This window comes from Salmonella sp. HY31 (assembly GCF_042604575.1).
Lineage (GTDB): Bacteria > Pseudomonadota > Gammaproteobacteria > Enterobacterales > Enterobacteriaceae > Salmonella > Salmonella diarizonae.
This window is the reverse complement of sequence record NZ_CP170479.1, coordinates 744,686-860,028: the sequence shown is the minus strand read 5'-3', so window position 1 is coordinate 860,028 and position 115,343 is coordinate 744,686. Positions and strand designations below refer to the sequence as shown.

General features: G+C 49.5%; 101 protein-coding genes, 6 tRNA genes and 4 pseudogenes (2 of these 111 running past the window's edge). 74 read left to right on the top strand and 37 right to left on the bottom strand.

What is annotated here, in order from left to right; genetic code table 11:
• Both ACE15A_RS04020 and ACE15A_RS04015 read left to right on the top strand, forming a co-directional pair.
• Positions 1–1,411, top strand: partial view of a YjjI family glycine radical enzyme gene (locus ACE15A_RS04020; RefSeq protein WP_053509868.1) — the 3' portion only. Its footprint begins 140 nt before the window's first position; the window shows 1,411 of its 1,551 coding nt (coding positions 141–1,551); the start codon falls outside the window, past its left edge; it ends in the stop codon at positions 1,409–1,411.
• Positions 1,383–2,246 (top strand): YjjW family glycine radical enzyme activase, encoded by an 864-nt coding sequence (locus ACE15A_RS04015; RefSeq protein ID WP_023245599.1) that lies wholly within the window; start codon positions 1,383–1,385, stop codon positions 2,244–2,246. The genes ACE15A_RS04020 and ACE15A_RS04015 overlap by 29 nt, the downstream gene beginning before the upstream one ends.
• Before the next feature lie 32 nt (positions 2,247–2,278).
• Here the strand turns inward: ACE15A_RS04015 and ACE15A_RS04010 are convergent, their stop codons facing one another.
• From ACE15A_RS04010 to ACE15A_RS03975, 8 genes are all read right to left on the bottom strand, one after another.
• The gene (locus tag ACE15A_RS04010; protein ID WP_053509866.1) at positions 2,279–3,052 is read right to left on the bottom strand and encodes a metal-dependent hydrolase; all 774 of its coding nucleotides are present in this window, start codon (positions 3,050–3,052) and stop codon (positions 2,279–2,281) included.
• Complete coding sequence (locus tag ACE15A_RS04005) at positions 3,049–4,122, bottom strand: patatin family protein (RefSeq protein ID WP_053509864.1); 1,074 nt, start codon at positions 4,120–4,122, stop codon at positions 3,049–3,051. The genes ACE15A_RS04010 and ACE15A_RS04005 overlap by 4 nt, the downstream gene beginning before the upstream one ends.
• Before the next feature lie 121 nt (positions 4,123–4,243).
• A complete protein-coding gene (locus ACE15A_RS04000; protein WP_000490276.1) occupies positions 4,244–4,405 on the bottom strand; it encodes a DUF1328 domain-containing protein in 162 nt (53 codons plus the stop codon).
• Positions 4,406–4,533: 128 nt separating this feature from the next.
• Positions 4,534–5,151, bottom strand: coding sequence for a molecular chaperone OsmY (gene osmY / locus ACE15A_RS03995; protein WP_023245596.1), 618 nt, complete (start codon positions 5,149–5,151; stop codon positions 4,534–4,536).
• A gap of 403 nt (positions 5,152–5,554) precedes the next feature.
• Positions 5,555–7,144 carry a peptide chain release factor 3 gene (gene prfC / locus ACE15A_RS03990; RefSeq protein ID WP_000175965.1) on the bottom strand — a complete coding sequence of 530 codons (1,590 nt, stop codon included), beginning with the start codon at positions 7,142–7,144 and terminating at the stop codon, positions 5,555–5,557.
• A gap of 91 nt (positions 7,145–7,235) precedes the next feature.
• Positions 7,236–7,913, bottom strand: coding sequence for a pyrimidine 5'-nucleotidase (yjjG, locus tag ACE15A_RS03985; protein WP_053509861.1), 678 nt, complete (start codon positions 7,911–7,913; stop codon positions 7,236–7,238).
• A gap of 21 nt (positions 7,914–7,934) precedes the next feature.
• Positions 7,935–8,381, bottom strand: a complete 447-nt coding sequence (gene rimI / locus ACE15A_RS03980) for a ribosomal protein S18-alanine N-acetyltransferase (RefSeq protein ID WP_023245594.1) — start codon at positions 8,379–8,381, stop codon at positions 7,935–7,937.
• A complete protein-coding gene (locus ACE15A_RS03975; RefSeq protein WP_023245593.1) occupies positions 8,326–8,763 on the bottom strand; it encodes a DNA polymerase III subunit psi in 438 nt (145 codons plus the stop codon). The genes rimI and ACE15A_RS03975 overlap by 56 nt, the downstream gene beginning before the upstream one ends.
• 102 nt (positions 8,764–8,865) lie before the next feature.
• On the opposite strand from ACE15A_RS03975, the gene rsmC reads away from it, so the two are divergent.
• The 6 genes from rsmC (at position 8,866) to ACE15A_RS03945 (ending at position 10,631) form a co-directional block, all read left to right on the top strand.
• Positions 8,866–9,894: a 16S rRNA (guanine(1207)-N(2))-methyltransferase RsmC gene (rsmC, locus tag ACE15A_RS03970; RefSeq protein ID WP_053509859.1), complete on the top strand. Its 1,029-nt coding sequence runs from the start codon at positions 8,866–8,868 to the stop codon at positions 9,892–9,894.
• Between the two features lie 190 nt (positions 9,895–10,084).
• Positions 10,085–10,171, top strand: a tRNA-Leu gene (locus ACE15A_RS03965).
• A 27-nt stretch (positions 10,172–10,198) separates the two neighbouring features.
• Positions 10,199–10,285, top strand: a tRNA-Leu gene (locus ACE15A_RS03960).
• Positions 10,286–10,312: 27 nt separating this feature from the next.
• Positions 10,313–10,399 (top strand) — tRNA-Leu (locus tag ACE15A_RS03955).
• A 27-nt stretch (positions 10,400–10,426) separates the two neighbouring features.
• A tRNA-Leu gene (locus ACE15A_RS03950) sits at positions 10,427–10,513 on the top strand.
• Between the two features lie 31 nt (positions 10,514–10,544).
• A tRNA-Leu gene (locus tag ACE15A_RS03945) sits at positions 10,545–10,631 on the top strand.
• 22 nt (positions 10,632–10,653) lie between these two features.
• Here ACE15A_RS03945 and ACE15A_RS03940 read toward each other — a convergent pair.
• Positions 10,654–10,890, bottom strand: a complete 237-nt coding sequence (locus ACE15A_RS03940) for a DUF1435 domain-containing protein (protein ID WP_023247522.1) — start codon at positions 10,888–10,890, stop codon at positions 10,654–10,656.
• 250 nt (positions 10,891–11,140) lie between these two features.
• Between ACE15A_RS03940 and ACE15A_RS03935 the strand changes: the two genes are divergently transcribed.
• From ACE15A_RS03935 to ACE15A_RS03925, 3 genes are all read left to right on the top strand, one after another.
• Entirely contained in the window at positions 11,141–12,196 is a 1,056-nt protein-coding gene (locus ACE15A_RS03935; protein ID WP_053507626.1) for a GGDEF domain-containing protein, read from the top strand.
• A gap of 120 nt (positions 12,197–12,316) precedes the next feature.
• Complete coding sequence (gene fhuF / locus ACE15A_RS03930; protein ID WP_053507627.1) at positions 12,317–13,105, top strand: siderophore-iron reductase FhuF; 789 nt, start codon at positions 12,317–12,319, stop codon at positions 13,103–13,105.
• A gap of 150 nt (positions 13,106–13,255) precedes the next feature.
• The gene (locus tag ACE15A_RS03925; RefSeq protein WP_023247525.1) at positions 13,256–13,714 is read left to right on the top strand and encodes a YbaK/EbsC family protein; all 459 of its coding nucleotides are present in this window, start codon (positions 13,256–13,258) and stop codon (positions 13,712–13,714) included.
• Positions 13,715–13,765: 51 nt separating this feature from the next.
• Here the strand turns inward: ACE15A_RS03925 and bglJ are convergent, their stop codons facing one another.
• Both bglJ and ACE15A_RS03915 read right to left on the bottom strand, forming a co-directional pair.
• Positions 13,766–14,440 (bottom strand): DNA-binding transcriptional activator BglJ, encoded by a 675-nt coding sequence (gene bglJ / locus ACE15A_RS03920; protein ID WP_077944387.1) that lies wholly within the window; start codon positions 14,438–14,440, stop codon positions 13,766–13,768.
• Complete coding sequence (locus tag ACE15A_RS03915) at positions 14,401–15,126, bottom strand: response regulator transcription factor (RefSeq protein ID WP_023247527.1); 726 nt, start codon at positions 15,124–15,126, stop codon at positions 14,401–14,403. The genes bglJ and ACE15A_RS03915 overlap by 40 nt, the downstream gene beginning before the upstream one ends.
• Before the next feature lie 709 nt (positions 15,127–15,835).
• Here ACE15A_RS03915 and ACE15A_RS03910 point away from each other — a divergent pair.
• The 6 genes from ACE15A_RS03910 to opgB all read left to right on the top strand — a co-directional run bounded on the left by ACE15A_RS03910 (position 15,836) and on the right by opgB (position 21,570).
• Positions 15,836–16,612: a threonine/serine exporter ThrE family protein gene (locus ACE15A_RS03910; protein WP_023247528.1), complete on the top strand. Its 777-nt coding sequence runs from the start codon at positions 15,836–15,838 to the stop codon at positions 16,610–16,612.
• Positions 16,603–17,076: a threonine/serine exporter gene (locus ACE15A_RS03905; protein WP_000511329.1), complete on the top strand. Its 474-nt coding sequence runs from the start codon at positions 16,603–16,605 to the stop codon at positions 17,074–17,076. Before ACE15A_RS03910 ends, ACE15A_RS03905 begins: the two co-directional genes overlap by 10 nt.
• Before the next feature lie 92 nt (positions 17,077–17,168).
• Positions 17,169–17,708: a primosomal protein DnaT gene (gene dnaT, locus ACE15A_RS03900; RefSeq protein ID WP_053507629.1), complete on the top strand. Its 540-nt coding sequence runs from the start codon at positions 17,169–17,171 to the stop codon at positions 17,706–17,708.
• A 2-nt stretch (positions 17,709–17,710) separates the two neighbouring features.
• The gene (dnaC, locus tag ACE15A_RS03895) at positions 17,711–18,448 is read left to right on the top strand and encodes a DNA replication protein DnaC (RefSeq protein ID WP_000799924.1); all 738 of its coding nucleotides are present in this window, start codon (positions 17,711–17,713) and stop codon (positions 18,446–18,448) included.
• A gap of 57 nt (positions 18,449–18,505) precedes the next feature.
• The gene (locus tag ACE15A_RS03890) at positions 18,506–18,997 is read left to right on the top strand and encodes a DUF2501 domain-containing protein (RefSeq protein ID WP_023247530.1); all 492 of its coding nucleotides are present in this window, start codon (positions 18,506–18,508) and stop codon (positions 18,995–18,997) included.
• A 281-nt stretch (positions 18,998–19,278) separates the two neighbouring features.
• Positions 19,279–21,570, top strand: coding sequence for a phosphatidylglycerol--membrane-oligosaccharide glycerophosphotransferase (opgB, locus tag ACE15A_RS03885; protein WP_053507630.1), 2,292 nt, complete (start codon positions 19,279–19,281; stop codon positions 21,568–21,570).
• 85 nt (positions 21,571–21,655) lie between these two features.
• Here the strand turns inward: opgB and tsr are convergent, their stop codons facing one another.
• Entirely contained in the window at positions 21,656–23,317 is a 1,662-nt protein-coding gene (gene tsr, locus ACE15A_RS03880; protein WP_053507631.1) for a methyl-accepting chemotaxis protein, read from the bottom strand.
• A 366-nt stretch (positions 23,318–23,683) separates the two neighbouring features.
• Between tsr and btsT the strand changes: the two genes are divergently transcribed.
• The 7 genes and pseudogenes from btsT (at position 23,684) to ACE15A_RS03845 (ending at position 30,085) form a co-directional block, all read left to right on the top strand.
• Positions 23,684–25,834, top strand: a complete 2,151-nt coding sequence (gene btsT / locus ACE15A_RS03875; RefSeq protein WP_023179944.1) for a pyruvate/proton symporter BtsT — start codon at positions 23,684–23,686, stop codon at positions 25,832–25,834.
• A 107-nt stretch (positions 25,835–25,941) separates the two neighbouring features.
• Positions 25,942–26,145, top strand: coding sequence for a YbdD/YjiX family protein (locus ACE15A_RS03870; RefSeq protein WP_000460616.1), 204 nt, complete (start codon positions 25,942–25,944; stop codon positions 26,143–26,145).
• A gap of 10 nt (positions 26,146–26,155) precedes the next feature.
• Positions 26,156–27,112 carry a GTPase gene (gene yjiA / locus ACE15A_RS03865; RefSeq protein WP_053507632.1) on the top strand — a complete coding sequence of 319 codons (957 nt, stop codon included), beginning with the start codon at positions 26,156–26,158 and terminating at the stop codon, positions 27,110–27,112.
• 37 nt (positions 27,113–27,149) lie between these two features.
• The gene (locus tag ACE15A_RS03860) at positions 27,150–27,965 is read left to right on the top strand and encodes an AraC family transcriptional regulator (protein ID WP_053507633.1); all 816 of its coding nucleotides are present in this window, start codon (positions 27,150–27,152) and stop codon (positions 27,963–27,965) included.
• Between the two features lie 47 nt (positions 27,966–28,012).
• Positions 28,013–28,654 carry a LysE family translocator gene (locus tag ACE15A_RS03855; protein ID WP_053507634.1) on the top strand — a complete coding sequence of 214 codons (642 nt, stop codon included), beginning with the start codon at positions 28,013–28,015 and terminating at the stop codon, positions 28,652–28,654.
• 326 nt (positions 28,655–28,980) lie between these two features.
• The gene (gene symE / locus ACE15A_RS03850; protein WP_053507635.1) at positions 28,981–29,313 is read left to right on the top strand and encodes an endoribonuclease SymE; all 333 of its coding nucleotides are present in this window, start codon (positions 28,981–28,983) and stop codon (positions 29,311–29,313) included.
• A 73-nt stretch (positions 29,314–29,386) separates the two neighbouring features.
• Positions 29,387–30,085: pseudogene (locus ACE15A_RS03845) on the top strand (hypothetical protein).
• A gap of 74 nt (positions 30,086–30,159) precedes the next feature.
• Here ACE15A_RS03845 and yjiS read toward each other — a convergent pair.
• Complete coding sequence (gene yjiS / locus ACE15A_RS03840; RefSeq protein ID WP_023247543.1) at positions 30,160–30,324, bottom strand: DUF1127 domain-containing protein YjiS; 165 nt, start codon at positions 30,322–30,324, stop codon at positions 30,160–30,162.
• On the opposite strand from yjiS, the pseudogene ACE15A_RS03835 reads away from it, so the two are divergent.
• A pseudogene (locus ACE15A_RS03835) lies at positions 30,291–30,433 on the top strand (hypothetical protein). The gene yjiS and the pseudogene ACE15A_RS03835 overlap by 34 nt on opposite strands.
• 94 nt (positions 30,434–30,527) lie before the next feature.
• Here the strand turns inward: ACE15A_RS03835 and ACE15A_RS03830 are convergent.
• Positions 30,528–31,898, bottom strand: coding sequence for an NAD-dependent succinate-semialdehyde dehydrogenase (locus ACE15A_RS03830; protein ID WP_053507636.1), 1,371 nt, complete (start codon positions 31,896–31,898; stop codon positions 30,528–30,530).
• 180 nt (positions 31,899–32,078) lie between these two features.
• A complete protein-coding gene (locus ACE15A_RS03825) occupies positions 32,079–33,044 on the bottom strand; it encodes an Rpn family recombination-promoting nuclease/putative transposase (RefSeq protein WP_064055807.1) in 966 nt (321 codons plus the stop codon).
• Between the two features lie 479 nt (positions 33,045–33,523).
• Between ACE15A_RS03825 and mdtM the strand changes: the two genes are divergently transcribed.
• From mdtM to hypT, 7 genes are all read left to right on the top strand, one after another.
• Positions 33,524–34,765, top strand: a complete 1,242-nt coding sequence (mdtM, locus tag ACE15A_RS03820; protein WP_023247546.1) for a multidrug efflux MFS transporter MdtM — start codon at positions 33,524–33,526, stop codon at positions 34,763–34,765.
• 86 nt (positions 34,766–34,851) lie between these two features.
• Complete coding sequence (locus ACE15A_RS03815) at positions 34,852–36,123, top strand: DUF445 domain-containing protein (protein WP_053507638.1); 1,272 nt, start codon at positions 34,852–34,854, stop codon at positions 36,121–36,123.
• Positions 36,124–36,342: 219 nt separating this feature from the next.
• Positions 36,343–37,527 (top strand): MFS transporter, encoded by a 1,185-nt coding sequence (locus ACE15A_RS03810; RefSeq protein ID WP_023247548.1) that lies wholly within the window; start codon positions 36,343–36,345, stop codon positions 37,525–37,527.
• Positions 37,528–38,235: 708 nt separating this feature from the next.
• Positions 38,236–38,907 (top strand): nucleoside recognition domain-containing protein, encoded by a 672-nt coding sequence (locus ACE15A_RS03805; protein WP_023247549.1) that lies wholly within the window; start codon positions 38,236–38,238, stop codon positions 38,905–38,907.
• On the top strand, positions 38,904–39,365 hold the full coding sequence (locus tag ACE15A_RS03800) for a YjiG family protein (RefSeq protein ID WP_053507640.1): 462 nt from the start codon (positions 38,904–38,906) through the stop codon (positions 39,363–39,365). The genes ACE15A_RS03805 and ACE15A_RS03800 overlap by 4 nt, the downstream gene beginning before the upstream one ends.
• A 14-nt stretch (positions 39,366–39,379) precedes the next feature.
• Entirely contained in the window at positions 39,380–40,552 is a 1,173-nt protein-coding gene (gene iadA, locus ACE15A_RS03795; RefSeq protein WP_053507641.1) for a beta-aspartyl-peptidase, read from the top strand.
• 118 nt (positions 40,553–40,670) lie between these two features.
• The gene (hypT, locus tag ACE15A_RS03790) at positions 40,671–41,579 is read left to right on the top strand and encodes a hypochlorite stress DNA-binding transcriptional regulator HypT (RefSeq protein WP_023247551.1); all 909 of its coding nucleotides are present in this window, start codon (positions 40,671–40,673) and stop codon (positions 41,577–41,579) included.
• 4 nt (positions 41,580–41,583) lie between these two features.
• Here hypT and ACE15A_RS03785 read toward each other — a convergent pair whose 3' ends face one another.
• Together ACE15A_RS03785 and ACE15A_RS03780 are read right to left on the bottom strand one after the other, a co-directional pair.
• Positions 41,584–42,318 carry an aspartate/glutamate racemase family protein gene (locus tag ACE15A_RS03785; RefSeq protein ID WP_023247552.1) on the bottom strand — a complete coding sequence of 245 codons (735 nt, stop codon included), beginning with the start codon at positions 42,316–42,318 and terminating at the stop codon, positions 41,584–41,586.
• Positions 42,319–42,558: 240 nt separating this feature from the next.
• Complete coding sequence (locus tag ACE15A_RS03780) at positions 42,559–43,089, bottom strand: Hcp family type VI secretion system effector (protein WP_072158623.1); 531 nt, start codon at positions 43,087–43,089, stop codon at positions 42,559–42,561.
• A 717-nt stretch (positions 43,090–43,806) separates the two neighbouring features.
• On the opposite strand from ACE15A_RS03780, the gene trpS reads away from it, so the two are divergent.
• Positions 43,807–44,820, top strand: coding sequence for a tryptophan--tRNA ligase (gene trpS, locus ACE15A_RS03775; protein WP_023247555.1), 1,014 nt, complete (start codon positions 43,807–43,809; stop codon positions 44,818–44,820).
• Here the strand turns inward: trpS and uxuR are convergent, their stop codons facing one another.
• Positions 44,821–45,594: a Uxu operon transcriptional regulator gene (gene uxuR / locus ACE15A_RS03770; RefSeq protein ID WP_023247556.1), complete on the bottom strand. Its 774-nt coding sequence runs from the start codon at positions 45,592–45,594 to the stop codon at positions 44,821–44,823.
• A gap of 352 nt (positions 45,595–45,946) precedes the next feature.
• Here uxuR and ACE15A_RS03765 point away from each other — a divergent pair, with 352 nt between their 5' ends.
• Complete coding sequence (locus ACE15A_RS03765; protein WP_053507642.1) at positions 45,947–46,612, top strand: dienelactone hydrolase family protein; 666 nt, start codon at positions 45,947–45,949, stop codon at positions 46,610–46,612.
• 16 nt (positions 46,613–46,628) lie between these two features.
• Here the strand turns inward: ACE15A_RS03765 and ACE15A_RS03760 are convergent, their stop codons facing one another.
• Together ACE15A_RS03760 and ACE15A_RS03755 are read right to left on the bottom strand one after the other, a co-directional pair.
• The gene (locus tag ACE15A_RS03760; protein WP_023247559.1) at positions 46,629–47,090 is read right to left on the bottom strand and encodes a DUF302 domain-containing protein; all 462 of its coding nucleotides are present in this window, start codon (positions 47,088–47,090) and stop codon (positions 46,629–46,631) included.
• A gap of 204 nt (positions 47,091–47,294) precedes the next feature.
• Positions 47,295–48,219: pseudogene (locus ACE15A_RS03755) on the bottom strand (STM4504/CBY_0614 family protein).
• A 1,028-nt stretch (positions 48,220–49,247) separates the two neighbouring features.
• On the opposite strand from ACE15A_RS03755, the gene ACE15A_RS03750 reads away from it, so the two are divergent.
• The 11 genes from ACE15A_RS03750 to ACE15A_RS03700 all read left to right on the top strand — a co-directional run bounded on the left by ACE15A_RS03750 (position 49,248) and on the right by ACE15A_RS03700 (position 61,663).
• Positions 49,248–50,036 (top strand): DeoR family transcriptional regulator, encoded by a 789-nt coding sequence (locus tag ACE15A_RS03750; protein WP_023247561.1) that lies wholly within the window; start codon positions 49,248–49,250, stop codon positions 50,034–50,036.
• 112 nt (positions 50,037–50,148) lie between these two features.
• A complete protein-coding gene (locus ACE15A_RS03745) occupies positions 50,149–50,622 on the top strand; it encodes a PTS sugar transporter subunit IIB (RefSeq protein ID WP_023247562.1) in 474 nt (157 codons plus the stop codon).
• Positions 50,623–50,638: 16 nt separating this feature from the next.
• Positions 50,639–51,412, top strand: a complete 774-nt coding sequence (gene agaW, locus ACE15A_RS03740; RefSeq protein WP_024149626.1) for a PTS N-acetylgalactosamine transporter subunit IIC — start codon at positions 50,639–50,641, stop codon at positions 51,410–51,412.
• Positions 51,402–52,268 (top strand): PTS system mannose/fructose/sorbose family transporter subunit IID, encoded by an 867-nt coding sequence (locus tag ACE15A_RS03735; RefSeq protein WP_023247564.1) that lies wholly within the window; start codon positions 51,402–51,404, stop codon positions 52,266–52,268. Before agaW ends, ACE15A_RS03735 begins: the two co-directional genes overlap by 11 nt.
• Positions 52,269–52,277: 9 nt before the next feature.
• Positions 52,278–52,715: a PTS galactosamine/N-acetylgalactosamine transporter subunit IIA gene (agaF, locus tag ACE15A_RS03730; RefSeq protein WP_012291315.1), complete on the top strand. Its 438-nt coding sequence runs from the start codon at positions 52,278–52,280 to the stop codon at positions 52,713–52,715.
• Between the two features lie 79 nt (positions 52,716–52,794).
• The gene (locus ACE15A_RS03725) at positions 52,795–53,829 is read left to right on the top strand and encodes a glycoside hydrolase family 105 protein (protein WP_050134945.1); all 1,035 of its coding nucleotides are present in this window, start codon (positions 52,795–52,797) and stop codon (positions 53,827–53,829) included.
• Between the two features lie 33 nt (positions 53,830–53,862).
• The gene (locus tag ACE15A_RS03720; RefSeq protein WP_077944388.1) at positions 53,863–55,320 is read left to right on the top strand and encodes a DUF2264 domain-containing protein; all 1,458 of its coding nucleotides are present in this window, start codon (positions 53,863–53,865) and stop codon (positions 55,318–55,320) included.
• 44 nt (positions 55,321–55,364) lie between these two features.
• Positions 55,365–56,369, top strand: coding sequence for a hypothetical protein (locus ACE15A_RS03715; protein ID WP_012291304.1), 1,005 nt, complete (start codon positions 55,365–55,367; stop codon positions 56,367–56,369).
• A gap of 18 nt (positions 56,370–56,387) precedes the next feature.
• The gene (locus ACE15A_RS03710; protein ID WP_249928959.1) at positions 56,388–58,787 is read left to right on the top strand and encodes a polysaccharide lyase 8 family protein; all 2,400 of its coding nucleotides are present in this window, start codon (positions 56,388–56,390) and stop codon (positions 58,785–58,787) included.
• Between the two features lie 9 nt (positions 58,788–58,796).
• Positions 58,797–61,484, top strand: coding sequence for an autotransporter domain-containing protein (locus ACE15A_RS03705; RefSeq protein WP_053529541.1), 2,688 nt, complete (start codon positions 58,797–58,799; stop codon positions 61,482–61,484).
• Positions 61,485–61,519: 35 nt separating this feature from the next.
• Complete coding sequence (locus ACE15A_RS03700) at positions 61,520–61,663, top strand: hypothetical protein (RefSeq protein ID WP_001767846.1); 144 nt, start codon at positions 61,520–61,522, stop codon at positions 61,661–61,663.
• Between the two features lie 369 nt (positions 61,664–62,032).
• Here the strand turns inward: ACE15A_RS03700 and ACE15A_RS03695 are convergent, their stop codons facing one another.
• A complete protein-coding gene (locus ACE15A_RS03695) occupies positions 62,033–62,641 on the bottom strand; it encodes a DUF1062 domain-containing protein (RefSeq protein ID WP_053507648.1) in 609 nt (202 codons plus the stop codon).
• A gap of 486 nt (positions 62,642–63,127) precedes the next feature.
• Between ACE15A_RS03695 and ACE15A_RS03690 the strand changes: the two genes are divergently transcribed.
• The 3 genes from ACE15A_RS03690 to ACE15A_RS03680 all read left to right on the top strand — a co-directional run bounded on the left by ACE15A_RS03690 (position 63,128) and on the right by ACE15A_RS03680 (position 66,216).
• Positions 63,128–63,385 (top strand): YjhX family toxin, encoded by a 258-nt coding sequence (locus ACE15A_RS03690; protein WP_001054380.1) that lies wholly within the window; start codon positions 63,128–63,130, stop codon positions 63,383–63,385.
• A gap of 4 nt (positions 63,386–63,389) precedes the next feature.
• Positions 63,390–65,021 carry a class I SAM-dependent methyltransferase gene (locus tag ACE15A_RS03685; protein ID WP_077944389.1) on the top strand — a complete coding sequence of 544 codons (1,632 nt, stop codon included), beginning with the start codon at positions 63,390–63,392 and terminating at the stop codon, positions 65,019–65,021.
• 478 nt (positions 65,022–65,499) lie between these two features.
• Complete coding sequence (locus ACE15A_RS03680; protein WP_000532939.1) at positions 65,500–66,216, top strand: YebC/PmpR family DNA-binding transcriptional regulator; 717 nt, start codon at positions 65,500–65,502, stop codon at positions 66,214–66,216.
• A 478-nt stretch (positions 66,217–66,694) separates the two neighbouring features.
• Here ACE15A_RS03680 and ACE15A_RS03675 read toward each other — a convergent pair whose 3' ends face one another.
• Positions 66,695–67,570, bottom strand: coding sequence for a phosphorothioated DNA-binding restriction endonuclease (locus ACE15A_RS03675; protein WP_053507651.1), 876 nt, complete (start codon positions 67,568–67,570; stop codon positions 66,695–66,697).
• Between the two features lie 396 nt (positions 67,571–67,966).
• Complete coding sequence (locus tag ACE15A_RS03670) at positions 67,967–68,560, bottom strand: hypothetical protein (RefSeq protein WP_226302609.1); 594 nt, start codon at positions 68,558–68,560, stop codon at positions 67,967–67,969.
• Between the two features lie 166 nt (positions 68,561–68,726).
• Between ACE15A_RS03670 and ACE15A_RS03665 the strand changes: the two genes are divergently transcribed.
• From ACE15A_RS03665 to ACE15A_RS03655, 3 genes are read left to right on the top strand one after another with little or no spacing between them, the layout of a single operon-like run.
• A complete protein-coding gene (locus ACE15A_RS03665) occupies positions 68,727–71,618 on the top strand; it encodes an SNF2-related protein (protein ID WP_053507652.1) in 2,892 nt (963 codons plus the stop codon).
• 20 nt (positions 71,619–71,638) lie between these two features.
• Positions 71,639–74,767, top strand: a complete 3,129-nt coding sequence (locus ACE15A_RS03660) for a site-specific DNA-methyltransferase (protein ID WP_129382361.1) — start codon at positions 71,639–71,641, stop codon at positions 74,765–74,767.
• A gap of 2 nt (positions 74,768–74,769) precedes the next feature.
• Positions 74,770–78,147: a DEAD/DEAH box helicase family protein gene (locus ACE15A_RS03655; RefSeq protein ID WP_053507653.1), complete on the top strand. Its 3,378-nt coding sequence runs from the start codon at positions 74,770–74,772 to the stop codon at positions 78,145–78,147.
• Between the two features lie 47 nt (positions 78,148–78,194).
• On the opposite strand, the gene ACE15A_RS03650 is transcribed toward ACE15A_RS03655, so the two are convergent.
• From ACE15A_RS03650 to ACE15A_RS03635, 4 genes are all read right to left on the bottom strand, one after another.
• Positions 78,195–78,497 (bottom strand): hypothetical protein, encoded by a 303-nt coding sequence (locus tag ACE15A_RS03650; protein WP_053507654.1) that lies wholly within the window; start codon positions 78,495–78,497, stop codon positions 78,195–78,197.
• Between the two features lie 137 nt (positions 78,498–78,634).
• Positions 78,635–82,150 carry an AAA domain-containing protein gene (locus tag ACE15A_RS03645; RefSeq protein WP_053507655.1) on the bottom strand — a complete coding sequence of 1,172 codons (3,516 nt, stop codon included), beginning with the start codon at positions 82,148–82,150 and terminating at the stop codon, positions 78,635–78,637.
• A 348-nt stretch (positions 82,151–82,498) separates the two neighbouring features.
• Entirely contained in the window at positions 82,499–82,786 is a 288-nt protein-coding gene (locus tag ACE15A_RS03640; protein ID WP_023218529.1) for an Arm DNA-binding domain-containing protein, read from the bottom strand.
• A 220-nt stretch (positions 82,787–83,006) separates the two neighbouring features.
• A tRNA-Leu gene (locus tag ACE15A_RS03635) sits at positions 83,007–83,091 on the bottom strand.
• A 222-nt stretch (positions 83,092–83,313) separates the two neighbouring features.
• Here ACE15A_RS03635 and ACE15A_RS03630 point away from each other — a divergent pair.
• Positions 83,314–84,333 (top strand): NAD(P)-dependent alcohol dehydrogenase, encoded by a 1,020-nt coding sequence (locus ACE15A_RS03630; RefSeq protein ID WP_023180041.1) that lies wholly within the window; start codon positions 83,314–83,316, stop codon positions 84,331–84,333.
• A gap of 27 nt (positions 84,334–84,360) precedes the next feature.
• Here ACE15A_RS03630 and idnK read toward each other — a convergent pair whose 3' ends face one another.
• Complete coding sequence (idnK, locus tag ACE15A_RS03625; RefSeq protein WP_023248600.1) at positions 84,361–84,891, bottom strand: gluconokinase; 531 nt, start codon at positions 84,889–84,891, stop codon at positions 84,361–84,363.
• Positions 84,892–85,107: 216 nt separating this feature from the next.
• Between idnK and idnD the strand changes: the two genes are divergently transcribed.
• From idnD to ACE15A_RS03600, 5 genes are all read left to right on the top strand, one after another.
• A complete protein-coding gene (gene idnD / locus ACE15A_RS03620) occupies positions 85,108–86,139 on the top strand; it encodes an L-idonate 5-dehydrogenase (RefSeq protein ID WP_053507656.1) in 1,032 nt (343 codons plus the stop codon).
• Between the two features lie 24 nt (positions 86,140–86,163).
• A complete protein-coding gene (idnO, locus tag ACE15A_RS03615) occupies positions 86,164–86,928 on the top strand; it encodes a gluconate 5-dehydrogenase (RefSeq protein ID WP_000998688.1) in 765 nt (254 codons plus the stop codon).
• 61 nt (positions 86,929–86,989) lie between these two features.
• Positions 86,990–88,309, top strand: a complete 1,320-nt coding sequence (idnT, locus tag ACE15A_RS03610) for a gnt-II system L-idonate transporter (protein ID WP_053507703.1) — start codon at positions 86,990–86,992, stop codon at positions 88,307–88,309.
• A 63-nt stretch (positions 88,310–88,372) separates the two neighbouring features.
• Positions 88,373–89,371: a LacI family DNA-binding transcriptional regulator gene (locus tag ACE15A_RS03605; protein WP_023248603.1), complete on the top strand. Its 999-nt coding sequence runs from the start codon at positions 88,373–88,375 to the stop codon at positions 89,369–89,371.
• 77 nt (positions 89,372–89,448) lie between these two features.
• Positions 89,449–90,951, top strand: a complete 1,503-nt coding sequence (locus tag ACE15A_RS03600) for a helicase HerA-like C-terminal domain-containing protein (protein ID WP_053507657.1) — start codon at positions 89,449–89,451, stop codon at positions 90,949–90,951.
• A 90-nt stretch (positions 90,952–91,041) separates the two neighbouring features.
• On the opposite strand, the gene lptG is transcribed toward ACE15A_RS03600, so the two are convergent.
• From lptG to ACE15A_RS03585, 3 genes are all read right to left on the bottom strand, one after another.
• Positions 91,042–92,124, bottom strand: coding sequence for an LPS export ABC transporter permease LptG (lptG, locus tag ACE15A_RS03595; protein ID WP_001182242.1), 1,083 nt, complete (start codon positions 92,122–92,124; stop codon positions 91,042–91,044).
• Positions 92,124–93,224: an LPS export ABC transporter permease LptF gene (gene lptF, locus ACE15A_RS03590; RefSeq protein WP_023182613.1), complete on the bottom strand. Its 1,101-nt coding sequence runs from the start codon at positions 93,222–93,224 to the stop codon at positions 92,124–92,126. Before lptF ends, lptG begins: the two co-directional genes overlap by 1 nt.
• A gap of 63 nt (positions 93,225–93,287) precedes the next feature.
• Positions 93,288–93,338, bottom strand: coding sequence for a hypothetical protein (locus ACE15A_RS03585; protein WP_212724070.1), 51 nt, complete (start codon positions 93,336–93,338; stop codon positions 93,288–93,290).
• A gap of 279 nt (positions 93,339–93,617) precedes the next feature.
• Between ACE15A_RS03585 and pepA the strand changes: the two genes are divergently transcribed.
• The 4 genes from pepA to ACE15A_RS03565 all read left to right on the top strand — a co-directional run bounded on the left by pepA (position 93,618) and on the right by ACE15A_RS03565 (position 99,199).
• The gene (gene pepA, locus ACE15A_RS03580) at positions 93,618–95,129 is read left to right on the top strand and encodes a leucyl aminopeptidase (protein WP_023248605.1); all 1,512 of its coding nucleotides are present in this window, start codon (positions 93,618–93,620) and stop codon (positions 95,127–95,129) included.
• A 98-nt stretch (positions 95,130–95,227) separates the two neighbouring features.
• On the top strand, positions 95,228–95,671 hold the full coding sequence (gene holC / locus ACE15A_RS03575) for a DNA polymerase III subunit chi (protein ID WP_023248606.1): 444 nt from the start codon (positions 95,228–95,230) through the stop codon (positions 95,669–95,671).
• Entirely contained in the window at positions 95,671–98,526 is a 2,856-nt protein-coding gene (locus ACE15A_RS03570; RefSeq protein WP_064055803.1) for a valine--tRNA ligase, read from the top strand. Before holC ends, ACE15A_RS03570 begins: the two co-directional genes overlap by 1 nt.
• A gap of 169 nt (positions 98,527–98,695) precedes the next feature.
• Complete coding sequence (locus ACE15A_RS03565; RefSeq protein WP_023248608.1) at positions 98,696–99,199, top strand: GNAT family N-acetyltransferase; 504 nt, start codon at positions 98,696–98,698, stop codon at positions 99,197–99,199.
• 235 nt (positions 99,200–99,434) lie between these two features.
• Here ACE15A_RS03565 and miaE read toward each other — a convergent pair.
• Together miaE and rraB are read right to left on the bottom strand one after the other, a co-directional pair.
• Positions 99,435–100,248: pseudogene (gene miaE, locus ACE15A_RS03560) on the bottom strand (tRNA isopentenyl-2-thiomethyl-A-37 hydroxylase MiaE).
• 11 nt (positions 100,249–100,259) lie between these two features.
• Positions 100,260–100,676: a ribonuclease E inhibitor RraB gene (gene rraB / locus ACE15A_RS03555; protein ID WP_000002940.1), complete on the bottom strand. Its 417-nt coding sequence runs from the start codon at positions 100,674–100,676 to the stop codon at positions 100,260–100,262.
• Positions 100,677–100,692: 16 nt separating this feature from the next.
• Between rraB and ACE15A_RS03550 the strand changes: the two genes are divergently transcribed.
• Together ACE15A_RS03550 and argF (ACE15A_RS03545) are read left to right on the top strand one after the other, a co-directional pair.
• Positions 100,693–100,872: a hypothetical protein gene (locus ACE15A_RS03550; protein WP_380912671.1), complete on the top strand. Its 180-nt coding sequence runs from the start codon at positions 100,693–100,695 to the stop codon at positions 100,870–100,872.
• Entirely contained in the window at positions 100,842–101,846 is a 1,005-nt protein-coding gene (gene argF, locus ACE15A_RS03545; protein ID WP_023180060.1) for an ornithine carbamoyltransferase, read from the top strand. The genes ACE15A_RS03550 and argF (ACE15A_RS03545) overlap by 31 nt, the downstream gene beginning before the upstream one ends.
• Positions 101,847–101,919: 73 nt before the next feature.
• Here argF (ACE15A_RS03545) and ACE15A_RS03540 read toward each other — a convergent pair whose 3' ends face one another.
• Positions 101,920–102,372 (bottom strand): YhcH/YjgK/YiaL family protein, encoded by a 453-nt coding sequence (locus ACE15A_RS03540; protein WP_023248611.1) that lies wholly within the window; start codon positions 102,370–102,372, stop codon positions 101,920–101,922.
• 674 nt (positions 102,373–103,046) lie between these two features.
• Here ACE15A_RS03540 and arcA point away from each other — a divergent pair.
• From arcA to ACE15A_RS03515, 5 genes are all read left to right on the top strand, one after another.
• Positions 103,047–104,267: an arginine deiminase gene (gene arcA / locus ACE15A_RS03535; protein ID WP_129382360.1), complete on the top strand. Its 1,221-nt coding sequence runs from the start codon at positions 103,047–103,049 to the stop codon at positions 104,265–104,267.
• Positions 104,268–104,277: 10 nt separating this feature from the next.
• Positions 104,278–105,210 (top strand): carbamate kinase, encoded by a 933-nt coding sequence (gene arcC, locus ACE15A_RS03530; RefSeq protein WP_053507660.1) that lies wholly within the window; start codon positions 104,278–104,280, stop codon positions 105,208–105,210.
• A gap of 109 nt (positions 105,211–105,319) precedes the next feature.
• Positions 105,320–106,324 carry an ornithine carbamoyltransferase gene (argF, locus tag ACE15A_RS03525; protein WP_023248614.1) on the top strand — a complete coding sequence of 335 codons (1,005 nt, stop codon included), beginning with the start codon at positions 105,320–105,322 and terminating at the stop codon, positions 106,322–106,324.
• 55 nt (positions 106,325–106,379) lie between these two features.
• Complete coding sequence (locus tag ACE15A_RS03520) at positions 106,380–107,783, top strand: YfcC family protein (RefSeq protein WP_023248615.1); 1,404 nt, start codon at positions 106,380–106,382, stop codon at positions 107,781–107,783.
• 180 nt (positions 107,784–107,963) lie between these two features.
• Positions 107,964–108,452 (top strand): arginine repressor, encoded by a 489-nt coding sequence (locus tag ACE15A_RS03515; RefSeq protein ID WP_023248617.1) that lies wholly within the window; start codon positions 107,964–107,966, stop codon positions 108,450–108,452.
• Here ACE15A_RS03515 and ACE15A_RS03510 read toward each other — a convergent pair.
• Entirely contained in the window at positions 108,422–108,562 is a 141-nt protein-coding gene (locus ACE15A_RS03510; protein WP_001541415.1) for a hypothetical protein, read from the bottom strand. The genes ACE15A_RS03515 and ACE15A_RS03510 overlap by 31 nt on opposite strands.
• Here ACE15A_RS03510 and pyrL point away from each other — a divergent pair.
• From pyrL to ridA, 4 genes are all read left to right on the top strand, one after another.
• Positions 108,542–108,643, top strand: a complete 102-nt coding sequence (pyrL, locus tag ACE15A_RS03505) for a pyr operon leader peptide (RefSeq protein ID WP_000249504.1) — start codon at positions 108,542–108,544, stop codon at positions 108,641–108,643. The genes ACE15A_RS03510 and pyrL overlap by 21 nt on opposite strands.
• Positions 108,644–108,678: 35 nt before the next feature.
• Positions 108,679–109,614, top strand: coding sequence for an aspartate carbamoyltransferase (gene pyrB, locus ACE15A_RS03500; protein ID WP_023248618.1), 936 nt, complete (start codon positions 108,679–108,681; stop codon positions 109,612–109,614).
• A gap of 12 nt (positions 109,615–109,626) precedes the next feature.
• Positions 109,627–110,088, top strand: a complete 462-nt coding sequence (gene pyrI, locus ACE15A_RS03495; RefSeq protein WP_000148565.1) for an aspartate carbamoyltransferase regulatory subunit — start codon at positions 109,627–109,629, stop codon at positions 110,086–110,088.
• 106 nt (positions 110,089–110,194) lie between these two features.
• Positions 110,195–110,581 (top strand): 2-iminobutanoate/2-iminopropanoate deaminase, encoded by a 387-nt coding sequence (gene ridA / locus ACE15A_RS03490; RefSeq protein WP_000047540.1) that lies wholly within the window; start codon positions 110,195–110,197, stop codon positions 110,579–110,581.
• Positions 110,582–110,669: 88 nt separating this feature from the next.
• Here the strand turns inward: ridA and mgtA are convergent, their stop codons facing one another.
• Together mgtA and mgtL are read right to left on the bottom strand one after the other, a co-directional pair.
• Positions 110,670–113,378, bottom strand: a complete 2,709-nt coding sequence (gene mgtA / locus ACE15A_RS03485) for a magnesium-translocating P-type ATPase (RefSeq protein ID WP_053507704.1) — start codon at positions 113,376–113,378, stop codon at positions 110,670–110,672.
• Between the two features lie 140 nt (positions 113,379–113,518).
• A complete protein-coding gene (gene mgtL, locus ACE15A_RS03480; RefSeq protein ID WP_375731013.1) occupies positions 113,519–113,572 on the bottom strand; it encodes a mgtA regulatory leader peptide MgtL in 54 nt (17 codons plus the stop codon).
• A gap of 189 nt (positions 113,573–113,761) precedes the next feature.
• On the opposite strand from mgtL, the gene treR reads away from it, so the two are divergent.
• Both treR and treB read left to right on the top strand, forming a co-directional pair.
• The gene (gene treR, locus ACE15A_RS03475) at positions 113,762–114,709 is read left to right on the top strand and encodes a trehalose operon repressor TreR (protein WP_053507705.1); all 948 of its coding nucleotides are present in this window, start codon (positions 113,762–113,764) and stop codon (positions 114,707–114,709) included.
• Between the two features lie 137 nt (positions 114,710–114,846).
• On the top strand, positions 114,847–115,343 hold the 5' end (the start) of the coding sequence (treB, locus tag ACE15A_RS03470) for a PTS trehalose transporter subunit IIBC (protein WP_053507661.1). Its footprint extends 922 nt past the window's final position; only the first 497 of its 1,419 coding nucleotides appear in the window; it begins with the start codon at positions 114,847–114,849; its stop codon lies off the right edge, out of view.

The window sequence follows — 115,343 nt, the reverse complement described above, 5'->3', positions numbered from 1 at the left end:
TGCCCGCCAGGCGCTGGATGAAGGCGTCATTTGCGATATGTTTGAGGGGCACGCCCCCTTCAAACCGCGCTACGTGTTGCCCGATTACGCCCGTTTTCTGGCTAACGGTTCACAGTGGCTGGAACTGGAAGGCGCGAAAGATCTGGATGATGCGTTATCCCTACTCACCATTCTGTATCATCACGTTCCTTCCGTGACGTCCATGCCGGTTTATCTCGGTCAGCTTGATGCGTTGCTGCAACCGTATGTTAGAATTCTAACACAAAATGAGATCGATATTCGAATAAAACGTTTCTGGCGTTATCTCGACAGAACGCTGCCAGACGCCTTTATGCATGCCAATATTGGCCCTGCCGATACGCCTGTCACACGAGCGATTTTGCGCGCCGATGCCGAGCTAAAGCAGGTAGCGCCTAACCTGACGTTTATCTATGATGCGGAAATTACGCCAGACGATCTGCTGCTGGAGGTCGCCAAAAACATTTGCGAATGCAGTAAGCCACACATTTCCAACGGCCCGGTAAATGATAAAATTTTCACAAAAGGCCATTATGGCATCGTCAGTTGTTATAACTCGCTACCGCTTGCCGGCGGCGGCAGTACGCTGGTACGTCTCAACCTGAAAGCTGTGGCAGAACGCAGTACGTCTGTCGATGACTTCTTTTCACGCACGCTACCGCACTACTGCCGACAGCAGATCGCTATCATTAATTCACGATGTGAATTCCTTTATGAAAAGTCACATTTCTTTGAGAATAGCTTTCTTGTACAGGAAGGTCTGATCGATCCCGAACGTTTTGCGCCAATGTTCGGTATGTACGGGCTGGCGGAAGCCGTGAACCTGCTGTGCGAAAACGCGGGCCTGAACGCCCGTTACGGCAAGAATGAAACGGCGAACGAGCTGGGCTACCGTATTAGCGCCCAACTGGCGGATTTTGTCGAAAATACGCCAGTGAAGTATGGCTGGAAGCAACGGGCGCTGCTCCATGCCCAGTCTGGCATCAGTTCCGATATCGGCACCACGCCGGGCGCGCGTCTGCCATATGGCGATGAACCGGACCCTATCACCCATTTGCAAACCGTCGCGCCGCATCACGCCTTTTATCATGCCGGGATCAGCGACATTCTGACGCTGGACGAAACCATCAAGCGTAATCCGCAGGCGCTGGTCCAGCTTTGTCTTGGCGCGTTTAAAGCCGGGATGCGGGAATTTACCGCCAATGTGAGTGGCAACGATCTGGTGCGCGTCACCGGTTATATGGTGCGCCTGTCGGATCTGACGAAATTTCGCGCCGGAGGCTCGCGCACCAATACCACCTGGCTGGGGGAAGAAGCCGCACGTAATACCCGTATCCTGGAACGACAGCCACGCGTAGTCAGCCATGAACAACAGATGCGCTTTAGTCAGTAAGATCATTGCGTTTTCCTGCGTCGATGGGCCGGGCAGCCGCCTGGCATTATTCTTACAGGGCTGCAATTTGCGCTGCAAGAATTGCCATAACCCGTGGACGATGGGACGCTGTAACGACTGCGGGGAATGCGTATCGCAGTGTCCCCACCACGCCCTCGGCGTTGATGGCGGGAAAGTGGTATGGCGGTCGGACGTCTGCGAGCAATGTGATACCTGCCTGAAAATGTGCCCACAGCAGGCAACGCCAATGGCGCAGACCATGAGCGTTGACGATGTGCTGCGTCATATTCGTAAAGCATCGATGTTTATTGAAGGTATTACCGTCAGCGGCGGAGAGGCAACCACGCAATTACCGTTTATTGTGGCGCTGTTCACGGCGATCAAAGCCGATCCGCTGTTACAACGGTTGACCTGTCTGGTGGACAGTAATGGTCAGTTAAGCGAGACCGGCTGGCAAAAACTACTGCCGGTTTGCGACGGCGTAATGCTCGATCTGAAAGCCTGGAAGAGTGAGTGTCATCACCGTCTGACCGGGCGTGATAACGCGCGTATTAAGCACAGTATCCGCTTTCTTGCTGCGCGGGGAAAACTGGCGGAGCTGCGGTTGCTGGTTATCCCGGATCAGGTGGACTATGCGGCGCATATCGATTCACTGGCAGCGTTTATTACTTCGCTGGGCGAGGTTCCGGTGCGTTTGAATGCCTTTCATGCGCATGGCGTCTATGGCGAAGCAAAAGCCTGGCCAGGCGCGACGCCGCAAGAGGTGGAACGGCTGGCTGACGGATTGCGCGCGCGTGGGGTGGCGAAGCTGATTTTGCCGGCGTTATATTTGTAAGCATGACTTGTCGGATGGCGGCTGGGATGCCATCAGAGCCGAAACAAGGTAACAGTATTGCGATACAACGCATCAGCTATCACCTCTGCGGGCTCCGGACGTAATTCGCAAAGCACATCAAACACGCGCGCCGCCTGCTCCGGGCGATTCGGCTGCCCCTGAAAACCCTTTAGCGGCATATCCGGCGCATCGGTTTCCAGCAACAGCGCGTCCAGCGGCAACCGCGCCATGACATCACGGGTTTTACTGGCGCGCGGGTAGGTGATGGTGCCGCCGACGCCGATTTTATAGCCCAGTCGCACAAAACTTTCGGCCTGTTGCAGACTGCCGGCAAAACCATGCACCACGCCGGTTCGCGGCAGCTCCTGGCGCTTTAAGTGCATCGCCAGTTTGTCATGCGTGCGCCGCGAATGCAGGATTACCGGCAAATCGTAGAGCTTTGCCAGTTGCAGTTGCGCGTCTAAAAATCGCTCTTGCCTGGCGAACTGCGGATCGTCGCGATAAAGATCGAGACCGATCTCGCCTACCGCCACGACGTTCTGTCGTTGCGCCAGCGCCTGTTGCAGCTTATCAGGATCGTCATCGGCATGACGCTCAATCACAATAGGGTGCAATCCCAGCGCAGCATAAAGCGACGGAAAACGCGCCGCCAGCGCCAGCACGCGGGGAAAGTGAGCCGCCTCGGTCGCCGGCACGATGATTTTTTCAACTCCCGCCTCACAGGCACGCTGAATACTGGCGCGCTCATCGCCAGTAAAGGGCGGGAAATCAAAATGGCAGTGCGTATCGATAAAGCGCCAGCTCACGCCAGATCCTCGTCGGTAAATGTGGTATCGTTTGCCTGCGGTGCGCTAATTACCTCCGCCACATGCGTATCATTGGCCACCGGTGCCGGAGGCACGACCACCGTTTCCGGCACGGCAATCCGCGACGTATGACGCAGCAGTGGCGGCGTTGCGGCAAGCAATTTACCAACGGTGGCAAGGAAATAACGCCCGCATAATCGCCCGGTTTTGTAATCCTCACGCAGCGCCGGGATACGGCTGCCCAGCGCCATGCTGTGCAGCGGTTTCGGCGGATAAATTTCAATGATCCGCAGCTTACCCGGCGGCTTTTCAATAAATTGTTGGATCGCGCTGTAGGACGTTTCATGATGCTGCACCAGATTGACCAACGGCTGTAGACTGCTCTCTCCCAGCCAGCGCTCCATACGCTTAAACCACTGCGGCGTGTAATACATTTGCGACGGTACGGTGCGGATCACCACAATGGTTTTCGCGCCCCGCTTTGCCGCTTCCTGAACCGGAATGGCATCGCTAATGCCACCGTCCAGATAGTTGATGCCCTCTAACGCAACGCCAGTACGGTAGAAACCCGGTATGGCGCTGGAGGCGCGAATGATATCAAGCCAGTTTTGTTTTGTCGGCGAGAAATAGCCCGGCGTGTAATCATCCCCCCGGCAGGCGCACATATAAAAGGATTTTCCGCTGTCGAACAGGCGCGCTGCGGTATCCATCTGCAGCGGCATCCGGGCGGAAGTGGATTCCACCAGCCAGTCGAGGTCGATAAGGTTTCCGCCACGTACAAATCGCAGCGGATCAAAAAATTCGCGCCTGGTGGTATAGCGCATAATGACTTTACGCCCGTAGCCGGGCTGGTTGCAAAGATACGCCGAGAGATTTTGCGCACCGGCTGATGTGCCGAAGTAGAGATGGAAAGGATTAAACTGCGCACGCATAAACTCATCCAGCACGCCTGCGGTAAAGATGCCCCGCTGCCCCCCGCCCTCGCAGACCAGCGCCATATGGCCTGGCCGGAACGGTGTTAATGATAACGGCGCAATATTGCCGAGCGTAACCGGTATTCGCTGGCCCACCTCTGCCTTCCTGTTTTTCATTTTTTCAGGATGACAAGGTAACGCAAAACGTTGGCGGCTAAAACCGTAAAAGCCAGTCCGCTGGACTGGCTTGGTAGCAATATATCTTTACAGATGCCTGCTAGGGTCGTTTACGGCCCATGAACAGGCTGACCAGGAAGAGTACGATCCCGACGACGAAGACGATTTTCGCCGCGCCAGCAGCCGTACCAGCCAGTCCACCAAAACCCAATGCGGCGGCAATTAACGCGATAACCAGAAATATAATGCCCCAACGAAACATAAGCCTCTCCTTTACCATAGTTAATGTCGACCGCTAAATATGAGCGCTCAACCTACTCATTCGCGATATTTTTAGTGTGGTGCACATTACGCCTCCCGACAAACGTCGGGAGGACGAATTACGACGAATTACTGAACTTTCAGATCGTTTTTAACACTTTTTACGCCATCAACGGCTTTCGCGATGCTTTCAGCGCGGTCGCTTTGTTCCTGAGTTTCAACGGTACCGGAGAGCTGTACGACGCCATCGGTCGTTTCCACTTTCACTTTACGGGAAGGGACGAGATCATCCGCCAGCAACTTGGCTTTGACTTCACTGGTCGTGGCCGTATCGCCGGCATAGCCTTTCACAGAACCTTCTTTACTGTCACGAACGTGAAGTTTGTCGCTAACGGAGGTCACGCCCTCTACGCCTTTCGCCACTTTCACGGCGGCTTCAGCCTGCGCCTGGCTTTCCACAAAGCCGCTCAGAGTGACAACTTTCTTATTGGTTTCGACAGAAATATCAGTGCTTTTAATGTTGTCATGGTCCACCAGCGCGGCTTTTACTTTCGCAGTGATGGCGCTGTCATCCATGAAGTTACCGACTTTATTCATAGAGCTATCGACTTTTTGCCCCGCGGTTTCGGTTCCGCTTTGCGCCTTGTCCGTTGTTGCGTTTTCTGCAAAGGCAGAACCTGTCGCAACAGCAGAGGTCAACATTACGGCCAGCAGAGTTTTAGAAATCTTCAGTCTTGTCATAGTCATCGATTTTGTCCTGTATAGTTTGCTCGTAATTTGAGCTCAGGCAACACGAGGTTGCATTGCTGAATGCGGTGAAAAAATTCACCGGTTTCTGAAGTCAATGACTGGCGTCACATTCGTGAATTTGTAACGACGCGTCGCCTGCCACCCTTCCGTTTCAGTTATTAATATCGTGACTGAAACAAATCTCAGCTTTAAGCTCTAACATTCACGCATTGAACAGGCATTAAAGCCGACATTTATGTCATCACTTTGTTAAATATAGATCACAATTCTAAAATCGCTTGTCGGTACGTATAAAAAACAGGCAGATCAGAGAAAAAATGCGGGATTTAAGAACATTCCGTAAGCAGTTAAAAAGGCTGGGAAAGTACGAAGGCGCGGCGGATGCCGCGCCGGAAAGGGATCAGTGTTCGCGCGTTTTACGGAACTGAACGTCAGGGTAACGTTCCTGGGTCAGGTTCAGGTTAACCATCGTTGGGGCGATATAGGTGAGGTTGTCGCCGCCATCCAGCGCCAGTTGCGTTTCATTCTTACGCTTAAACTCTTCGAATTTCTTCGCATCGGCGCTTTCAACCCAGCGCGCCGTCGCCACGTTGACGGATTCATAAATCGCCTCAACGTTGTATTCGCTTTTCAGGCGCGCGACGACAACATCAAACTGCAGAACGCCCACGGCGCCGACAATCAAATCGTTGTTGGAGATAGGACGGAATACCTGAACCGCCCCCTCTTCAGAAAGCTGCACCAGCCCTTTCAGTAGCTGCTTCTGCTTCAGCGGATCTTTCAGGCGAATACGACGGAACAGTTCCGGCGCAAAGTTCGGGATACCGGTAAACTTCATCATCTCGCCCTGGGTGAAGGTATCGCCGATCTGAATGGTGCCGTGGTTATGCAGACCCAAAATATCGCCCGGGTACGCTTCTTCAACGTGCGAACGGTCGCCCGCCATAAAAGTTAACGCGTCGGAAATCACCACATCTTTGCCGGTACGGACCTGACGTAGCTTCATACCTTTCTCATACTTGCCGGAAACCACGCGCATAAACGCCACACGGTCGCGGTGTTTCGGGTCCATATTGGCCTGAATTTTAAAGACAAAACCGGTGAACTTCTCTTCCGAGGCCTCCACCGTGCGGGTATCGGTTTGACGCGGCATCGGCGCGGGTGCCCACGCCACTAAACCATCCAGCATATGGTCAACGCCAAAGTTACCCAGCGCGGTGCCGAAAAATACCGGGGTAATTTCCCCTGCCAGGAACAGCTCTTCATCAAACTCGTTAGAAGCGCCCTGCACCAGCTCCAGCTCGTCGCGCAGTTGCTGCGCCAGATCTTCACCCACGGCGGCATCCAGATCCGGGTTATTCAGCCCCTTAACGATGCGCACTTCCTGAATGGTGTGGCCCTTACCGGTCTGATACAGATAAGTTTCATCTTTATAAAGATGATAAACGCCCTTGAACAGCTTGCCGCAGCCAATCGGCCAGGTGATCGGCGCGCAGCCGATTTTCAGCTCATTTTCCACTTCATCCAGCAACTCCATCGGGTCGCGGATATCGCGGTCGAGTTTGTTCATAAAGGTGAGGATCGGCGTATCGCGCAGACGGGTGACTTCCATCAGCTTGCGGGTCCTGTCCTCAACGCCTTTCGCGGCGTCGATAACCATCAGACAGCAGTCCACCGCCGTCAGGGTACGGTAGGTATCTTCGGAGAAATCTTCGTGCCCTGGGGTATCCAGCAGGTTCACCAGGCAGTCATGATACGGGAACTGCATCACCGAGGTGGTGATGGAGATACCACGCTGTTTTTCCATCTCCATCCAGTCAGATTTTGCATGCTGGCTGGAACCGCGGCCCTTTACTGTACCGGCGGTCTGAATTGCCTGTCCGAACAGTAACACTTTTTCGGTAATGGTGGTTTTACCGGCGTCCGGGTGAGAAATAATGGCAAAGGTGCGGCGTTTGGCCACCTCTTGCAAATAAGGAGACAACGTCATAGTCAAATCTTCTTGAGTAAGCGCGGTGTTTGACCACGCATGTTGAATACGAAAAATGCGGCTATTTTACCCATCAACCTGGGGGAGGCAATCAGTGTTTACACAGGAGCTGCTCCAGTTCGCTTAATGACGCCACAGTCCAGGTTGGATGAATACCCGCGGGCTGCTCGCGATGATGCGCGTTGAGCCAGCAGGTCGATAGCCCGGCGTTAATGCCGCCAAGAATATCGGATTCCGCGGTATCGCCAACCATTAATACGCGCGAGCGGTCAGGATTCCCCGCCTGCTCCAGGGCGTAGTTAAAGATTTTCGGATCGGGCTTCGCGACGCCAACCTGCTCGGAAATCACCAGCAGATCGAAATACTCTCGCAGCCCGGTGCGCTCCAGTCGAATTTGTTGTAGCGCGGTAAAACCGTTAGTAATAATACCAATTTTAGCCTGCCCGCGAATCGCATTAAGCAGCGAAACGGCGCCTGGCAAGGGAGAACAGATCTCCGCCATCGCATTAATAAAAGCGTCATTCAGCAGCCCCGGCGCAACGTTTAGCCGTTCAGCCCAACTTTGAAAGCGCGCGTGCTGCAATTGTAATGAGGTAATCGCGCCGTTCTGATAATCCACCCATAGCGGCTTATTCACGGCCTGATAATCCTGGAAATCCTCAGCGGTAAAGGTGACGCTATAGTCAAGGAACATCCGCTGTAAGCCGGTGAAAGAATCAAACGTAAACAGCGTTTCATCGGCATCAAAGAAAATCCAGTCCCACTTCATCATTACACCTTGCCTCTTTTATTACATGCTTATCGGTAACGCCATGATGATGGCGTCCTCATGCCCTTGTGCTGTGGGATAGTAATTGCGGCGAATCGTCGCCTCGTTAAACCCCAGACTTTCATACAGCGCGATGGCGGCAACGTTAGAAGCGCGCACCTCCAGCCATAACGTTACAACGCCGCGTTTTTCCAGTTCATCAATCAGATGCTCAAGCAGCATACGCCCCAGCCCCCGGCGCTGAAAATCCGGATCGACGGCAATATTGAACAGCGTCGCTTCATCCAACACCACCTGTGTAATGGCAAACGCGGCCATTCTGCCGTCAGCGGTTAACTGAAAGTTGAGATACCGTTCGCCCTGGTTGCCGAAAAACGTTTTTTCGCTCCACGGAAACGCATGAGCGCGTTGTTCAATCTGCCAGGCTGCGGGGAGATCGGTCGTGCTGAGGATAGAAATCGTGTTCATGTTCGCAGATTTGTTGCCATAGTGCGGCGCGTGCCGCCGGGTTTGCCCGGAGTTCATTAAACGCCGGCGTCGTGACCTGGGCGCCTTCGAGTTGGAGCGGCGCGTCAGTTCCTAACCGCCAGCTATTACAACGGCTGCCCTGCGGCAGCATGGCGACGCGCTCAGGCGTCAGTGGTAAAACCTGATCGGGATTCACGGTCATCGCACGTAAAATATCGCACATTAGCGGCTCGCTCAGCGCCGGTAATTCCTCTGCGACCACAATCAGACGAACGTGCGCGGGAAGGGAAATCGCAATCTCGCCCTGTAGCGCGCCAGGACGTCGCAGCGCCCACTGCGTAATACCCAGTTGCTGTAACTGCCAGTCTCGTCGGGATGTCATAGCGAAACGCTCCTGTAATCAGGGGCGCAAATATAGCAAATCTGTCGAATCTGCGCCATCAAACTACTATAATCGCCGCCAGTCTGAATTAAGGAGCATTCCATGTCTGCTTTTACCCCGGCAAGTGAAGTCTTGCTGCGCCACAGTGATGATTTCGAACAAAGCCGTATTCTTTTTGCCGGAGATTTGCAGGATGACCTGCCCGCGCGCTTCGAATGCGCCGCCAGCCGCGCGCATACGCAACAGTTTCACCACTGGCAGGTGTTAAGCCGCCAGATGGGCGATAACGTCCGTTTTAGCCTGGTAGCGCAAGCCAGCGATGTCGCTGACTGCGATACGCTGATCTACTACTGGCCGAAAAATAAACCCGAAGCGCAGTTCCAGTTGATGAATATTTTGTCGCTGATGCCGTCTGGCGTCGATGTTTTCGTCGTGGGGGAAAACCGCAGCGGCGTGCGTAGCGCCGAACAGATGCTGACGGACTATGCGCCGCTGAACAAAGTAGATAGCGCGCGACGTTGCGGCCTTTATCATGGGCGTCTTGAAAAGCAGCCACGCTTCAGTCTCGAATCCTGGTGGGCCGAGTACAGCATCGACGGTCTGACCATCAAAACGTTGCCGGGCGTATTCAGCCGTGACGGACTGGATGTCGGGAGCCAACTGCTGCTGTCTACGCTGACGCCGCACACCAAAGGTAAAGTGCTGGATGTCGGCTGCGGCGCTGGCGTGCTTTCCGCCGCGCTGGCCAGCCATTCGCCGAAAGTGCGCCTGACGCTGTGTGACGTCAGCGCTCCGGCGGTGGAAGCCAGCCGCGCCACGCTTGCCGCTAATGGTCTTGAAGGCGAGGTATTCGCCAGTAACGTCTTTTCAGAAGTCAAAGGACGTTTTGACATGATCATTTCCAACCCGCCGTTCCACGACGGAATGCAAACCAGCCTTGATGCGGCGCAAACGCTCATTCGCGGCGCAGTGCGCCATCTGAACAGCGGTGGAGAGTTACGCATCGTGGCGAACGCCTTTCTGCCCTATCCTAAGATTCTGGATGAGACTTTTGGCTTCCATGAAGTCATCGCGCAAACCGGGCGCTTTAAGGTTTATCGTACTGTGATGACCCGTCAGGCGAAGAAATAGTTGGCCTGATAAGCGCAGCGCCATCTGGCAGCATATGCCGGATGGCGACGCAAAGCGTCTTCTCCGACCTACGGCTCGCGCCCATTTTTGCAGCAATCAATCTATCCCATGCAATTAACTATTGACGAATAGCTGAAAACCACTAGAATGCGCCTCCGTGGTAGTGATTCTTTTCAAGAATCGATGGTATGCGAAGGTGGCGGAATTGGTAGACGCGCTAGCTTCAGGTGTTAGTGTCCTTACGGACGTGGGGGTTCAAGTCCCCCCCCTCGCACCAAAACCACGTTGATATTGCTTGCACTGGGCGAAGGTGGCGGAATTGGTAGACGCGCTAGCTTCAGGTGTTAGTGTCCTTACGGACGTGGGGGTTCAAGTCCCCCCCCTCGCACCAAAACCACGTTGATATTGCTTGCACTGGGCGAAGGTGGCGGAATTGGTAGACGCGCTAGCTTCAGGTGTTAGTGTCCTTACGGACGTGGGGGTTCAAGTCCCCCCCCTCGCACCAAAACCACGTTGATATTGCTTGCACTGGGCGAAGGTGGCGGAATTGGTAGACGCGCTAGCTTCAGGTGTTAGTGTTCTTACGGACGTGGGGGTTCAAGTCCCCCCCCTCGCACCAACGAGGCAATATCAAAAAGTAAGATAACTGTGCGAAGGTGGCGGAATTGGTAGACGCGCTAGCTTCAGGTGTTAGTGTCCTTACGGACGTGGGGGTTCAAGTCCCCCCCCTCGCACCAATTATCTTATCCTTCCTCTATTTCATCCCTGATTCCAGTTCATCACCGCCAGCATCATGCCGCCAATAAGCGCCATACACGATGGCAGCAGCACAAAATGCCGTAATTGTTTGTGATACAACATCAGCGCAGACAGTAGCAATCCTGATACAATCAACAGCTTCAGTACATAAGCTGACAGGCCGGTAAACGCCAGTCCAACGATAATAACTCCAGGCAATAATACGCCCCATCCGCTGCCTAACGTCCGCTGCAACATGGTTTCACCTCTGAAATCGATAATGATAACCAATATCATATGATATATTTTCTCATTTGTCAGCCAGAGAGAAAGCTAAATAGATGAGTTTTACTTAACGGTTGATGACACGTATTCAGTAAGGTGATAAATTGTCCGACTGTTAACGTAAAAACAACAACACCTCGCTTTATGCGACCTTTTCTCGCACGTTATTTTCATGTTGGCGCCCGATTCCGTGTATATCACCGATAAATAACGACAATTACCCATGACAACACCATCCTGGCGATCGCTTCGTATTAAGAAGTATCAGTTTTCTTTACGTCTTTTCTTGTTTCTCAACGCCGTATCGGCGCTGTTTACTCTCGTTTTCCCCCTTTATCAGATCAACGTATTTTGCGCACCGATGATAGGGATATTGGTCCTGAGCGTATTACTGTTGGTATGGCATGGGAAATATGGGCAAAAAAGAGTTAACCTTCCCTTTATCTCCATACTCTTTGGGGGATTGTGGGCAGCGCATATTGCGCTGAAGTACCCGGCGTTAGGCCATTATGATTTCTCTTTTTTACTGATTTCCCTGCTTAGCGTGCTGTTTATCGGCTCGATAGCCTTTGCCGCGAATATCGTCGCGTTTACACTCCACTCTTTACCGTCAGTCGCAGTCTGCCTGTGGCTGAACGGTCATGAACAGGGTTTGCGAATCCTCTATTTACTGGCCTTGCCGATGGTGGGAATCGCTATCCAGCATGTTATCCAGAAACGCTACGATAACTTCGCTCAGCAACTCATGTTTACGCTGCTGACCGAGCGGGAAACCCTCAACGGCCTGAGTCTGCTTGATCCATTAACCGGCTTATATAACCGCCGTGGCCTGCAAAGTCGGCTGGATACGCTACAGGTGCAGGATAGCCATGAACATTATGTCCTGCTATTGGATATCGATCATTTCAAAGCGTATAACGATCATTACGGTCATATGATGGGCGATCAGGCGTTAATTCGCGTCTCAGCGGCAATTCGGGACGCCGTGCGATCGCGCGATGTCGTCTGCCGTTTTGGCGGTGAAGAATTTCTGGTGTTGCTGACCGCCGCCGAACCACAGCAGGCCCGCGCTACCGCAGAACGTATCCGACAGAAAGTATACGATCTTAAAATCCCGCATATGTTTAACGAAAGCGTTGCCACCAATGTTACCGTCAGTATCGGCATTGCGCCGCTGACGGATCGCAATATCGGGGACGCTATTGAAAAAGCGGATAAAGCGCTCTACGAAGCCAAGCATCTTGGACGTAACCACATTCTGGTCAGCGACACCATATGAATACTGCTGGCGTAATCGTGCTACGCCGACAACGTTAACCATAAACCGCTTGCCATCGTTTATCGCTATCGATAGGATTAGAAATCATTATCATTTAGATTAACATCATTAAATTGCGCTATGGCCTACCGTTCCGCACCGATTGCTGACGATATTATCTGGCGAGCCGCTCTCCAGCCGGAAGACGCCTCGTTGGCGGAAGCGGTACGTGAGACGATCGCCTCTACCCGTGAGCACCTGCTGGACTTCATCCGGCTGGATGAAACGCCCCCGCCAACGGCGATGACTCTTACCCAGTGGACGCGCCCCGCGACGTTCCGTTCATTGCTGGCCGTCTATTCCGATCACATCTATCGGAACACGCCAGGCCTGCCACGTGAAAATAAGCCGTTACTCTCCCTGTGGGCGCAATGGTATATCGGGCTGATGGCGCCGCCGTTGATGCTGGCATTACTGACGCAAGCGCGCGCTATCAATGTCTCCGCGGAACATATTCACGTTGAATTTCATGAAACCGGGCGCGCAGCGTGTTTCTGGCTTGATGTGTATCAGGATAACCTGACAACGATGCGTTCCCCGGAAGAACGAATGGAAACGCTGGTAGTCTCCACACTGCAGCCGGTCGTTCAGGCGCTGGAGGCGACTGGCGACATCAACGCCAAACTAATCTGGAGCAATACCGGTTATTTAATCAACTGGTATCTGACTGAGATGAAGCCGCTGCTTGGCGAAGCCCTGCTGGCAGCGCTACGCCAGCGCTGTTTTTTTGAAAAGCAGCTCTCTAACGGTCAGGATAACCCGCTGTGGCGGACCGTTGTAATGCGCGACGGTCTTCTGGTACGCAGAACCTGCTGCCAGCGTTACCGCTTACCTGACGTACAGCAGTGCGGCGACTGCACGCTAAAGTAAACCGCTTTACGTTGTATTCCGTTATCGTCACGGCTTACTGTTGTTGGCCTGTAACATTATTATATTTACAGCGACGCTCTCCTTATGACAAATTACGTTTTGCCATTTTTGGGTCTACCGTGGCTATTGGTAAGGTCTCAGGAGAGAAGAATGAGTCTGCAATCTGTACGGCAATTTCTGGCCGATCATGCTCCCGATATTGAAATTATCGAATTAAATCAAAGTACAGCGACTGTCGAACTGGCAGCCAAAGCGCACAACGTGGAGCCTGGGCAGATAGCCAAAACGCTCTCGCTTAAAGTAAAAGACACCATTATCCTGGTGGTCGCTAAAGGCGATGCCCGCCTGGATAATAAGAAGCTTAAAACCACCTTCGGCGCAAAAGCTCGTATGTTGAGCAGCGATGAAGTAGTCAATGCAACCGGACATCCTGTTGGCGGCGTATGCCCCTTCGGGCTGGAACACCCGCTGCCCGTTTACTGCGACGTCTCTCTGAAGGGATATAACGAAGTATTGCCTGCCGCAGGCGCCACGCATAGCGCGGTACGCATCACACCGGAAAGAATGGCTGAACTGACATCGGCGACCTGGGTAGACGTGTGCCAATAACGTGCCCTGGCGCCCGGATACCCCGGACAAGCACAGCGCATTTGGCGCAGGCTATACCCGATGCTGGAGCGCGGTAGCATCTCCGGCGCGCAGATATAACAGAATATCCGCCGCATCGAGTAACCCGGCATCAGAACTCACGCCCAGTTTGGACATAACATTAAATTTATGCGCCCGAATGGTCTTAATGTTACGTTCTAACTGGACGGCGATTTGCGGCATTGAGTAGCCGTTTGACATAAAACGCAGAATCTCCCGCTCGGTTGGGCTAAGCATACAATTCTGGTGAAGCTCCCAAAGATTGCCTGTACGCTCCGTCGTCCGCCGGGTGCCATTAAGCGATGTAAATAAGGCATCCTGTAAAACGTCCAACGGCGACGCTTTGCTGATGACCCCATCCAGCGGCAGGGGAGATAGCGCGCTGATTAAGCGAGCTTCAACATCATCATCTGCAATCACCAGATGCCGCATATGAGGATAATTTATCGCCAGCTCCGTCAGACAAGCTAATCCTGTCCGGCGTTCAGTTCTTAACGCAGAGAGGGAAAAAATAACGGCATAAAACGACGTCTTTAGCGCAGCCTTATAAAATGCGGACGGTTTTGAAAAAATATGAAGCGTATGTTGGCAATCCGGCATCGCATCAAATAACCCTTTAATACCAACGTTGCTCATTACGCATTTTTCTACGAGCGCAACATTTCTCTTACTGATTCTGTTTTCCATTCCATGGTTTCTCCATATACCGAAGGTAGATTCAATTCTCTGGCTCCCTGAGAACTGTTTATCCATGCATACATCTCTGCATTGCTGTGTATTGATAAGCGTCGCATGGCGCTATTTTTTTGGGCGCTAATTGTTTTATTACTTTTTTTAAGTAATGCCGCAATTTGGTTAATGCCCCACCCTTTCCCTAAAAGGCGTAATACTTTTCGTTCAGACAGCGTAAGGACAATCGACCTGCCGCCGGATTCCTGAAGTTCAGATGGTATTTGAGGCGATAATAGCGTTTTGCTTATTCTTTCAGAGTGAGCGTTTCCCGCACGGATAACGCTAATAAGATTCTCGATAGGCTCTTCGTCTGAAAGCAACGTGCTGACGGGGCCCATCAGGAGATCAACCGCATGTGGATAACAGGATTTAGGAACCAGAAATAGCCAATGTATGTCACGATATTGCGATAGTAAGCTATAAAAATATTCGCAGATAGCACGGGAAGAGGCATTGTTAACCGCTAAATCAGCAATAACTAAACTGCTTCGGCGTAGCTGTAACAGTGTTAGCTCTTCTATCGTGCGACAATACGCTAGTTTATAATCAGGGAAATTACCTGTTATAGCCCCTTTAAGACCTTCCTGTATAAGGGGGGTTTTACTGATAATAAGTCCATTTTTGCAGCATCCTGGCAGCATAATTCCTCCGTACCCACGCGCCCTCTTTTCCAGAGTCCTGTTAATAAAAACGCTATTAACAACGAGCACAAAGAAATATAGACCGAGTGAATTAATTATCCTTGTTTTAGTTTTAGAGATATAACGTTGATTGCGCTACAATCCACATAGTACAAAAACATGAAATCACTATCGCATAGTTACTCATAAAACCAGAAGCAAGACAATTAAATTAACTAAATTTGCACATTAGTAATTCTAACGCAATCTTATTATATTAATAAATTTAGAATATGGATTCGCCATTCATTCATATTGCCCCCCTAAAACAGAAGCCCAGCAATACTGACAGTTACCCAGAAAATCCGCGCCATACCTGCGAATTACGCTATGCCATACCTATTTTTACACCTGCCGCTCACACCGTCGTTGTTAAACGATTAATGTATAGAGTTGATAAAATTCACCTCATAATTGATTCAAAAACGAACGGCCAGACTGGCATAATGTGTCTATTCTGGAAACGGACATACAAGAACCGTCGTCCATGAGAGGTTCAGCCTGCAATTGGCGCAAACCTGAAGAGTCTTATGCGTTGCGCCTGGCGACTGGCGTTTTTATCAACAAAAAATTGATCTTAACCAACGCCATCACGCCTGTGCTTCGTGTTAAAAAGAAAGCCTGCGTCATAGTGATGGCGCATAAAATGTCTTTTCGTACAGGACGAGTCATGCAAGAAGAGCAGTCAGTTCAACGAGCGGTAACACGATTATGTATTCAATGCGGGCTTTTTTTATTACAGCACGGGGCGGAAAGCGCACTGGTTGATGAGCTTTCCACCCGCCTCGGTTTGGCGCTCGGCATGGATAGCGTCGAAAGCGCGATCTCCTCTAACGCCATTGTACTGACTACCATCAAAGACGGACAATGCCTGACATCGACACGTAAAAACCAGGATCGCGGCATTAATATGCACGTCGTCACGGAGGTTCAGCATATCGTTATCCTCGCGGAACATCGCCTGCTGGATTACAAAGGCGTGGAAAAACGCTTTAGTCAGCTCCGCCCGCTGCGTTATCCGCGCTGGCTGGTGGCGTTTATGGTCGGCCTCTCCTGCGCCTGCTTTTGTAAGCTGAATAATGGCGGCTGGGATGGCGCGGTTATCACCTTTTTCGCCAGTATGATAGCCATGTATATTCGCCAGATGCTGGCGCAACGACATTTACATCCACAGATCAATTTTTGCATCACCGCCTTTGTCGCTACCACAATTTCCGGGCTGATGCTCACCCTTCCCGCCTTTAGCCAGACGCCCACTATCGCCATGGCGGCGAGCGTACTTTTGCTGGTGCCGGGCTTTCCGCTGATTAATTCCGTCGCAGATATGTTTAAAGGACATATTAATACCGGGCTGGCGCGCTGGGCTATCGCCAGCCTACTGACACTGGCCACCTGTGTGGGCGTGGTGATGTCGATGACAGTATGGGGACTACGAGGATGGGTATAATCGACTTTTTACTGGCGCTAATGCAGGACATGATCCTGTCTGCGATTCCCGCAGTCGGATTTGCGATGGTCTTTAATGTTCCCCACCGGGCGCTTCCGTGGTGCGCGCTACTGGGGGCGTTGGGTCATGGCTCGCGTATGCTCATGATGAGTGCTGGCTTTAATATCGAATGGTCGACGTTTATGGCTTCGTTGCTGGTCGGCAGTATTGGTATTCAATGGTCGCGCTGGTATCTCGCTCACCCTAAAGTTTTTACCGTCGCGGCGGTGATCCCGATGTTTCCGGGGATTTCCGCCTATACCGCGATGATTTCCGCAGTAAAAATTAGTCATCTGGGCTATAGCGAACCGATGATGATTACGCTGCTGACAAATTTCCTTAAAGCCTCTTCCATCGTTGGCGCGCTCTCAATCGGCCTCTCTGTACCGGGATTATGGCTGTACCGCAAACGCCCCCGCGTGTAATCAATGGAACGCCTCCTGCTGTTCTTACAGGTCTGTGTGGTACTATAAAAACAGTCGCCCTTCTCGGTTGTTGTTCCATATTGAGAAACATTATGTCTTCCAGAATCTTAACGTCGAACGTCATCGGTATTGACGCCCTTTTACACGATCACCAGGCCGTGCTGACGAAGTCAACGGGCGGCGCGGTGGCGGTATTCGCTAATAATGCGCCTGCGTTTTATGCCGTGACGCCCGCGCGCATGGCTGAACTGCTGGCGCTTGAAGAAAAGTTATCACGTCCGGGAAGCGATGTGGCGTTAGACGCGCAATTTTACGAAGAACCCGAAGCCGCCCCCGTTGCGATTCCCTGCGGAAAATTCGCCATGTATCCCGCCTGGCAACCGGATGCGGATTTTCAACGTCAGGCCGCCCTTTGGGGCGTGGCGCTCCGGGAGCCGGTCACCGCAGAAGAGCTGGCGGCGTTTATCGCCTACTGGCAGGCGGAAGGTAAGGTTTTTCACCATATCCAGTGGCAGCAAAAGCTGGCGCGCAGCGTGCAAATCAGCCGTTCCAGCAATGGCGGAATGCCGCAGCGCGACATCAATAGCGTCAGCGAACCTGACAATCATATTCCACCAGGTTTTAGGGGGTAACGATGAAAAATGTTGGCGACCTGATGCAGCGTCTACAAAAAATGATGCCTGCGCATATTACGCCGGCGTTTAAAACGGGCGAAGAACTACTGGCGTGGCAGAAAGAGCAAGGCGAGATCCGGGCGGCGGCGCTGGCGCGGGAAAACCGGGCGATGAAAATGCAGCGCACGTTTAACCGTTCCGGCATTCGACCGCTGCATCAGAACTGTTCGTTTGATAACTATCGGGTTGAGTGCGATGGACAAATGAACGCGTTAAGCAAAGCCCGACAGTACGTTGATGAATTTGACGGCAATATCGCTAGCTTTGTCTTTTCCGGAAAGCCGGGAACCGGTAAAAACCATCTCGCCGCGGCTATTTGTAACGAGCTGCTGCTGCGCGGAAAGTCGGTACTGATTATCACCGTAGCGGATATTATGTCAGCGATGAAAGACACGTTCAGCAATCGGGAAACCAGCGAAGAGCAGTTGCTTAACGATCTTAGTAACGTTGATCTGTTGGTGATCGACGAGATCGGCGTGCAGACTGAATCCCGCTATGAAAAAGTGATCATCAATCAAATTGTCGATCGTCGTTCTTCGTCAAAACGTCCCACCGGCATGTTGACGAACAGCAATATGGAAGAGATGACGAAAATGCTTGGCGAACGCGTCATGGACCGTATGCGTCTCGGCAACAGTTTATGGGTTAATTTTACCTGGGACAGTTACCGCAGTCGGGTGACGGGTAAAGAGTATTAAATTGCAGCGTGCTCCAGGGCGATACTACGCCTGGCTGGCATAACACAGGTGATTACCATGAATACAGCGAAACATGTTCTGTGCTGCGCGGCGGTCGCCAGCGTACTGATTTCCACCAGCGGTATCGCCGCCTCCTGGCAGGATTCGCTTTCCAGCGCCGCCAGTCAGTTAAGCGCTCAGGACGCGGACTCACAGCAGGGCGGGATGTCGCTTTCTGCGCTAACCGGTCTGCTCAGCAACGGCGCCCAGTCGCTCAGCGCCGATAATATGAATAATGCCGCTGGTATCTTGCAGTACTGCGCCAAACAGAAACTGGCGTCCGCCACCAACGTGGAGAACGTTAAAAATCAGATTCTGAACAAGCTGGGGTTGGATACCACACAACAGAAGCAGGACACTAACTACCTGGACGGCCTGCAAGGATTGCTCAAGACGAAGGACGGTCAGCAGTTGAACCTCAATAATATCGGCAGTACGCCGCTGGCGGAAAAGGTGAAAACCAAAGCCTGTGATCTTGTGTTGCAGCAAGGGCTGAATTTCCTCTCCTGACGGCGCTTTTATGGCCTTACGCCACCCGGGGATGCCCTGATAAAAGCCGTGTTTTGGCCCTTTACCGGCCAGCGCGGCATTCACCCGACTTTTCCTTCCGTCTTTTCCTGTTAGTAACCGCTATACGGGAAGTGATGTCGTTCAAAAAACCAACCTTCTAAACTAATTCTGAATAACAGCACCGTGTAATGTCATTAGAATTGCAGCAATGTGACATCGCTATTACATTGTTAGAAAATTTTTCCTGCCAGCCATAAGCCTGGTTTATTGAGGATCGTCAGTTGTCCGAGTTACTCTCTGTCGCCCTGTTTCTCGCCTCTGTGCTGATATATGCCTGGAAGGCGGGCCGTAACACCTGGTGGTTTGCCGCCACTCTCACGGTGCTGGGACTTTTTGTCATTCTGAATATTACCCTGTATGCCAGCGACTATTTTACCGGCGACGGGATCAACGATGCCGTGCTTTATACGCTCACTAATAGCCTGACGGGAGCGGGAGTCGGCAAATATATTCTGCCAGGAATCGGCATTGTCCTTGCGTTAGTGGCGGTATTCGGCGCGCTGGGATGGGTACTACGCCGCCGCCGTCACCGTCCTCATCATGTCGGTTACAGTCTGCTGGCGTTACTGCTGGCGTTGGGTTCGGTCGACGCCAGCCCGGCGTTTCGTCAGATCACCGAACTGGTAAAATCACAAACGCGCGATGGCGATCCGGACTTTGCCGTTTATTATAAAGAACCGGCAAAAACCATTCCTAATCCAAAGCTCAATCTGGTCTATATCTACGGCGAAAGCCTGGAACGGACCTATTTTGATAATGACGCCTTCCCCAATCTCACGCCGGAGCTGGGCGCGCTGAAAAATGAGGGGCTGGATTTCAGCCATACCATACAACTGCCGGGAACGGATTACACCATCGCCGGGATGGTGGCTTCCCAGTGCGGTATTCCGCTGTTTGCGCCGTTTGAAGGCAATGCCTCAGCGTCGGTGTCCAGCTTCTTCCCGCAGAATATTTGCCTCGGCGACATTCTGAAAAACTCCGGCTACCAGAACTATTTTGTGCAGGGCGCTAACCTGCGTTTTGCCGGGAAAGACGTGTTCCTGAAATCACACGGATTTGATCATCTGTACGGCGCTGAAGAGCTGAAAACGGTGGTGGCGGACCCGTCTTATCGTAACGACTGGGGCTTCTACGACGATACGGTGCTCGATGAGGCATGGAAGAAATTTGAAGCGCTTTCCCGCTCAGGCCAGCGGTTTTCGCTGTTTACGCTGACCGTAGATACTCACCATCCGGACGGTTTTATCTCACGCACCTGTAACCGTAAACGCTACGATTACGACGGCAAGCCCAACCAGTCCTTTAGCGCCGTAAGTTGCAGCCAGGAAAACATCGCCGAGTTTATCAACAAAATCAAAGCGTCACCGTGGTTTAAAGATACCGTTATCGTCGTCTCTTCCGACCATCTGGCGATGAATAATACGGCATGGAAATACCTGAATAAGCAAGATCGCAACAATCTGTTTTTCATTCTGCGCGGCGATAAACCGCAGCAGGAGACGCTGGCGGTCAAACGCAACACGATGGACAACGGCGCAACGGTGCTGGATATTCTCGGCGGCGATAATTTTATCGGTCTGGGACGCAGTAGCCTTTCCGGGCAGTCGCTATCGGAAGTGTTCCTGAATGTAAAAGAGAAAGTGCTGGTGATGAAGCCGGATATTGTTCGCCTGTGGAATTTCCCGAAAGAGATGAAAGCGTTCACTATCGATCGGGACAAAAACATGATCGCGTTTTCCGGCAGCCACTTCCGCCTGCCGTTACTGTTGCGCGTATCGGATAAGCGTGTTGAACCGTTACCGGAAAGCGAATACTCCGCTCCGCTGCGATTCCAGTTGGCCGACTTCGCCCCGCGCGATAATTTCGTTTGGGTCGATCGCTGCTACAAAATGGCGCAGCTATGGGCGCCGGCGCTGGCGCTCTCTACCGACTGGTGCGTCTCACAGGGACAGCTTGGCGGGCTACAAACCGTACAGCATGTCGATAAAGCGCAGTGGAAAGGCAAAACCGCATTTAAAGAGACGGTGATTGATATGCAACGCTATAAAGGCAACGTCGATACCTTAAAAATTGTCGATAACGATATTCGTTATAAAGCTGATAGCTTTATCTTTAATGTCGCGGGCGCGCCGGAGGAGGTGAAGCAGTTTAGCGGTATTTCCCGACCGGAGTCCTGGGGACGCTGGTCAAATGCGCAGTTGGGCGATGAAGTTAAAATCGAATATAAAGCGCCGCTGCCGAAAAAGTTTGATCTGGTGATCACCGCCAAAGCCTTCGGCGACAACGCGAATCGCCCGATTCCGGTACGCGTAGGCAACGAAGAACAGACGCTGGTGCTGGGTCACGATGTGTCCACTATCACACTGCATTTCAACAACCCGACGGACGCGAATACCTTAGTCATTGCGCCGCCCGTTCCCGTCTCTACCAACGAAGGTAATATTTTGGGCCATTCGCCGCGCAAATTGGGGATCGGGATGGTGGAAATCAAAGTGGTGAACGCGGAAAGTTAAACCGCGCAAACCAACGCCGGATGGCGACGCTGACGCGTCTTATCCGGCCTACAATCGTCTGTAGGCCGAATTCGCTACTATGTCCTTAAAACGTTTCCCAATTATCGCTGCCGTCGGCTACAGCGGCTTTTCGTGACGGCACGGCTGCCGAGGTTTTTACCGTCGCAACCTCACGCGCACGCTGCTGCTCCTGTTGAATACGGAACACCGCGACGGCCTGGGTCAGACGGCTGGCTTGCTCTTCCAGCGCCGCAGCAGCCGCGGCGGACTCTTCCACCAGCGAGGCGTTCTGCTGCGTTACGCGATCCATCTCCGCTACCGCCAGGCCAACCTGGTCAATACCGCGGCTCTGCTCGTCGGACGCCGAGGCAATCTCGCCCATAATGTCGGTTACGCGGGTGACTGCATTGACGATCTCATCCATGGTTTCACCGGCGCTTTCGACCAACGTCGAACCCACGTCAACGCGGCTTACGGAGTCCTCAATCAGACTCTTGATCTCCCGTGCCGCCTGCGCGCTACGCTGGGCCAGATTACGAACTTCACCGGCCACCACCGCGAACCCGCGCCCCTGCTCACCTGCGCGCGCCGCTTCTACCGCCGCGTTCAGCGCCAGGATATTGGTCTGGAAAGCAATACCGTCGATTACGCTGATAATATCGGCGATTTTTTGCGAACTGGAAGCGATATCGCGCATTGTTTGTACGACGTTATCCACCACTTTGCCGCCTTTCTGCGCCGTTTCAGAGGCGCTCAACGCCAGGTGACTGGCCTGACGGGCGTTTTCGGCGTTCTGTTTCACGGTCGCGGTCAGTTGTTCCATACTGGCGGCGGTCTCTTCCAGAGACGCTGCCTGCTGCTCAGTACGGGAAGAGAGATCGTTGTTGCCCATGGCAATCTCGCTGGCGCCGCTGTAAATGGCGTTAGCGCCATTACGTACATCGCCCACGGTACGCACCAGTTCGCTCTGCATATGGCGTAAGTTGTCCGCCAGTTGCCCCATTTCGTTAGAGCCTTCCACATCAATACGTTTCACCAGATCGCCGCTGGCGATATGGCGAATGCTTTCAATCAGACGATTCATCGGGGCGATAAGCGACATTTTGATACCGAACCAGACGGCGATAATAACCACCAGAACCGCAATCAACACACTGACCAGTACCCACATCGCCTGGTTATAGGAACTGTTGTTATCCTCAACAGCAATATCGTACAGACGATCGTTTTGCTGCATATAGGCCATGTACTGCTTCTCAAAAGCGTCCTGATAGCTTTGAGTCGGTTGATCAAAAAACTCGTTGATCTTACCCACGCCAAGAAGCTGAATAAGCTCCGCCAACGCGCCGTGGTAGATATCATAGGTTCGTTTGATCTCAAGGAAAGCCGCTTCACTCTGACGTGGATCGCGCGGTAACGACTCATACTGCGCCCAGTTTTTTTCCGTCAGCTTCAGAGTATTGGTCGCCCCCTGCATCAGTTCAGCGACAGTTGCGCCGCTGCCAATGTTGCTCTGGTCCATCATCCAGCGGATACCCGCGCGGTTCAGGGTATTACGCGTTTGCAGCAGTTCCACCCAGGTTGCATTCAGGGCAGACTGCTGCTGACGAATGGTTTGCAATACGGTGAAGTTTTCTTTGTCATTCTTTAGCGAGCTGAAGAACAGCCCGCCGGATGTCAGTTGTAAAAGGCCAAATAGCGCCAATACCAGCAATAAGCTGGTAACAATTTTAATTCGCTTTAACATGTTTTCTCTTTCCGCTAGACAAATACAGAATTTTCGGCCTGGAAAGGGAAAACTTTATGGGATTCGCGCCATTAATATCGCTATTAGCTCAGTTGAGTCGTTATGGTGCCCCGCGCAAGAAGGATCGTCTCATTTTATATCGTGATCTCAATCACATAAAACCGCCCATGCCCTCCTCCACGAAACCGCTCACCGGTACGTCCGACCGCTTAAACCGCCATACAACCACTCACTGATTTACCGAACTTTACGCGTGCGATGATCTGGCAAGATCCCTCCAGCATAGCAGTCAATCTACCTCCTCAAACACGAACTCAATGTCCACCCAGCTTCGGCTGATAATTAAACTTACAACCAGGTTTTACTATGGATACGAAAAAGATATTCAAGCACATACCCTGGGTGATTCTCGGAATCATCGGTGCTTTCTGCCTCTCGGTCGTTGCCCTACGTCGGGGTGAACACGTGAGCGCCCTGTGGATCGTGGTCGCTTCCGTTTCCGTCTATCTGGTAGCTTACCGCTACTACAGCCTGTACATCGCCCAGAAGGTTATGAAACTCGACCCCACGCGCGCAACGCCGGCGGTCATCAATAACGACGGCCTGAACTACGTGCCGACTAACCGCTACGTGCTGTTTGGTCACCACTTCGCCGCCATCGCCGGCGCAGGTCCGCTGGTTGGGCCGGTATTGGCTGCGCAGATGGGCTATCTGCCGGGGACTCTGTGGCTGCTGGCGGGCGTGGTGCTCGCGGGCGCAGTGCAGGACTTTATGGTGCTGTTTATCTCTTCCCGCCGTAACGGCGCATCCCTTGGCGAGATGATCAAAGAAGAGATGGGTACCGTTCCAGGCACCATCGCGCTGTTCGGCTGCTTCTTAATCATGATCATCATTCTGGCGGTGCTGGCGCTGATCGTGGTGAAAGCGCTGGCCGAAAGCCCGTGGGGCGTCTTCACTGTCTGCTCGACCGTACCGATTGCGCTGTTTATGGGCATCTACATGCGCTTTATCCGTCCGGGACGCGTGGGTGAAGTGTCAGTCATCGGTATCGTACTGCTGGTGGCCTCTATTTACTTCGGCGGCGTCATCGCCCACGACCCGTACTGGGGCCCAGCGCTGACCTTTAAAGACACCACCATTACCTTCGCGCTGATCGGCTACGCATTTGTTTCCGCGCTGCTGCCGGTATGGCTGATCCTCGCCCCGCGCGACTATCTCGCCACCTTCCTGAAAATCGGCGTGATCGTCGGTCTGGCGCTGGGGATTGTGATCCTCAACCCGGAACTGAAAATGCCGGCGTTGACGCAGTATGTCGACGGTACCGGCCCGCTGTGGAAAGGCGCTCTGTTCCCGTTCCTGTTCATCACCATCGCCTGTGGCGCCGTCTCTGGCTTCCACGCGCTGATCTCTTCTGGCACCACGCCGAAACTGCTGGCCTGTGAGACCGATGCGCGTTTTATCGGCTACGGCGCGATGCTGATGGAGTCCTTTGTTGCGGTGATGGCACTGGTGGCGGCCTCGATCATTGAACCGGGTCTCTACTTCGCGATGAACACCCCGCCGGCAGGTCTGGGCATTACCATGCCAAACCTGCACGAGATGGGCGGCGAGAACGCGCCGCTGATTATGGCGCAGTTGAAAGACGTTACCGCACATGCGGCGGCGACCGTCAGCTCCTGGGGTTTTGTAATTTCCCCGGAACAAATCCTGCAAACTGCGAAAGATATCGGTGAACCGTCAGTATTGAACCGCGCAGGCGGCGCGCCAACGCTGGCAGTAGGTATCGCGCACGTGTTCCACAAAGTCATGCCGATGGCCGACATGGGCTTCTGGTATCACTTCGGTATTCTGTTCGAAGCGCTGTTTATCCTGACCGCACTGGATGCGGGCACCCGTTCCGGCCGCTTTATGTTGCAGGATTTGCTGGGTAACTTCGTCCCGTTCCTGAAAAAAACCGATTCTCTGGTCGCGGGTATCATCGGTACCGCGGGCTGCGTTGGTCTGTGGGGCTATCTGCTGTATCAGGGCGTGGTCGACCCGCTGGGCGGCGTGAAGAGCCTGTGGCCGCTGTTCGGTATCTCTAACCAGATGCTGGCCGCCGTGGCGCTGGTGTTGAGCACCGTGGTACTGATCAAAATGCAGCGCACCAAATACATCTGGGTGACGGTGATCCCGGCGGTATGGCTGCTGATCTGCACCACCTGGGCGCTGGGCCTGAAACTGTTCAGCACCAACCCCCAGATGGAAGGTTTTTTCTACATGGCGAACCTGTATAAAGAGAAGATTGCCAACGGCGCCAACCTGACCGCGCAGCAGATTGCCAACATGAACCATATCGTGGTCAACAACTACACTAACGCTGGTTTGAGTATTCTGTTCCTGGTGGTGGTGTACAGTATTATCTTCTACGGTTTCACCACCTGGATGAAGGTACGCAACAGCGATAAACGTACCGATAAAGAAACCCCGTATGTACCCGTGCCGGAAGGCGGCGTGAAGATCTCTTCACACCACTAACCTCTTGCCGGATGGCGCTGCGCTTATCCGGCCTACAGAATGTGCAGTAATGTAGGCCGGATAAGGCGCAGCCGCTATCCGGCTTTAATCATTACAGGTATAAGGCAATGTTTGATACTTTAGGTCAGGCAAAAAAATATCTCGGCCAGGCGGCAAAAATGTTGATTGGTATTCCGGACTACGACAACTATGTTGAGCACATGAAAACCAACCATCCCGACAAGCCGTACATGACCTATGAAGAGTTCTTCCGTGAACGTCAGCAAGCACGTTACGGCGGCGATGGCAAAGGCGGTATGCGCTGTTGTTAATGGAGAGACTATGACCCCGATTGCAGTTACCCTACTTACCGGTTTTCTTGGCGCCGGCAAAACCACCCTACTACGCCATATCCTCAACGAACAGCATGGTTTTAAAATTGCCGTTATCGAAAACGAATTTGGCGAAGTCTCCGTTGACGATCAACTGATTGGCGATCGTGCCACACAGATCAAAACCCTGACCAACGGCTGCATCTGCTGTACCCGCTCCAACGAGCTGGAAGATGCGTTATTAGACCTGCTCGACAGTCGCGACCGCGGCGATATTGCTTTCGACCGCCTGGTGATCGAATGTACCGGCATGGCTGACCCCGGCCCGATTATTCAGACTTTTTTCTCCCATGACGTATTATGCGAACGCTACCTGTTAGACGGCGTGATTGCGCTGGTCGACGCGGTGCACGCTAACGAGCAGATGAACCAGTTCACCATCGCTCAGTCGCAGATAGGCTACGCCGACCGTATCCTGTTGACCAAAACCGACGTGGCGGGCGACAGCGAGAAACTGCGCGAGCGGCTGGCGCGTATCAACGCCCGCGCCCCGGTTTACACCGTGGTGCACGGCGATATTGACCTGAGTCAGTTGTTTAATACCAGCGGCTTTATGCTGGAAGAGAACGTGCTGGCAAGCCAACCACGTTTCCACTTTATTGCCGATAAACAGAACGATGTGTCGTCAATTGTGGTGGAGCTGGATTACCCGGTGGATATCAGCGACGTGTCGCGCGTGATGGAAAACCTGCTGCTGGAATCAGCGGATAAACTGCTGCGTTACAAAGGGATGCTGTGGATCGACGGCGAACCCAACCGCCTGTTGTTCCAGGGCGTACAGCGCCTCTACAGCGCCGACTGGGACAGATCGTGGGGCGACGAACCGCCGCACAGCACGCTGGTGTTTATTGGGATTCAGTTACCGGAAGAAGAGATAAGAGCGGCGTTTGCGGGGCTGCGGAAGTAAACGGGCGCAGAAAAGCCGGGACCGCACAGGAGATTGTATGCCCCTTATCCGAGATATTCACCAACGCTTCTGGCGTCTGCCACAACTGCCGTGGCTGGAGCTACGTACCACCAGTGAAAGCTGTCAGGCCTATAAGCGCCACAGCCACCCGCAACTGTCGCTGGGCGCGATCATCGCCGGAGAAACCCGCTGCATCAGTAACGGGCAAGAGTATCTATTACGCCCCGGCGAGCTCATCCTGATCCCCCCGCAATCTCCACACAGTTGTAACCCGCTCCACGAGCGACCACGCAGCTATCATATGCTGTATCTCGATGCGGACTGGTGCCTGACGCAGCTTCCCCATTTGCCGGCGGATAGCCGTCTGCATACCACGCAGCCACAGTTGCAGGACCCGAAGATTTTCCAGCTTTATCAGCGTATTGTGACGTCTATTACTCAGCAGCAAACCGCCGGACTTCCGGCGCTTATTATCTACCTGTTGCGCGCCCTGCCGCTACAAAGCGCCGACGCCGAACCGCCATGCGCCATCAGCCGCCAGTTGGTTGCCCGCTTAGTCAGTAACCTTCAGGAACCGCCGACGCTGGACACACTGGCGCAAGAGTTTGCGCTCCGTAAGGAGACGCTGATTCGCACCTTTAAGCAGGATACTGGCCTGACTCCTATCAGCTTTACCAATATGGCCCGCATTGAATATGCCCGGCACCGATTGCGCGCCGGGGACGGTATTGCCGATGTTGCCTATCAGACCGGTTTCGCCGATCAAAGTCATTTCCACAAAACCTTCGTCAGCTACACGGCGGCAACGCCGCGTCAGTACGCGCAGAACAGATCAATATCCGACAATAAATAGCGCATCCGCAGGTATAGGCTGGCCTCAGTATCATCACTGAGGTTACTATGGAACAGGTTACAACGTTATTTCCCCCGGCGTTTCCCGCACTGGCGCTGGCGCATTTTATGGCGCTGCTCAGCCCGGGTCCGGACTTCTTTTTGCTGGTCGGTTACGCCGTTCGCTATCGGTTGCGCGGCAGCGTCGGGCTGTGCCTCGGCATTGCGGCGGGAAATGGGCTCTATATTCTGCTGGTGGTGATTGGGTCAGGGCTACTACGTCAGACGCCGCTGCTCTTTACCATCATCGAACCATTGGGTGCCGCCTACCTGCTATGGGGGGGCCGTCAACTGTTGAAAAGCCGCGCCGGGCCGCTGGAGTGGCGGTACGCCGCATCGGCATGTCCGTCACTGGCAAAACAACTATTACTGGGGCTAGGTTCATCGCTGTTGAATCCGAAAAATGCTCTGTTTTATCTGGCGCTAATGACCGCCCTGCTGGGCCCAAACGTGACCGTTACACAGCAGGCCATATGTGGAATCTGGATGACCAGCGTAGTGTTACTCTGGGATCTGCTGCTCATAACGCTTATCGCCCTGCCGCAAATTCAACGTCGCCTGGGTAAACTTGTCTGGAAAATTGAACGCGCCGCCGGCGGCATTCTGATTGCCTTTGGCAGCTGGATTATGTGGCAGCTCATCACAAGTTAAATTGATGAGGGGCAGCTTTATACGGTGGTCAACGTTACCCGGGCAGATAAATAGAGTCTGCATCATTCGAACTCTTTCCTTCTTATAATGCCGACGCCGCCATAAATTAACCCGCTCTCGGACACCAATAAAGCGGCTAAATAGCCGCTTTATTCTCATCACCAAATATAATATCACCTCTCATCCAGCGGCTTATTTTCATCGATTTTCATCTGGACTTTTCTTTTATTTACTGATGTTATATACAGGTATTTAGCGCGGTGCGAGCGTGCGCCAACACGCCCGCACCGCTAATCACAATCACTATTGGAATAGGAATAGAGATCATGACTACCCCGCATTCTATTGCAGAATTCACCGATCCAGAAGTGTCCCCGACAAATAACCGTCACCTGACCGTCAGTTATGCGAGCCGCTACCCGGATTACACTCGTATTCCCGCCATCACTCTGAAAGGCCAGTGGCTGGAAGCCTCCGGTTTTGCCACTGGCACAGAAGTCGATGTGAAGGTGATAAACGGCTGTATTGTGCTCACAGCACAGCAGCCGCAACCAGAAGAAAGCGAGTTGATGCAGTCGCTGCGCCAGGTGTGCAAACTGTCGGCGCGTAAACAAAAGCAGGTGCAGGCGTTTATTAGCGTGATGGCAGGTTCTAAGTAAGTGCATAACATAAGCTGGCAAGGGTTATTTGCCAGCTTAAATCACAATTCATATCAATTATTGAAGGGAAACCATGCGGCTAAAAATAAAAGAGCACATTACGCTCTGGAGAAATGAAGGTTTAATTGCTTATGTCACCCTGGGATTTCTATGTACTTTTTTATGGAGGTCAAGCCCTATTACCATACTATCTTCAGCAAAGTATATTTTTCGAAACGCAGATGCATTACATGGCCTTCAATACGTTATTTTCGCTTGCTTTATGTGAGATTTTTTTGCGATGTTGGTAGTTATTTGTCATAACACTAAACTGGAAAAGCTCACAAACAGTATTTTGCAAGAGTTGCATAAAAGAATTATGCAAGGTTCTTTCATTATATCCTTCTTATGCTTCGGAATATCTCTATTTTGTGTGGTGGCATTCTGTATTGGTTCGCTGATAATAAATAATAATTACTATGGGAGATATGTCATAAATTTTGCTTACCCATTTGTTTTATTTCTATCTTTCCCTTATCTTATACATAAAGGTATAACAATCCTATGTACTCTATTAAAAACATTTCCCAAATACAAAATTCTTGCAGCAATAATAATATTGATGATAATTGCAGCCGCAATTATCACCCCTGGCATATTTAACAAAAAAGAAAAAATGACTATAACCATTGATAAGGAAAAATATCATGCGATTGAGCAAAAAACTAAGGTAAAACCAGAAAAATATATTGAGAAAAAGATTAATGATATTAATATTAATGATATAAAATAGTGAGCACGCATAACATAAGGGCATAGTAATATATCATAAAATTCTTTAACTACTATTGCCCTTGAATAGATCCACTATTCCACATCCTTCCTTTCCAACCCGATATCCCTTAACTGCTCGTCACTCATTCGCCGCAGCGCCTGACAGGCCCGCTTACGCAGCCACCACCTTTTTAGCGCCCGTCTGAGCTGCACAAAGCCAATAAATGGTTGTCCGGGGCGGTTCTCGTAAAATTCCATACCGGCCTCCGCATAGAACAGAAAATGCGGCATCATGAATGTCTGTACAAACAATACCGGGATAAAAAGCACGGTTAGTGCAACGTGGATAAATAAGGAGGGCGATTGAGGGTGTTTTGTTCACTTATTTCGTTCTGATTTAAGATCCGCGTCCTTCGCTGCAAAAAGCCAGGCCCCTCCCGTTTTCAGAGGGGCAACAGGGATTAGCGGCGCACCACTACCAGCTTCTGGTTCACAAACTCCTTAATCCCCAGATCCGATAGCTCGCGTCCGAAGCCCGAACGCTTAACGCCACCGAACGGCAGCTCCGCTGCGGTATCGGTCAGCCAGTTGATATAAACCATCCCGGTCTCAATCCGGGAGGCCATGCGCTTAGCGCGTTCGATATCCTGACTAAACACCGCGCCGCCCAGGCCGTAGTGGGAATCGTTGGCGAGTTTTACCGCCTCGTCATCGTCTTTCACCACATAAATCTGCGCCACCGGGCCGAAGAATTCTTCAAAGTACGCCGGGTTGTCACGGGTAATGTGGGTCAGAATGGTCGGCTCAAAGAAGTTGCCTTTACTTTCCAGCGGCTTGCCGCCAACGTGCAGCGTCGCGCCATTTTTCACCGCTTCCTCGACCTGTCTGGTCAATGTTTCCAGCGCATCTTTCGACGACAGCGGCCCCAGTTCGGTAGAAGCCTCCATCTGATCACCCACCTTCACCTTCCTGAACGCCTCGGTGAACTGGCTGAGGAATTGATCGGCGATTTTCTCATGCAGGATAAAGCGCTTCGCCGCCGTACATACCTGCCCCGCATTAGTGAGCCGTGCCTGCACGCCAATTTTCACCGCTTTCTCAAGATCGGCATCGTCCAGCACGACGAACACATCGTTCCCGCCCAGTTCCAGTGTCGATTTTTTAATGTGCTTCGCCGCCTGTGCCGCCACGGCGCTCCCCGCTTTTTCAGATCCGGTCAGCGCCGCGCCCTGCACGCGCGGGTCGGCGATGATGTTCGCCACCTGATCGGAGGAAATAAACAGGTTGGTCCATGCGCCGTCCGGCGCGCCGGCTTCGCGCACCAGATGGGCAAACGTCTCGGCGCAGTGCGGTACGATGCTGGCATGTTTCGCCAGCACCGGGTTACCAGCGGCCAGGTTCGGCGCCAGCACACGCATCAACTGATAGTACGGGAAGTTCCACGGCTCAACGGCCATGATGACGCCAATCGGATGATGTTCTACCCACGCGTCGCCAAACTCGGTTTTATAAGGCACCGGGGCAAGAAACTGCTTCGCGTTATCCGCATAATAGCGAGCGATCTGCGCGCACAGTTTGACTTCGCCACGGCTCTGCTCGATGAGCTTGCCCATCTCCTGGCTGGCGATTTTAGCCAGTTCTTCGACACGGCTGTCGATCAAGTCAGCCAGCTTATGCAATACCGGCAGACGTTGGTCAATCTCTCCTTTGGACCAGTCGGAGTGGTAGAGCGCGTCAGCTTTTTGCAGCGCGGCTTCAATATCCGCGTCAGTGTGCGGGTGGTACTCTTTAATGAGCTGATTATTGGCAGGATTCACTGTCTGGTAAGCCATATCACATGTCTCCTTGTTATCGTCATTAAGGCAGCCGTAAATGCCGCTCAGAACAATAAGGGTAGTAGAGATGGCTGGTGCTATCGGTAAAGTTCGGTATATTCGTGCGGTTATCAGCGATAATTATAGAGAGCGTTGCCCGGCACTCACCGGGCCTGCAATATTCAGACTGGAACCGCGTTAATGGCTAACATCCTGAAGCTCTTCAGCCGTAAGGCCGGTGAACCGCTGGACAGTCTCGTGGTCAAGTCCGTCCGCCAGCATCTGTCTGGCGATACGCAATGCGGCAACGTGCTGACCTTTTTCCAGCCCTTTTTCTAATCCTTCTGCTAATCCTTCCTCCAGACCGAGCTGTCTTCCTTGCCGTTCCCCTTTTCTGCGATCCGCTGCGCGGATCCTCTCTATCAGCGTCATCAGTCTCTCCTTAGTGTGCGGGACATGCCCTACCACATCACGAATAAACGTGGTGAAACGAGGCGTGTGTCCGTGCTGAATCATAAGATAATTAAACAGCGCTTTAAGTTGCCTGTCATTAGCGCAACCAGTAACTAACAGCGCAGCAATCCGTTCAACCAGTCCCAGCAGGTCGCGCTGGCGGATATGTTTTTGGATGAGCTCCAGCAGCGCAATGCGGCGGTGCTGCATAATGTCATCATCCGATACCACCGTAATGTCGACCAGCGGAAAGGCAGCGGCATAGAGTCTTCTTGCCACTTCCGGGTTCGCAAACTCATCCAGCCAGCACAGCGAAAAAGGATACGGGCTATCAACACCGTGATAAAACAACATCGGCACCACCAGCGGAAGATGCTTATGCCCCGCATCCAGATGCTGCTGCATCGCCGCCATCGCATACCGCATCAGCCGGAACGCCATATGCGCATCCGGCGTGATCTGATGTTCAATCACGACGTAGATATAACCGTCGCCCTCGCGCGTTTTCAGCGACCAAAGCACATCGGAATAATAGGCTCGCAGATTTTTTTCAATAAAACTGCCAGGCTCCAGCTTTAGCGTCCGCAGGTCGCAAAGCTGGCGTAACGACACCGGCAGATGAATCTCCATAAAATCGCGGGCGGTTTCCGGATGGCGCAAAAAGGTTTTAAACACCGCATCATGCTGTGTTGAGGTCGTCGATTTTTTCATGGCGCTCCGTCACCCCAAACCAGGATGCTGCGACTCTACCTCCTGAAAATGCCTTTCTCATCCGTACCTTTTCAGCATTACGAGGCGCGACGGAAGATAAATTCTGTTATCTGTAATGCACATGCATTTTCGGAACTGAACACGCAAAACGCCAGCCTGCGCGCCCTTCCTTTATCTTTATTAACCAGGCAAACTCTTTTGATTAACATCAAAATTTAATTACACGTAATGTGTATATTTTCCGTGCAACGTAAATTTCCCGAGGTGTGATGTGCTGATTGTTATCTGTAATCGCCACACGTTCTGACGAGATTAAGAACGCGTCTCTTCCTGTCTGTGTTTTCACCGGCAGCGTTTTTGATTACATGAAATTCAGTACATCCGCAGCCGCTGTTTCCATCGCCTGCCTGACGTCACGATGACGGTATTGAGTTTCGCTGTTCCCATCATGGGGTTCTCCGACATGGAGCGCATTTTTTATGCAACGGATTCTTCAGTTTTTCTCACAACGTGCCACAACGTTATTTTTCCCGATGGCGCTGATTTTGTACGATTTTGCCGCCTATCTGACGACGGATCTGATTCAGCCTGGCATTATTAACGTCGTGCGCGATTTTAATGCTGACGTCAGTCTTGCACCGGCCTCGGTAAGTCTCTATCTGGCGGGCGGAATGGCGTTACAATGGCTTCTGGGGCCGCTATCTGACCGGATTGGCCGCCGGCCAGTGCTGCTAGCAGGCGCGTTAATTTTTACTCTCGCCTGCGCGGCAACACTGTTGACGACCTCAATGACGCAGTTTCTGGTTGCCCGTTTTGTGCAGGGCACCAGCATTTGCTTTATCGCAACGGTCGGCTACGTCACGGTACAGGAGGCCTTCGGTCAAACCAAAGCCATTAAGTTGATGGCGATTATTACCTCCATTGTGCTGGTCGCTCCGGTTATCGGCCCGCTCTCCGGCGCCGCGCTGATGCACTTCGTTCACTGGAAGGTGCTGTTCGGTATTATTGCGGTGATGGGACTGCTGGCGTTGTGCGGCCTGCTGCTGGCGATGCCGGAAACGGTCCAACGCGGCGCGGTGCCGTTCAGCGCGGTGAGCGTATTGCGCGATTTTCGTAATGTGTTTCGCAACCCGATTTTTCTCACCGGGGCAGCGACGCTGTCGTTGAGCTACATCCCGATGATGAGCTGGGTGGCGGTGTCGCCGGTGATCCTGATCGATGCCGGTGGGATGAGTACTTCCCAATACGCCTGGGCGCAGGTGCCCGTATTCGGCGCGGTGATCGTGGCCAATATGATCGTTGTGCGCCTGGTGAAAGATCCGACCCGACCGCGTTTTATCTGGCGCGCCGTACCAATCCAGTTAAGCGGGCTGGCGACATTAATCCTCGGTAATCTTCTTCTGCCACACGTCTGGCTTTGGTCTGTGCTGGGCACCAGCCTGTACGCGTTCGGCATTGGAATGATTTTCCCGACGCTGTTCCGCTTCACGCTTTTCTCCAACAACTTGCCAAAAGGTACGGTTTCGGCCTCGCTGAACATGGTGATTCTGACGGTGATGGCGGTGTCGGTCGAAGTCGGTCGCTGGCTGTGGTTTCACGGCGGGAGGCTGCCGTTTCACCTGCTGGCAGCGGTGGCTGGGGTGATTGTGGTCTTCACCCTGGCGACATTATTACAGCGCGTGCGCCAGCATGAGACGGCAGAACTGGCCGCTGAGAAGTAAATACTGTGCCGGATATAGGCTTATCCGGCACAGGATAATCTGATGTTTTTTGCACGTTCCTGCCGTCTGGCTCTATCCTTAACCCTATGAATAAAATCGCCGAACTCAAACGAGCCAAACGCCTGGCGCTCTCATTGTTGCTGATAGCCGCCGCGACGTTTGTAACCACGCTTTTCCTGCCGCCCAGTTTTTGGGTGCTGGGCGTAAAAGCTATTGCCGAAGCGGCGATGGTTGGCGCGCTGGCGGACTGGTTTGCCGTGGTGGCGCTGTTTCGCCGCATTCCCATTCCGTTTATTTCACGACATACGGCGATTATTCCCCGTAACAAAGACCGAATCGGCGAAAATCTTGGGCAATTTGTGCAGGAGAAGTTCCTTGATACGCAGTCGCTGATCGCACTGATCCGCCGCCATGAACCCGCGCTGCTTATCGGAAACTGGTTCAGCCAGCCGGACAACGCCAGCCGGGTCGGGCAGCATCTGCTGCAAATTATGAGCGGCTTTCTGGAACTGACCGATGACGCCCGTATTCAGCGGCTACTCAAGCGAGCGGTACATAAGGCGATTGATAAAGTGGATCTTTCCGGCACCAGCGCCCTGATGCTGGAAAGCATGACCAAAAACGATCGCCACCAGGTGTTGCTCGATACGCTGATCGCCCAGCTTATCGCCCTGTTACAGCGTGACAGCTCCCGGACATTTATCGCCAGGCAGATTGTACGTTGGCTGGAAACCGAGCATCCGTTAAAAGCGAAGATCCTGCCGACCGAGTGGCTGGGAGAACACAGCGCTGAACTGGTCTCCGACGCGGTAAATTCTCTGCTGGATGATATCAGCCACGATCGCGCGCATCAGATTCGTCATGCTTTCGATCGCGCGACGTATAAGCTGATCGATAAACTTAAACATAATCCGGAAATGGCTGCACGGGCAGAAAACATTAAAAGTTACCTGAAGGAAGATGAGGCGTTTAACCGTTATCTCGGCGAGATCTGGGCGGATCTGCGCCAGTGGTTAAAGACAGATATCAACGCCGAAGACTCGAAAGTGAAGCAGCGCATCGCTCATGCCGGACAATGGTTTGGCGAGACGCTGATCGCCGACGATGCGTTACGCGCCTCACTTAACGGTCATCCGGAACAGGCCGCGCACCGGGTCGCGCCGGAATTCGCCGCCTTCCTGACGCGCCACATCAGCGATACCGTAAAAGGCTGGGATGCGCGCGATATGTCGCAGCAGATTGAGCTTAATATCGGTAAAGATTTGCAGTTTATCCGCGTGAACGGCACGCTGGTCGGCGGCGCTATCGGTCTGGTGTTATATTTACTGTCGCAACTACCCACACTGCTCAGTATTTAAAAAGGGAAAGGCGCAGTTCTCGCTCAAATTAACCGCCAAATCCCGCACGCGAGAGGTATTAAGTTAATGCCATTTCCCACCGATACCCCTCTTCTCAATCCGTTATTCGCCTGCGCTTCACTTTCTTTTCTTGCAAATTTAAAACATTAATTTTACTTTTTATTATCATTTGCAACAACAATCCGGCATTCCTGCATTACTTTAGCAAAGAGAAAAACCATGGTTCATGCTCAGAGCGCTTCACCTCGCCATCCCATTTTTACGGCGCTTTTCGGTATGATGGTATTGACGCTGGGGATGGGAGTTGGCCGCTTTCTTTATACGCCCATGCTGCCGGTAATGCTGGCGGAAAAGCAGCTAACGTTTAACGAACTCTCCTGGATTGCCAGCGCCAATTATGCAGGGTATCTGGCGGGAAGCTTACTGTTTTCCTTTGGCCTTTTTCATCTCCCCTCTCGTCTACGCCCCATGCTGCTGGCTTCGGCGGTCGCCACCGGTATTCTTATTCTGTCTATGGCGATATTTACTCAGCCCGCGGTCGTCATGTTGGTGCGCTTCCTGGCAGGCGTCGCGAGTGCGGGAATGATGATTTTTGGATCAATGATTGTGTTGCATCATACCCGCCATCCGTTTGTTATCGCCGCGCTCTTTTCCGGCGTCGGGGCCGGGATTGCACTAGGCAACGAATATGTCATTGGCGGTTTACGTTATGCGCTTTCGGCCCATTCGCTATGGCTGGGGGCCGGGGCGCTCGCCGGTATATTGCTGTTAATCGTGGCGATGTTGATTCCGCCCCGCGCTCATGCACTGCCGCCTGCGCCCTTAGCAAGAATCGAAAATCAGCCTATGCCCTGGTGGCAACTGGCGCTGTTGTACGGTTTCGCCGGATTCGGCTACATCATCGTTGCTACCTATTTGCCGCTGATGGCGAAAAGCGCGGGCTCTCCGCTGCTCACGGCGCACCTTTGGTCGTTAGTCGGCCTGGCGATCATTCCCGGCTGCTTCGGCTGGCTGTGGGCAGCAAAACATTGGGGCGTCCTGCCATGCCTGACCGCGAATCTGTTGATCCAGAGCGCCTGCGTGCTGCTATCTCTCGCCAGCGACTCGTTGTTGCTGTTAATACTGAGCAGTATTGGTTTTGGCGCCACGTTTATGGGCACAACCTCGCTGGTGATGCCGCTTGCCAGACAGCTCAGCGCGCCGGGTAATATTAATTTGTTAGGCCTGGTTACGCTAACGTATGGCATTGGGCAAATTCTCGGTCCACTAGCCGCCAGCCTGTCAGGCAATGGCGCGTCGGCAATTATCAACGCCACGCTTTGCGGCGCCGCGGCGCTCTTTTTTGCTGCGCTGATCAGCGCCGCGCAGCAGATAAAACAAAAACGGATTGTGATACGTGAATAAGCGGTTTATTAAACTCGCGCTATCAGCAACGGGCTATATCTTTAACGCTATTCGCAGCGCGATACGGTTCTGTTTTTAATAGCAAATCCTCAACACGTTATTTCATGTTAAAGATGGCACTAAAAACCATAATTATTTCATGGTTTTTAGTGCCATCAATTTGAATATTGTTTTATATATCTCATTTTGCACATTTTCACTCATTCTTAAATCATCACTGTCATCAATAAATTACCTGATGAAACTAGTTCGATTATTCGCTTTTTTTATTACCTTCCCGTATGATTTTTGGGGCGCACACTGGCCAATTAGCGGCCATTGACTGGTCGTCCAATATGGCGTCAGGCGTGAAAAATCTGAGTAAAAAGGTAAAATTGCGGTTAAAAAAGCCTATTTTTTAGCAACGATAATTAAGTGACGTAAAATTGACTAACGTCAAATTTATTCTCCTTTTTCCTGCCCCCTGATCTGGCCTGCATCAACATCTGTTTCTTTTGCTTTTTTACCTCGCGTTATACCGTCCACGACTCCCTCGCGCCTACGGCAGTGGCGAGGATGGTGATTTTCTGCGCTGTTATGCAAGAAACGCATAGCACGATACATACTTGCATTTTGCCCTTACCCTCATGACTGATAAGGTCTTTCTGTTTCGGGCTTTTTGGCCTGTGGCAACAACCAACACATCATCAAAAAAATTCGGGGATCGCTATGGCGCAACAAGTGGACGGGGCGGCCATGCCGCTTGATACAGAAAAAGTCGGGATAAAGGGATATCTGGCGTTTTTTCTCACTATCATTTTCTTTTCCGGCGTGTTTTCCGGAAGCGACGGCTGGTGGCGCGTTTTTGATTTTACCGTACTCAACGGGTCATTCGGTCATGTGACCGGTGCGCAGACCTTTCGCGGCGCGGGCGGAACGGGCGCGAAAGACGGCTTCCTTTTTGCGCTGGAACTGGCGCCGTCGGTCATCCTTTCTCTGGGTATCATCGCAATTACGGATGGACTGGGTGGTTTGCGGGCGGCACAGCAACTGATGACGCCCATCCTGAGACCGTTGCTTGGCATTCCCGGCATTTGCTCGCTGGCGCTGATCGCCAACCTGCAAAATACCGACGCGGCGGCGGGTATGACCAAAGAGCTGGCGCAGGAAGGCGAAATCACCGAACGCGATAAAGTGATTTTTGCCGCCTGGCAAACCAGCGGCAGCGCGATTATCACCAACTATTTCTCCTCCGGCGTTGCGGTATTCGCCTTTCTGGGAACGTCAGTCATCATTCCGCTGGTGGTCATTCTGCTATTCAAATTTATCGGCGCAAACCTTTTGCGCATCTGGATTAACATCGAAGAACGCCGTCACCCTGCGCAAGGAGCCCAATCATGACGACTCTGGTACGTAAAAATGTCATGGATATGTTTATCGATGGCGCACGTCGCGGTTTTACCATCGCCACGACCAACCTGTTACCCAATGTGGTCATGGCGTTTGTCATTATTCAGGCGCTGAAAATTACCGGTCTGCTCGACTGGGTAGGCCATATCTGCCAGCCCGTGATGGCGCTGTGGGGGCTTCCTGGCGAAGCGGCTACAGTGCTTCTGGCTTCGCTGATGAGTATGGGCGGCGCCGTTGGCGTGGCTGCCAGTCTGGCTACCGCCGGCGCGCTGAGCGGCCACGATGTTACTGTGCTGCTGCCGGCCATTTACCTGATGGGAAACCCGGTACAGAATGTCGGTCGCTGCCTCGGTACTGCCGAAGTCAACGCTAAATATTACCCGCATATTATCGCAGTCTGCGCCATCAATGCGCTGCTGTCGATCTGGGTCATGCAGCTTATTGTTTGAGTCAAGGAGTTATCATGTCTGATTTATCCGCCGCGGAGTTTACCTTGTTACAGGGGGCGCACCTGTTTGCGCCAGAAGACCGGGGCATCTGCGATGTCCTGCTCGCGAATGGCAAAATTATTGCCGTCGGCGCTGACATCCCCGGCGATATCGTACCGGACTGTACGGTGATTAACCTTAGCGGTCGTATGCTGTGCCCGGGCTTTATCGACCAACACGTTCATCTGATCGGCGGCGGCGGCGAAGCGGGGCCGACGACTCGGACGCCGGAAGTCTCCCTGAGCCGCCTGACAGAAGCCGGGATAACAACGGTTATCGGCCTGCTTGGCACCGATTCCGTCAGCCGCCATCCCACTTCGCTGTTAGCCAAAACGCGAGCGTTAAATGAGGAAGGGATCACCGCCTGGATGCTCACGGGCGCATATCATGTTCCATCGCCAACCATTACCGGCTCGGTAGAAAAAGACGTCGCGCTGATCGATCGCGTCATCGGCGTGAAATGCGCGGTCTCCGACCACCGTTCCGCCGCGCCTGGCGGTAATCAACTCGCCAGCATGGCGGCTGAATCACGCGTTGGCGGCCTGCTGGGCGGCAAACCCGGTGTCAGCGTTTTTCATATGGGCAGCAGCAAAAAAGGGTTACAGCCGCTGTATGACATCCTGGAAAACAGCGACGTGCCGATTGGTAAATTGCTGCCTACCCACGTCAACCGTAGCGAATCTCTTTTTGAGCAGGCGCTGGCGTTCGCGCTTAAAGGCGGCGTGATCGACATAACCACCAGTATTCCGGATCCCGTCGCGCCGGCGGATGGCATTGCCAGAGCGGTAAAAGCTGGCATCCCGCTTTCCCGGGTGACGCTCAGTTCAGACGGCAATGGCAGCCAGCCGCTGTTTGACGCTGCCGGGAATCTGACGGGCATCGGCGTCGCGGGCTTCGAAAGTTTGTTGGAGACGTTGCAGACGCTGGTTAACCACTACGGATTCAGCCTGACCGATGCGCTGCGCCCGCTGACGACCAGCGTAGCCGCCTTCCTCAGTCTGGACGGCAAAGGCGAGATTCGTCCCGGTAACGATGCGGATCTGCTCGTCTTCAGCGCAGATTTACGCATTGAGCAGGTGTATGCACGCGGCAAACGCATGGTCAATGAGGGGAAAGCCTGCGTGAAAGGTACCTTTGAACCAGCGTAATTCCCGCTAGTTTCAGGCTGCCCCGTCACGGCATTCTGAAAGAGGACGGGATAAGCGGTTGTCAGCCGCCCGAATGGACGTAGAATGCCCCTTCGGGCGACTGACAGGATAACGGTAAATGGATGTAACTGGAGCAGGTTTGTACAATATTGAGACAAAATGGCTCTATGATTTTCTGACGCTGGAAAAGTGCCGCAATTTCTCTCAGGCCGCCATTATCCGCAACGTATCGCAACCGGCCTTTAGCCGCCGTATTCGCGCCCTGGAACATGCCGTGGGCGTTGAACTCTTTAACCGGCAGGTCTCGCCGCTACAGCTTTCCGAACAGGGTAAAATCTTTCATTCCCAGGTTCGCCATCTATTGCAGCAGTTGGAAAGTAATCTGACCGAACTACGCGGCGGCAGCGATTATACGCTGCGTAAAATCAAGATTGCCGCCGCCCACTCGCTCTCCCTCGGCCTGTTGCCGACCATCGTTAAGCAGATGCCGACGCAGTTTACCTACTCCGTTGAGGCGATAGATGTCGATCAGGCAGTGGATATGTTACGTGAGGGGCAAAGCGATTTTATCTTTTCTTATCACGATGAAAACCTGCAACAAGCGCCGTTTGATAATATCCGCCTGTTTGAGTCGCGACTGTTTCCCGTTTGCGCCAGCAATGGCCGGGGCGAGCCGCGCTATACGCTTGAGCAGCCGCACTTTCCCCTGCTTAATTACAGCCAGAACTCCTATATGGGCCGGCTGATAAATCGTACCCTGACTCGCCATGCTGAATTGAGTTTCAGTACATTTTTCGTCTCTTCAATGAGTGAATTGTTAAAACAAGTTGCGATGGACGGCTGCGGAATCGCCTGGTTGCCCGAGTATGCTATCCGTCAGGAGATTACCGACGGACGCCTGATAGTGCTTGATGCCGATGAACTGGTTATCCCGATTCAGGCTTATGCCTATCGCATGAGTACCCGCATGAGTCAGGTAGCCGAAACATTTTGGCGCGACCTGCGTGGGCTTCAGGCCGCGCTGTAGACAATCAGGCGGTAAGGCGTTGTTCCCCGGCCACACAGGCGCGAGTGTCCGGCCAGGACTCATACCAACGAATCGCCGCGCGCACCAGCGACGCCGTGGAGTCAATCATCGGGCACGCTATCGCGCCCTCATGTCCGGCCACAATAAGCGGAATTTCGGTACAGCCCATAATAATTGCCTGAGCGCCACGGGCGATAAGGCTATCGATTTGCGGTAACAACAGCGCTTGCGCCGCAGGTTTATCGCCACGTTTAAGCGCATAAATAGCCTGCATCACCAGCGCCTGCCCCGCTTCTTCTGGCTGAATTAACGTCAGCCCATGCGCCAGAGCTTTCTTTTGATATAACCCGGTCGCCAGCGTCGCATTGGTCGCCAGCAGCCCAACGTGCCGCGCCGATGGCGGAATGTCTTCCAGAGTGGCGTCCAGGATGCTGATCATCCGCGCTTTCGCGACGCTCTGTAAATCATCAAACCAATAATGCGCAGTGTTACACGGGATAACAATACACTCCGCCCCGGCATCTTCCAGCATATGCAGATAACGCTCCAGATAACGGTATGGAGAAGGCCCGCCGGATAACAAACATGCTGTACGATCGGGAATATCAGGAATAGAGCTGACAATGAGCGGGATGTGTTGTTGATCACAACTGGCATGTCGCAGTTCAACAAATTTTTCCAACATATCCGCCGTTGCCGCAGGTCCCATCCCCCCCAGTATCCCAATGGTGTGTTTCATCGCTTTTCCCGCTTATTTACGTCAAGGTCAGAAACACACTATCAACTTGATGTGTATATAAAAAATGCCGTTTTATTAGCGGCTATGCGTAAAAATCATAACGGGTGTAAGAACCACGCGTTATGGCATTTTTAAGCAATCGATTGGCTACATAAGCGCTAAATTACTTTTGCAAGCCGCTAAATACCGTTTCGACATACTGCGGGTCCTCCACTGCGAGTCTGTAAGCCCGTTTTGCCCTCATCGCCATAACTCCTGTCGGTGCAGAGGCAGCCGTGTTTTGCTTTTCGGCGCCAATGCGGGTATATCCCAGCGAATATGGCTATAAAGCAAATCTACAGTCTCCGTGGCGCTGTCTTCGGCGTCGCCATGATTGCTCATGCGTGAGATCCGCACATTGGTAAGCGTATAAATAATAAATGGCAGCATTGCTCCCTTATCACTACGGCATAATGTCAGCACGCCTTCTTTCACCGTTTTCCCGCTACAATAGTGCTCATAGAGGCCAGGCGTAGCAAGATCGACAGGCTTTGTCAGCGTTAATCCTCCAATATATGCTCCTCTCGATTCACCGGGCTCCCGCTTCGCCGGGTTGTGGTTGTAAGCAATAAGTTTTATTTGTTTTTCGAAACCTTTGGTCTGGCTTTCGCCTTCAATACCGTCCAGTTTTAAATAGATGGCGTCCATCCTCCCTCCGTGATTATCAGGCGGCAAAGCAGGCTGACAAGGACAGAACGCCAACAATGAAAGAACGTTCCATTTTCCAGCCATCTCGTTGGTATCCCTATATACCAGGTTAAATGCCCAACGATTTGATATAACTGGATTCTTGCTAAATACCTTCTGCCATAAACAATCCATTTTACAATAACATTACTGACGTAAAATCTATTACGCCTGGCATTCAAACATCGTTCTCTGAATAACCATAGCCGCTATAAGAACCATATCAAAAAAGAAATATCAATATTATTTCTTATTTTTATCCGAGAAATTACTTAATCGCACAGAATCAGAATATAGACAATTCTTATTCCTTTTCACATCAATGGGTTTTTTAGACTTTTGTAATATCAATAACAACCATTCCAATAGAACATATTTAGTATGTGAATATATTTAATGCTTTTATCTCGCGCTGAGTTATCACAGTAATAAATGATTTGCATCAAAAATGCGCTTTTCAGCGCCACGTATTTTTGGGCACCATTGATAAAATCACGTTTCAGATTAAACGACATGTTCTATGGTCAGGCGATATGACTTTGTGCCCGCAAGATACAGCAGCCGCTTTACCCTTACGTTTAGTCGTGGTACGTTAGGTCACATGAACATGAAACGATCCAACGCTACGCAACATCATCTCCGTTGGTGGCTGCCTTCCTGAAGGCGGCACGGATCAGTATTCCTCTTTAAGTAGCCGCCGAAAGGCGGCTACTGTGTTTCGGGACGTCTTTCGGCTTTACAGTAAGCATAAAGGAGTCCTTAATGAACACCCTTCCCACGATTCTGACAGGCGATCGCCCCACCGGCGCGCTGCACCTCGGCCATTATGTCGGTTCACTACGCCAGCGCGTCGCGCTGCAGCAGGATCACCAACAGTATGTCCTGATTGCCGACCTCCAGGGACTCACCGATAACGGCAGTAATCCACAAAAAATCCGCGATAATATCCCGGAAGTATTAGCCGACTATCTGGCCGTCGGTATCGATCCCGCGCTGACGACGATCTGCCTGCAATCCGCTTTACCCGCCCTCGCCGAATTAACGGTGCTGTATATGAATATTGTTACCGTCGCCCGAGTAGAGCGTAATCCCACGGTAAAAAATGAGATTGCCCAGAAAGGCTTTGCCCGTTCTCTGCCGGTCGGGTTTATGGTGTATCCCATTAGCCAGGCGGCAGATATCACCGCTTTTAAGGCCGAGCGGGTACCGGTTGGCGACGATCAGTTGCCAATGATTGAGCAAACGAATGAGATCGTCCATAAGATGAATAATCTTTTCTCCTCGCCGGTATTGCGGCACTGTCAGGCGCTACTGAGCGATACCGGCCGGTTGCCCGGCATTGACGGCAGCGCCAAGATGTCGAAATCGCTCGGCAATACCCTGCTCCTTTCCGCCAGCGAAGAGACCATTCACCGTGCAGTCAGCGCGATGTATACCGATCCCGGGCATTTAAAAATTAGCGATCCGGGAAAAATAGAAGGTAACGTCGTCTTTACGTGGCTGGATGCGTTCTATCCTGATAAAGCTAAAGTCGCGGCGATGAAAGCACATTATCAACAAGGCGGATTAGGCGATCGTGTCTGTAAAAATGAGCTGGAGAGCTGTCTGCAAGAGCTGATCGCGCCAATACGAGAACGGCGGGCAACCTTTATTGCGGATAAGGGAATGCTGTTAGAATTGCTGAAAAAAGGCAGCGAGCGGGCGCATGAAGTCACTCAAAAGACGCTACAGGAAGTGAAGCGTGGACTGGGTCTGCCCACACTATTCCAAGTATGATCAGGCGTCGACTTTGTCCAACGGCCATGACTCAAACAGGTAGCCGTCAAAGTAAATGTCATCGACATTGGAAAACTCCAGCAGACGCTGCTTCACGTTCTCCAGGTGCTGCCACATCGCCAGCTTCGCAGCGCGGGCGTCTTTCTTAATTAACGCCGCGAGGATCTGCTTATGATCTACCAGCCACTCTTTACGGTAAAGCGTATCGCCCAGATGGCTATGAAGCTGGAGCCACATCGGGTTATTTTCACGCCATTGCCAGGACTGGCGGAAGAGCTCTACCAACATGCTGTTATGGGTCGCTTCAGCAATAGCCAGATGAAACTGCATATCGCCGCTTTCTGAGCCGCCCGGCGCGCTGGAGGCCAGCTCTCGCTCTTCCAGTTGTAACGCCTGGCGCATTTTAATGATGTCTTCACGGGTGGCCTGCAGAGCGGCAAATTCAGCGATGTTGCTTTCCAGCAACTGACGCGCCTGCAACAGTTCAAACGGTCCGGCGTCATTACAGTGGTTGACGTCAGCGCCTTCAATCTCGTCATCATCCGCGCTGTCGAGCACGTAAATTCCGGCGCCGCGCCGAACTTCAACCAGACCTTTAATTTCCAGCATGATCAACGCTTCACGCACGACGGTGCGTGTCACATTGAGCCTCTCAGCGATCTCTCGCTCCGGCGGCAAGCGCTCCCCGGGGCGGTACGGCGTCTGAACAATCAGATCGCGTATCATTGCGCCCACTTCCTGGTAGGGTCTTTGCTGAGAAGTGTTTGATTTCATATTGGTTGTGCCCGTCCGATGCGATTTCCCGGTGTCAGACTATAGCATTTGTAAAGAGGGATAGCACGCTTAGCACACCAAAAACGCTAAACTGGTCAACCAGCAGCACAATAATGTGCCCCATTTTTGGCAGCGAAGCCAGATGAAGGGAAAAATAATAGATAATACACCACTGATGATCCACCTTTAGCCCTGACACCTGGAGATGAATGCTATTATTGGTTTACCAATAATGAATTTATCAACCAAAAATCATTCCATAAAATGTGCTTGTACATTGACAGGAACAAAGCCCCTGAAATAACGTGATCGGCGAAAATCCAGCCCGCCCCCTTTGTATCAAGAACGCGTTATGATAAAAAACACTGTGTTTTTCGCCCCTGGCATATCCGGAGGCAGCAACACCTCCAGCCTGTCGAGCGGCCATCGCCGGGCAGCGATTATTCTGCATGAAATTTATGGTATTAACGATCATATCCAACGCGCAGGCCATGAATGGATGACGCGCGGATTCGACGTCTATACTCCCACGTTGTTTCCTCACAACACCCCCTTTCGCTATGAACAGCAACAAGAGGCTTACCGTCACTTTTCAGAAAATGTCGGTTTTGATCCCGCCATCGTGACCACGTTACTCAACGATCTCAGAGCGCAGTACGAGACGCTGATCGTCATTGGATATAGCGTCGGCGCAACGCTCGCATGGCTAAGTGCGGCCAGTGGGTTATGCGATGGCGTCATTTGCTATTACGGTTCCCGTATACGCCAATACCCCCATCTTACGCCTCTCTGTCCGGCGCTGGTTATTATCGCGCGTTATGAGCCGGCATTTGATCCCCTCGCCATGCGACAGACGCTGGAAAAGTGCCCTCGGGTGCAGTGTAAAATGTACGATGCGCGGCACGGATTCTGTAATGCTGATAGCGCCACCTTCGATGCCGCATTATCTCATCAGGTAATGGACGATGTGACCGTATTTATTCGCGACATCACCCATGCAAACACATTGTCCGATTGAGGCCAGATTTTCAGCTTTAGTGGATACTTTTTTCAACGAGCTGTTCCAGTTTTTTCAAAGCCTGTATGGCTGCGGTATCAAGACCATAACGTTGCAGCGTTTCAGCCGGATGATAACTGACCAACGTTCGCCCATCGGCTTGCTGGCTAATGAGAACCCGAAACGGTAAATCCAGCGCCAGTTCGGGGTGCGTCAGCATGAGAGGCGTTCCGCCTTTAGGATTGCCAAAGACCAGAACCGTTGTCGGCGGCATTTTCAGGTTAACATCCTGTGCCGCTCTGGCATGGTCAAATTCTCCAAATAATACCAGACCGTGATCAGCGACAGCTTGCATTAACCGCGACCGGGTCTGCGGATAGTCATAAGCGCTGTAGGTTTTAACTATAGTTATCACTCCATCCTCCGTTGCAAAGCCAGGCCTTATTAAGGTTAACATCAAGGTTACCGCCAGTAAAAAAGGCTTTAAAATAGTCCTCATTCCTCTCTCTCCCTGACCCAATACCCATGAGTAAATGCGACACAGACGATATACAGGTTAAAAATCAGTCATCGTACTGTACCGCTTATTATTGCATTGAACAGCTCATCACTAAAAAAGCAGACGGCAGGACAAAAAATTCAGACATCTGAACAAGTTTAAATAAAGATGATACATCCTGACTTAGCGACAGTATGGTAATTATTATGTCACCACATCATCTTCTTCAGCCCGCTGGGTAAGAAAAAATATACTCCGCTCAGTAAGATAATAGATACTACAAGCCAACTCTTCAGAGATACGAAGCATCATTACGTAGTGATGATGCGACTTTTCTTGTGCAATTGGCGGAAATATTTCTGACTCCAGCACATTACTTAAAAAATGAAATTTACGCTCATATTCAGCAGATATAACGCCTCTCGTCATCAGATTTGCCATTAGCGTATTTAAACTATCTTGCTCATGATATACGATACCCTTTCTCTCATGAATTCTGATAAGAACTCTTCTGAAGACAGCGTGGCATTCACTTACGACACGGGCAAAATCATTAAGCATCAGACGATTATACGCTTCCATAAGATCGTATTCGACAAAACCATACTCTCCTGGGGAATACAAATAATAACGTATATTTTTAAGACGTTTTATTCTGCGCAACCTTACGATTCTACCATTTTCATATCGATATTTTAAATCATGATCATGAAATATATTATTTAATTCACTAATCGCTTTATCTGGTTCTAACCCAAGCGTGACTTCATAGGTCCGAAGGTAAGTGTCTATATATTTAAAAGCAAGCTCAATTGCATCAATATGTTTTCTTTTATCGTCTGTTTTTAATAACAAATTACTAATTTCATCAAGATATGACGTTGAATGTGCATATAGGGTGAATAAGCCATACTCTTTGCGTAGCGTCTTACATATCCTTCGATAAACTTCGTCAGAATGACTATTATGATAACAGTATAATGTCATATCATAAAAAGAGGAGCAACTCCCTAACGTATTGATAATCAATACAATTATCTGCTCGCGTATTTCTAACGGAATATCTTCATATAATATCTTCATATAACAGGTCGCTATGTCTTAGTGAGTATGGTTTAAAGGTGTGCATACCTCCCCCTGTAACCGCAACAGAACATATCTCTGGATAGCGTCACATTACTCTGTTTCAGCAAGACAGGCGTTAATATCAGCTCAACAGTGGGGCATTTTTTCTGATTTTTTAATTATATTGAGTGATTATTTATATTCAATATAAATGATAATCAAAGTAAAGGGGCTTACGTAATTATGACGTTACGGGTGATGAGGCTGGAGTCTTCATATAGGGTGAGACGTGAGATCCCATTATTCTATCTGCCCTCCCTTCTCAACCACAAAATTATCTCAACAGAAAAAATCAATAAGCAGTTCAACATTCCCTAAACCGATTGAGTGGATATAGCAATACGCTCACCTGACGACAGTACAATCAACGTATCTTCCTGTCTATGAGATCTGTTTTTCCTTTTTCCAGAGATCTGCTCAACCAGCGCCACTATTCTTTTATGCGCTACAGTCTCATCGCGTTTCAGCTCAATGACAACAAAACAACGAGGCGTCGCCCGGTTGCCCAGGTGTGATAAGTCTTTATCATACAAATAGTTATTCAACTTTACATTAACCTAAACTCACCCTTTACCCATTCCCAACGCGGACAGCGGATGTCCGGAATAGCTATAGATCTCTTCTCCCCCCCTTCTGATTTAATTGCCTGATATACCAAGAATAATATCGTTTTACAAAATGTTAGGGAATATGTTGCTACACCAGACGATGATAGCCATCCCTTAGAAAAGTAGCCAAACGGAACCGTCTGAAGTCAAAACAATGAGAACAGTAAGCAGGATAACAGGAGATTTGTCCCCAGTTTGCTCGAGGATAGGATGCCGAGAATAGCCTCTTAGTCATTATCTTTTCATAACTTACTGATTTTTAATATTTAAGTTGTAAATTATGACTAAAGTTAACATTTTTTGTGACATGTTCCACAATTACTAACGATGGTGGTTTTTAAAACACTGGTTTAGGTTCATATTGTAGACAATGAAAGAGAATGAAAAATGATGAAAGGTTTTAACAGCGTTCAATGGAGAGCTTATGAAAAGCGCGATTGAACGTCGCATGGAAATCGCGAATCTGGTTGGAGTGAGAGGTAAGGTCAGTGTTGGGGATCTTACCGAATATTTTGGAGTATCCGGAGCGACTATCCGTACTGACTTACGTTTCCTGGAGTCAATGGGGCACATTGTCCGCTCTAACGGTTATGTCATTTTAAACAAAGGAGTCATTGCCAACTTTTCAGCGGAATCCCGAAATCGTAAAGAATCTGTAACGGTAGGGCATGAACAGGATGTTGCCGTATCGGCAGAAGAGAGTAATAAAGCCCTATCTTATTCAAATGGCGACGGATGGGAGCAGAAGCTGACGGAAATAATAGGCAGCCTGGAACAATCATTGTTCATTGGTGCCGGAGCGTTAACCCGACATTGGGCACAAATTCAAAAATGGGACTCTGGGTTAATACTGACAAATGATATCCAGTTAGTAACCTCTCGGTTATTCCCTACGTCTAAAATGACGGTGATTATGCCTGGAGGCATTGTTAACAGTGAAGAAATGATGTTTGAGGGTGGCAAAACAGAAGAAAATTTAAAAGAATACCGGGTAGAAAATGCAATTATCGAGGTTGATAATTTTGTTCCCGAAGAAGGTTTTTTTGCGGCCCATGAAAATGATGTAAGGTTCTTAAGAACATTACGTACTATTGCGAAAAAACTTATACTTATTGTACGAAATGAGAATCTGTCACAAATCGCCAATTTCTGGATTGGCGATGCAGACTTCGCTGAACACTTTATTTACGCCTCAAAAATAAAGAGTCTCTGATTTTCAGGTAAATACAGTATGGAGTAATATGAATTATTTCATACTGTAGCTATAGCTTTATCATTTAAGACCATCATTGATGGTACGTTATCTTTTGGAGAAAATTTAAGTAATGGCTAATATTGTTCTGGTTAGAATTGATGAACGTCTTTTACATGGACAAATTCGAATCACATGGGGAAAGTATTCTGGTGCAAATACCATTATTGTCGCCAATGATGAAATAGCAGCCAACCCTGTATTACAGGCACCTTTTAAAGGCGCTGCCGGCGGTGAGTATGTAGTACTTTTCAGAACAATCGAGCATTTGATTGGTAGTATCAATAAAGCTGATGAACGCAGACGTATACTCATTCTGTGTAAAACACCAGAAGATGTCGCCAAACTTATTGAGGGAGGAGTCAAGTTTAATGAGGTCAACGTCGGTAATATGCATCATAATGCCGAGCGGAGACAAATTGACAAAAATGTTTCCGTTAGCCCGGCTGATATTCAGGCCTTCAAACGCATTCAGCTAAAAGGCGTTGAATCGATAATACAGCATATGCCAGAAAGCTCACGGAAAAACATTTTCGACTGTATCTGATTAATTTTTAGGAGTCATTATGTATGAGGCTTTTTTGGTCGCCTTATGGGCTGCCCTGTGCGGAATAGATAAGTATGATGTTGCCTTAAACTTTCATCGACCTTTAATTACAGGACCTGTGATTGGTTTTATTTTAGGCGATGTCCAGACAGGATTAATTGCGGGAGCTGCAATGGAATTAGCCTGGTTAGGGCTGGTGCCAAACGCCGGTTCACAACCACCAGATGTTACCATCGGAGCTATTGTCGGAACAGCTTTTGCTATTAAACTGGGTATCACACCTGAAGCGTCGATTGGTATGGCGATTCCGTTTGCTATGGCAATGCAAGCGCTTGTAATTTTCTTATTTACATCATTTTCACCGGTGATGCAGAAATGTGATCGCTATGCTGAGCAGGGAAATGCCTCTGGTATTGATCGCATGCTTTACTTTGGGTTGGCTACCAGAGCCGTGTTATATGGCGTTGTTGCTTTTGCGGCAGTTTACTACGGAACCCAGGCAGCCGATTTTATTATCAGCTATTTACCGGAAAAAGTTATTGCCGGAATGGCTATCGCAGGGAAAATGATGCCAGCCGTGGGCTTTGCCATGTTGTTACGTACGATGTTTAATGTCAAATTACTGCCACATTTTTTCATCGGTTTCATTTTAACAACGTATTTTAAATTACCTATTATTGCTGTCGCGATAGCGTTTCTTTGCGTGGCCATCCTTGATTATTTCCAGTCAGGAAGCGCTACCGGAAAAAATCAGGAAGGAGTATTAGAGGATATTCATGATGATCTCTAAAGCAACCGTAGACACAGATACCACTGAAGAGCTGACTGTATCACCTGATACCGAGTATCAGGATAAAGAAATTAGTTCGGCTATAACAAAAAGAGACCTGTGGAAAGTTGGTTTCCGGGGTCTTTTTATGGAAGGAAATTTCAATTATGAACGTATGCAGGCCGGTGGTTTTTGTTTTAGCATTATCCCGGCGCTGAAAAAGATTCATCGTAATCCACATGATTTCTCACTGGCGCTCAAGAATAACCTTTCATTTTATAATGCGCACCCCAAGCTTTTTACATTTCCACTTGGGCTGGCAATTGCGATGGAAGAGAATAAAGAAAAACCAGAAACAATTAACGCAATCAAAGCAGCGACAATGGGGCCGACAGGAGGGATCGGCGACGCCATTGACCATATGACCATGATGCCTTTGACGTTAGGTATTGGCGCTGCGATCTCTCTGCAAGGTAGCATTGCCGGGCCATTCGTATTTTTTATTTTGTACCAGATTTACCACTTTTTTGTTTATTTCTGGCTGCTCTTTTTTGGCTATAAATCTGGTGTTGCGGCTCTCGGAAAATTATCCGAGCAGGCAGATAAACTGGGACGCGCGGCCAATATCATTGGCCTGGGGGTGCTGGGTTCTATGACTGCCGCCTTTGTTAAAGTATCGACACCATTAGTGGTCACGGCGGGTGCTGCTCATGTGAATGTTCAAACCGACCTTCTGGACAGGATATTGCCAAATGCGCTACCGCTGGCGCTGGTCTGGATCATGTTCTGGCTGGTACAAAAAGGTAAATCGCCCAGTGCGCTGATATTTGGCACGCTAGCTCTTGGTGTCGTGGGACACGTTATTGGTATTTTCTAAGGTAGAAAAATGATTGGGATAATTGTTGTAGGCCATATAAATTTTGCCTCAGGGTTACGTTCTGCCGTTGAAGCTATTGCCGGGGAGCAATCCTGTGTCGAATATATCGATTTTATTCCGGGCATGAGTACAGAACAATTAGAAATACATATCCGACAGGCAGTTGAAAAATGCCAGACAGGAGAAGGCGTTCTGGTATTCACAGACGTTGCTGGAGGTTCCCCTTGTAACCGAGCGACAGCCGTCATGTCTGATTACTCTGATATGCGAGTGATTACTGGCAGTAATTTACCCATGATTGCCAATGCCTGTCTTGAGCGTGATGCTACAAATCTTGATGAACTTGCATCACTCATTGTAGAACTAGGGCATCATTCCATTGGACTGATTGATATCAACAATTTTGTGACCGAAGATAAGCCAAATGATATGAATGATGGTCTCTGACTGAATTTCAATCTCTGGAAAGATTTTAATTATTAATATTCTGCCAGACAAAATCTGGCATCTACAAACGGGTTATTTTATGCAGCATCAATCAATTACGCAATTAATGCGTAAGGTCTATCTCTGGCAAAAAGAACACCAGGTTCGCTGGGTAATCAGGAGCCAGGGACAACGCCGCTATTTAAAATCAACCGACTGGGAACGCGGTGTTTTCTGGAGTTGCGTTGCCGCAGCATGGCGAGAAACGCAGGATGACGTGTACTTAAATGGGCTTGCGGAATATACCCTTAATACGGGTTTTCGGGCTGGACCGCTGGTGAATTTTGCTGACGATCAGGTCTGTCTTCAAAGCTATCTGGAGGTCTATCAAACATTAGGTTGTGATGACGCCATTCAGTACGCGCAAAAAGCGCTTGAGCCAATGCTGACAAGCGAGAAAAAAGGTAGAGAGATCTGGTGGTGGGCCGATGCTTTATTTATGGCGGCACCAACATTAGCTGCATTCGGCGCTCATTCTCAGCAACCCGCTTATTGGGAGCAGATGGATCGCTTCTGGTGGGATGCCGTGGATTTTCTTCACGACCCAGAAACGGGACTTTACTATCGTGACAAGCGATATATGCCTTTACCAGAGGGTGAAGACGTCCGTGAACAGAACGGGCAGAAAGTATTCTGGGCGAGGGGCATCGGCTGGGTCCTGGCGGCAATACCACGGCTCCTGGCCTGGTTACCCCAGAACTTCCCTTCCCGTGAACGCTATCTGGCGCAGTATCTACTGCTAGCTGAACAGGTCGTGAAATACCAGTCTGCGGATGGCTTATGGCGTACTAGCTTACTTGATCCTGAACATTTTCCTGAGCCTGAAAGCAGCGCCAGTGCGTTGTTCTGCTATGCGCTGGCATGGGGAATTAATCATGGCGTGCTGGATGATAAATACCGTCCTGTCGTGCTACGGGCCTGGCAGGGACTGACAGAATGTGTCGACGAACAGGGGAAGTTAGGATGGGTACAACTTCCGGCTTATAACCCCCGAAGAGTGGACGCCAGCCATAACATTGATTATGGCGCAGGTGTCTTTTTGCTTGCCGGGACTGAAATGTTGAATCTGATTTAAACCTGTCCGGGAATATGAGGAGTGATGAGAGAAATGATATCACCGACACAACGCCCCTGGTTACCCCATGAGCATCCCGGATGGAAGGATTATACCCTTTTGTTCCTGCAAAAATTAAAGCGTGATGTGTTATTACGTAAACCCTTTATTTCACATAACAGTGAAATGGCTGAGTTGTTTGCGAAAAACCACCTTTCGTTTAAGGAAAAATGCGAACAGATGGCCGTGTATTTTATTGATTCATTTTTCTATTACTCCCGTTTTCAGTTTTGCCGGGCATATTTACCCGGCTGGCCCAGTGAGCAAGGTTCCGAGTCCGATGCGATTGAAGCAACGGCCCGAACCTTACCGCTGATGGCCGCCTGGCTCCATTATCAAATGACAAATCAAGGTAAGTTAGACAGCTATGGAAAATGTGTCCGTCAGGCTCTAAAACAAGCTTTTATTTGTGGAACCAACCCTGAACATCCAGGATATTGGGGAAAAATCAAAGATTATGATCAGCGTATTTGTGAATGCTGCGATATTGCTCTGGCGTTATGGCTGGTACGCAATACCGTCTGGAAAAGCTATAGCGCATCTGAACAAGAACGTATTCTTTGCTGGCTTCAAGGGGTAAATAACTGTAAAACCGTTGATAACAACTGGCATTTATTTATTGTGTTAACCCAGCAGGTCGTACTGGCGCTTTCCGGTAAAGGAGAAAACAGCGAGCAGCGCTATGCACGGGTAAAAGAGTTCTACGTCGGTGAGGGCTGGTTCCGTGATGGGGCGAATGGAAACTTCGATTACTATAATTCGTGGGCATTTCACTATCTTTTATTTTGGATCGATCGTATAAACCCTGATTTTGATCATCAATTTATTACACAAAGTTGCGCCGAATTTGCCAAAACATTTCGCTATTTCTTTACACCATGCGGATTTCCTTTTTTTGGGAGAAGTATTAGTTATCGGCTTGCAGCACCTGTAGCACTCATGGCGAATGCCATTCAATCGGGTCGGGCTGATGGGCAATTAAAGCGGATCATTTCTACGCTAACCCATTTCTTCATACTACATGGCGCGGAACAACATGGCGTCATCACCCAGGGATTGTTTCAAGCCGATCGTCGGTTGATGGATGGCTACAGCGGTAGTGGCAGCAGTTTATGGTCACTGCGGACATTAATATTGATGCTTTATTCTGGAACAGAATGTGGCTTGTGGGATACTGATGAAGCACCTCTGGAAATTGAAACTGCATCATTTGATTTTACTATCGACGCCATTTCAGCTCGCGTCACAGGAATTAAAGAAACGCAAGAGGTCATTGTAACATTTGCTCATGATCAGTATCCTGATGCTCCTTTCAAGGATGGCAAATTAATAAAGCAAGGATGGTGGCCAATTGTTCTTGAAAGTGTCTCCGGGCGCTCAACACGTCCTAAAAACAACTTATTACGTAAGGGGGTTACGACTTTTAGTTCCCGATTAAATTTATACCTCTGAGAATATAACGACATAAATAAATCTAATATTAATAAAGGTAGCTTATGAAAAACTATCAACGGCCCTGTATTCTTTTTTTTACAGCATTAATGATGATAAGTGCGTTTCCCGCGTTTGCCGGGGGATATATCCAATTCGGTAGTGAGTACGAATACTATCCACAAAAAGAAAACATTGCCTATCATCGACTGACGTCTTACAACCCGTATATTCGCTTCAGTTATCGACCGCAAGACTCTGACTGGACGTACTCCGGCCGTATTCTTTTAAAAGAGTATCCATATAAGAATGATTATAATAATAAAGTAAGCACCTCTCAATCTGGGTTGTATGAACTATACGCCACTAACTATATTAAAAGTGGTAATTTTATCTTCAGACCGGGGATTGGTTTTCGGATCATTCCTTATGATAAAGCAAACTACTATGGTGAGCGATATGAGCGACAACTCAGAATACTGCCTCAATTCGATTATCTGCTGACGCAGGACTCCCGCTTTTACCTGAATGGATTCTTTTATATCGCCGACTCAAAAGGAAGCCGTAAGAACGACAGAACTACCGACCCTTATAACAATGGCGAATGTAAAGCCAGTGATGCCAATGCCTTTGGTTTTTGTTCTAAAAAATACAGTGACTGGGGATATGAGTTCGACGCAGGAGTCCGCCATAACATTAACAGCACGAATAGTGTAGCATTGGGGGTTCATACGGAGTTTGATGACGTTACGAATAACTATGATGATCAGCTAATTCAGGGAACACTGGATTACCAATATCGTACAGGAAAATTAACGTTAGGGCCATATGTCCGTATTGCTCTTGATCGCAGTATTAAACTGAAATCAGAAAAGAACCCTGCTTCAAATATTACTTTAAAACAACCTTATAACCGCTATGGCTTACGCGCAAATTATTCCTTTAACGGACGTTGGTCTATGGGTGCCGAAACCTATTATCAGGAAGAGAAAATGCAGGATCAGTCTGGCAACGATATGCAGTCGCGGCAGAAATGGTTTTATAAGCTGAACGTTCAGTATAATTTCTGATTATAGAGGGTGACATCAATGAAAAAGACAAATTTAGCATTTTCGCTATTGTGCTTAAGTATGGGCAGCGTACATGCACAGATCGCTACCGAAAATGTAAATCTGCCAGTAGTAAAATCAACTACCACAACGTCAACCCAGCAACAGTATATTATTGAGCGTATGCGTGATACCTGGCGGCAGAATTTTGTGCCTTCAGGCCCAGCGGCGCCAGAATTATCAGCAGAGTATGTGGCAAGTTTAAACAAAACGGCCAATAAACTCTGGAAAGGAATAGATAAAAATACCCCCGCAGGCCAGTTATGGGCAGATACCGTACTGGATAGTGAAAGCACATCAGGACGCCTGAAACTGGGCACTACTCTTTATACGGTATACCAACGCCTGTTCACCCTGGCAAAAGCCTGGGCTACGCCGGGGACAGATCTTTATAAAAATGCTCAGTTGTATACTGTACTTAAATCAGCGCTGATCAATCTGAACCAGGACTATTATAACGATCAGACCCCAGAATGGGGAAACTGGTGGAACTGGGAGTTAGGCATTTCACGCAGTGTTAACAATACTCTGGTGATACTTTATGATGATCTCCCTTCCACGCTGATTGATAAATATAATCTCGCGACCCGACATTTTGTTCGCGACCCTCGTTATTTAGCTGAAGGAAGCGGAGCCCCCTACTCCACCACAAAAAATGCCTTTACGTCGACTGGCGGAAACCGCATTGACAGCGCAATGGTCGTTTTTGTTCGGGGTCTCCTGGCTAACGATCCTGGAGAAATTAGCGCTGCAGTAACTTCAGTACCTGAAGTGCTTAACACCGTTCAGTCCGGAGATGGTTTCTACAAAGACGGATCGTTTATCCAGCATAAAGATTTACCTTATAGCGGAACCTATGGCCAGGTTTTGCTGAATGGTCTGGGATTAATTAAAAACAGCGTCGCAGGTACACCATGGGATTTCTCAGTTGAAGATAATCGCCGTATTTATGACGTGATCAGACAAGCTTTTTTACCTTTACTTCATGAGGGAAAAATGCCCGATGCCGTCAATGGGCGCAGTATTTCACGTAAAAATGGGCAGGATCAGGATGTTGGCGCATCAGTTATGAATGCCATTGCATTGTTTGTTAATGGTGCGCCACCAGAAGAAAAGCGCCACATTGAACAGGTATTAAAAGCCCAGCTAAATTCAAAAACAACGGAATATTATCACACTCACTTGCCAGAAAACTTAACCTCCTGGCAGGTTATTACGCGTATTCAACAGGATAGCCATTTGCCACCGGCCCCCCGAACAGCGGGCGGTAAACTGTATGCAGATATGGATCGTCTGATTTATCAGGGTACAAACTATCTGGCTGTTGTAGCGATGCATTCCAATCGTACTGGTAGCTACGAATGTATTAATAACGAGAATCTAAAAGGGCAGAGAACATCTGATGGGATGACCTGGCTGTATTTGCCCAATGACGATCAATATCGTGATTACTGGCCTGTGGTCGACAGTCGGTTTTTACCAGGCACCACCTCTGCTGGCGAGCAGGGTTGGTGTGATGAGCAATACCGTGTGACTCAGTTAGGTCGGGCAAATATCGCCTGGGCGGGTGGCAATACTCTGAATAAATGGGCAAGCGCGAGTATGCATTTAAAAGTGCCGACTTATTCACTCAAGGCGAAAAAATCCTGGTTCATGGCACCGCATGAAATGATCATGCTTGGGAGCCAGATATCCAGTAGTAGCCCGGCGGTAACGACCATTGCTAATCAGAAAATCAGTGGCTCGGCAAAAGTGCTTGTTGATGGCATCGTCTTGCAGCCCGGAGAAGAGAGAAAAGCAACCCAATCTGTCGTTTTAAACGATAAAGGTAATAACATTATCTGGAAGCCATTAGCTGGCTCAAGCGCACAAGTTAGTGTGAAACAACGTCAGGGTAACTGGGCCGATATCGGCACCTCATCCGGTAAAGTTTCGGCACAATTTTTAACCATTATCCAGCCTCATAGCGCAGAATCAGATAATCATTATGCCTGGGTTGTCTTCCCCTCGGGGTCCGCATCCCCTTCCGTAAATGCTGACATAACGCTCCTTGCGAATGATGCAAAAGTCCAGGCTGTGTCGCTACCAGGTCAGCAGGTTATTTATGCTAATTTCTGGCGTTCTGCAACTGTGGGAGGCATTCATGCATTGACGCCAATGTCCCTGATTATGACGCCAACAACACAAGGTTATCAGATAGCAGTATCTTCACCACGTCGTGATAGTCGGGTGTCATTCCAACTGCCCGATAATGCAATCCCATTCCATATTTCCAGTGACCCTGATAAGCGCGTATCTCTTAACGGGGACATCGTCAGCGTGAATATGACCAATCTACGCGGCAGTAGTTATTCTTTTGAATTATCTAAAAATAAATAGGATGCAGCCATGGATAAAATAATTTTCTGTCATCGCTCTGCTGGATATGGTTCTTCCCTGCTATTGGCGGTGTTTTCATTATCTTTTATTTCCAGCTCAGTGAATGCGGCTATTTCTTCTGATTGTTCGGGATCATCTTATTGCACTAATAAAACAATAGATGCCAATACTGCTGGATATATCGATAAATCTCCTGTTTATTTTTTAGGGAATACAGATCTTACTGTTTCTGCCAGCCAGGCCTTTAATAATAACAAAGGTACCTATGAGTTCAGAGAGAATACGCATGTAAAAGTCAACGCCGAGTCAGGATTAAATGGCGGTACATACACGCTAAGAGGCGGAAGTACACCAGGGAAAGTTGAAATCGATATCAATGCCAGTTCTGGTATAAACAATGCCAAGTTAACTGCTCTCGCTGGTAGTAATGGCGTAGTCAATGCCAATACTGAAAAAGCAATTAATGGCGGTAGTCAGATATTCAATGCTGGAACAACACTAAACATCAATGCAGCCGATGGCGTATTTAACAGCACGGGACTGACATTCACAGATGCGACACTTAATTTAAACGCATCCGATGCCTTTAGTAAAAATACGATGTCCTCTGGTAAAGTTGGCAGTGTTAAAGGAACGTCAACGGTTAATATCAATGCCACGGGGGGAATGTCTGGTGGGCAGTTAAACATTCAGGATTCCAGCGAGGTCAATGTGACTGGAAACGGTAGTGTCACTGGAGGCACGTTACTGTTCACTGGGAGTTCAGTATTAAATGCGGATACCGCTAATGCTATCGCGGGAGAAACGAATAATACGAATAAACAGATATTTCAATCTGGTACGACAATGAATGTGAATGCAGCCACGGCACTCAGTGGTGGCAATCAAACATTTAACGATGCAACATTAAATGTCAATGCCAGTCAAGGTATAAGTGGTGGATATCAGATCCTGGCAAAAAGCTCAGTCCTGAATACAGAAGCAGATCAGGCTATTATTGGAGGACAAATAAAATTACAGGATAATGCAGTATTTAATGCTAACGGTAAATCAACAATTACCGGGGGGATACAAAATTTTAACGATAATAGTATATTAAATGCCAATGGCGAAGATACCCTGTCTGGAGGCAGCCAGAATTTTAGTGGAAACAGCATCCTGAATGGCAACAGTAAAGGGGCGATTTCCGGTAACAGCAAACAAATATTTAGTAACAATGCTATATTTAACGCCAATATCAGCCAGGCAGTTACTGGTGGCACATCTACCACATTTAAAGACGATGCTGTCATGAACATTTCAGCACAGCATGGTGTGGATGGCGGAAATTTATTATTTGATGGTAATTCGACATTAAACATTAATACTGCAGATGCCATTAATGGTGGCGAGCAGCGTTTTAAAGGGAATTCACTGATAAATCTGAATCATGAAAACTCGTTATATAATACAACATTGAAACTAGAAGGAAATGCCAGTGTCAATATAAACGCGGATAATGCTTTGAATTATACTGACCATATCGTTTTTTCAAAAACGTATGACACTACAACAGGCAGTATACTGGATGTTAACGGACACTCCCTAACCATTGGTAGTATCAGTGGTAATGATACCAATGCGGTAATCAAAAATAGTAGTGCTCAGGATGCCATTCTGACTACCGGTTTGTATGATTATGGTGTGTTTGCCGGGCAAAGTTACCAATATGATTCTTTTCTACAGCGTGGCGCGATGCGTGCAGATGCTGTCGTCAGCAGCGCATTGGGAGATATTACCCGTCAGGCTGGACTGGCGCTAATACCACAGTTTGCTGACAGACTCGTTCCGGAACCCAGTGGAATGGCCCAAAATGGCCAAGGGATTTGGGTACGTACCCTTTACGGACAACAGGAAAATCAAGGTGACGGAGCCACAAATGCGGCATGGAATGGCCACGTAAAAGGTATCCAAATTGGGGCTGATTTATGGCCTGCTGATGAAGACAGCAGTCATAAACTGGGTGTTTATGTGGGTTATCTCGACAGTAATGCTAATGTATCGGGCAAAACCATTTACACCTCGAATGCCCAGCTTGGAAGCTACCAGCTCAATACTTACGCTACAGGTTTATACTGGCGTTATACAGCAACCCAGGGCTGGTACACAAACACCACTTTACAACTAGCCCGGTATTCTGGACAGGTAGAATCGAATAACAGTACACGTAAACCTGATATTCATGGTCGTGGGCAGATTCTGGCTTTTGAAGCGGGCTATCCGCGAGTACTAAATGAGGCGCTGACACTGGTGCCACGAATTTCTGTATCCTGGCAGAAAGTTAAATTAGATGACTATCGTTATGATGATTTAAACGTTAATAACGATCTGGATAATCAGTTAACCGCCTCCGCTGGAGCTCGTTTGTACTGGAATACTATGACGATATCCGGGGTCCAGTGGTCCCCCTTCCTTGATGCAGAGCTGAATAATCAACTGACCGCCAGAGACAGAAATAATGTTACCGTAGGCAGTACAGGATACCAGGATTCATTACTTACATCCTATAATGGTTCTGCTGCAAAAATAAGCGGCGGCGTGACCGTAAAGCTGAATGATTATACAAATTATTATATCAAGGTTGATTATCAAAACGGTCTTAGTGAACGATCCGAAAAGACCTGGCAGGGAACAACAGGGGTCAGTTTATACTGGTAACTATTGGCCATTATTAAATAATTTAAGGAGTGGCGATGAAATATATCATGCTGTTTCTCATGGTAATAATGCTAAATGCATGTGAATCAGCTCAAAATTTTAAACGTCCAGAATTATCTCAACAAAACTGTGATACATGTAACATTGATGATGCTGACAGCCCAATCTTTGATGATTAATACGCAAAATCCATGTTAATGCTTACCTTGCGGAGCACCCTTATCAAGGTGCTCCGCAAGCGAAGGCGGGCCTTTTTACCCGCCCTTCGCTTCATACATGCGAGCGAACCAGACACTCATGCCTTGCCTCATCTTAAACGGAAGATAGAAGCTGCTATGCAATGCTTAAAGCGCGCCAGAAAATTCGTCTACCTCATCTTTATCGATAATATTGCCCCATGCCTCCCTCATGCCTGAACTGGCATCGTATACAATATTTATTCACTTTGTGAATTTGAAACTAAAGCTCACCTGTCCATGAGTTCTTCTTTCATTCCATTGCCTCGTTGCCATACCAGCACACTAAAACTTAAGGTGAGCTTATTATTTTTATCGACGGATCAGAACAATCCTTCGCCGGTCATACAGTGTTTCCGCAGAGAGCTGCAAATCATATTTCTCGTTCTTCCGTTTTCGCGATTTAAGCATTTTCATCGTAACGCCACTTATTTGCCCAGTTTCAATCCGTCTCTTGATTTCGGCAGCGCTTAACATGAGTTGCTTCTTCAAAATCGACTGCAGGCTGACCTGAAAAGAACGGGAAATCCTGACGCTAACACTGACCTGCTTGTGGGAAGCGATACTGACCAGCCACCGTTCCTGAATGTGAAAATCAGGCTGCCCCGATAATTCAGCATTGTTTCGCTTCAGGATCGCGCTGTCATAAGCAAAATATTGCACCGTGGCAGCATCATTCGCCATCAGTAGGCAATAAAGATCGCGGTTAATTTTGTTGACTGGCAGGCGCGAGAACAAGGAGATATTCCAGGTGTAATCGCAGTGTGTGCATTTATAGATACTCCAGACATCGAGTACCTTCTTTTGCGAATTAACCCGAAATGCCCCAGAAGGCGTGAAGTCCCGTTTTACGCTGCATGAAGGGCAGCGTTTCGCTATGCGCTGATACCCCACAGGAGTGACAGTCCATATGACTTTCATAACGTACCTTTTTTAACCCATACAAAATCGGCCCGTACTCAGCGGACCATAAATGTTTGTGTATGAAAAATATTTAAGTGATATTTTTCAGATGGTTAAAAAAAGATTTCCAACGCTACAATCCTGTCAACGACTAAAGAGATACGTCGAGACTATCAAAGCGGCCATTATCGGGTATATGAGTTTAATCAATATTCATTATGGTAGCGGCGGGATCTATTTAACTGGCACGCTAAACGCCATGATCCTCCCTTCGGATCACACTTTTCACTCCCGGTTATTCACTGACAGAAATCGAGTGTTATCATTCACTACGTAAATACTTTTCAACTCAACCCGAGGCTTTGATGCTGGAGAATGTCATCATCCGATAATCAGTTTCCCGACCTTTTCAGGCCGGACTGATTATCAATGCGCCGAAATCGAATGCGGACACCGCAGTGTGTTTGCACGTTTTGCATATGATGATTAAACAGGTTCTTCAGTATGAATTTATCCCGTCAGGAACAACGTACCTTACACGTTCTCGCCAAAGGCGGACGCATTACACACATCCGCGATGCGTCAGGCCGCGTCACCGCCGTTGAGTGCTATAGCCGCGAAGGGCTGTTGCTCGCCGATTGCACGCTCGCTGTATTCAAAAAACTCAAAACCAAAAAGCTGATCAAATCCGTTAACGGTCAGCCCTACCGCATTAATACGACCGGGCTGAACAACGTTCGCGCCCAGCCTGACAATCGCTAAGGAGATGATGATGGATATCAGCGCCGTTATTTTTGCAACGCATCGCATTCGACTATTACCCGATGAAGGCAAAATCCCCTGGGATGAGCCAGCCTTCAGCCAACGCATGCTGGAAAATCATCTGTCGCAGGACCACGACTGGGCCAGCCGCCGGCTAACCGTGATTGAGCAGCAGGTAACATGGATTACCCGTCAGTTACCTGCTGGCGCCTGCATTCTGGATCTCGGCTGTGGCCCCGGTTTTTATACCCGCCTGTTAGCGGAGCGCGGGTTTCACTGCACAGGCGTAGATTTCTCACCGGCATCCATCAAATGGGCTCGCCAGCGGGCGCAGGCCGCAGATCTGAATATTGACTATATTCAGCAGGATATTCGTACATATCACCCCACGGAACCCTTCGATTTCATCATGATGACGTTTGGGGAACTGAATGTCTTTAGCGCTACTGATGCGCAAAGCCTCATCAGTCATTGCGCACAGTGGTTGAAACCGGGCGGCAAACTGCTCGTGGAAGTTCATACCTTCGATGAAGTTAAACGCCAGGGCATGGCGCAAGCAAGCTGGCAGCGTTGCCCGCACGGTCTGTTCCTTGCCGAGCCTCATCTGCTGTTAACGGAAAATGCCTGGGATGAAGAGGCCCAAACCAGCTCAACGCAGTTCTGGGCGATAGCGGAAAACGGCGGTACCACCCGTTTCGGTAGCCAAATGAAGGCCTGGCGCGATGATGAATGTATCAGCCTGCTTGGTGACGCTGGTTTCACTGTGTTGCAGCGTCCGGACAGTCACACCTGGCCAGTCGGCGAGACTTTTGCAGGCAAGCTGTTTGCGCTGCTGGCTGAAAAAACAACTCCCACTGAGAGAATCTCCCTCAGTAAAAGGAATAAACCAATGGATATCCCACGTATTTTTACCATTAGCGAAAGCGAACACCGTATCCATAACCCGTTTACACCAGAAAAGTACGCCACACTGGGCCATGTGTTACGCATGAAGCCAGGCATGCGGATTCTCGATCTCGGTAGCGGCTCGGGTGAGATGCTCTGCACCTGGGCTCGCGATTACGGTGTTACTGGTACTGGCATTGACATAAGCCCGCTCTTCACCACACAGGCAAAGCAACGTGCAGAAGAACTCGGCGTCAGCGAATTCGTACATTTTATTCATAACGACGCGGCCGGTTACATTGATGAGGAAAAATATGACGTGGCGGCCTGCATAGGCGCTACCTGGATTGCGGGCGGTGTCGCGGGGACAATAGATCTGCTGACCAAAAGCCTCAAGCCTGGCGGGATCATTCTCATCGGTGAACCGTACTGGCGTCAGGTCCCCGAAACGGAAGAGAGCGCTCATGCCTGTGGCGTCTCATCCGTCGCCGATTTTCGCCCCCTGCCCGAGCTTGTCGCCTTTTTCGACCAACTCGACTATGACGTGGTGGAAATGGTGCTGGCAGATCAGCAAGGCTGGGACAGATATGAAGCCGCGAAGTGGATGACCATGCGCCGCTGGCTGGAGGAAAACCCTGATGATGAGTTTGCGCAAGAGGTTCGAACTGAACTGACGGTAGCGCCCAAACGTCACGTCACCTGGACGCGGGAATACTTTGGCTGGGGCATATTTGCGTTAATCGCGCGATAAAGTGGTGCAGGAGGTATAGCCTACAAGGGGTATACCTCCATTTAAAAGTATTCAACAAATTAACGCTGCTCAAGGCTGGAATATATCGTTTTAATTTCACCATTAAGCTTCCACCACGATATGCCGCAAGACGTGCAAGCGAGGCATCTAACATGATGAGCAAAAACTCCATCAATAAGGCGTTGCGCATGATAGCCTATCGCGCTAGCAGTGCCTGGATTATCCCTTTCGTTTCTCTTTTCTTATGCGTTATTGCTGCGATTCAATTTTTAAGAATAAAAAAGAACCAGAAGAAAATTAGGAAATGGTTTATCCACAATATTAATTATTGTTAAAGTTAAAGCAATCCCCCGTAAAATCCGGATATTTTTATTTCTCATAGACGAGAATTTATATATTATGATATAATACGATAGAAAAAACATGCAGGTTATTAACCTGCCATTAATGTAAATAATTTTTTGAGGAGATGTTTCCAGTGGGACGTAAATGGGCAAATATTGTTGCTAAAAAAACGGCTAAAGACGGTGCAACGTCTAAAGTATATGCAAAATTTGGTGTAGAAATCTATGCTGCGGCTAAACAAGGTGAACCAGACCCGGAATCAAACTCAGCTTTAAAATTCGTTATTGAACGTGCGAAACAGGCACAGGTTCCAAAACATGTTATTGATAAAGCTATTGATAAAGCCAAAGGTGGCGGAGATGAAACGTTCGTGCAAGGGCGTTATGAAGGCTTTGGACCAAATGGTTCAATGGTTATCGCTGAAACGTTGACGTCTAATGTTAACCGTACGATTGCTAATATCCGCACAATTTTTAATAAAAAAGGCGGGAATATCGGAGCGGCAGGTGCTGTCAGCTATATGTTTGACAATACTGGAGTGATTGTATTTAAAGGAACAGACCCTGACCATATTTTTGAAATTTTGCTTGATGCTGAAGTTGATGTTCGTGATGTAACCGAAGAAGAAGGAAACATCGTTATTTATACTGAAGCTACAGACCTGCACAAAGGAATCGCAGCGCTAAAAGCAGCTGGAATTACTGAATTTTCAACAACAGAATTAGAAATGATTGCTCAATCAGAAGTTGAACTTTCACCAGAAGATTTAGAAATCTTTGAAGGACTTGTTGATGCCCTTGAAGATGATGATGATGTGCAAAAAGTATATCATAACGTTGCAAACCTCTAATTATAAATTAAACAAATCTGTCTCTATGGCAGATTTGTTTAATTTATAAAGCTGTTATAAAAAAGTCTATCTGGCCAGATATATAAATTTTTAAATTTATGTGTCTTATCACGACCTGATCTGACACATAGCCTTAAAAGGCTGAGAGTTACCGGTTTTGATATGGTGTCAAATCCTTATATAAAACATGAGGTAATTTTCATGCTTCATACGACGAATCCCGTCAGCAAGCTAAGCAAAAGCCAGCAATATCGGGCTACTTACAATCTCCCGTGCTCTTTAAGGTGCCGCGCCTTATAAATTCTGCTTGTGCTCATGATGGCTCATCTGAAGCTCTCGCGTCGCTTGACTACAGGTGTGACTCCACCAGCGCGCTACAGACCATAGTGCGAGAACCGTGGCCGATTACTTTGATGCCTTTGATGTGATTCTGTTTTTAACAGATAACGTATACCATACTCAAAATAACAGCCCCAGATCAATGCCCTCCTCTGAACACCTCCCTCTTGTGCCATTCCACAAACCGTTCACCCGGATAATTTTCTTTCATCTGCGGCAACGCGATCTCTTTCCCCGCAAAATCCCAGAACAGCCGCTGTACCACCCCGCCACCATTCACCGCGTCGGAAACCACCACGCGCATATTTTCATCCAGACCAATCGAACCACGATCGAACGCTTTATGATGAATTGCGCACAACGCCAGGCCATTAGGTACTTCACAAGGACCATGATGCTGCTTCCATCTGATATGGGCTGCTTCAAGGGCTATAGGGGCGTTGTCGTGGCGCATATTGAAGCCGCAGACCGCACATTGATAATTGTAAGCTCGTAGCACCGCCTGGCGGAACTTCGGATCGCGTTGCCTGAGAGAGGTGCGAATACCAAAACCCATCTCGTCAGCGATGTCTTCCTGAATACTGGTCGGAAAATGCGCCTCAAGGATCTGCTGCGCCAACGCGTCGATTAGCTTACGTTTTTTTGTTACCAGCGCGAAATTGTCGACATCAAACCCACCAGCGACATTATATTCAATGAGTTCGCGCTTGGGCGGCTGGCGGCTACCACTTGTTGAGCAGAATTCCGCGTTTTGCAATTCCCAGAAACCATCGCCCTTCAGACGCCAGAACGGCATATCCGGGCGCTGCTCACGGCGCTGTGGCCCATAGCGCTCCAGCAAATCCAGCAATTGCTCATGAATTTCAGAAGCATAATCAAATAGACGATCGTGACCCTGCCGATAGTGCGAGAGGACATATAACAGCAATAACGGCTTATGCGGCGCTCGCTGTTCGCCTTTGCGCCAAATAGTAATATTTGATATCGCTTGCTTTAGGGTTTTGTCAGAGGTCATTACGTTGAAGAATCCATGAGCACATAGTTGCGATGATGCTCGCAACTATATGTACATTCAAGACATTATTGCAGACATACTTTTTGTCTGTCGGCTCTGTACTGGCAGTTAGCATTCTGATAACAACGGAAAAAACATAGCGCTCAACCGAGAAAGGTAGATAACTTCTGGATTTTAGGCATAAAAAAGACCTCAGTTGAGGTCCATTTATATGCTCCTGGTGCGAAGGCCGGACTCACATTTTCGTCTAATTAATTGAAAAATAATGGGTTGTTAGGATTTATTTTGGGGATTTGCCCCCAGAATGGGACATAAATTTGAATACTGAGTGGAAGATCACAAAGTTGCGTGATTATCACTCATCGACAATTCCTATCCTAACCCTAAATTGCCTCATCAGCTCTCCACACCACACGTGATTTCGGTTACGGGCCAAAAATCAGTCCACTTTCGTAACTGCGTTAAGTTTTCGCGCAACTCTTGCTCCGCCTTATGCAGATCATTTTGATTATTTTGTAGCAGCTGTCGGCGGGTGGTTTCATCGAACAAGATTCTCAAAGACTCAATAATGGTACTTTTTCCAGCGTTAGTTTCGCCAAAAAAAGCAAGGGTAAACTTGTCCCATTCGGCATGTTGCTGTAGATAAGCCAATTTCTGATTGAAAGTATCCTGCAGAATCAGTAGTTGCGCCGTCATCGCATTAAGCTGCTTTTTGCCATCTTCGTTTTCAACATGAAGCCCTGCAATATCAGCTAATGTTTGCTCAATGTTACGCCCTACGTCGGCATAAAGCCGGTTGAAGTCCTCAGCGATATTCATTTTTAATCTCATTAATGTTCTATTTTCACCGGTTTGCTCAGATACATAGTCTTCCCGGCAGGCTTGTGCAGCATTACTTAACTTGAAGGCAATCTTAGCGTTGAAGAAAAAGCAAAACCACTTCAATTGCAAGGAGATACTGACCGGGTTATCACGTATCAACTTTTGCATCAGATATCGGCCTGTAAGGGTTAAAATGATAAGATCGGCATCGCTTAATCCGCATGGTGCTCACCTGAGGGCATCTAAGACTCAGCGGTTCAGAGGACACATTGACATGCTAACGCAGTGGACCATAAATATTGATTTCAGCTTCAGGAAACAAGGGCGAGCTTAGATGATTGGTACAACTCCCTACCATGCTAAATATTTTGCGCATGAGCTTTCTATCCTCCATTCAAACAATGGCGTGGATCGTCTTTCTCAGTCATTGTTTGATGCCAGCGTTGATCTCAACCCTCACCAAATTGAGGCTGCGTTATTTGCTATAGAGAATCCTTTAAGTAAAGGCGTGGTACTTGCCGATGAAGTCGGCTTGGGTAAAACCATCGAAGCGGGATTAGTACTTTGCCAATACTGGGCAGAAAGGAAGCGAAAACTACTGATCATCTGCCCAGCATCTTTACGTCGGCAGTGGGCAAGTGAACTAATTGAGAAATTCAACTTACCTTCACAGGTATTGGATGCAAAGACTTTCAGCCAGCTGCAAAAAGAAGGTGTCTATAACCCTCTAAATAACAAATCGATAACAATAATGTCCTTCCACTATGCAGCCAAGTTAGAAGAGAAGCTGGTAGCTGAAATGTGGGATCTAGTGGTAATTGACGAAGCTCATAAACTCCGGAATGCACACCGCGACAGTAACAAGATGGGACAAGCATTAAAACGCGCGCTTTATGGCCGGAAAAAATTGTTATTGACGGCAACGCCTTTGCAGAATTCGCTAATGGAACTGTACGGCATATCGACACTTATTGATGAGCACACTTTCGGCGCCCCTAAGGCTTTCAGAAAGCAATATATGCAGACAGACAGTGATATGGTGGAGCTGAAAGGGAGACTGTCGCACTTTATCAAACGAACATTACGTAAGAATGTACTCGAGTACGTCAAGTATACGGAACGTAAAGCCATCACAATCCCATTCTATCCAAGTGAACAAGAGCATGAACTCTATGAGCGTGTTCAAAATCTGCTGGAACGTGAGGATAGCTACGCGCTGCCTAAGCGACACAGACATCTGACAGGGCTTATTCTCAGAAAACTGCTTTCGTCGAGTACGAAAGCAGTTTTGAATAACTTACAGATACTTAAGATTCGTCTTGAGAAACTAAAGCAGAAAGGCATCGTTGAAGATGAGCTAGATATCATTCAGCAGATTATTGTTGATGATGATCTTGAAGATGACATCGTTGAAGATGACGAAATATTAAGCACTGATACAGAGCGCAAAACAATCGATCTAGCTTTACTTCAGGCTGAAATCAATGAACTTGAGACCCTCATCTTCAAAGCTGAACAAATTGGTGTTGATACTAAAACAAAGGAGTTACTCCTTGGCCTGGAGCAAGGTTTTGCACAGCTTGCAGAAATGGGGGCAGCAAAAAAAGTCATCATCTTTACAGAATCGATGAGAACTCAGCAATATCTTGCTCACTTCTTAGAAAATCATGGTTATCTGGGTAGAGTGGTTACTTTTAGTGGTACCAACAACACGCCGCAGACAAACCAAATTTATCAGCAATGGCTTGAAGAATATCGTGGTTCTTCTCGCATCACAGGTTCGGCGCAGATTGATAAACGTTCGGCATTGATCGACCATTTCAAAGATCATGCTGAAATTATGATCGCTACTGAAGCAGCAGCGGAAGGGGTTAACCTGCAATTCTGCTCGTTGCTGATTAATTACGATTTGCCATGGAACCCTCAACGCATTGAACAAAGAATTGGTCGTTGCCATCGTTACGGGCAAGAGTTTGATGTGGTGGTTATTAACTTCCTTAACCAAAGAAATCAAGCAGATCAACGTGTTCTGGAATTGTTGACTGAGAAATTCAATCTTTTCGATGGTGTGTTTGGGGCATCAGACAGTGTTTTGGGCAGCATTGAAAACGGCGTAGACTTTGAAAAAAAAATTCAGTCCATTTATGAGTCATGTCGGACACCTGAAGAGATTGAGGCCGCCTTTGATAAACTGCGAAAAGAGCTTGAAGACGAAATTAACCTCAAGATGCAAAAGACTCAAGAGCAGCTACTCGAGCATTTTGATGAAGATATTCACGATGTGCTAAAGATCAGGCTTGATGAAACACAAGAGCGCTTAGATAAGGTTGGCCGCTGGTTTTGGGCGGTGACACATTACCAACTTAAACATTGTGCCAATTTTGATCATGAGCATCACCGTTTCACATTGTGCGAGCCAGTCAATGGGTTACCAGTAGGGCAGTATCAATTACTACGCAGAAGTGTTAACCAAAAAAGTGAGTTACAAAGGCAAGAACATCATAGTCTTGCGTATCGCATCAACCATCCTCTCGGTGAGTATGTGATCGATAACGCCAAAAAGCTAGATACGGAGATGGCAGAAGTCATCTTCAATTACAGTGACCATGCAACGAAAGTTTCCGTTGCTGAGCAACTAAAAGGACAGGCGGGTTGGTTGACGCTGAACTTGCTTACTGTAGATGCGTTTAACACACAGCAGTTTTTAGTCTTTACGACAAAGACCGATCGCGGGCAAATAATAGACGGTGAAGCATGCAAGCGGTTGTTTCAGATTGCTGCAACAACAGGCGATAGAGAAAGTATGTCTGCAGAGGCGAACACATTGCCCGATGACCTGCTCTTACTCAAAAAGAGACAAATCGATACCCAACTTGCTGAAGTCATGGAGCAGAACAATGCCCTCTTTGAACTAGAAAGAGATAAGCTGGAAAAATGGGCAGAGGATGTGATGTATGCTGCGGAAGAAGCGTTACGCGATACGAAAATGCAAATCAAGTCTTTGAAGAGAGATGCAAGACTGGCACAATCCATTGAAGAACAAAAACAAAACCAGGAAAGACTAAAACAACTGGAGCGACAACAGAAGCGCCAGCGAATGGAGATTTTTGATATTGAAGATGAAATATCAGACAAACGAGACCTGTTGATCAGTGCCCTTGAAGAGAGAATGAAGCAGAAAACAGAGATCGCAGAATTGTTTACCATTCGCTGGAAAGTTATTTAATTGATTTATAAGAGAAAACAATGAGTAAATACAACGAATTAGTTAAGAAACTTAAAGAAATTTTTCAGATTGATCGACCAGAGTTGGATTTCGGCATTTACCGCATTTTGAATGCCCGCGCGGATGAAATTAATGATTATCTTGAGAATAAACTGAAGATTAAAATTCAGTCTGCACTTGCTGATGCAGAAAACGCTAACAAAGCAGACTTAGAACAACAGTTACATCTCGCAATCAAAGCGGCAACAGATGCTGGTTTTGAATCAGATGAAAGCCCAAAAGTTCAAGAAATTCAAAAGAAATTGTCTACTATAACCTCTGGAGCCAGTGAGCACGAAAATGCAGTTTTCTCCCACTTGCTTACTTTTTTCTCACGTTATTACGACAATGGTGACTTCATTAGCAAGCGTCGTTATAAAGGAAATACTTACGCTATCCCATATGCAGGTGAAGAAGTCATGCTGTATTGGGCAAATAAAGATCAGTATTATATTAAAAGCGGTGAAAATTTTGCCAACTATTCGTTTAAATTAGCCGATGGCCGAAAAGTTAGCTTCAAATTACTTGCAGCAGATACGGCAAAAGATAACCGTAAAGATAATGATTTAGATCGCTGCTTTGTTCTTATTGAGCCTCATGTACGTACTAAATTTGATGATGAAGGTGAAGAATACGAACAAGAATATAAACCAGTCGAAGTTATTAAAACTTCATCGATTGTTGATGGCAAATCCATTGACACAGAAGAATTAATTATTCATTTTGAATACAAAGCGATGAAGAAAGGGACCAAGCAAGAGATATTAGTCCAGTCAGCTATTTCAAAAATTCTTTCAGACAATAATGTCCAGCAGCATTGGGTTGACCTTGCTAAACGAGTACCGACAGAAAAGAATCCGATGCGTACGGAGTTAGAACGTCATCTTACTACCTATACTCAGCGTAATACCGCAGACTACTTTATACACAAAGATCTTGGGGGGTTCTTGACTAATGAACTTGATTTTTATATTAAAAATGAAGTCATGAACCTTGATAATTTACAAAATGCAGAAATCTTTTCAAATATCGAAAAACAACTGCGCATGATCCAGTGCCTGCGTTCAGTTGCACTTGAATTAATTGCGTTTTTAGCACAAATTGAAAATTTTCAGAAAAAGCTATGGAACAAGAAGAAATTTATTGTTTCATCTAATTATACCGTAACATTAGACATTTTAAGTGAAGAACTTAAAGCTGAGGCTTTATCAAATAAAAATCAAATTGAAAGATGGAAAGAATTAGGATTCATCACAGATGATACTTGCTCTCATCTTCAATGCCTACCAGTTGACACAGAATTATTTGATGATAGATTAAAAGAGAAAATTATTAATTCCATCGAGAATTTAGATGCCAAAATTGATCATATTTTAATTAATGGTGATAATTTTCAGGCTTTAAGATTAATAAAAAACAAATATGCAAATCGCATTGACTCAATCTATATCGATCCTCCTTACAACACTAATGCCTCAGAAATTCTTTATAAGAATGGTTTCAAACATAGCGCCTGGAATACTTTAATTGAAAATAGAGTATCTGAAGGTTATCAACTACTCTCTGAAAGAGGGATTCAGGTTTTTACTATTGATGATTACGAACTTGAAAACAGTATTTTTATAAACAATGAGATATTCGGTGCCGAAAACCACTTAGCTACTGTACCAATCCGAAATAATCCACAAGGTCGTTCCACGGTATCAGGTTTCTCTATTAATCATGAGTATGCAATTTTCCACAGAAAAACGGACCTTGTAGAATCTGTCGGACGTTTACCAAGAAATGACACTCAAAATCAACGTTATAATGAAACGGATGAAAACGGTCTAAAATATTTATGGGAAAACTTTCGGAAAACTGGCACAGACTCAAGTAGAAAGGATAGACCAAAACAATTTTACCCAATAGTTCTCTCTGGTAATAAAATATTTATACCGGAAATGTATTGGAATGATGAAAATGATGAGTGGGATTATGATCTATCTCAGTATCATTCAAATGATATAATTTTCCCTATTGACTCAACAGGCACAGAGCGAGTCTGGAAATGGGGAGTTGATAGAGCCAAGAAGGAAATTGCACATCTTAAATGCGAAATTGTGCGTGGTCGTTATGAGGTTTATCGTAGAAATTATATAAATGATGATGGCAAATTGCCAGGAACGTGGTGGGATGATTCTGCTTATGCAGCTGGTTCTCATGGTACTAATCTTCTATCGTCCATGTTTACCCGAGATAGATTGTTTTTATTTCCTAAATCATTTAAAGCAGTAATTGACAGCTTGAAAGTTGCTGGTGCACATAAAGAAAGCCTCATTTTAGATTATTTTGCTGGTTCTGCTAGTACAGGTCATGCAGTAATAGCAATGAATGATGATGATAATGGTTCAAGACGTTCAATACTTATTGAGCAAGGTGACTATTTTGATATTATAACTAAGCCTAGAATGTTGAAATGTATATTCTCTTCTCAATGGAAAGATGGGAAGGCAACCCAAATTCGCAATAAATCATGCATCATTAAAACCATTAAAATCGAGAGTTACGAGGATGCTCTGAATAACATTTCATTAAAAAATAAAAATCGAGATATTTTTGAAGATGCATCATCAAATGTCAAAAACAATTATTTGATAAATTATATGTTACAAGAGGAAAGTAAAAACTCTTTAATCAACACGGATAGCTTTCAGAATCCATTCAAATATAAAATGGACATTGCTATGGATTCCGCAGGGGCAACTGAACCTCGATGCATCGATTTAATCGAAACGTTCAATTATCTTATTGGGTTACATGTGAAATCTATTGAATCCAACGTTGAGCGGGGCTATGTACGAATAGAAGGAACACTACCAACAGGTGAACGTACGCTAATCCTGTGGCGCGACTGTGATAAAATCGGCTATGAAGAATTAAATAAATATGCTAACCGTTTTGATTTATATGCAAAAGAAAAAACGTTTGATGTTATTTACATCAATGGCGATCACAACCTACCAACTGCATATACAGTTGATGAAGAAGACAGTGAAATCGTCCGTAGTTTGAAAATTCGCCAGATCGAACCTGAGTTCCTAAACTTAATGTTTGCTGAGGAGGTTTAAGAATGGCTAAGAAACCCACTACCGGAAAAGCCGTCAAAAAGCAGACTAACAGCAAATTAAGTTTTCATAAGCAGCTGGTTTTAAATCGCTTTATGTTCCGTTTTTTTAAAGACGGTACACTGCATGGTTTGAAAATCCGTTTAGGTGAAGACCGATTTGAAGGTATTCATGAAGATGGCCAAAGCCTGTTCTTCCATGAGTTAAGTAACTACTTATTCGAGGTCGATCTCATCGACCTCGATGAATTACGTCGCTACGATCTTAATATTGTTAAGCACTGGCAACAAATAACAGAGCATCGTAATCTTAAAGAAGATACTGTATTGAATATGAAATATTTTCAATACCTGTCTCTTTTGTTTACTGAGATCTATCTCGATTGGTACTTCAATCGTAAACAAGAATTACTTGATGGTCTTAACAGTGAACTCAATATATACAATGCTGAAAATAATGAAACAGCAAAGGATAGAGCTAATCAGTTTAAATCATACATCCTGGATGATTTGAATAAACTGGCATACTGGAATGCTACAGGTTCCGGTAAAACATTGTTATTACATGTAAATATTTTACAGTACCTACATTACTATCAGAATGGTAATACTCATCATTATCCTGATAAAATCATCCTGCTTACGCCAGACGAACGTCTTTCACAACAACACTTGGATGAGTTGTATAATTCTGGCTTTTCCCACATTCAGTTGTTTGATAAGAACAAATCAGCTCCGTTTAAAGGTACCGTTGAAGTTATTGATATCAATAAACTTGCTGATGACATGGGTGATAAAACCGTTGCTGTTGAGGCATTTGAAGGCAACAATCTGGTTCTAATTGATGAAGGTCATAAAGGAACAGGGACTGCTGCTGGTGCCTGGATGCGTCGTCGCGACAAATTAACACGAGACGGTTTTGCATTCGAATACTCGGCTACTTTTGGACAAGCAGTATCTGGCGGAAATAATGTTGAAGCTGTCGAAGCCGAAATCAAAAAGAAAAAAGCAAAATTACTCTTTGAGACAACTGCATTAGGAAAACTGACTGCTGAGCAGTTAGAAAAATTAGAGCTGACCTCAGAGGAATTACGTGATGCGCGTATTCAGGCCACAAGAGAAGTTTATGGTAAATCAATTCTATTCGACTATTCCTATAAATTTTTCTATGAAGATGGCTATGGAAAAGAGTCTCTGATTCTTAACCTTAATCCCAATGAAGATAAAAAAGATGAGCGTCGCTACGAATACTTCACTGCTTGTTTACTCAGTTTTTACCAGCAACAATATTTATTCAATAAGAATAAAGATAAGTTAGGCGAATTCAACATTGAAAAACCATTATGGGTCTTTGTTGGCAACACTGTTAGTGGTGAAGACTCGGATATTCACGCAGTACTGCGTTTTTTAGCATGGTTTTTAAACAATGAAGTACAAGCAAAATCATGGATTCGGGATCTTGTTGAAAATAAAGCCAGAATTCTGGATACCAAAGATCGTAACATCTTTGAAAAACGCTTCACTGCTCTAATAAATGGACCGGAAGATATCTATTTGGATATCCTTGCTCGCCTGTTTAATACCACACATTCAGGTCAGCGGTTAAGAGTATTAAATTTGATCGGAAGTAAAGGTGAACTTGCATTACAGGTCGGTGAAGCAGAACCTTTTGGTTTGATCAATATTGGCGATTCACCCTCTCTTTATAAAATGTGCGAGGAAGATACGACGTTCGATTATCAAAGAGACGATTTTGCCAAGTCTCTGTTCCATACGTTGAACGATAAAGATTCCCAACTACATATCTTAATTGGGTCCCGAAAATTTACTGAGGGCTGGAGCAGTTGGCGCGTATCAACTATGGGTCTACTCAATATGGGGCGTGGGGAAGGCTCACAGATTATTCAGCTTTTTGGTCGCGGGGTACGCCTGAAAGGTCGCAACTATTCTTTAAAAAGAAGCACACCAGGAGAACGTCCTAAAGGACTGCATCTGGAGAAATTAGAGACACTGAATATTTTCGGTGTTCGTGCTGACTATATGGCAACATTTAAACAATATCTCGAAGACGAAGGAATAACGCCAAGTGATGAGATCCTAGAGCTAAATTTTGAAACTCGGCCAAACATGCCTAATACAAAGCTTAAAACACTTAAGCTCAAAGATGGCTACAAGGATAATCAAAAAAACGGCTTCAAGCGTGTTTACTTTCCTGAGCTTTATGAGGTTCCTGCTGAACTGCAAGGCAAGATAAAGCATCCACACATCAAACTCGATTTATATCCTAAACTTGAGTCGATTGATACGAGCAGGAAGGGTGACAATACACCTGTTAATGTCAGAAACGAGGCTAAATTAGATTATAAAGTAATCAGTGCGTTTGATTTTGATCGTCTTTATCTCGCTATTCAGGCCTATAAACTACAGCGTGGATGGTCAAATTTACGTCTGGATAAACAACGGTTGATCGATTTTTGCCTTGGAAAGGCGAATATCGCAAACAATTGGTACACGCTTTCGATTCCGGCATCGGAGCTCGAAATTAAGCAGTATTCCGATATTGCTAAGCAAGAAGATATTATGCTTCGCCTTCTGACTGATTATACCGACCGCTTTTATAATGCATTAAAGAATGCTTATGAAGGTCAATTCTATGAAATAACTCAAGTCAATGAAGACGATCCATGCATGATCAAAATGTATCACTTTGAAATTGAAGAGTCTGATGATGGTCTGGATTATACAAAGCGACTTGAGCAATTGCAGCAAATCGTCGCTCAAGGTGATATTGGTAAAGCTAAATCCTGGAACGCTCCCGGCATGATTGCTGTAACCTTCGACAAGCATCTATATTATCCTCTTCTTTCAATTGAGAAAAATGCTGATTTACCGCTAAAAATGCGTCCAACCGCCTTTGATGCACCGAGCGAAATTACCTTCATTAAGGATTTACAAGAATTTATTGAAACACCAAAAGGTCAAAAAACCATCGGCAATAAGAGCTTATACTTGTTGCGCAATGCTGATTCCAAAGCTAAAGGCTTAGGTTTCGCTACTGCGGGTAACTTCTATCCTGACTTTTTATTGTGGCTAGTTGATGATGAAAGTGGGAAGCAATGGTTAAGCCTGATTGATCCAAAAGGTATTAGAAATCTGAATCTTGACGATGCTAAATTTGGCTTGTACAAGGAAATAAAAGAGCTTGAGAAGAAATTATCTGATGATAAATTAAGTCTAAGTGCGTTTATTGTTTCTGAAACTCGTTTCGTTGATTTAATAAATGTATCCGAACCTAAAGATAAAATTGAAGAACGTAACGTACTCTTTCTAGAGGATACTGGTTCTATTTATCTGGAGAAGCTTTTCAAAAAGATGGTTGCTTAACAACCATTCTTCTTGCCCCATTTCTTATTTAAGATATGGGGCAAGCATCACAACCAATGTGCAGGAACTTCTAAATCGAAAGCTCGTGATACATGATTCAGTGTGTTCATTATTTCAGCATACCTGGATTGATCTATAGGCTGACCAGCCTTTCGCAGCTCAAGTAGTTTTTGCAACTCCGGGAGAGAGAACATTTCTAATTTATAAAAATTACTCCACGTTGCTTGACCAAAAAGATTATAAATAGTTTCCGTACTATCTCTTTCACTAGCAAGCCTTTTCTCACCCGAGATTTTAGTTAATGCATCCTCTGCTTCATCTTTATCTTCGTAAGTGTTTAGTAATTTCATTATAATACTCATGTTTATAATAACAATCTGCAGAATATACCATAATTCAATATATCCTTTCAATATTAAACATGTTGCATCAAATATAACCAGTAAAAATAGCCATCCGAAAAAGATGGCTTAATAAAAACAATTACCTAAACCTGACGCCTCTCAAGGCTATTGTAAATTGCCTCAATCTCACCCTTCAGGTTATCACCGCAATAAACCATCGATGTATCGTATCGTTCATATCGCGCTTCACGTGTCGCACTAAACCAGTTGAATGATCCCACGCACAGCAAACCATCATCACCAATAACAATTTTGCTATGAACACGATTGACCAGTTTTGTCGCAATACCCAGCGCATTAAGTTTCTCCAGCGCCGCTTTAAGGTTCTGTTGCTTCTCTTTTCGCTTCTCAAAATCATTATGTTCAGTGTTGTAGCTTCTGTCAGTGACTACCGTGACGTTAATACCACGTGAACACGCCGCAATCATGGAATCAAGAAAACCGGTTTGCTCCAGCTTTTGCCAGGTCAGCCATGGAGAAACTATCGTGATGTGTTTACCGGTATTTTCAAACGTCTGATTCAGGAAATTATCATGCTGCTCCACACCATGGAGTGTGTAGATTTTGGTCTCGGCAGTTTTTAAATCCTTACGCTCTTTATAATCAAAAGAGAGCGCATTCTTCTCTGACTCAAAGAGATATTTTGCCAGTAATCCCCGCGGAGATGAGGCTGGCTGGATCTCAAACAGGTCCATATCGCCGAAGACCAGGAAACTGTCCTTAGCTCGGGAGACAGCAACGTTCAGCATGCTGTTATCGCTATCAATAAACGTGCCGTCTTCATGCTTTGAATAGACTGGCGAGAATATAACAATCGCTCTTTCCGCCCCCTGAAGAGAATGCACAGTGCCTACTGTAAGCGACTTTTCATTCGCGCCTGCGCTGATGCCTTGTTTATCCAGCGCCTGTTTGATGGTCGATACCTGCGCACTAAAAGGCGTCACGATACCGACAACTTCATGAAGCGATTTACCATAATGCGCTTCAATACTTTGCTGGTTATCTGTCAGCCAGGCCGCTATCGTTTCAGCCTCCAGCAAATTATATCGGCTTCCGCTACTTGCCAGCTCTCCTTTACCATCAATATGGAGATAACCCATTGCGGGCATTAAATTGCTCTCTTCACCCCCTCTTTTAGGCAACAACTTACCGTGATAGCAAAGCGTATTGCAGTATCCAATAATATTATCGAAGCACCGGCGGTGTTCATATAAGTACATGCCACGTGCCAGTTCGGGATCATATTGATAGCGTGAAGCACACTGCGCTATTTTCATGACGCTGCCAGATGCGGCGCTTTTACCAAGCTCTGCGATTGCCGTATATTTCTCAGTAATCTCTTCTTGCGTACTGCCTGACAGAATTTTCTCCGCCAGCATGTTACCTATATCAATAGCGGGAGTAATACTCCATATTGGCGGGATCTGTTCCGTATCACCAATCACTAATGCCTTTTTAGCTAAGGCAAACGAGGCAGCAGCCACTTCAGGAAGCACCTGCCCGGCTTCATCGACAATGAGTAAATCGGCAAAATCATATAAATAGCTTCTCTCGAATTTACGTTGTCCTTTGTGTTCACTTATCTGCATATTGCCGGGCAACATATAGCAGGTCATGACCACGCATGGGGTAAGCTTCATTCGGCGTTGCCAGCGAGCTGTTACCCCTTTAGCACCTTTCTTGCCCTTTTCTTTCTGCAGATCATCGATCTTGGCCATATCCATCAACCAACGACCTTCCCAGTAGTGGGTCGCCAGTAAGAATGCAGGGAAGCGGATTTGCGTATCAGCCAGTTCATCTGCCTGTGAGAAGCTCAGTTCCTCGTCGCCCTCATGCCCTAAATCAAGTGCCAGCCTCTGCCATTCCTGAGCCGCCTGCTGTTCTTTAAGAACGATTTCATGCGCGGAGTCAATCTGCTGCCGGTAGGTTGTTTGCTCGCGCTCGGCGGAATTAAGTAACCTATCGATATTATGTTCGATGGTTTCAGAATCAGACCACTGATTTCCCGCAATCAGCGCACCTAATTTATCTTCGAGAAACCGTTGTATTTGGTACTGCCGCTTACTGCGAACTGCAGGTAGCCATGAAAATAATGAATAGATCAGTGATTCACTGGCGCGATATTTTTTCCATTCCGCTTTAGCACTCTTCAGTAGAGTGACTTTTTGTTCTTGCCCGGAAAATAATTTATTTAAATTATCGAGATATTGCTCAATGTCGTTAGCAATAAGCTCTCGCGCTGCCCGAACCTGGCTTAACGCTTGCCATGCTGCGTTCAGCCTTACCAATTGTTCGGATTTTGCTACTAACTGACCATGCAGGAATTCAATGACCTTTTCAGGGGAAGAACACTCTTTTTCAGGAAAGGCTGCCTTAGCTTTCTCCAGATAAAACAGCAATGCATCCTCTACATACTCTTTTGACTCAACCTGGTTGAAGAAATCTTCAGTTTGATATTTTTTGGCTGCCTCGGCTTTACGAGTGCTTGAGGGGAAATAAGCGCCGAAGCTTTTCAGATCTGGCAACCATCGTCCGGCCATTGCACCAGTGCCCTGGGAAAAATCTTTCCCGAACGCCTCGATAATATTGGTTACAGCCTGGTTATTCGTTGAAGTCGAGATAATAACCGGAGGTTCTACTTTTTCGAGAGCCGCTCGGGCCCACTGCGTGGCGATGATAGAAAGCACCAGCGTGGTTTTTCCGGTTCCCGGGGGACCATTAACGGCAAGGATATCGCCATGCCTCGCATCCAGAAAATGGCTTAAGGCATCGCGCTGAGCCTTTGCCAGCGGAAACTTATCCCCGGAGTGTCCAAGCCTGTCGCTGAATTTTGCTTCGGGAGGAAGTAATGACTCTGCAGCATAAACCTCTCGCGAGGCGAAACGATTGAAGAGCGGCACATCCTTTTTGCAAACAAGCAGGTGATCATAAAGCGAAAGGATATGGAAACTGGCACCGCCAGATTGCGCCGTTTTAACAATATAACCGTGCTCAGCGAGTTCATATTGCTCGGGATTTTTAATCCAGTCGCCGACAACGTTCTTCAGTAGCTTCTCTGAATCATCCAGATATTGACGCCAATCCTGCTGCCAGGCTGCATATCGTGCTTCTCGTTCTTCATCTGTTTCGGCGGTCCTATCAACACTGTCATCAAAGTTGATAGAGAATGAGGTATGTGTCGTTTTATATTTATCATACTGCCCAATCTCACCAATTGAAAATGCCCCTTTTGGCAAAGGTTCAAGCAGGTCTCTGGGAATGGAGGTCGCTGGCGTCGGATATAAAAAACCTTCACGGCTCAACAGGGCTGGCGTCACTATCGGGGTAACAATATCAGGCGCACCAGCGGAATGGTCCTTTCCACGCTGCAGTAACCGGAAATAAACCTTTGGCCGCAAGATGACATCGACTGTTTCGACGTCGTCTTTTTCTCCCTCAAAAAATTTACCGACGATCGTTTCGTCAAGACGTCCCGCCGCTATCCCATGCCAGTGAGTGAAATTTTTGGCATCTTTGCGTTCAAAACTGCCCTTTCCTGACTCAGCATCTGCCAGCGAATTGCGCCAGTATGAGGCAAACCCTAAAGCATTGTCATCCATTACCAGTCCTATGTTTCAATGAAACCCATTGATTTATCGAATATAAAATCACCGTATGGATAACTATTGTCCACGTTGAAAGGCTGGCTGCAATGTTTTGTTCACGCTTCGATAAAAATACTCAGGTTATACGGAGTTCAGAAAACGACCATATCATGCTGCATGTCACATAAAAGCGTTATAATTGAACCAGCGGTTGCACAGCACGCTCCAGAAGCCCGTGAACCCGACTGGACAGCGTTCAGTGCAATATTGGAACCTGTAAGTTCAGAAAATAGCGCTGTCGAATGTTCCGTCGACCAGTTCACGTTGCTGGAAACCCATTCGCGCGCTACGGGCTCAAACGTATTAAAGAGGCTCGCCACCCCGCTTGTCCTCTCTGCGTTTTTCCGCCGGATTAATGCCTTCTAAAATAAGCCTTCTTATATCCGCTTGCTTCTCCCTTGCCAGTACAAGAGAAATGAGCGGATAAGGGCCTAATGCCATACAGTTCTCTTTGTTTCCAAAGCGAAATTTCAGATACCACAGCTTGGATCCGCTGGGGTTCACCTGAATGTAAAGACCGTGACAGTCAGAGAGCCTGTATGCCTTGCTAAGCGGCCTGGCATGCCGGATTGCGAGATCTGTAAGCGCCATTTGGGGGTCACTCCTCTATCGAACCGGGTTTGCCCCCTTTTAGGCCCCCAAATCGCGTGGATGTCAATGGATGAAAAATGACCAACACGGAAATACCACAAAATAAATATGGTTATTTCAGAAAAATAAATTATCTTTGAATTACAGACAGATATTGACGAACCTGGACGGAAATGGACACAAAAAAAGACACCATTAGGTAGCTAATTATTGCATCACTTGGTGCCGAAGGCCGGACTCGAACCGGCACGTATTTCTACGGTTGATTTTGAATCAACTGCGTCTACCGATTTCGCCACTTCGGCACTGAAGAGGTATGCGGAAAACGTTGTGGATTATACCTGTCATACGCCGCCATGCAAGCACGAGCATACACCTGTATCGCTAAGTGCTGAAAATTTCAGCAGCGTTGAGGATTAAATAGAATAATCAGGCTACTTCCCGCCTTCTCCAGCAGATTAACGCCGGGCGTCCCTTGCCTCCATGCTCTACACTTTTCAGTTCAACACCACATTAAGGGAAGCACAATGACGATAATAAAAAGCTATGCCGCAAAAGAGGCGGGCGGCGAGCTCGAACTCTATGAATATGACGCCGGAGAACTCCAACCGGAAGATGTCGAGGTACGGGTCGACTATTGCGGGATCTGCCATTCCGATCTGTCGATGATCGACAATGAATGGGGGTTCTCTCAATACCCTCTGGTTGCCGGACATGAGGTCATCGGTCGGGTGGCCGCACTCGGCAGCGCGGCACAGGATAAGGGACTAAAAGTCGGCCAGCGCGTTGGAATCGGCTGGACAGCGCACAGCTGCGGACACTGCGATGCCTGTATCAGCGGCAATCAAATTAACTGCCTGGAAGGCGCAGTGCCCACTATCCTCAATCGTGGCGGTTTTGCCGAGAAGCTTCGCGCGGGCTGGCAGTGGGTAATTCCACTTCCGGAGAATATGGATATGGCGTCCGCAGGCCCGCTGTTATGTGGCGGCATTACGGTCTTTAAACCGCTATTGATGCACCATATTACTGCTACCAGCCGCGTTGGCGTCATCGGTATTGGCGGGCTTGGGCATATCGCAATCAAGCTGCTGCACGCGATGGGCTGCGAAGTCACCGCGTTCAGCTCAAATCCATCGAAAGAACAGGAAGTGCTGGCGATGGGGGCCAATAACGTGGTGAACAGCCGCGATCCGGAAGCATTAAAAGCACTGGCGGGCCAGTTCGATCTCATCATTAACACGGTCAACGTCGATCTCGACTGGCAGCCCTACTTCGAAGCGCTGACTTATGGCGGCAACTTCCATACCGTTGGGGCCGTATTGAAGCCGCTGCCCGTACCGGCGTTTACATTGATTGCCGGAGATCGCAGTATCTCAGGTTCGGCAACCGGAACACCATATGAACTTCGCAAGCTGATGAAATTCGCCGGACGCAGCAAAGTCGCGCCCACCACGGAACTGTTCGCGATGTCACAAATCAACGAGGCTATCCAGCACGTTCGCGATGGCAAAGCCCGCTATCGGGTAGTGCTAAAAGCTGACTTCTGACCGCCTGGCTCAGCGCTTTGACAATCATCAGGAAGCGCTGACTGCCTGACGAAAAGCCTGTACAGCCTGTCGGCACTGCTCCGTCACGTGCTCGATGTCATGATTAACATCGATACGCGCAATATCATGTTCATCGACACACGGCCGCTCCAGCGCGTCAAACTGACTTTGCAGCAGGTCTGGCGGCATAAAATGCCCGGCACGACGCTGCATTCGCTGCAGAATGGTGGCGTAATCGCCGTCCAGCCACAGGAAATGTACGTTAGGGCTACTCTTACGTAAAATATCGCGGTACTGTTTTTTTAATGACGAGCAGACAATAAATCCTGTCTCATTTTTTTTATAAAGACTGTATGAAGCGTCATTTAATCGTTCCAGCCAGGGTAAGCGGTCTTCATCAGTTAACGGTATTCCCTGAGACATTTTGTCAATGTTTTTCGCCGGATGGAGATCATCGCCGTCAATAAACTTCGCAGAAAATAATGTTGCAATTTTGCTGCCTATTAAAGACTTACCACTACCCGAAACGCCCATTAAAATATAGCTTTCCCCGGCCATTTAAATACCTCTGAGTCATATTCCACAACACGATATTACGCCTCTATGTTCGACAATTTCACATTTTTTAATTTGCATAGATAAGAACTCTAAGGCACATCACGTTATGCGTAACATTGTAGTGTAACAATTTTCCAGCGTGACATGAGTCACAAATAGTGACAAATAAAACCGCTTAAATGCGTTCAGGGTAACTACCTGACCAGTGAGGAATTTATGGAAGTAAAAACTCAATCCTGCGTTGTTGCGGGTAAGCGTGCTGTTGCCGTTACGGAACAAAATATTGAATGGAATAATAAAGGAACACTCGTACAAATTACCCGTGGTGGAATTTGTGGGTCTGACTTACATTATTATCAGGAAGGAAAAGTCGGCAATTTTACAGTAAAAGCGCCAATGATTTTAGGTCATGAAGTGATTGGCAAAATCGTTTATAGCGACTCAGATTTATTACGTGAAGGGCAATCGGTAGCGATTAATCCATCGAAGCCTTGCGGTCATTGCAAATACTGTCTGCAACACGAAGAAAACCACTGTACTGAAATGCGCTTCTTTGGCAGCGCCATGTATTTTCCGCATGTTGATGGCGGTTTTACCCGATTTAAAGCTGTCGATACCGCTCAGTGTATTCCCTGGCCGGAACAGGCGGACGAAAAAGCCATGGCCTTTGCCGAACCGCTGGCAGTTGCCATTCATGCGGCTCATGAGGCGGGCGATTTGCAGGGCAAACGCGTCTTTATCTCCGGCGTTGGCCCTATCGGCTGCCTGATTGTTAGCGCAGTAAAAACGCTGGGTGCGGCGGAAGTGGTATGTGCCGATATCAGCGCCCGCTCTCTCTCGCTGGCCCGGCAGATGGGCGCGGATACGCTGGTGAATCCACAGCATGATTCTCTCGATGGCTGGAAAGCAGAAAAAGGGTATTTCGATATCAGTTTTGAAGTCTCCGGGCATCCTTCCTCAATCTCAACGTGTCTGGAAGTCACACGGGCAAAAGGCGTGATGGTGCAGGTTGGCATGGGAGGCGCAGTACCCAACTTCCCGATGATGATGTTAATAAGCAAAGAGATCTCCCTGAAAGGCTCTTTCCGCTTTACTAGCGAATTTAATACTGCGGTTTCCTGGCTTGCCAACCGCGTTATCGATCCGCTGCCGTTACTGAGCGCGGAATATCCATTTACCGACCTGGAACCGGCGCTGATCTTTGCCGGAGACAAAACACAGGCGGCAAAAGTTCAGCTCGTTTTCTGAGAAAGTAAAATAAGGGACACTATCATGAACGATCTTTTTTCACTGGCAGGTAAAAATATCCTTATCACCGGAGCCGCTCAGGGAATTGGTTATTTGCTGGCGACCGGTCTTGGTCGCTATGGCGCGCGCATTATTGTTAACGATATTACCCCAGAACGCGCCGAAACAGCCGTGACGAAACTTCAGCAGGAAGGGATAAAAGCTATCGCCGCCCCCTTTAATGTCACCCATAAACAGGATATTGAAGCTGCGGTTGAACATATCGAAAAAGATATTGGCGTCATTGACGTCCTGATAAATAACGCCGGTATCCAGCGCCGTCATCCGTTTACCGAGTTTCCCGAGCAGGAGTGGAATGACGTCATCGCCGTAAATCAGACCGCGGTTTTTCTCGTCTCTCAGGCCGTTACTCGCCGTATGGTGGCGCGGCAGGCAGGCAAAGTGATCAACATCTGTTCGATGCAAAGCGAGCTGGGCCGCGACACTATTACGCCATACGCCGCATCGAAGGGGGCCGTGAAGATGCTGACCCGCGGCATGTGCGTGGAGCTGGCGCGTCATAATATCCAGGTCAACGGTATTGCGCCGGGATACTTCAAAACGGAGATGACCAAAGCGCTGGTTGAAGATGAAGCCTTCACCTCCTGGCTATGCAAACGTACGCCTGCCGCACGCTGGGGCGATCCCCAGGAGCTTATTGGCGCAGCGGTGTTTCTCTCCTCTAAAGCCTCCGACTTTGTTAACGGACATCTGCTGTTTGTCGATGGCGGTATGCTGGTTGCCGTCTGACCAGGGAAATACGACGCAGCGCGTAAGCGCTGCTATTTTGGCGCTGATAAGAGAGACGAATATGCCATTAATAATTATTGCGGCAGGCGTTGCGCTGCTGTTGGTCTTAATGATTGGCTTTAAAGTTAACGGCTTTATCGCCCTTGTTCTGGTTGCCGCCGTTGTGGGATTTGCCGAAGGGATGGGCGCACAAGATGTCCTGCACTCCATACAAAACGGAATTGGCAGTACTCTGGGCGGACTAGCCATGATCCTCGGTTTTGGCGCGATGCTGGGAAGATTAATTTCCGATACTGGCGCCGCGCAGCGCATTGCGACGACGCTCATTAATACGTTCGGCAAAAAACGCGTGCAATGGGCGCTGGTGATAACCGGGCTTATCGTCGGCCTGGCAATGTTTTTTGAAGTCGGATTCGTACTGCTGTTGCCGCTCGTTTTTACGATTGTGGCCTCATCGGGACTGCCATTGCTGTATGTCGGGGTTCCAATGGTCGCCGCCTTATCCGTTACGCACTGCTTCCTGCCGCCGCATCCCGGCCCTACCGCCATTGCGACAATTTTTGAGGCAAATCTCGGTACGACCCTGCTGTATGGGTTAATTATTACCATACCGACCGTGATTGTTGCCGGCCCTCTGTTTTCAAAATTGCTGGCGCGCTTTGAGAAAGCGCCGCCTGAAGGATTATTTAATCCTCATCTATTCAGTGAAGAAGAGATGCCGTCATTCTGGAACAGTATTTTTGCCGCCGTGATCCCGGTCATTCTGATGGCCATCGCAGCGGTATGTGAAATCACGCTACCAAAAACGAATGCCGTTCGGGTTTTCTTCGAATTTATCGGTAATCCGGCAGTAGCGTTGTTTATTGCCATTATCATCGCCATTTTTACGCTGGGCCGACGCAATGGGCGTACGGTTGAGCAGGTGATGGATATCGTCGGCGAGTCCATTGGCGCTATCGCGATGATTGTTTTTATCATCGCAGGCGGCGGCGCGTTTAAACAAGTGCTGGTGGATAGCGGCGTGGGCCAATATATCTCGCAATTAATGACCGGCACATCGCTATCTCCTTTATTAATGTGCTGGACGGTAGCCGCCGTGCTTCGTATTGCGTTAGGTTCCGCGACCGTGGCCGCGATTACCACCGCCGGCGTCGTATTGCCAATTATTAACGTAACCCACGCCGATCCGGCGTTAATGGTACTGGCGACAGGCGCGGGAAGCGTTATTGCATCACATGTTAACGATCCCGGTTTTTGGCTGTTTAAAGGGTATTTTAATCTTAGCGTCGGGGAAACCCTACGCACCTGGACCGTCATGGAAACATTGATCTCTGTCATGGGGCTGCTGGGCGTACTGGCGCTGAATGCGGTTCTGCATTAATTCATCATCCGCAGTCCAATTAACCATGGGGGCGACTTTCCCGCCCCCGGTACTGGAGAAACCATGAGGAATCACAGAATTTCTTTGCAGGATATCGCTACGCTTGCAGGCGTGACAAAAATGACGGTGAGCCGTTACATCCGCTCGCCGAAAAAAGTCGCCAGGGAAACCGGCGAGCGTATTGCGCAGATCATGGAGGAAATTAACTACATACCCAATCGCGCGCCAGCTATGTTGTTAAACGCGCAAAGTTACACTCTCGGCGTGCTGATCCCCTCTTTCCAGAACCAGTTGTTTGCCGACATTCTTGCCGGGATTGAATCCGTGACGTCGGGTCATAACTACCAAACTCTTATTGCGAATTACAATTACGATCGCGATTCGGAAGAAGAGTCCGTTATCAATTTACTGTCTTACAATATCGACGGCATTATTCTTTCAGAAAAATATCATACGCTCAGAACCGTCAAATTCCTGCGCTCAGCTACCCTTCCGATTGTAGAACTCATGGATATCCAGGGCGATCGGTTAGATATGGAAGTGGGGTTTGATAACCGTCAGGCCGCCTTTGATATGGTCAGCACCATGCTGGATAAACGCCAGCGGCGGAAAATCCTCTATCTGGGTTCAAAAGACGATATCCGTGATGAGCAGCGTTATCATGGCTACTGCGATGCGATGACGCACCGGGGGCTGGCGCCGTTGCGCATCAATCCCCGCGCTATCTCCTCTATCCATCTGGGGATACAGCTAATGCGTGATGCGCTTACTGCACACCCGGACGTAGATGGCGTCTTTTGTACTAACGACGATATCGCAATGGGCGCTCTACTGTGGTGCCGCGAGCGTCAACTGGCCGTACCGGAGCAGATCTCCATCGCCGGATTCCACGGTCTGGAGATGGGCAGGCAAATGATACCGAGCCTCGCCAGTGTAATTACCCCTCGTTTTGAGATCGGGCGCAGGGCTGCGCAGATGTTGCTTAACAAAATTAAAAATAACGATCTCAACCATAATACGATTGATTTGGGTTATCAGATTTATCACGGCAACACATTATAAATTTTTTGCCCTACCGCGCTCATTCTCTTTCCCGCAGATTGCCTATACTCCAGGCAGAAAACGTGGAGAACATCTCAATGAGCGCACCTCTGTTAATTGCCCGCACGCCGGAAACGGAACTGTTTTTACTGCCGGAGATGGCTAATCGTCATGGGCTAATCACCGGCGCTACCGGCACCGGAAAAACCGTCACGCTCCAGAAAGTGGCAGAATCACTGTCAGGCATCGGCGTACCGGTGTTTATGGCAGATGTAAAAGGCGACTTAACCGGCGTGGCGCAAGAAGGGCTGGCGTCGGAGAAACTGCTCGCGCGGCTGAAAAATATCGGCGTGTCTGACTGGCAGCCACACGCCAGCCCGGTCACGTTATGGGATATCTTTGGCGAGAAAGGGCATCCGCTGCGAGCGACGGTCTCCGATCTCGGGCCGTTGCTGCTTGCCCGATTGTTAAACCTGAACGAGGTACAATCCGGCGTACTGAATATCATTTTCCGCATCGCCGATGACCAGGGGTTATTACTGCTGGATTTCAAAGATCTACGGGCAATTACCCAGTATATCGGCGATAACGCCAAATCTTTCCAGAATCAGTATGGCAATATTAGCAGCGCTTCGGTCGGGGCAATCCAGCGCGGATTGCTTACGCTGGAGCAACAGGGCGCAGCGCACTTCTTCGGCGAGCCGATGCTGGATATCTACGACTGGATGCGCACCGATGCCAGCGGCAAAGGGATCATTAATATCCTCAGCGCGGAAAAACTCTACCAGATGCCGAAACTGTACGCCGCCAGCCTGCTGTGGATGCTCTCCGAACTTTACGAACAGTTACCGGAAGCCGGCGACCTGGAGAAACCGAAGCTGGTGTTTTTCTTCGACGAGGCACACCTGCTATTCAATGATGCTCCGCAGGTGCTGCTGGATAAAATCGAACAAGTTATCCGTCTGATCCGCTCGAAAGGCGTCGGCGTCTGGTTCGTCTCCCAAAACCCATCGGACATTCCAGACAACGTGCTCGGCCAGTTGGGCAATCGCGTCCAGCACGCTTTACGCGCCTTCACGCCGAAGGATCAGAAGGCGGTGAAAACCGCGGCGCAGACCATGCGCGCCAATCCGGCGTTTGATACGGAAAAAGCGATTCAGGAACTGGGCACCGGCGAGGCGCTGATCTCATTTTTAGATGCCAAAGGCAGCCCGTCGGTGGTAGAGCGGGCGATGGTTATCGCTCCCTGTTCACGTATGGGGCCAGTGACGGATGATGAGCGCAACGGGCTTATCAATCACTCTGCGCTGTACGGCAAGTATGAAGACGACGTTGACCGTGAGTCGGCATATGAAATGTTGCAAAAAGGCATTCAGGCCACTACCGAAAAACAGAATACCCCTCCGACAAAAGGTACGACACCCGCTGTAGACGGCAGTGTTCCTGGTGGGCTAAAGGAGATCCTGTTTGGCAGTACCGGACCGCGCGGCGGCAAGCGCGATGGCGTGATACAAAGTGTAGCCAAAAGCGCGGCGCGTCAGGTTACTCATCAAATCATTCGAGGAATGTTAGGCAGTCTGCTGGGTGGCAGAAGACGCTAACGGCAATGTGCCGGATGGCGGCGTAAACGCCTTATCCGGCCTACAAAGCTGTACTATGTAGGCCGGATAAGCCCGGTACTATGCCGGATGCTATGACTTACGCAGCATTAGCCAGAGGCTAATCAGGAAGAACGAGGCGCTCGGCAACAGAGCGCCGACAATCGGCGGAATGCCATATACCAGCGTCAGCGGGCCAAAAATCTGGTCGAGGACGTAGAATACGAAGCCGAAGCTAATCCCCGTCACCACACGCACGCCCATCGGTACGCTGCGTAGCGGCCCGAAAATAAATGACAGCGCCATCAGCATCATCACCGCCACGGAGAGCGGCTGGAAGATTTTACTCCACATATTGAGCTGATAACGCCCGGCGTCCTGTCCGCTCGACTTCAGATATTTAACATAGTTATGCAGACCGCTGATGGAAAGCGCATCCGGGTCCAGCGCCACCACGCCTAACTTATCCGGCGTCAAGTTCGTTTTCCAGGTGCCGCTCACCGTCTGCGAACCGGTGATCTGTTTCGGGTTTTGCAGATCGGACTCATCCACCTGCGACAAACGCCAGACCTTATGCTCCGGGTCAAATTTTGCCGAAGCGGCGTAACGCACCGACTGCAAACGACGCTGATCGTTGAAAGCGTAAATACTAATGCCGGCCAGCTCCTCGTCGCCCTTCACCCGTTCAATGTAGACAAAGTTATTCCCATCTTTCGCCCACAGACCTTGCTGGGTGGAAAGCAGCGAACCGCCATACATCGCCTGCGCACGGTAGTTACGCGCCATCTGCTCGCCCTGCGGGGCGACCCATTCGCCGATCGCCATGGTTAACAACACCAGGGGGATAGCCGTTTTCATCACCGACAGCGCCACCTGCATACGGGTGAAACCCGATGCCTGCATCACCACCAGTTCGCTACGCTGCGCCAGCATCCCCAGTCCCAGCAGCGCGCCAAGCAGCGCCGCCATAGGAAAGAAGATCTGGATATCCTTAGGTACGCTGAGCAAGGTGTACATACCCGCGCCCAGCGCGTCGTAGTTACCCTGCCCCGCTTTTTTCAGCTGATCGACAAACTTGATGATCCCGGAGAGCGACACCAGCATGAACAACGTCATCATGATGGTGGTAAAAATGGTTTTACCGATATAGCGGTCAAGTACACCAAATGGCTGCATTATACCGCTCCTTTACGCAGAAAGCGGGCACGCAGGCGGCGGACCGGCACCGTATCCCACAGGTTCAAACCAATCGCCAACGCCAGATAGATTAGGTTGACCACCCACATCCAGATAACCGGGTCCAGTTTACCTTTACCGCCATTCGATTTAATGGACGTCTGGATCAGGAAGAACAACAGATAAAGCAGCATGGCCGGCAGCATAGACAAGACCCGCCCCTGACGTGGATTCACCACGCTGAGCGGCACGACCATCAGCGCCATCATAAATACGGTAAAGACTAACGTGATACGCCAGTGCAGTTCGGCGCGAGCGCGATCGTTGTCGGTATTCCACAGCGTGCGCATGTCCATCTGGTCGGTATCGTTCGGGTCCAGCGCCACAGCCTGATGGCCAATAATCGCCTGATAGTTCTGAAAGTCGGTGATGCGAAAATCGCGTAGCAACGCCGTCCCTTCAAAGCGCGTCCCTTTGTTTAAGGTGACAACCTGGGAACCATCCCGCAACTGAGTCAAATGTCCGGAGTCGGCCACCACCACAGAAGGACGAGCATTGCCCTTAGGCCGAATTTGCGCAAGGAAAACATCGTGGAAGTCGCTGCCATCAACGCTTTCAATAAACAGCACCGAACTGCCGTTGGTCGCCTGCTGGAATTGTCCCTGCGCCAGCGCCGCCATACCGGGGTTCGCTTTCGCCTCCGCCAGCACTTCATCCTGGTGTTTCGACGACCAGGGGCCAGCCCACATTACGTTAACCGCCGCAAGGATACCGGTAAATAACGCCAGTACCATGGCGGCCTTTACCAGGACGGCTTTGCTCAAGCCGCAGGCGTGCATGACCGTAATTTCACTTTCGGTATACAGTTTGCCCAGCGTCATCAGAAGCCCCAGGAACAGGCTTAATGGCAGGATGAGCTGCGCCATTTCCGGTACGCCCAGCCCCAGAAGCGAGAGCACCAGATTTGCGGGAATATCGCCATCAACCGCCGCGCCGAGAATCCTCACTAACTTTTGACAAAAGAAGATCAAAAGCAAGATGAAGAGTATCGCCAGCTGGCTTTTGAGCGTCTCCCGCACCAGATATCTTATGATTATCACTTTAAATACGCCCGTAAAAACCCGTTTTTTTGCTGGAATTTAGCTTGTTTCATGGCTTAAACGTCATTTATTCTCTTGAGTCGTCGAAATCATCGCTAAGATCATTATACTCAGCGGATTCACCTCTCAGAACTTGTTCTGACGTGCCAATACCGTAATAACGTTAAGATTAACACGAAGTCACCGCAACAGCGGACATGAGTTACGAAAGCTTTCAATTTCTATACTCTATGGATTTCGAGTTGCAGGCAGGCGGCAAGACTGTGAAGCCCCGGAGCTTACATCAGGTAAGTGACAGGGGTGAGCAGGCGCAGCCAACGCATCTGCAACTTGAAAGACGACGAGTATAGCTGTAGCCACCACTGTTGTCTTTAAGATTCAGGAGCATAGTGCATGGAGTTCAGTGTAAAAAGCGGTAGCCCGGAGAAACAGCGGAGTGCCTGCATTGTCGTGGGCGTCTTTGAACCGCGTCGCCTTTCTCCGATTGCAGAACAGCTCGACAAAATTAGCGACGGATACATCAGCGCATTGCTGCGTCGCGGCGAACTGGAAGGAAAACCGGGGCAGACTCTGTTGCTGCACCATGTTCCTAACGTTCTTTCCGAGCGAATCCTCCTCATTGGTTGCGGCAAAGAGCGCGAGCTTGATGAACGTCAGTATAAGCAGGTTATTCAGAAAACGATAAATACTCTGAATGATACCGGCTCGATGGAAGCCGTCTGCTTCCTGACCGAACTGCACGTTAAAGGCCGCAACAACTACTGGAAAGTGCGTCAGGCCGTCGAAACGGCCAAAGAGACGCTTTATAGCTTTGATCAACTCAAGACCAATAAAAGCGAGCCGCGCCGCCCGCTACGTAAAATGGTCTTTAATGTGCCAACCCGCCGTGAGCTCACCAGCGGCGAACGCGCCATCCAGCACGGTCTGGCCATCGCCGCCGGGATTAAGGCCGCGAAAGATCTCGGCAACATGCCGCCCAATATCTGTAACGCCGCCTACCTGGCGTCACAGGCGCGCCAGTTGGCCGACAGCTACAGCCAAAATGTCATTACTCGCGTGATCGGCGAACAGCAGATGCGCGAACTGGGAATGAACGCTTATCTGGCGGTCGGCCACGGTTCGCAGAACGAATCGCTGATGTCGGTTATTGAGTACAAGGGCAATCCATCCGAAGACGCGCGCCCGATCGTGCTGGTGGGTAAGGGCCTGACCTTCGACTCCGGCGGCATCTCCATCAAGCCATCTGAAGGGATGGACGAGATGAAGTACGACATGTGCGGCGCGGCGGCGGTGTACGGCGTGATGCGTATGGTCGCCGAACTTCAGCTACCGATCAACGTTATCGGCGTACTGGCGGGCTGTGAAAACATGCCGGGCGGACGCGCGTATCGTCCGGGCGACGTACTGACCACCATGTCCGGTCAGACGGTTGAAGTGCTGAATACCGATGCCGAAGGCCGTCTGGTTTTGTGCGATGTGCTGACCTACGTTGAACGCTTCGAGCCGGAAGCCGTTATTGACGTCGCGACGCTAACCGGTGCCTGCGTGATTGCGCTGGGCCATCACATTACCGGTCTGATGTCGAACCATAACCCGCTGGCGCATGAACTGATCGGCGCGTCCGAGCAGGCGGGCGACCGCGCGTGGCGTCTGCCGCTGGGCGATGAGTACCAGGAACAACTGGAGTCCAACTTTGCGGATATGGCGAACATTGGCGGGCGTCCTGGCGGTGCCATCACCGCGGGCTGCTTCCTGTCTCGCTTTACCCGTAAATACAACTGGGCGCACCTGGATATCGCCGGCACCGCCTGGCGCTCCGGCAAAGCGAAAGGCGCGACCGGTCGTCCGGTAGCGCTGCTGTCGCAGTTCCTGCTCAATCGCGCAGGTTTTAACGGCGAAGAGTAAGGTTGAAATTACCCCGCAGGCCGGATAAGCGCAGCGCCATCCAGCCTACGGGGCGCATCATGGCAATGCATTTAAATCCACCACAAGAAGCCCCATATATGAAAAATGCGACGTTCTATCTTCTGGACAATGACACCACCGCCGACGGTTTAAGCGCCGTTGAACAACTGGTGTGTGAAATTGCCGCAGAACGTTGGCGCGCCGGCAAGCGCGTGCTGATCGCCTGCGAAGACGAAAAGCAGGCCATTCGGCTGGATGAAGCTCTGTGGGCGAGACCGGCGGAAAGCTTTGTCCCGCACAATCTGGCAGGCGAAGGGCCACGCGGCGGCGCGCCAGTCGAAATCGCCTGGCCGCAAAAACGCAACAGCAGCCCGCGCGATATTTTAATCAGCCTGCGTACAAGCTTTGCAGATTTTGCCACCGCTTTCACAGAAGTGGTAGACTTCGTCCCTTACGAAGAAACTTTGAAACAACTGGCTCGCGAACGCTACAAAGCCTACCGCGTGGCTGGTTTTAACCTGAATACGGCAACCTGGAAATAATGGAAAAGACATATAATCCCCAAGATATCGAACAGCCGCTTTACGAGCACTGGGAAAAGCAGGGCTATTTCAAACCGAATGGCGATGAAAGCCAGGAGAGTTTCTGCATCATGATCCCGCCGCCGAACGTCACCGGCAGTTTGCATATGGGACATGCTTTCCAGCAAACCATCATGGATACGATGATCCGTTACCAGCGTATGCAGGGCAAAAACACCCTGTGGCAGGTCGGCACCGACCACGCCGGGATCGCGACCCAGATGTTGGTTGAACGCAAGATTGCCGCTGAAGAAGGTAAAACCCGTCACGATTACGGCCGCGATGCGTTTATCGACAAAATCTGGCAGTGGAAAGCGGAATCTGGCGGCACCATTACCCGCCAGATGCGCCGTCTCGGCAACTCAGTTGACTGGGAACGCGAGCGCTTCACCATGGACGAAGGCCTTTCCAATGCCGTGAAAGAAGTCTTTGTCCGCCTGTATAAAGAAGATCTGATCTACCGCGGCAAACGCCTGGTGAACTGGGACCCGAAACTGCGCACCGCCATCTCTGACCTTGAAGTGGAAAACCGCGAGTCGAAAGGCTCAATGTGGCACATCCGCTATCCACTGGCCGACGGTGCGAAAACCGCCGACGGTAAAGATTATCTGGTGGTCGCCACGACGCGTCCGGAAACCCTGCTGGGCGATACCGGCGTGGCAGTAAACCCGGAAGATCCGCGTTATAAAGACCTGATTGGCAAATTTGTGGTCCTGCCGCTGGTGAATCGCCGCATTCCGATTGTCGGCGATGAACACGCCGACATGGAAAAAGGCACCGGCTGCGTGAAGATCACTCCGGCGCACGACTTTAACGACTATGAAGTCGGTCGTCGTCACGCCCTGCCGATGATCAACATCCTGACCTTTGACGGCGACATTCGCGAAAGCGCGGAAGTGTTCGATACCAAAGGTGAAGAGTCCGATGTTTATTCCAGCGAGATTCCGGCTGAGTTCCAGAAACTGGAACGCTTTGCCGCGCGTAAAGCGATCGTCGCTGCCGTTGATGCGCTGGGTTTGCTGGAAGAGATCAAACCACACGACCTGACCGTCCCTTATGGCGACCGCGGCGGCGTGGTCATTGAACCAATGCTGACCGACCAGTGGTACGTCCGTGCCGGCGTGCTGGCTAAACCGGCGGTTGAAGCGGTTGAGAACGGCGACATTCAGTTCGTGCCGAAGCAGTACGAAAATATGTACTTCTCCTGGATGCGTGATATTCAGGACTGGTGTATCTCCCGTCAGCTATGGTGGGGCCACCGTATCCCGGCATGGTACGACGACGCGGGTAACGTCTACGTGGGCCGCAATGAAGATGAAGTACGCCAGGAAAATAACCTCGGCGCAGACGTTCAGCTCCGCCAGGACGATGACGTTCTCGACACCTGGTTCTCCTCCGCTCTGTGGACCTTCTCAACGCTGGGCTGGCCGGAAAACACCGACGCCCTGCGTCAGTTCCACCCGACCAGCGTGATGGTCTCCGGCTTCGACATCATCTTCTTCTGGATTGCCCGCATGATCATGATGACCATGCACTTCATCAAAGATGAAAACGGCAAACCGCAGGTACCGTTCCATACCGTCTACATGACCGGTCTGATTCGTGATGACGAAGGCCAGAAGATGTCCAAGTCCAAGGGCAACGTGATTGACCCGCTGGATATGGTGGACGGCATCTCCCTGCCGGAGCTGCTGGAAAAACGCACCGGCAATATGATGCAGCCGCAGATGGCGGAGAAAATCCGCAAGCGTACCGAAAAACAGTTCCCGAACGGCATCGAGCCGCACGGCACCGACGCCCTGCGCTTCACCCTGGCGGCGCTGGCCTCGACCGGTCGCGATATCAACTGGGATATGAAACGCCTGGAAGGTTACCGCAACTTCTGTAACAAGCTGTGGAACGCCAGCCGTTTCGTACTGATGAATACTGAAGGAAATGATTGCGGCTTCAACGGCGGCGAGATGACTCTGTCGCTGGCGGACCGCTGGATTCTGGCGGAATTCAACCAGACCATCAAGGCCTATCGCGACGCGCTGGACAGCTTCCGCTTCGATATCGCGGCGGGGATTCTGTATGAATTTACCTGGAACCAGTTCTGCGACTGGTATCTGGAACTGACCAAGCCGGTGATGAACGGCGGAACGGAAGCGGAACTGCGCGGCACGCGCCATACGCTGGTGACGGTACTGGAAGGTCTGCTGCGCCTGGCACACCCGATCATTCCGTTTATCACCGAAACCATCTGGCAGCGCGTGAAAGTGATTTGCGGTATCACTGCTGACACCATCATGCTACAGCCGTTCCCGCAGTACAATGCATCTCAGGTGGATGAAGTGGCGCTCGCCGATACCGAATGGCTGAAGCAGGCAATCATCGCCGTACGTAATATCCGCGCGGAAATGAACATCGCGCCGGGCAAGCCGCTGGAACTGTTGCTGCGCGGCTGTAGTGAAGAAGCCGTTCGTCGCGTCAATGACAACCGCAACTTCCTGCAAACTTTGGCGCGTCTGGAAAGCATCACCGTGCTGCCAGGCGATGATAAAGGTCCGGTTTCTGTGACCAAGATTATCGACGGCGCCGAACTGCTGATCCCGATGGCGGGCCTCATCAATAAAGACGATGAGCTGGCGCGTCTGGCGAAAGAAGTGGCGAAAATCGAAGGTGAGATTGCCCGTATTGAAGGCAAACTTTCCAACGAAGGTTTCGTCGCCCGCGCGCCGGAAGCGGTAATCGCTAAAGAGCGTGAAAAGCTGGAAGGTTACGCCGAAGCGAAAGCGAAGCTGATTGAGCAGCAGGCGGTCATCGCCGCGCTGTAAAGCTGTTTGCCGGATGGCGCTACGCTTATCCGGCCTACTGGCATCGCAGACGATAAAAGCCTCTGACGCATCTGCTCAGAGGCTTTTTATTGAATTATCATCGCTTGCGCTTCCCCTTACCGCAGTGGTATTAACTGCATATGTCTCACTTTTATGTCATGAGTTCGCTATGAGTGCCATTACCTCCGTCGCGGCGACGCTGCGTCGAATTTCTGCCGATGATAACGCCGCAATTGCCCGCGTCATCCGTCAGGTTTCTGCGGAATACGGACTTACCGCCGATAAAGGTTATACCGTCGCCGACCCTAATCTGGATGAACTGCATCAGGTTTATAGTCAACCGGGCGCAGCCTATTGGGTGATAGAGCAAAACGGTAGCATAGTGGGTGGTGGTGGCGTGGCGCCATTATCCTGTAGCGAACCGGATATTTGTGAACTGCAAAAAATGTACTTTTTGCCGGTAATTCGTGGTCAGGGACTGGCGAAAAAGCTGGCGCTGATGGCGCTGGATCATGCTCGTGAACAGGGTTTTAAACGCTGCTATCTGGAAACGACGGCTTTTTTACGCGAGGCGATTGCGCTGTACGAACGTTTAGGGTTTGAACATATTAGCGAACCGCTCGGCTGCACCGGACATGTCGATTGCGAAGTGCGGATGTTAAAAGTACTGTAATTTCGCATCAGCAATGCATACATGGAATCTTACTACCTGCAATCCAAATATTGGACGGATTGCAGGTTATTTCTTTATCCGTTCCTTCAGACTTCATCACGTTAAGGCTGAATAACGGCAGATACTTTATTTAACGATAAATATAAAAAATAGCTATCATGTCTGCCTGGCGCAAAATGATGACTACTTCCATTTTCATCAATTTAAGATATTGTTCTCCTGGTCCGTGCGCCGTTTACCCGGCGACAGGCACGCCGCTATGAAAACGAAACTCGCGGTCTGGCGACAAGATAAGGTCGGCTTCCACGTCGCCAAAATAGCGCACGCGCGCAGAAATGTCCTCGTCGGAAATCTGCTGCGCCAGCGCCAGGTAATCCTGATAATGGCGCGCTTCGGATCGCAGGAGCGAGAGATAAAATGTCTGCAAATCATCATCCAGCCAGGGCGCCAGAGCGGCAAAACGTTCGCAGGAGCGGGCTTCGATATACGCCCCGCAAATCAGCTTATCAATTAAGGTGAGTGGTTCGTGCGTGCGTACCGTTTTCAACATTCCTTTCGCGTAGCGGCTGGCGGTGATTTTCACATAAGGAATGTTTCTGGCCTGCATGACCTCGCGTACCTGCCAAAAATGGTGCAACTCCTCTTTAATCAATAACACCATACGGTCGACAAGCTGACGTCCCCAGGGGTCATCAGTTTTCGGCATGACACTTTTGCTAATCTGTCGATGCAAGGCAACAAAATCCGGCTCCGATCCCTGACGAAACGCGAACGCCTCGTAAGGTTGCAACCAGGCGAGCAGCGCGTCGGTGCCCGATTTATCGGCGACATATTTACGCACTAACAGCAACGCGGTTTGCGCGGCCTTTAGTTCGCAGATCAAGTGATCGGTAAGCAGAAGAGGAAGATTTTGCGGATCGCGGGCCTGAACAATCCACGCCTGTGGCGTCGGGCAATGCAGGAAATTAAGCACCGGAGAGAGTATTTGCGGGTAATTCATACGTAACCTGTTGAAAAAAATACGACAGCAAATGCTGCCGTACCATCATACTATTCAGCTTTAGTGACGCACGCCGTCGTCATCTTCATCGACATAATCGTCGTCATCACCCTCTTCGCCGTTAGGGTCTTCGAAATAGGTTCCCCAACCGTCGTATTCAACATCATATTTTTCCGCCAGGTTCATCAGTTGCTCAACCTGAGCGTCGATGAGTTCGGCGTTCAACGCGCATTCGCTGAGGATATCGCAGCAAATGACCGTGTCACCCTCTTCCACTTCCAACTCTTCCGGCTCCGTCACTTCATAACCGAGTTTAAAGGCTTCTACCGCTGCTTTTTCCAACGTTTCGAAATCGTCGGCGGAAAGGTGATGCTCGATAGTGTACAGCGCGTCCGGATCGCTGCCGTCCTCGAGTAACTCTTCAATAATTAAACGCGTTTCTTCACGCTGTTCTTCCAGTAATTCCGGGTTTGCCATAGCTCATTCCTCGTAGATGTCCTGCCGATACTCTTATTGTCACACACCGCCGACGTTGCCTCCACCTTATCGAGAAAAGTTTTATCAAACAGGGTTGCAAATGAATAATAATCCATATAAAGTGAATTTTAATTCAACAAGAGGCCCAGGCCATGTGAGGGAAGTATGTCTACGTTTTACCAAAAACCTTTTTTAAAGTTACTTGATTTCACCGCCAGCGAACTCACTGCTCTGTTGCAGCTTGCCGCCAAACTGAAAGCCGATAAGAAAAACGGTAAAGAAGAACAAAAGTTGGTGGGTAAAAATATTGCGCTCATCTTCGAAAAAGACTCGACCCGTACACGATGCTCTTTCGAAGTTGCCGCATACGATCAGGGCGCGCGCGTAACATACCTGGGTTCCAGCGGTAGCCAGATCGGCCATAAAGAATCCATCAAAGATACCGCCCGCGTCCTGGGCCGGATGTTTGACGGTATCCAGTATCGAGGATATGGTCAGGAGATCGTCGAAACGCTGGCTGAATATTCCGGTGTGCCGGTATGGAACGGTTTAACCGATGAGTTTCACCCAACGCAATTATTGGCGGATCTGCTCACCATGCAGGAACATCTGCCGGGTAAAGCCTTTAACGAGATGACGTTGGTTTATGCCGGAGATGCGCGCAATAACATGGGCAACTCCATGCTGGAAGCCGCTGCGTTAACAGGGTTGGATCTCCGTCTGGTCGCGCCAAAAGCCTGTTGGCCGCAAGCCGCGTTAGTGGCGGAATGCAGCGCCATGGCGAAAAAGAACGGCGGCGCCATCACCCTGACTGAAGATATCGCCTCGGGCGTAAAAGGCGCGGATTTTATCTATACCGATGTTTGGGTCTCTATGGGCGAACCCAAAGAGAAATGGGCGGAGCGTATTGCCCTGCTGCGTGACTATCAGGTCAACAGCCAGATGATGGCGTTAACCGGCAATCCGCAGGTTAAGTTCCTGCATTGTCTGCCTGCGTTCCACGATGACGAAACCACGCTCGGCAAAAAAATGGCCGAAGAGTATGGTTTACATGGCGGGATGGAAGTGACCGACGAGGTTTTTGAGTCTGCGGCCAGCATTGTCTTTGATGAGGCGGAAAACCGAATGCATACCATCAAAGCGGTGATGGTAGCGACGCTGTCTAAATAAGGACGTTATGATGCCGGATGGCGGTTGTCCCACAAAATCGCAACGTGTAGGCGCCGCCATCCGGCACAAAAAATTACGCCATCAGCATTTTCACAACCGCTTTACGTACCTGTGCTGGCTCTCCCACCGCGCACAGTGGCTTATGCACTTCGCCGGGATAAAACACCACGAAGTCGCCTTCGTTCAGGACGACGGTTTTCTCCCCGACGCTCGCCGGTAAAAATGCGATGTCTTTATCCGCCAGCCAGTCCGTGTGCGGCGTTCCCGCAGGCCGGGTACTGAATGCCATCCCTTCCTGACCTTGTAGCACAATCTGAATATCAAGATAACGGGCGTGATACTCTGCGCTACGCGATTCACCTGGCTCCGTCATATTTTCAGAAATCATATAAAACAGCCTGTCGCCGTCAATCTCATACTTACCTGACGCAGTCGTTGCCGCGACATGTGCTTTGATATGCTCAATCGCCTGACGTAGCGCCGTCGGCAGCCAGGCCTCCAGATATTCAATATTGCCAACAATCATCGCATCCCCTTAGTTAAAACAGTGTTTTAGTTTTCTATTTATACGAGAAAAATGGCTGCCATACTACCCTTACTCTCATCGATTTTGCGCCAGCGCATGTTTATCGCCAGTGGTGTTTATATTTTGTTAATAGTACGCCAGTCTTTATGCAGCCTCTATGCATAAACCCCAGCGACGCCAAATTGCCACTACCAGCAACCATTTGATATTAAAGGTGTTAACATAAAAACGTTTTAGCGATCACAATTCGCGCTCCCTGCATAAACTACTTCCATATCCATAGTTATTTTTAAATTATCTAAGTATCCCCGATAATAAAATCACCCTCACGCATAGTTATGCAATCGTTGGGAATAATTAGTTTATTTTCAATAAGTTATGATTTAAATACCATTCAACACAATAAACAAATAATTAACAATGAAAAATAACAAACCGTATAGCTGCGTAGTAATTCATTTAATACTTTATTATTTTTTGAATTTCTCTGAGCCGGTTCATATATTAAACAAGAAAAATAGCACTCCTTAATTGATGTGAATCCCATCACATTAACGCCCCTAATAAAATTCAATAATTGCTCCCGAAATTAACTGAAACGCCGCGACTGCAAGCACACTAAATATTTGCAGCCACTCCTTCTTTATTCTTGAAATTATGTAAAAGGTATAACGATGGAAAAGCATTTTGTCGGTTCTGAAATCGGTCAATTACGCAGCGTAATGTTGCATCGTCCCAATCTAAGCCTAAAAAGACTTACCCCTTCAAATTGTCAGGAATTGCTTTTTGACGATGTATTATCCGTAGAGCGCGCTGGCGAAGAGCATGACATTTTTGCCAACACGCTGCGCCAGCAAGGGGTAGAAGTGTTGTTGTTAACCGATCTGCTCACCCAAACGCTGGATGTGGCTGATGCCAAAACCTGGCTGCTGGATACGCAAATTTCCGATTATCGCCTTGGGCCCACCTTTGCCGCAGATATTCGCGCCTGGCTGGCAGATATGCCGCACCGTGAACTGGCTCGCCATTTAAGCGGCGGTTTAACTTACGGCGAAATCCCCGCCTCCATAAAAAATATGGTGGTCGATACTCACGATATTAATGACTTTATTATGAAGCCATTACCGAATCACCTATTTACCCGTGACACGTCCTGCTGGATATATAACGGCGTCTCAATTAACCCCATGGCAAAGCCTGCACGTCAACGTGAAACAAATAATTTACGTGCTATTTATCGCTGGCATCCACAATTCGCGGACGGTGATTTCATTAAATATTTCGGCGACGAAAACATTAATTACGACCACGCCACTTTAGAGGGCGGCGATGTGCTGGTGATTGGCCGCGGCGCGGTTCTGATCGGTATGTCTGAACGAACTACGCCGCAGGGCATTGAGTTCCTGGCGCAGGCATTGTTTAAACATCGTCAGGCGGAACGCGTCATTGCCGTTGAGCTGCCAAAACATCGCTCCTGCATGCACCTTGACACCGTCATGACCCACATTGATATCGACACCTTCTCCGTCTATCCGGAAGTCGTTCGCCCGAACGTTCAGTGCTGGACGCTGACGCCAGACGGACACGGCGATCTGAAACGAACCCAGGAGAGCACGCTGGTTCACGCTCTTGAAAAAGCGCTTGGCATCGATCAGGTGCGCTTAATCACCACTGGCGGCGACGCATTTGAAGCTGAGCGCGAACAGTGGAATGACGCCAATAACGTGCTCACCCTGCGTCCCGGCGTGGTGGTGGGCTATGAGCGCAACATCTGGACCAACGAAAAATACGACAAAGCCGGCATTACCGTCCTTCCCATTCCCGGCAATGAACTGGGTCGCGGGCGCGGAGGCGCACGCTGCATGAGCTGTCCACTGGAACGCGATGGTATTTAAAGGAGACGTTATGGAAAACAAACGCACACTGGTCGTCGCGCTGGGCGGCAATGCGCTGCTCAAACGCGGCGAACCGCTGGAGGCTGATATTCAGCGTAAAAATATCGAACTGGCGGCCAGAACCATCGCCCAGCTTACCCGGCAATGGCGCGTAGTGTTAGTGCATGGCAACGGCCCACAGGTAGGGCTGCTGGCGCTACAAAATAGCGCCTACGCTAACGTTACGCCCTACCCGCTCGATATTCTCGGTGCGGAAAGCCAGGGCATGATTGGCTACATGCTGCAACAGGCGCTGAAGAATCATCTGCCGGAGCGTGAAATCAGCGTCCTGCTCACCCAGGTCGAAGTCGATGCCAACGACCCGGCATTCCTCAATCCAACCAAATATATCGGCCCCATTTACGACGAAGCGCAGGCCCGTGCGTTACAGGCAGAAAAGGGCTGGGTATTCAAAGCCGACGGTAACGCCTTCCGCCGCGTTGTGCCCTCCCCGCAGCCGAAACGCATTGTGGAAAACGATGCCATCCGCGCGCTGATTAGCCGCGATCACCTGGTTATCTGTAACGGCGGCGGCGGTGTGCCGGTCGTGGAAAAAGCCGATGGCTACCACGGTATCGAGGCGGTGATCGACAAAGATCTGTCCGCCGCCCTGCTTGCCAGCCAAATTCACGCCGACGCGCTGCTCATTCTGACCGATGCCGACGCGGTGTATCTCGACTGGGGCAAACCCACCCAACATCCGCTGGCGCAGGTTACGCCGGAGCGGCTTCGTGAAATGCAGTTCGACGCCGGTTCGATGGGCCCGAAAGTGACCGCCTGCGCCGAGTTTGTCAGCCATTGCCGCGGCATTGCCGGAATCGGCTCGCTGGCGGATGGGCAAGCCATTCTCGCGGGTGAGAAAGGAACCCTGATTCGATGCGAAACCGTTGACGCTAACGCATAAGGCTTTTTGCCGGATGGCGCTTCGCCTTATCCGGCCTACAGAACGCGCATAACCGTAGACCTGATAAGCGCAGCGCCATCTGGAAATTCATTTTAACAAGGATATTGTAATGGCTATTACACTGAAAAATCGTAACTTTTTGAAGCTACTTGACTACACCCCGGAGGAAATCCAGCACCTTATCGACCTGGCGATTGCGCTGAAATCGGCGAAAAAAAACGGACATGAGCAAAAAACACTGCTCGGCAAAAATATCGCGCTTATTTTTGAAAAAACCTCTACCCGCACCCGCTGCGCGTTTGAAGTCGCCGCTTTCGACCAGGGCGCGCAGGTGACTTATCTCGGCCCAAGCGGCTCACAGATTGGTCATAAAGAGTCCATGAAAGATACCGCTCGCGTCCTGGGACGGATGTATGACGGCATCGAATATCGCGGTTTTGGTCAACACATTGTGGAAGAGCTGGGGGAATACGCTGGCGTTCCCGTCTGGAACGGCCTGACCGATGAATTTCACCCCACACAGATCCTGGCCGATCTGATGACCATGCTGGAACATGCGCCGGGCAAAACGCTGCCGGAACTGAGCTTCGCCTACCTGGGCGACGCGCGCAACAACATGGGTAACTCGCTGATGGTAGGCGCGGCGAAAATGGGCATGGATATCCGCCTGATAGCGCCAAAGTCCTTTTGGCCAGATGCCGCGCTGGTCGCGCAGTGCCGGGAAATCGCCAGCGTTACCGGCGCTCGTATCACCTTAACGGAGAGCGTTGAAGACGGCGTTCACGGTGTGGATTTCCTCTATACCGACGTCTGGGTCTCGATGGGAGAACCCAAAGAAGCCTGGGCGGAGCGCGTCAGTCTGATGACGCCGTATCAGGTCAACCAGCAGGTGGTGGACGCTACCGGCAACCCTGACGTGAAGTTTATGCACTGCCTGCCCGCCTTCCATAACGAGCACACCAAAGTGGGACGCGAAATCGAAATGGCTTACGGCCTGAAAGGGCTGGAGGTCACGGAAGAGGTGTTCGAGTCCGCTGGCTCGGTAGTCTTCGATGAAGCGGAAAACCGGATGCATACCATCAAAGCGGTCATGGTGGCGACGCTCGGCGACTAATCCCACAGGATATGCGCCCTCGCGGCGCATATCCGTGATATCAGGAGAGAACATCATGGGTAAATTTAAATTTCCCACCGCTTATACCATCCTGTTTATTCTTATTGCCCTGGTCGCGGTGATGACCTGGATTGTGCCAGCGGGAAAATATCAAATGGCGATGAACGCCACGCTGGGAAAAGAGGTGCCGGTGGCAGGAACGTATGCGCCCGTTGACGCGCATCCGCAAGGGATTACCGCCGTTTTACTGGCGCCAATTGACGGCCTCTATAACCACGAAACCTACACCGCCGGCGCCATTGACGTTGCGCTGTTCGTCTTGATTATCGGCGGTTTTCTGGGCGTGGTAAATAAAACGGGGGCGATTGATGCCGGTATCGAGCGGGTAACGGTCAGGCTCAACGGCAAAGAGGAGTGGATGATCCCCATTCTGATGGCTTTGTTCGCCGCAGGCGGCACTATCTATGGCATGGCGGAGGAGTCGCTGCCCTTCTACACGCTGCTGGTACCGGTCATGATGGCGGCCCGCTTCGATCCGTTGGTGGCGGCGGCGACCGTACTGCTCGGCGCGGGGATAGGCACGCTCGGTTCGACCATTAACCCTTTCGCCACGGTGATTGCCGCCAACGCCGCTGGCATCCCGTTTACCCAGGGAATGCTGATGCGTGTTCTGTTGCTTATCGTGGGCTACGTGATTTGCGTAGTCTGGGTAATGCGCTATGCGCGCAAAGTACGCGCTCATCCTGAGCTTTCCATCGTAGCGGATAAAATGGAGGAGAACCGCGCCCATTTTCTCGGCAATCGCTCCAATACTCTGTTGGAGTTTACGGCTACCCGTAAATGGGTGCTGCTGATCTTCGCCGCCTCTTTCGCGGTGATGATTTACGGCGTGGCGGTACTCGGTTGGTGGATGGCGGAAATTTCCGGCGTCTTTCTGGCGGCGGCGATTATCGTTGGCGTGATAACGCGGATGGGTGAGGAAGCGTTCACCAGCACCTTTATCGACGGCGCGCGGGATTTGCTCGGCGTAGCGCTAATTATCGGTATCGCGCGCGGCATTGTAGTGGTCATGGACAACGGTATGATTACCCACACCATTTTGCACAGCGCGGAAAATCTGGTTTCCGGTCTCTCTACAATCATTTTCATTAACGTAACCTACTGGCTGGAAGTACTGCTCTCCTTCCTGGTGCCCTCCTCTTCCGGTCTTGCCGTATTGACGATGCCCATTATGGCGCCGTTAGCGGATTTTGCCCACGTACAGCGAGATTTGGTCGTAACAGCCTACCAGTCGGCTTCCGGGATTGTGAACCTGATTACCCCCACCTCCGCCGTGGTGATGGGTGGACTGGCGATCGCGCGTGTTCCCTATGTCCGCTATCTGAAATGGGTCGCGCCGCTGTTGCTGATCCTGACATTGCTGAATATGGCGGTGCTGAGCATCGGAGCGATGATGTAACGGTGCCGGATGGCGACGACAGGGCTGGCTGATAAGCGCTGCGCCATCAGGCACACCGTCTCCTTTTTTGATCGGCTTCTCATTTTCCTGCAAAACCGCCCGATTGATCCGTAATCAATGTGACAAATGTGATGAATTTCGCCAGTCCGTTGATATCAATAATAAAGATAAGGTGCATTTATGAAGGAATACGATGATTACTCCGCCAAAGAACAGCAGCAACTGGCGGTTTGTCAGCGCCTGATTAGCGAAAAAAGTTATCTGTCCCAGGAGGAGATTCGCCGCGATTTACAAAATGAGGGTTTTGAAGGTATCAGTCAGTCTACGGTTTCGCGCCTGCTCAAGCTGCTTGGCGCAATAAAAATCAGAAATACGAAGGGACAAAAGATTTATTCCGTAAATCCCCAGCAGCGTCCCTCGCCGGATGCCGGACGTTCAATAGCCGAAATGGTGGTCAGCATTGAACATAATAGCGAATTTATCCTTATCCACACGGCGGCAGGCTATGGCCGCGCCGTCGCAAGGATTCTGGATTACCACGCATTGCCGGAAATTCTCGGCGTCGTTGCCGGTAGCAGTATTGTCTGGGTCGCGCCGCGGGTCGTTAAGCGCACGGCGCTGGTACATAAACAAATTAATTATTTACTTAAAATGAATTTAAATTCATAAGAACCGTTTGCGATGAGTAAATCATGCATTAATCGCTTGATCCCAAAACAGAGCTGAGTATAATCGCGGACAATTTGCCGGGAGGAAGCATGGTTCAGTGTGTACGACATTCTGTCTTACCGCGTCTGAAAAAAGACGCAGGCCTGCCGTTTTTCTTTCCGTTGAAAACCAATACCAAGCCCCTCAATTGAGGGGCTTTTTTTTGTCCAGGCGTCAGGAGATAAACATGGCTAACCCGCTATATCAAAAACATATCATTTCCATAAACGACCTCAGCCGCGACGATCTTAATCTGGTACTGGCGACGGCAGCGAAATTAAAAGCCAACCCGCAGCCGGAACTATTGAAACATAAAGTGATCGCCAGCTGCTTTTTCGAAGCCTCCACGCGTACCCGCCTGTCGTTTGAAACCTCAATGCATCGCCTGGGCGCCAGCGTAGTGGGCTTCTCCGACAGCGCCAACACGTCACTGGGGAAAAAAGGAGAAACGTTAGCCGACACGATCTCAGTGATTAGCACTTACGTAGACGCGATTGTGATGCGCCATCCGCAAGAAGGCGCGGCACGTCTGGCGACTGAGTTTTCCGGTCAGGTACCGGTGCTCAATGCGGGCGACGGTTCGAACCAGCACCCCACGCAGACCCTGTTGGATCTGTTTACCATCCAGGAAACGCAGGGCCGTCTGGATAACCTGCATATCGCAATGGTCGGCGATCTGAAATATGGTCGTACCGTGCATTCGCTAACCCAGGCGCTGGCGAAATTTAGCGGCAACCGTTTTTATTTTATCGCGCCGGACGCTCTGGCGATGCCGCAGTACATTCTGGATATGCTTGATGAAAAAGGGATGGCCTGGAGCCTGCATGGTTCTATTGAAGACGTCATGGCCGAAGTCGACATCCTCTATATGACTCGCGTACAGAAAGAGCGTCTCGACCCGTCGGAGTACGCCAATGTGAAGGCGCAGTTTGTTCTACGCGCCTGCGACCTGAACGGCGCGCGTGAAAATATGAAAGTGCTGCACCCGCTGCCGCGGATTGATGAAATCACCACGGATGTGGATAAAACGCCACACGCCTGGTACTTCCAGCAGGCGGGCAACGGTATTTTCGCTCGCCAGGCGTTACTGGCGTTGGTACTGAATAGCGAACTGAGTCTGTAAGGGAGAAAAGAGATGACACACGATAATAAACTGCAGGTTGAAGCTATTAAATGCGGCACCGTGATTGACCATATCCCTGCGCAGGTAGGTTTTAAGCTGCTGAGTCTGTTTAAACTGACCGAGACCGATCAGCGGATTACTATCGGCCTGAATCTACCGTCTGGCGAGATGGGGCGTAAGGACTTAATCAAAATAGAAAACACCTTCCTCACCGATGAGCAGGTTAACCAACTTGCTCTGTACGCGCCGCAGGCCACCGTTAACCGTATCGACAACTACGACGTAGTCGGGAAATCACGCCCCAACCTGCCGGAGCGTATTAATAATGTGCTGGTTTGCCCGAACAGCAACTGCATCAGCCACGCAGAACCGGTGTCCTCCAGCTTTGCAGTGAAAAAACGCGCCAATGACATCGCCCTCAAATGCAAATACTGTGAAAAAGAGTTTTCGCATAATGTGGTGCTGGCCAACTAATTGGGGTTGGTTAACAATTTCGGGCTCCCTATAATGGCGGGACATCAGGCTGCATCCCTTAATCACATGATGCAGCCTTACTTACCGCTGTAATTCAGGAGAAATCATGAGCAAAACTATTGCGACGGAAAATGCACCCGCAGCTATCGGTCCATACGTTCAGGGCGTAGATCTTGGCAGCATGATCATCACTTCCGGTCAGATCCCGGTTGATCCGAAAACAGGTAGCGTACCGGAAGACGTGTCCGCACAGGCGCGTCAGTCGCTTGACAACGTTAAAGCTATCGTGGAAGCCGCCGGTCTGAAAGTAGGCGACATTGTGAAAACGACCGTATTCGTAAAAGACCTGAACGACTTTGCGACCGTCAACGCCACCTACGAAGCTTTCTTCACCGAGCACAACGCCACCTTCCCGGCGCGTTCCTGCGTGGAAGTCGCGCGTCTGCCGAAAGATGTAAAAATTGAGATCGAAGCGATCGCTGTTCGTCGCTAACGCTCGTTTATAGATAGAGGCCGGATGGCGCTATCGCTTATTCGGCCTGGTATGCCATCCAGGCCGATAATGCATAATACTGCGACGCTTACTGCCAGCCATAACGTCGGCTGTAAAACCCTTTCACCAACTGGGTTAACGTCATATATCCAGCCAGAATGGCAATCAGCCACGGGAAATAGCTTAACGGCAGCGCCTGCAATTGCAGGTAAGACGCCAGCGGCGAAAACGGCAATGAGATCCCCACGACCATCACCAACAACGTCATCGCCATCAGCGGCCAGGCGGCGCGACTTTGAATAAACGGCAGACGACGGGTACGGATCATATGCACAATCAGCGTTTGCGACAGTAATCCCACCACAAACCAGCCGGACTGGAACAAAGTTTGCGCTTCTGGCGTATTCGCATGAAATACCCACCACATCAGACAAAATGTCAGAATGTCGAAAATCGAGCTGATCGGACCGAAAAAGACCATAAAGCGCCCCAAATCCGCCGGATTCCAGCGCTGCGGCTTTTGAATTTGTTCTTCATCGACATTATCAAACGGAATCGCCACCTGGGATACATCGTACAGCAGGTTTTGAATCAGCAAGTGCAGCGGCAGCATCGGCAGGAACGGCAAAAAGGCGCTCGCCACCAGCACGCTAAACACGTTACCGAAGTTTGAGCTGGCGGTCATCTTGATATATTTCAACATATTAGAAAAAGTACGACGACCTTCAATGACGCCTTCTTCCAGCACCATCAGGCTCTTTTCCAGCAGGATAATATCGGCCGCTTCACGGGCGATGTCCACCGCGCCATCTACCGAGATACCAATATCCGCCGCCCGCAACGCCGGGGCATCGTTAATCCCGTCGCCCATAAAACCGACCACATGCCCCTCACGTTTGAGCAGAGTAACGATGCGCTCTTTATGCATCGGCGTCAGACGCGCAAACAACGTCGTACGCGCGGCCAGCGCCGCCAGCGCGTCGTCGTTTAACCCTTCAATATCGCTGCCGATGACGACATCGCCTGCATCCAGCCCGACTTCATGACAGACTTTCGCCGCCACCAGCTCGCTGTCGCCGGTGAGAATTTTCACCGTAATCCCGCTCGCTTTCAGCGCTTTCAGCGCCGGCGCAGTGGTCTCTTTTGGCGGATCGAGAAAAGCGATATACCCTTCCAGAATCAGGTCAGACTCATCGATACGCTGGTAATCGCCCTCACGCGCAGGCAGGTATTTGGTTGCGACGGCGACCACGCGTAGCCCCTGACGGTTCAGCGTGTCGGTAACGCGTTTCACTCGGCGCAGCATATTGTCGTCCAACGGCACAATATCGCCGTTGTGACGCACCTGGGTACACACGTTCAGGATCTCCTGTAACGCGCCTTTACAGACCAGTTGATGCACGTGAGAGTCTTCGGCGACCACCACCGACATCCGGCGACGCTCAAAATCAAAAGGGATCTCATCGATTTTCTGCCAGCGTCCGGAGAGCTGACGCGCGGCGGTTTCGTCTACTCCCTCCAGGACCGCCGTATCCAGTAAATTTTTTAGACCGGTCTGATAATGGCTGTTCAGCCAGGCGCAATGCAGTACATGCTCGCTGGGCTTACCGGAAATATCCGTATGATTCTCCAGCACAATTTTGTCCTGCGTCAGAGTGCCGGTTTTATCGGTGCACAGAATATCCATCGCGCCGAAGTTCTGAATCGCGTCAAGGTGCTTCACGATAACTTTCTGTTTCGATAGCTTCACCGCCCCGCGCGCCAGGGTGGAGGTGACGATCATCGGTAACATTTCCGGGGTTAGCCCTACCGCGACCGAGAACGCAAATAGCGCCGCTTCCCACCAATCACCTTTCGTGTAACCATTAATAATCAGCACTACCGGCGCCATGACCAGCATAAAGCGGATCAGCAACATACTGACGCGGCTAATCCCTTTCTGGAAAGCGTTCTGCTCGTTATCTTGTTCCGAAACGCGACCCGCCAATTGACCAAACCAGGTGTCGGCGCCAGTCGCCATCACCATGGCCTGCGCCGTTCCGCTCACCACGTTCGTTCCCATAAAGCACAGCGTGTCGCGCTCAAGCGGATTATTTTGCCGGGGCTCGCGGGTCGTGGCGACTTTCTCGACCGGCAGAGACTCGCCGGTCAGCGACGCCTGGGCGACAAACAAATCGCGCCCCTGGATAATCCGTAAATCCGCCGGGATCATATCTCCCGCCGCCAGCTTAATAATATCGCCGGGCACCAGTTGATCGATGGGTAATTCCAGCCAGCCGTTTTCGCCATTTTCATTAATAACCCGCAGTACGGTAGCGGTATTGCTGACCATCGCTTTTAGCGCATCCGCCGCTTTCGTCGAGCGCGCTTCCTGCACAAAATTCAGCAGCGTTGAGATACAGACCATCAGGGCGATAACGCCTGCGGCAAACAGATCCTCCGTGGCATAAGAAATGCCGCCAAGAATCGTGAGTAAGATGTTGAAAGGATTGCGATAGCATACCCACAGATGCACCCACCACGGCGAGGGTTTCTGTGCGGGAAGGCGGTTTTCACCATACTTTTCACGCGCGCGCGTCACCTCGGCGGCGTTTAATCCCTCCGGGTGCGTATCAAAGACGCGCCAGAGAGTCTCCTGCTCCATTACCGCGACTTTCAGACAGCGCTCGCTCAGCGAAGGCGGGATAGTCGCGTTTACGACGGTTTGCGCACCAGGCAGCGGATCGCGGTGAACCAGACGATAAGGCAAATGACGATTAAGCCGGGCAAAAAGCTGGCGGGTAATGGTTTTTAGCATAGGTAATCCCTCCGCGCCGAAGTCAGGCGCAGAAAATTCTTCAGGCACGGCAAAGCCTTGCCCGATGAGCAATTTTTAAATAAAAACAGGGACGTTATCGTGTCACTGTCTTACAAACCGGTAAGACAGCAGAGGCAGGCTTACCGGAAAAGGAAAATTCTCCATCGCGGGAGAGGGGGGGGTTCAGGGTCCATGTCGCCTCCGGTAAGTGAATGATCTGCGTCGCGGATTATACGCATAAATCCATAAGTTTTGTGGCAATTATGGCGGTATCGTACCGTTACGTAATTAAACCAACTATAAACCAGACTTTGCCCATTGTCCTTCGCTTGAGTAAAGTTACTCTTTTTATCACCACCAACGTCACGCTACGGGAAAACAGGATGCAACATCGGCTCACTATCAAAGACATCGCCCGCCTGAGCGGCGTAGGGAAATCAACCGTTTCCCGCGTGCTTAACAATGAAAGCGGCGTAAGCGAACGTACCCGCGAGCGTGTCGAAGCGGTGATGAATCAGCACGGTTTCTCCCCGTCCCGCTCCGCCCGTGCGATGCGGGGGCAAAGCGATAAAGTGGTCGCTATTATCGTCACTCGCCTCGATTCGTTGTCTGAAAACCTTGCAGTTCAGACCATGCTGCCTGCGTTTTATGAGCAGGGCTACGACCCTATTATGATGGAAAGTCAGTTCTCATCAACGCTGGTAGCGGAACATCTGGGAATGCTCAGACGACGCAATATCGATGGCGTGGTGCTGTTTGGCTTTACCAGCATCACAGAAGAGCTGATCGCCCCCTGGAAAGCCTCGCTGGTGCTGCTGGCAAGAGATGCGAAAGGTTTTGCCTCCGTCTGTTACGACGACGAGGGCGCGATTCATATCCTCATGCAGCGGCTGTATGAGCAGGGACACCGCAACATTAGCTTTCTGGGCGTTCCCCATAGCGACGTTACGACCGGCAAACGTCGGCATGACGCATACCTGGCGTTTTGCAAAAAACATAAACTTCATCCCGTCGCCGCCCTGCCCGGTCTTGCCATGAAACAGGGCTATGACCATACGGCAAGCGTCATCATGCCGGATACCACCGCGTTAGTCTGTGCCACCGATACGCTGGCGCTGGGCGCTAGTAAGTATTTACAGGAGCAACGTATTGAGACGCTGCAACTGGCAAGCGTCGGGAACACGCCGCTGATGAAATTCCTGCACCCGGAGATCGTCACCGTCGATCCTGGCTATGCTGAAGCCGGACGACAGGCGGCTTCGCAGTTGATCGAACAGATCAATGGCCGCTGCGAACCGCGCCGGATCGTCATTCCTTCTACCCTCGCCTGAATGGCTAATTAAACCGAATACCATGAGTAATTTGTGATCGTCGCCGCATTTCGGGAACGTTCCCATTCTTAAACAAACGTTGAATAGATACTCTTGCGCCAACCAATAACATACCTCCTCTGTCATGAGGCTTTACGATGAGCAAAGTAAAACAAGCCGATATCGACCGGCTGATTGAACGGGTCGGCGGGCGCGATAATATCGCCACGGTGAGCCACTGCATTACTCGCCTGCGCTTTGTGCTCCACCAGCCAACAAACGCCAGGCCAAAAGAGATCGAACAACTGCCGATGGTTAAAGGCTGTTTCACCAACGCCGGGCAGTTTCAGGTGGTGATCGGCACCGACGTTGGCGATTACTACAAAGCACTGCTGGACACTACCGGCAAAGCGCATGCCGATAAAGAGCAGGCAAAAAAAGCCGCTCGCCAGAACATGAAGTGGCATGAACAGTTAATTTCCCACTTCGCGGAGATCTTCTTTCCGCTACTACCGGCGTTGATCAGCGGCGGTTTGATCTTAGGCTTTCGTAACGTGATCGGCGATGTGCCGATGAGCAACGGCCAAACGCTGGCGCAGATGCATCCGACGTTAAAAACGCTTTATGATTTTTTATGGTTGATCGGCGAAGCGAT

Excerpts from the sequence above, each read along its gene's own strand:
- ACE15A_RS04015 (WP_023245599.1), top strand. The coding sequence starts at position 1,383 with ATGAACAACAGATGCGCTTTAGTCAGTAAGATCATTGCGTTTTCCTGC.
- ACE15A_RS04000 (WP_000490276.1), bottom strand. The coding sequence starts at position 4,405 with ATGTTTCGTTGGGGCATTATATTTCTGGTTATCGCGTTAATTGCCGCC.
- osmY (WP_023245596.1), bottom strand. The coding sequence starts at position 5,151 with ATGACTATGACAAGACTGAAGATTTCTAAAACTCTGCTGGCCGTAATG.
- prfC (WP_000175965.1), bottom strand. The coding sequence starts at position 7,144 with ATGACGTTGTCTCCTTATTTGCAAGAGGTGGCCAAACGCCGCACCTTT.
- yjjG (WP_053509861.1), bottom strand. The coding sequence starts at position 7,913 with ATGAAGTGGGACTGGATTTTCTTTGATGCCGATGAAACGCTGTTTACG.
- rimI (WP_023245594.1), bottom strand. The coding sequence starts at position 8,381 with ATGAACACGATTTCTATCCTCAGCACGACCGATCTCCCCGCAGCCTGG.
- ACE15A_RS03975 (WP_023245593.1), bottom strand. The coding sequence starts at position 8,763 with ATGACATCCCGACGAGACTGGCAGTTACAGCAACTGGGTATTACGCAG.
- rsmC (WP_053509859.1), top strand. The coding sequence starts at position 8,866 with ATGTCTGCTTTTACCCCGGCAAGTGAAGTCTTGCTGCGCCACAGTGAT.
- ACE15A_RS03940 (WP_023247522.1), bottom strand. The coding sequence starts at position 10,890 with ATGTTGCAGCGGACGTTAGGCAGCGGATGGGGCGTATTATTGCCTGGA.
- ACE15A_RS03935 (WP_053507626.1), top strand. The coding sequence starts at position 11,141 with ATGACAACACCATCCTGGCGATCGCTTCGTATTAAGAAGTATCAGTTT.
- fhuF (WP_053507627.1), top strand. The coding sequence starts at position 12,317 with ATGGCCTACCGTTCCGCACCGATTGCTGACGATATTATCTGGCGAGCC.
- ACE15A_RS03925 (WP_023247525.1), top strand. The coding sequence starts at position 13,256 with ATGAGTCTGCAATCTGTACGGCAATTTCTGGCCGATCATGCTCCCGAT.
- bglJ (WP_077944387.1), bottom strand. The coding sequence starts at position 14,440 with ATGGAAAACAGAATCAGTAAGAGAAATGTTGCGCTCGTAGAAAAATGC.
- ACE15A_RS03915 (WP_023247527.1), bottom strand. The coding sequence starts at position 15,126 with ATGCTGCCAGGATGCTGCAAAAATGGACTTATTATCAGTAAAACCCCC.
- ACE15A_RS03910 (WP_023247528.1), top strand. The coding sequence starts at position 15,836 with ATGCAAGAAGAGCAGTCAGTTCAACGAGCGGTAACACGATTATGTATT.
- ACE15A_RS03905 (WP_000511329.1), top strand. The coding sequence starts at position 16,603 with ATGGGTATAATCGACTTTTTACTGGCGCTAATGCAGGACATGATCCTG.
- dnaT (WP_053507629.1), top strand. The coding sequence starts at position 17,169 with ATGTCTTCCAGAATCTTAACGTCGAACGTCATCGGTATTGACGCCCTT.
- dnaC (WP_000799924.1), top strand. The coding sequence starts at position 17,711 with ATGAAAAATGTTGGCGACCTGATGCAGCGTCTACAAAAAATGATGCCT.
- ACE15A_RS03890 (WP_023247530.1), top strand. The coding sequence starts at position 18,506 with ATGAATACAGCGAAACATGTTCTGTGCTGCGCGGCGGTCGCCAGCGTA.
- tsr (WP_053507631.1), bottom strand. The coding sequence starts at position 23,317 with ATGTTAAAGCGAATTAAAATTGTTACCAGCTTATTGCTGGTATTGGCG.
- btsT (WP_023179944.1), top strand. The coding sequence starts at position 23,684 with ATGGATACGAAAAAGATATTCAAGCACATACCCTGGGTGATTCTCGGA.
- ACE15A_RS03870 (WP_000460616.1), top strand. The coding sequence starts at position 25,942 with ATGTTTGATACTTTAGGTCAGGCAAAAAAATATCTCGGCCAGGCGGCA.
- yjiA (WP_053507632.1), top strand. The coding sequence starts at position 26,156 with ATGACCCCGATTGCAGTTACCCTACTTACCGGTTTTCTTGGCGCCGGC.
- ACE15A_RS03860 (WP_053507633.1), top strand. The coding sequence starts at position 27,150 with ATGCCCCTTATCCGAGATATTCACCAACGCTTCTGGCGTCTGCCACAA.
- ACE15A_RS03855 (WP_053507634.1), top strand. The coding sequence starts at position 28,013 with ATGGAACAGGTTACAACGTTATTTCCCCCGGCGTTTCCCGCACTGGCG.
- symE (WP_053507635.1), top strand. The coding sequence starts at position 28,981 with ATGACTACCCCGCATTCTATTGCAGAATTCACCGATCCAGAAGTGTCC.
- yjiS (WP_023247543.1), bottom strand. The coding sequence starts at position 30,324 with ATGGAATTTTACGAGAACCGCCCCGGACAACCATTTATTGGCTTTGTG.
- ACE15A_RS03830 (WP_053507636.1), bottom strand. The coding sequence starts at position 31,898 with ATGGCTTACCAGACAGTGAATCCTGCCAATAATCAGCTCATTAAAGAG.
- ACE15A_RS03825 (WP_064055807.1), bottom strand. The coding sequence starts at position 33,044 with ATGAAAAAATCGACGACCTCAACACAGCATGATGCGGTGTTTAAAACC.
- mdtM (WP_023247546.1), top strand. The coding sequence starts at position 33,524 with ATGCAACGGATTCTTCAGTTTTTCTCACAACGTGCCACAACGTTATTT.
- ACE15A_RS03815 (WP_053507638.1), top strand. The coding sequence starts at position 34,852 with ATGAATAAAATCGCCGAACTCAAACGAGCCAAACGCCTGGCGCTCTCA.
- ACE15A_RS03810 (WP_023247548.1), top strand. The coding sequence starts at position 36,343 with ATGGTTCATGCTCAGAGCGCTTCACCTCGCCATCCCATTTTTACGGCG.
- ACE15A_RS03805 (WP_023247549.1), top strand. The coding sequence starts at position 38,236 with ATGGCGCAACAAGTGGACGGGGCGGCCATGCCGCTTGATACAGAAAAA.
- ACE15A_RS03800 (WP_053507640.1), top strand. The coding sequence starts at position 38,904 with ATGACGACTCTGGTACGTAAAAATGTCATGGATATGTTTATCGATGGC.
- iadA (WP_053507641.1), top strand. The coding sequence starts at position 39,380 with ATGTCTGATTTATCCGCCGCGGAGTTTACCTTGTTACAGGGGGCGCAC.
- hypT (WP_023247551.1), top strand. The coding sequence starts at position 40,671 with ATGGATGTAACTGGAGCAGGTTTGTACAATATTGAGACAAAATGGCTC.
- ACE15A_RS03785 (WP_023247552.1), bottom strand. The coding sequence starts at position 42,318 with ATGAAACACACCATTGGGATACTGGGGGGGATGGGACCTGCGGCAACG.
- ACE15A_RS03780 (WP_072158623.1), bottom strand. The coding sequence starts at position 43,089 with ATGGCTGGAAAATGGAACGTTCTTTCATTGTTGGCGTTCTGTCCTTGT.
- trpS (WP_023247555.1), top strand. The coding sequence starts at position 43,807 with ATGAACACCCTTCCCACGATTCTGACAGGCGATCGCCCCACCGGCGCG.
- uxuR (WP_023247556.1), bottom strand. The coding sequence starts at position 45,594 with ATGAAATCAAACACTTCTCAGCAAAGACCCTACCAGGAAGTGGGCGCA.
- ACE15A_RS03765 (WP_053507642.1), top strand. The coding sequence starts at position 45,947 with ATGATAAAAAACACTGTGTTTTTCGCCCCTGGCATATCCGGAGGCAGC.
- ACE15A_RS03760 (WP_023247559.1), bottom strand. The coding sequence starts at position 47,090 with ATGAGGACTATTTTAAAGCCTTTTTTACTGGCGGTAACCTTGATGTTA.
- ACE15A_RS03750 (WP_023247561.1), top strand. The coding sequence starts at position 49,248 with ATGAAAAGCGCGATTGAACGTCGCATGGAAATCGCGAATCTGGTTGGA.
- ACE15A_RS03745 (WP_023247562.1), top strand. The coding sequence starts at position 50,149 with ATGGCTAATATTGTTCTGGTTAGAATTGATGAACGTCTTTTACATGGA.
- ACE15A_RS03735 (WP_023247564.1), top strand. The coding sequence starts at position 51,402 with ATGATCTCTAAAGCAACCGTAGACACAGATACCACTGAAGAGCTGACT.
- agaF (WP_012291315.1), top strand. The coding sequence starts at position 52,278 with ATGATTGGGATAATTGTTGTAGGCCATATAAATTTTGCCTCAGGGTTA.
- ACE15A_RS03725 (WP_050134945.1), top strand. The coding sequence starts at position 52,795 with ATGCAGCATCAATCAATTACGCAATTAATGCGTAAGGTCTATCTCTGG.
- ACE15A_RS03720 (WP_077944388.1), top strand. The coding sequence starts at position 53,863 with ATGATATCACCGACACAACGCCCCTGGTTACCCCATGAGCATCCCGGA.
- ACE15A_RS03715 (WP_012291304.1), top strand. The coding sequence starts at position 55,365 with ATGAAAAACTATCAACGGCCCTGTATTCTTTTTTTTACAGCATTAATG.
- ACE15A_RS03710 (WP_249928959.1), top strand. The coding sequence starts at position 56,388 with ATGAAAAAGACAAATTTAGCATTTTCGCTATTGTGCTTAAGTATGGGC.
- ACE15A_RS03705 (WP_053529541.1), top strand. The coding sequence starts at position 58,797 with ATGGATAAAATAATTTTCTGTCATCGCTCTGCTGGATATGGTTCTTCC.
- ACE15A_RS03700 (WP_001767846.1), top strand. The coding sequence starts at position 61,520 with ATGAAATATATCATGCTGTTTCTCATGGTAATAATGCTAAATGCATGT.
- ACE15A_RS03695 (WP_053507648.1), bottom strand. The coding sequence starts at position 62,641 with ATGAAAGTCATATGGACTGTCACTCCTGTGGGGTATCAGCGCATAGCG.
- ACE15A_RS03690 (WP_001054380.1), top strand. The coding sequence starts at position 63,128 with ATGAATTTATCCCGTCAGGAACAACGTACCTTACACGTTCTCGCCAAA.
- ACE15A_RS03685 (WP_077944389.1), top strand. The coding sequence starts at position 63,390 with ATGATGATGGATATCAGCGCCGTTATTTTTGCAACGCATCGCATTCGA.
- ACE15A_RS03675 (WP_053507651.1), bottom strand. The coding sequence starts at position 67,570 with ATGACCTCTGACAAAACCCTAAAGCAAGCGATATCAAATATTACTATT.
- ACE15A_RS03670 (WP_226302609.1), bottom strand. The coding sequence starts at position 68,560 with ATGCAAAAGTTGATACGTGATAACCCGGTCAGTATCTCCTTGCAATTG.
- ACE15A_RS03665 (WP_053507652.1), top strand. The coding sequence starts at position 68,727 with ATGATTGGTACAACTCCCTACCATGCTAAATATTTTGCGCATGAGCTT.
- ACE15A_RS03660 (WP_129382361.1), top strand. The coding sequence starts at position 71,639 with ATGAGTAAATACAACGAATTAGTTAAGAAACTTAAAGAAATTTTTCAG.
- ACE15A_RS03655 (WP_053507653.1), top strand. The coding sequence starts at position 74,770 with ATGGCTAAGAAACCCACTACCGGAAAAGCCGTCAAAAAGCAGACTAAC.
- ACE15A_RS03650 (WP_053507654.1), bottom strand. The coding sequence starts at position 78,497 with ATGAAATTACTAAACACTTACGAAGATAAAGATGAAGCAGAGGATGCA.
- ACE15A_RS03645 (WP_053507655.1), bottom strand. The coding sequence starts at position 82,150 with ATGGATGACAATGCTTTAGGGTTTGCCTCATACTGGCGCAATTCGCTG.
- ACE15A_RS03640 (WP_023218529.1), bottom strand. The coding sequence starts at position 82,786 with ATGGCGCTTACAGATCTCGCAATCCGGCATGCCAGGCCGCTTAGCAAG.
- ACE15A_RS03630 (WP_023180041.1), top strand. The coding sequence starts at position 83,314 with ATGACGATAATAAAAAGCTATGCCGCAAAAGAGGCGGGCGGCGAGCTC.
- idnK (WP_023248600.1), bottom strand. The coding sequence starts at position 84,891 with ATGGCCGGGGAAAGCTATATTTTAATGGGCGTTTCGGGTAGTGGTAAG.
- idnD (WP_053507656.1), top strand. The coding sequence starts at position 85,108 with ATGGAAGTAAAAACTCAATCCTGCGTTGTTGCGGGTAAGCGTGCTGTT.
- idnO (WP_000998688.1), top strand. The coding sequence starts at position 86,164 with ATGAACGATCTTTTTTCACTGGCAGGTAAAAATATCCTTATCACCGGA.
- idnT (WP_053507703.1), top strand. The coding sequence starts at position 86,990 with ATGCCATTAATAATTATTGCGGCAGGCGTTGCGCTGCTGTTGGTCTTA.
- ACE15A_RS03605 (WP_023248603.1), top strand. The coding sequence starts at position 88,373 with ATGAGGAATCACAGAATTTCTTTGCAGGATATCGCTACGCTTGCAGGC.
- ACE15A_RS03600 (WP_053507657.1), top strand. The coding sequence starts at position 89,449 with ATGAGCGCACCTCTGTTAATTGCCCGCACGCCGGAAACGGAACTGTTT.
- lptG (WP_001182242.1), bottom strand. The coding sequence starts at position 92,124 with ATGCAGCCATTTGGTGTACTTGACCGCTATATCGGTAAAACCATTTTT.
- pepA (WP_023248605.1), top strand. The coding sequence starts at position 93,618 with ATGGAGTTCAGTGTAAAAAGCGGTAGCCCGGAGAAACAGCGGAGTGCC.
- holC (WP_023248606.1), top strand. The coding sequence starts at position 95,228 with ATGAAAAATGCGACGTTCTATCTTCTGGACAATGACACCACCGCCGAC.
- ACE15A_RS03570 (WP_064055803.1), top strand. The coding sequence starts at position 95,671 with ATGGAAAAGACATATAATCCCCAAGATATCGAACAGCCGCTTTACGAG.
- ACE15A_RS03565 (WP_023248608.1), top strand. The coding sequence starts at position 98,696 with ATGAGTGCCATTACCTCCGTCGCGGCGACGCTGCGTCGAATTTCTGCC.
- rraB (WP_000002940.1), bottom strand. The coding sequence starts at position 100,676 with ATGGCAAACCCGGAATTACTGGAAGAACAGCGTGAAGAAACGCGTTTA.
- ACE15A_RS03550 (WP_380912671.1), top strand. The coding sequence starts at position 100,693 with ATGTCCTGCCGATACTCTTATTGTCACACACCGCCGACGTTGCCTCCA.
- argF (WP_023180060.1), top strand. The coding sequence starts at position 100,842 with ATGTCTACGTTTTACCAAAAACCTTTTTTAAAGTTACTTGATTTCACC.
- ACE15A_RS03540 (WP_023248611.1), bottom strand. The coding sequence starts at position 102,372 with ATGATTGTTGGCAATATTGAATATCTGGAGGCCTGGCTGCCGACGGCG.
- arcA (WP_129382360.1), top strand. The coding sequence starts at position 103,047 with ATGGAAAAGCATTTTGTCGGTTCTGAAATCGGTCAATTACGCAGCGTA.
- arcC (WP_053507660.1), top strand. The coding sequence starts at position 104,278 with ATGGAAAACAAACGCACACTGGTCGTCGCGCTGGGCGGCAATGCGCTG.
- argF (WP_023248614.1), top strand. The coding sequence starts at position 105,320 with ATGGCTATTACACTGAAAAATCGTAACTTTTTGAAGCTACTTGACTAC.
- ACE15A_RS03520 (WP_023248615.1), top strand. The coding sequence starts at position 106,380 with ATGGGTAAATTTAAATTTCCCACCGCTTATACCATCCTGTTTATTCTT.
- ACE15A_RS03515 (WP_023248617.1), top strand. The coding sequence starts at position 107,964 with ATGAAGGAATACGATGATTACTCCGCCAAAGAACAGCAGCAACTGGCG.
- pyrL (WP_000249504.1), top strand. The coding sequence starts at position 108,542 with ATGGTTCAGTGTGTACGACATTCTGTCTTACCGCGTCTGAAAAAAGAC.
- ACE15A_RS03510 (WP_001541415.1), bottom strand. The coding sequence starts at position 108,562 with ATGTCGTACACACTGAACCATGCTTCCTCCCGGCAAATTGTCCGCGAT.
- pyrB (WP_023248618.1), top strand. The coding sequence starts at position 108,679 with ATGGCTAACCCGCTATATCAAAAACATATCATTTCCATAAACGACCTC.
- pyrI (WP_000148565.1), top strand. The coding sequence starts at position 109,627 with ATGACACACGATAATAAACTGCAGGTTGAAGCTATTAAATGCGGCACC.
- ridA (WP_000047540.1), top strand. The coding sequence starts at position 110,195 with ATGAGCAAAACTATTGCGACGGAAAATGCACCCGCAGCTATCGGTCCA.
- mgtA (WP_053507704.1), bottom strand. The coding sequence starts at position 113,378 with ATGCTAAAAACCATTACCCGCCAGCTTTTTGCCCGGCTTAATCGTCAT.
- treR (WP_053507705.1), top strand. The coding sequence starts at position 113,762 with ATGCAACATCGGCTCACTATCAAAGACATCGCCCGCCTGAGCGGCGTA.